We start from the raw sequence: 113,211 nt of genomic DNA, 5'->3' as shown, positions 1-113,211 counted from the left end.
CCCACGCCGGCGCCCATGGCGAAGCGCAGGCTGACCGGGATGCTGTTGAGCAGCCATTCGCGGATACGCGAGAAGGTCAGGATCATGAACAACACACCGGACACGAACACCGCGCCGAGGGCGGTTTCCCAGTTGTAGCCCATGGTGCCGACTACGGTGTAAGTGAAGAAGGCGTTGAGCCCCATGCCTGGCGCCAGGCCGACCGGCCAGTTGGCGTACAGGCCCATCAACAGGCAACCGAGTGCGGCAGCGATACAGGTGGCGACGAATGCCGCACCATGATTGATCCCGGCGTCGGCCATGATGTTGGGGTTGACGAAAATGATGTAAGCCATGGTGATGAAGGTTGTTAGACCGGCAATCAGCTCGGTCTTCACCGTGGTGCCGTGCAAGCTGAGTTTGAACAGACGCTCCAGCAAGCCATTGCGTAATGGCGGCGAGAGATCCAGCGTCGATGCTTCGGATTTGCGGCTTTCCACAGCGAATACTCCTCAAGAGTTTTATTTTTATTTCCAGGGCCGGACCCATGAGGGTGGCAGCGGCCCTTTGAGGCATTTGCGAATTTGTTGACCGCTTGGTCAGGAACTCGCACGAAGTGGATTATGCTTTTGTATACAAAGAATGCAAATAATGTTTTTGATTTTGTCGACGAAAAGTTTGGCTTTAGGGATATATCGCCTGTACCGGCCCCTTCGCGAGCAAGCCCGCTCCCACAGGAAAACCGGTCAGGCACAAGATTTGTGAACACCACCCATCACTGTGGGAGCGGGCTTGCTCGCGAAGAGGCCGGAACAGCCAGCATAAAAATCAGCAGGCAGACTGATTCAGTCGGTATGCGCCTGGATTTTCCCCAACGCCAGATTCACCGCCAGCCACCCATTCACCGCCGTCTCCCCAGCCTCGGCAAACACCCGCTCCAGCAATTTCACCTGCTCACGCCTCAACGCCTGCTCAAACCGCACACCTTCAGCAGTCAACTCCAGCAACCGCTTACGCTTGTCCGACTCGGACGCGACGCTGTCGACCAGATGCATCTCCAGCAATTGCCGCAACGGCATGTTCAGCGCCTGCTTGCTCACGCCAAGCAAGGCCAGCAATTCCTTGACGCTCAGGTTCGGATAGCGGGCGATGAAAAACACGATGCGTTGATGCACCCGGCTCAGGCCGCGGCGTTCGAGCATTTCATCGGCCTTGGCGGTGAAAGCCTGGTAGCCGAAGAAAAACGCTTCCATGGCTTGCTGTTGGGAAAGCGGGTTTTTAAGGTCAAGCATGTTGACGTATCCATTCGAAGAAGCGTAATTTCGGTCAACAAGTTTGACTCATTTTCCTCATGCCTCGCTACCGGTGATCCCCATGGCTTTTTCCGAACGTGTCTCACGCCTTAAAAGTTCTTTGATCCGTGAAATCCTTGCCGCGGCCCAGCGCCCGCAAGTGATGTCGTTCGCCGGAGGTCTGCCGGCTGAAGCCATGTTGCCGAAGGTCGATTGGGCCGACATGCCGCTTTCCATGGGCCAATACGGCATGAGCGAGGGCGAACCGGCGTTGCGTGAGGCGTTGGCCGCCGAGGCGCGAGCGTTGGGAGTGGCATGTGCGGCAAGTCAGGTACTGGTGGTCAGTGGTTCACAGCAAACCCTGGATCTGGCCGCCAAGCTCTACATCGACAAGGGCACCGAAATCCTGCTCGAAGCGCCGACTTATCTGGCGGCATTGCAGATTTTCCAGCTGTTCGGCGCCGATTGCCTGACCGTGCCGCTGGAGGCTGACGGGCCGAACCTGGCAGAGCTGCGCGCTCGCCTGGAACACCACCACCCGGCCTTCATCTACCTGATCCCGACCTTCCAGAATCCTTCGGCGGTGCGTTACAGCGAAGCCAAACGCGACGCGGTGGCAGCGCTGCTCGATGAGTTCGGCGTCACCCTGATCGAAGACGAGCCTTATCGCGAACTGACTTTCGATGGTGGTAGCGCCACGCCGATTGCCGGTCGCTTGAACAAGGCCAGCTGGATCTATACCGGTACGGTGTCGAAAACCCTGTTGCCAGGTTTGCGCGTTGGCTATCTGATCGCCAGCCCGGATCTGTTTCCCCATCTGTTGAAACTCAAGCAGTCGGCGGACCTGCACACCAACCGGGTTGGCCAGTGGCAGGCACTGCAATGGATCGGAACCGAGAAGTATCAGCAGCATCGCAGTGAACTACGGGATTTTTACCGGGAACGCCGGGATGCGTTCCAGCTGGTGCTGCAAACCCACTTCTGTGATCTGGCGGACTGGAACGAGCCACAGGGCGGGCTGTTTTTCTGGTTGAAACTCAAGCAGCCGCTAGACACTCGAACCTTGCTCAATGCGGCGTTGGCCAAGGATGTGGCGTTCATGCCGGGCGAGCCGTTCTTCCCCGATCCGGACAAGCATCACGGGTATTTGCGGTTGAACTTCAGCCACATTGACCCGGCGCGGCTGGAGGAGGGGCTCAAGCGGCTGGCGGCGGTGGTGCGTCAGGCACAGGCGGCGCAAGCGGCCTGAAAACAAATAAACCGGCGCAAGGGCCGGTTTATTTTTGTCTGAAGTGTTGCGGTGTCTGTGCCGGCCTCTTCGCGAGCAAGCCCGCTCCCACAGAGGGACTGTGGCGTGCACAAAACCTGTGGGAGCGGGCTTGCCCGCGAAGAGGCCATCAGCCTCACCGAAAAAACATCAGGCTGCCGCGAAACGCTTGTCCAGATAATCAATGATCACCTTGGACTCATACATCCAGGTGGTCTGGCCATTCTCTTCGATACGCAGGCACGGCACCTTGATCTTGCCGCCTTGCTCGAGCAAGGTCTGGCGATCCTGTTCGTTGTTCTTCGCATCGCGAAGGGCCACCGGCACGTTCAGGCGGCGCAGGGTGCGGCGAGTCTTCACGCAGAACGGGCAGGCGTGGAATTGATACAGCGTCAGGCCTTTGGCGGCCGCTTCGACCTGGGCCTGAGCCGCGGCGGGGCGCTTTTTCTTGCCTGGGCGCGTGATGAAGTCGATGAAGATGATCAGTTGGCCAAGGCCGACACGAAGCGCTTTTACGAACACGTTGAAAGCCTCACGGTGCAAATGAAGAAGGGCGCGCAGCTTACCTGATTTTTCACGGACGAAAAAAAACCGGCGATGAGTGCCGGTTTTCTTCGTGCCGCGAATTACTTGATGAGGCTGAGGAATTCGCTGCGGGTCGCGGCGTTCTCACGGAACTCACCGAGCATCACCGAGGTGATCATCGTCGAATTCTGCTTCTCCACACCGCGCATCATCATGCACATGTGCTTGGCCTCGATCACCACCGCAACGCCCAGGGCGCCGGTGACCTGCTGGACCGCGTCGGCGATCTGGCGGCTGAGGTTTTCCTGGATCTGCAGGCGACGGGCGTACATATCAACGATCCGCGCCACCTTCGACAGGCCCAGGACCTTGCCGCTCGGGATGTAGGCAACGTGCGCCTTGCCGATGAACGGCAGCAGGTGGTGTTCGCACAACGAGTACAACTCGATGTCCTTGACCAGCACCATTTCGCTGTTGTCGGAGCTGAACAGGGCACCGTTGGTGACCTCTTCCAGTGTCTGTTCATAGCCGCGGCAGAGGTACTGCATGGCTTTGGCGGCACGTTTTGGCGTGTCGAGCAGGCCTTCGCGGGAAACGTCCTCGCCGAGCTGGCCGAGGATCGCCGTGTAATTCTGTTCCAGGGACATGAAACTACCTGTGGGATTTTACGCAAAGGGCAAGGGTACGGTGACGGACACGACGCTGCAAGCGTGGCGCATCAGCTTTACTCGTCGCGACCTTCCATCATGGTGCGTTTGAGCATCACATAGACCGCCCCGGCACCGCCGTGTTTGGCCTGGCACGAGGTGAAGCCGAGCACCTGTGGATGCTGGCGCAGCCAGGTGTTGACGTGGCTTTTGATCATCGGCCGCTTGCCGTCCAGGCGTACCGCCTTGCCATGGGTGACGCGCACGCAGCGGATTTCGAATCTGGTTGCTTCGGCGAGGAACGCCCAGAGGGTTTCCCGGGCCTTTTCCACGCTCATGCCGTGCAGGTCGAGGCTGCCTTCGAATGGAATCTGACCGATCTTGAGCTTGCGCATCTGGCTTTCTTGCACGCCATCGCGGGCCCACATCAGCTCGTCTTCAGGGCCGACGTCGATGACGAACTGATCGGACAGACCGTCAACGGTGGTGGCATCGGTGCGCACGGTGGCCGCTTGACGCAGCTTGGCAATCTGCGCACGGTCACTCTTGGGTTTGCCGGTTTCGGCGCGATCGTGCTTGATCGGCTTGACGCCTTGGATCGCGCTTTTGAACAGGGAAAAATCGTCGTCTTGCATGTCAGCCTCCGCGAAGGGCGGCCAGTTTACCCAACTCGAAGCGAATCGGGCGCGACAAAAACGCGCGCGGCGCTTGGCTCAGTCGTGTTTTTTCATCAGGTGCGGGGACATGGCCAGTTCCCGCGACTGCCGCGAGCGACGGCGGCAACGGCGCCACAGCCAGACACCGAGGTACAGCACGAACAAGCCAATGGCCAGGATCACGGCAGCACCGGTGCGGCTGGTGTTCAGTTCACCCAGGGCAGGTACGTGGCCGAACAGGCTGGCGGCACCGGCCATGGCGAGCAACACGCCGCACATCGCCAGCAATGCCGCGAACGTCGCGCCGATTCGAAAACGCCAGTTGCGTTGGCCTTTGGGCCGCAAGCGGCGAGCGTCAAAACCATCGGATAACTTCATTCCGACCTTCCTCAATGGGTATCGGCCCTTCGACCGGGAGTTGACCGGGATGTTCCTGAGGCTAAGACAATTACGGCAAATGAGAGGTTTTTGCGGATGAGCGGCGCTCCAGGCCGCTCATTGAGCGTCGATCAGATCAGTTCACAGGTCAGCGCGAGGGTGGCGAAGTTGTCGCCCATGATCGCCATTTCGGTCTGATGAACATGCGCTGCGCTCAGGACACCGCCCTTGTAGGGCAAGTCGCGTGTGGCGCAGGCGTCTTCGATGAGCGTGCAGCGGAAGCCCAGGTTCTTCGCGGCGCGCACCGTGGTGCTGACGCTCGAGTGACTCATGAAGCCGCATACGATCAGGTCGAGGGCGCCGAGGTCCTCCAGGCGTTTGGCCAGTTCGGTACCGTGGAACGCGCTCGGCAGCAATTTGCCGATGATGGTTTCGTCGCTCTGTGGCTCAAGGCCCGGAATGAATTCACCACCGACGCCTTGCGGGTTGAACATGCCACCGAGCGTGCCGAGGTGGCGCACATGCACGATCGGCCGGCCGGCGGCACGGGCCGCGGCGAGTAACTGCTTGATGTTCGCGACGGCCTCATCCATGCCGCTGAGGGCCAGCGGCCCGCTCAAATACTCTTTCTGGGCATCGATGATGATAAGGGTCGCATGACTCAGTTTGGCTGCCGGATAACCGCGACCGCTGAGTTGAAACATCGTTTTTGGAACGGACATTCTGGGGCTCCTTGGAGTGGGGCTTTTGCGCCATTGTCCTCTGGCTGAGCGGTTCTGTGAATCGCTACGATCGTAGGTGCCGTGGTTGCTGGCCTCTAGCCTTGTCAATAGTCACGTTTTGTTCAATAGCCTGGCGAAAAAACGGATAACTCCTACATTTGAGTCGGTCGTTTTCCTGCGTCGTCGTGGCGCCGTTTGACTGGTAGAATCGCCCGTCGATTTTTCTGGAGTTTGCCGTCGTGATCACTTCCCGCCTTCGCACCCTGCGTGACCATATCCGTTGGGCCGTCAGCCGCTTCCATGGGGAGGATCTGTTTTTCGGCCATGGCACCGACAATGCCTGGGACGAAGCCCGTCAACTGGTGCTGGGCGCGCTGCACCTGCCGTGGGAAATCGCCGACAGCTACCTCGACTGCAATCTTGAAGAAGACGAAGTGGTTCACCTGCAGCTGCTGCTCAAGCGCCGCATCGAAGAGCGCGTGCCAACGGCCTACCTGCTGGGCGAGGCCTGGTTCTGCGGCATGTCGTTCATCGTCGATCAGCGTGTGTTGATCCCGCGTTCGCCGATTGGCGAGTTGATCGAAAACCGTTTTACCCCGTGGCTGGCCAACGAGCCGGCGCGGATTCTCGACCTGTGCACCGGCTCCGGTTGCATCGGCATCGCTTGCGCCTACGAGTTCCAGCATGCCGAAGTGGTGTTGGCGGACCTGTCGTTCGAAGCGCTGGAAGTGGCCAACCAGAACATCGAGCGTCACGGTGTCGATGAGCGCGTGTACACGGTGCAGGGTGACGGTTTCGAGGGCTTGCCGGGACAACGTTTCGACCTGATCGTGTCGAACCCGCCCTACGTCGATTCGGAAGATTTCGCCGACATGCCGGACGAATACCAGCACGAACCGGAATTGGGCCTGGCGTGCGGCGATGACGGTTTGAACCTGGTGCGTCGCATGCTTGCCGAAGCGGCGGATCATCTGACCGAGAAAGGCTTGCTGATTGTCGAAGTGGGCAACAGCCAGGTGCACGTCGAGGCGTTGTACCCGGAAGTCGACTTCGCCTGGCTGGAGTTCGAGCGCGGTGGTCACGGTGTGTTCATGCTGAGCGCGCAGCAGTGCCGGGAGCATCAGGCGTTGTTCGCTTCCCGCGTTTGACCCTTGTAGGAGCGAGCTTGCTCGCGATGGAGGTTAACGATGACGCGCTTATTCTGGATAAACGCGTCGCCCTCAAGTCCATCGCGAGCAAGCTCGCTCCTACAAAGTACGAGTGCGCCGCGCGCTCAAAATTTTAACGGTGCGTGGCAATCCAGATCAGCAACCCCGCCTGAAACACCGCAAACGCCACCAGGCACGTAATGGTGAAACGCAGCCCGGCGTCTTCGCGTTTGTATTTGCTGACCTTCTCTTCGTGTTTCTTGAGTTTGACTTCCTGCTCGGCCAGGTTCTGCTCGGCTTGCTGGAGCATCTGTGCCGCCTCGAGAATCTCCACGACCTGCAGTTTTTCGCTGTTCCAGTCCCCCGCGAGGTCGCCGACCTTGACTGCTTTGACGCTGCCTTTCAAATGCTGGGCATCGGCATACACCACGTCGAAACCGTGCACGCGCAAAAAATGATCGCGGCGCAGGCGGGTGTCTTCGTTGAGCGCTTCCTTGTTGTTCAGGTCAAAGCCGTCGACGGTGTAGGTGGGCCAGCGCTTCTTCGCCCAGTTGATGCCCTGGGCGATCATGAATCGGCCGATGCCGCGGTTCAGCGGTTCGACCTGCAAACCGCTTTCCGGTCCGAAATGCACGCGCTTTTCGGCGTGATCGACCCACACATCCAGATGATTCTGCTCCTTGCGCACGCGTTGGGCGGGCAGGGTGATGCTCATGCGCATCAGGCTGCGCGCCTTGTCGTTGCGCTCGGCATAGCCGAACTCGACAAAGCGCAATGGGCGCCCGCCTGTATTGCGATCAGTCTTCAGCGGTGCCAGACGGAGCATCTTGTGGTGCTCGACGTGGACGTCCGCCCAGGGCAGCTCGACCGCTGGCGGTGCTTCTGTTTCAGCGGGGTTGTCGGGTGAAGTCTGGGTGTCAGTCATAACGGCGAGATCCTGTCCAAGCTCAGCTTGTTGCCAACCAATGTGTTGGCGACAAAGGCTTATCGGCCGTTTTTCCCAAGACTGGAGGGTAGGAGGTGTTATCAACTATTTTTCACGCCGTGAAAACGGGTTGATAACACCCCCAGTAGCGCTTAACTGGTGCGAAGTCCGTCGATAAACCCAAGGATTCGCGTGCCCAGTTCCGCCGCCAGAGGCAATTGCGGGTCCTTATAGGAAGCCAGCTGGCGTTTGACGTCGTTGGGCACGATGCGCATGACGTGGTTCATGCCCTCGATCAGGGCCAGTTCGGCGTCCGGTTTGGCGGCCTTGAGCAGCCTGGCGTCATTGACGCCGACCTGGATGTCGTTGCTGCCCTGGATGATCAGCGCTGGCATCTTCAACCTGGCAAACGCTGCAGCCGGTTCCTGGCGGAACAGGGAAATCAGGTACGGCTGCACGCTCGGACGGAAAATGGCCTGCAAGGGGGGCGGCACATTGTCATCGGGCTTCCCGGCCTTGAGGCTGTCGAGCAACTCATTACTGCGCAGTAATAACGGCGGTGGCAGGCGATTGCCCAGTTGCTGGCGGATCACCTGATCGACCGGTCGCGCGCTACCCGAGACGGAAATCACCGCATCGGCGTCGATGGTTGGCGCGGCCAGGCTGGCGATCAAGGCGCCTTCGCTGTGTCCGAGCACGATCAGTTTGCCGAAACGCGGATCAGTCTTGAGCTTCTGGCCCCAGGCCTCGGCGTCGGAAACGTACGCGTCGACCGTCAGATTGCGTTCGTCCGGCGTCGCGGCCAGGCTTGCTGCAACACCGCGTTTGTCGTAACGCACACTGGCGATGTTGTGTTTGGCCAGCACCCAGGCCAGGCGCTTGAGGCTGTCGTTACGTCCGCCGTCAGGGTTGTTGCCGTCGCGATCCGTAGGGCCGGAGCCGGAAATGATCAGGACAACGGGTACCGGGTTGTCGGACTTGGGCAGCAGCAAAGAGCCGAAAAGCTCGCCGGTGCCGGTGTCCAACGTGATCGGCCGTTGCAGGACAGTCGCCTGGGCGAAGCCGGAAATCAGGGTAAGGCTCAAGGCTAGAACTCGCAGCATCATCACGCCATCATCAAGAAGATGCCGGTTGGACTCACAGGCACCCATAAGGTTCGAGGATGAACTACTTGGGTAGCCTGCGTATACTGGCGCGCATTACGTATTCAGGTTCATTTCACGGAGCGTCCTGCATGTCCGGCAATACCTACGGCAAGCTGTTCACTGTCACCACCGCGGGCGAAAGCCATGGCCCGGCGTTGGTCGCCATTGTCGATGGCTGCCCGCCGGGCCTGGAGATATCCCTGGAGGATCTGCAGCGTGACCTGGACCGCCGCAAGCCCGGCACCAGTCGCCATACCACCCAGCGCCAGGAAGCCGACGAAGTCGAAATTCTCTCTGGCGTGTTCGAAGGTCGCACCACGGGTTGCGCCATCGGTTTGTTGATTCGCAACACCGACCAGAAGTCCAAGGACTACTCGGCGATCAAGGATCTGTTCCGCCCGGCCCACGCCGACTACACCTACCACCACAAATACGGCGAGCGCGACTACCGCGGTGGCGGTCGCAGCTCGGCCCGTGAAACCGCGATGCGCGTCGCGGCCGGTGCGATTGCGAAAAAATACCTGGCCAGCCAGGGCATCGTGATTCGCGGCTACATGAGCCAGCTCGGGCCGATTGAAATCCCGTTCAAGACCTGGGAATCGGTCGAGCAGAACGCCTTCTTCAGCCCGGACCCGGATAAAGTGCCGGAACTGGAAGCCTACATGGACCAGTTGCGCCGCGACCAGGATTCGGTCGGCGCGAAAATCACCGTGGTGGCCGAAGGTGTGATGCCAGGCCTGGGCGAACCGATCTTCGACCGTCTCGATGCCGAACTGGCCCATGCGCTGATGAGCATCAATGCGGTCAAAGGTGTGGAAATCGGCGCCGGTTTCGCCAGCGTCGCCCAGCGCGGCACCGAGCATCGCGATGAAATGACCCCGCAAGGTTTTCTCAGCAACAACGCCGGCGGCATTCTCGGCGGTATTTCCTCCGGTCAGCCTATCGTTGCGCATCTGGCGCTGAAGCCGACGTCGAGCATCACCACGCCGGGCCGTTCCATCGACATCCATGGCAACCCGGTGGAAGTGATCACCAAGGGCCGTCACGACCCGTGCGTCGGTATCCGTGCCACGCCGATCGCCGAGGCGATGATGGCCATCGTGCTGATGGATCATCTGCTGCGTCACCGTGGGCAGAACGCCGATGTGCGTGTGAGCACGCCGGTGCTGGGTCAGCTGTAAATGGCTGACCTCCTGGTCGCGGCCGTCTGATGGCGACTGCGGCGCTCCCGTACTGGCGGCTCTCCAGTTTCTATCTGTTCTATTTCGCCTTGCTCGGTTCGACAGCGCCGTTTCTGGCGCTGTATTTCGATCATCTGGGATTCAGCGCCGCACGCATCGGCGAACTGGTGGCGATCCCGATGCTGATGCGCTGCGTGGCGCCGAACATCTGGGGCTGGCTGGGCGACTTCACGGGGCAGCGGCTGGCCATCGTGCGTTTTGGCGCGGTGTGCACGCTGCTGACCTTCTCGCTGATTTTCGTCAGCAAGACCTACGCCTGGCTGGCGATGGTCATGGCCTTGCATGCGTTCTTCTGGCACGCGGTGTTGCCGCAGTTCGAAGTCATCACCCTGGCGCACTTGCAGGGGCAGACCGCGCGCTACAGCCAGATTCGTCTGTGGGGATCGATCGGTTTCATCATCACCGTGGTCGCGCTGGGCCGGCTGTTCGAATGGCTGAGCCTCGACATCTACCCCGCGGCGCTGGTGCTGATCCTGGCCGGCATCGTCCTCAGCAGCCTGTGGGTGCCCAATGCCCAGCCGACGCCGGGCAACCGGGTAGCGGGGGAAGGATTCCTCAAGCAGCTGCGCAGCCCCGGTGTATTGGCGTTTTACGCCTGCGTGGCGCTGATGCAGATGAGCCATGGGCCGTATTACACGTTTCTGACCCTGCACCTCGAACGGCTGGGTTACAGCCGCGGCGTGATCGGCATGCTCTGGGCGGTCGGCGTGGTCGCCGAAGTACTGATGTTTCTGGCCATGAGCCGGATACTCGCGCGCGTCTCGCTGCGCCGGGTGCTGATGGCCAGCTTTCTGCTGGCGGCGTTGCGCTGGCTGTTGCTGGGCTCGCTGGCGGAGTTTCTCTGGGTGCTGTTGTTTGCCCAGGTGTTGCACGCGGCGACATTCGGCAGCTTTCACGCCGCTGCCATTCAATTCGTGCAACGTAGCTTCGGTGCGCGCCAGCAAGGTCAGGGTCAGGCCCTGTACGCCGCCCTGGCCGGCACTGGTGGCGCAATGGGCGCCTTGTATTCCGGCTACAGCTGGAACGCCCTTGGCGCCTCATTGACCTTTAGTATTGCCAGCCTCGCAGCGCTCGCGGCTGCCGTTATCATTGCCACATGTATGCAAGAGGACAGGCCATGAGCCTTACCCGTGAACACCTCGCCCAGGAAATCATCGACGCCGGGCGTTTTCTCTATGGCCGCGGTTGGTCGCCGGCCACCAGCAGCAATTACTCGACCCGTCTGTCGCCGACCGAAGCCTTGCTGACCGTCTCCGGCAAGCACAAGGGCCAGTTGGGCATGGACGACGTGCTGGCCACCGACCTGTCAGGCAATAGCCTGGAGCCGGGCAAGAAGCCGTCCGCCGAAACCCTGCTGCACACTCAGCTTTACAGCTGGCGGCCCGAGATCGGCGCGGTGCTGCACACCCATTCGGTGAATGCCACCGTACTGTCACGCCTGACGCCGCAAGACTTCATCGAATTCGAAGACTACGAACTGCAAAAAGCCTTCAGCGGTGTGACGACCCACGAGTCCCGGGTGCGTGTGCCGATTTTCGACAACGATCAGGACATTGCGCGCCTGGCCGCCAAGGTGCAGCCTTGGCTGGACGCCCATCCCGATTGCGTCGGCTACCTGATTCGCGGCCATGGCCTGTACACCTGGGGTGCGCGCATGAGCGATGCCCTGCGGCAGATCGAGGCCTTTGAATTTTTGTTCGAGTGCGAGTTGAAGATGCGCTCGCTCTTGAACGTTAAAGCATGAACCGTTAAGGAGTTGCCCTGATGAGCAGCCTGTCCGTTTATCACGTCTCCAGCCCTGAAATCCCCAACAAGGTGCTGACCCATTTCGAAGACATCGCCTCGACCCTGGCTGAACAAGGCGTGCGCTTCGACCGTTGGCAAGCCGCCACCCGGCTTCAGCCGGGCGCCACTCAGGAAGAAGTGATTGGCGCCTATCAAGCGCAAATCGACCAGCTGATGACCGAGCGCGGTTACATCACAGTCGATGTGATCAGCCTCAACAGCGATCACCCGCAAAAAGCCGAACTGCGCGCCAAGTTCCTCAACGAACACCGCCATGGCGAAGACGAAGTGCGATTTTTCGTCGCCGGCCGTGGCCTGTTTACCCTGCACATCGACGATTACGTCTACGCCGTGCTGTGCGAGAAAAACGATCTGATCTCGGTGCCGGCCGGTACCAAACACTGGTTCGACATGGGCGAGCACCCGCATTTCATTGCAATCCGCCTGTTCAACAACCCGGAAGGCTGGGTGGCCAATTTCACCGGTGAAGACATCGCCAGCCAATTCCCGCGTCTGGAGGACTGAGTCGATGCCGATCAAAGCGATTCTCACCGACATCGAAGGCACCACCAGCGCGGTGAGTTTTGTCTTCGACGTGCTGTTTCCCTATGCCGCCAAACACCTGCCGGCGTTTGTTCGTCAGCAGGCCGGGCGCGCTGACGTCGCCGAACAACTGGCCGCCGTACGCCGCGACAGCAATGAGCCGGACGCCGACGTCGAACGGGTCGTCGAGATCCTGTTGGGCTGGATTGCCGAAGACCGCAAGGCCACGCCGTTGAAAGCGTTGCAGGGCATGGTCTGGGAGCAGGGCTATCAGGCCGGAGAGTTGCAGGGCCACGTGTACCCGGACGCCGTCGAAGCGCTCAAGCGCTGGCATCAGGATGGCTTTCAACTGTTTGTTTATTCGTCCGGCTCTATCCAGGCCCAGCGGCTGATCTTCGGCTGTTCGGTGGCGGGGGACCTGACGCCGCTGTTCAGCGGCTACTTCGATACGACTTCGGGGCCAAAGCGCGAGGCGCAGTCCTACGCCAACATCACCCAGGTGATCAACCTCGAGGCGGGGCAGATTCTGTTTCTGTCGGATATCGTCGAAGAGCTCGACGCGGCGCGCGCGGCAGGAATGGCCACTTGCGGCCTGGCTCGCGAAGGTGGGGAGCTGGCGGGGCATGTCACCGTGGACAGTTTTGCGCGGATCGATCCCGCTAATTTCTAAACGCCACAAACCCCTGTGGGAGCGGGCTTGCTCGCGAAAGCGGTGTACCAGTCAACGTTGATGTTGACTGACACTCCCTCTTCGCGAGCAAGCCCGCTCCCACATTGTTTTTACAGCGAGTGATAAGTCGGCAAGGCAAACCGTTGCTGGCTTTGCAGCAAGGAAATCTGCGGCAGTTCACTGGCTTGTTCGGCGAGGTCGCGGCGAATCGCACTGATGACCCACGTCAGTTGGTCGCCGTTGTGCAATTGCTGGTAGGAAATCGAGCGTTTGAACTCTTTGCCTTCGCCGCCGCTCAGGGTCAGCAGGATCCCGCCGTCAGGACGGGCCTGGGTGGTGACCTTGTAGTTGGAGAACAGGGACGTAAATTTTTCCTGGATCAGGCTCATGTCGTTCAGCTCCGTGATGACTTGAATGGCGTGGAGAGACCGTTGCAGCCTTTGTGCCAGTGTTTTTATTTGAGAAATATCAATAAAAATCAATGGCTTACTGTTTCTTGTGATTTTTGCATTCGTGCAATCTGCATGAATGGCCATCGTGCATCCTGCATTTTGCGAGGTCGCTCGGCGATTCGATGGAACCATTGTTCATGGCAGGGTTCACGCGGGGCATCGTATCGACCGTGGATCAAGATCGCGGATCAAGATCGCGGATACAAAACATTTCAAAAACCGCGTGTACAGCTCAAGAACCGTTGACGTATTTTCGGCCTCAGACATCGCCGCCCGACAATAAAAAAACAGCGAACGGGAGCATCATGAGCCGCACGTCGAACGACACGATTACCTGGGGCATGATGCTCCGCAAGCTGCCTTCCATCGCTAAAGCCATCCCCCGGGTGGTCAAGGGCATGAAGGCCGCCAACGTCAAGGACCCGACCCAGGCGTGTGGTTTGGGCTGGAGTTTCGAACAAGCCACATTGCGCAACCCGGATGGCCCGGCGCTGTTGCAGGACGACGTCACGCTCAGTTACTGCGAGGTCAACCAGTGGGCCAACCGCATCGCCCATCACCTGATCGGCCAAGGTATCGGCAAGGGCGACGTGGTGGCGGTCTTCATCGAGAACCGCCCGGAACTGCTGGTGACGATTCTGGCGGTGGCCAAGGTCGGCGCGATCAGTGCCTTGCTCAATACCTCGCAGACCCGCGATACCCTGGTGCACAGTGTGAATCTGGTGGCGCCGGTGGCGATCGTTGTCGGTGAGGAGCTGGTTCCGGCGTATCTGGCGATACGAGATCGGGTGGCGATCCAGTCTGCCCGAACCTGGTTCGTCGCCGATCAGGACACCTCTCGCCAACCGGGTATCGCGCCTGAAGGGTTCATCAACCTGATGACTGTCAGCCTCGACGACGCCTGCGATAATCCGGCCAGCAGCCGGCAGATTTTCTTCGACGATCCCTGCTTTTATATCTACACCTCGGGCACCACGGGGCTGCCCAAGGCCGGCGTGTTCAAGCATGGCCGCTGGATGCGCAGCTGCGCGAGCTTCGGCATGATCGCGCTGGACATGCGCCCGGAGGATGTCGTCTATTGCACCTTGCCGCTGTACCACGCCACGGGCCTTTGCGTGTGCTGGGGCTCGGCCGTCAGTGGTGCCAGCGGGTTCGCCATCCGCCGCAAATTCAGCGCCAGTCAATTCTGGAGCGACGTACGCAAATACCAGGCAACCACCATCGGTTATGTCGGCGAACTGTGCCGCTACCTGGTCGATCAACCACCGAGCGCCAACGACAGCCGGCACGATGTGAAGAAGATGATCGGCAACGGCCTGCGTCCCGGCGCCTGGAACGAGTTCAAGACCCGCTTTGCGGTGAATCACATCTGCGAACTCTATGCCGCCAGCGACGGCAATATCGGGTTCACCAACATTCTCAATTTCGACAACACCATAGGTTTTTCCCTGATGTCCTGGGAACTGGTCGCGTACGACCACGACAGCGGGGCGCCGATTCGTCAGGCCAATGGGCTGATGCGCAAGGTCGCCAAGGGCGAGCAAGGGTTGTTGCTGGCAAAAATCGACGACAAGGCTCCGCTGGACGGTTACACCGACCCGCAGAAAACCGCCAGGGTCGTGCTTGAGGATGTGTTCGATAAGGGTGACCGCTACTTCAACACCGGCGACCTGTTGCGCAACATCGGCTTTGGTCATGCGCAGTTTGTCGACCGCCTGGGCGACACCTACCGCTGGAAGGGGGAAAACGTGTCGACCACGGAGGTCGAGAACATCCTCCTGCGGCACCCGCATATTTCCGAAGCCGTGGCCTACGGCGTGGAAATCCGCAACACCAATGGCCGGGCCGGGATGGCCGCGATCACGCCCGCCGAATCCCTGGCCACCCTGGACTTCAGCGAATTGCTGGCCTTTGCCCGTGAGCAAATGCCGGCTTATGCGGTGCCATTGTTCCTGCGGGTGAAAGTGAAAATGGAAACCACCGGGACGTTCAAGTATCAGAAGACCCGGCTCAAGGACGAAGCCTTCGACCCGGGTAGAACCGGTGATGATCCGATCTATGCCTGGCTGCCGGGAACCCAGACTTACGTGCAGGTCACGGAGCAATTGTTGTCCGACATTCACGGCGGCAAGTACCGCTATTGAATCTGGCTATGGCCGCCCATGAGAAAAAACAAGTGACAGTGCCGGGACCGCTCGGGAAACTGTCGGCTTTTACGAATGACAGAAAAGGGAGTGCCCAATGTCAGACAAAAGCCGCCAGATGACCCCCGAAGAAGCCGCCAAATTTGCCGAACAGGTATTCAACAAGGCACGGGAGGGCGATGCGGCGATGATGGCCGCGCTGCTGACCAAGGGTTTGCCGCCGAACCTGCGTAACCACAAGGGCGATACCTTGCTGATGCTGGCCGCGTACCACGGTCATGTGGACACGGTGAAAGTCCTGCTGGAGCACAAGGCCGACCCGGAGATCCGCAACGACAACGGCCAGAGCCCGATTGCCGGCGCCGCCTTCAAGGGCGACCTGGCGGTGATCAAGGCCTTGGTCGAGGGCGGCGCGCAGGTTGAAGGCTCATCCTTCGATGGCCGCACGGCGCTGATGATGGCGGCGATGTTCAACCGCGTCGAAGTGGTCGACTACCTGATCAGCAAGGGGGCCGACCCGCAGGCCAAGGACGCCAATGGCATCACTGCGCTGGAGGCTGCCAGGACCATGGGGGCTGCCGATACGGTTGCGCAACTGGAAAAACTGCTGGGCTGACGTTGAACCCTTTGGCGAGGGAGCTTTTGTGGCGAGGGGGCTTGCCCCCGTTCGGCTGCGAAGCAGTCGTAAAGTCAGCATATGCGGTCTTTCTGATGTACCCCCAATTGAATGTTTCGGGGCCGCTTCGCGACCCAACGGGGGCAAGCCCCCTCGCCACAGGTCCGCATTTCCCTCATTAATGCGCTATCCTTCGCGCCCTCAAAATCCCCCTCGCTACAGGATCCTCCCCATGAAAGCCGCACTCGTCGAACTCATCAGCAAAATCAGCTCCGGGTGCATGGGCGAAGACGAAATCCTCAAGGTCGCAGACGAAGCGGCCCAGGCCTACGCCGATCCGCAGGCTTTTCTGAGCGCCAATCCGGACATCAACTACGACGAAACCTTCCCGATCCCGTTGGGTGAATGGGTGGTGGTCGGCAGCCTGCCGGAAACGGTGCTGTTCCAGGCTGACACCTACATGGACCTGTTCGCGCAGATCGTCGCCTCGTTCGGCCCGGGCGTGGAATTCAATCTCAAGCCCAAGCAACTGGCCAAGACCGAAGCCTTGACCGCGCTCAACCGCATCCAGGTGCAAATGAGCAGCCTGAACAAGGAAAACGGGGGCTACACGCTGATGAACTTCAGCCAGTTGCTCGATGACGAATTGCAGGTGGTGCTGGTGTACGGCAATGACGTGCCCCGCGTGCTGCAATTGTGCGCAGAAGCCGGCATCGCAGCCGCGCCCGCCCTGGAAGCCCTGAAAGTGGCGATTCACGTCTGATAGCCAAATACTGTCAAATCAAAGGGAACCCTCACGACGACTGTCTATCCTAAGAGGGCAAATCACTCTTCAGGAGCGTCACCATGGGTTCCACGTTCAACAGCCTGGTTGCCTTGATCATTTTTGTCCTGGACATCTGGGCCATCATCAACGTATTCAAAAGTAGTGCCGGGACCGGGATGAAAGTCCTCTGGGTACTGTTGATCGCACTGTTACCGGTGCTGGGGCTGATCATTTGGGCTATCGCCGGGCCGCGGGGCAACGTACGGGCCTGAACAAGCGGCACTGAACCTGTGGGAGCGGGCTTGCTCGCGAAAGCGGTGAGTCAGTCAACATCGATAGTGACTGGCACTACGCCTTCGCGAGCAAGCCCGTCCCACAGGATTGTGGCAAGTCGAACAAGTGAGGTTCGACCTGTCATGTTCCGCAACGTAGAATGCGCGCCTTTCCCGGTCATTCGAGACAAACGAATGGCCATCATGGGCGGGTAACCGTCCGTTGCCACCCGCATTCATCGGAGCACTTCCCATGAGCATCACCCCGACCAGCGACTACCTGGAAACCCTCTACGAAGGCTACGGCCAGCGTTTTCGCATGGAAAAACTGCTGCACGAAGTGCGCACCGAACACCAGCACCTGGTGATCTTCGAGAACCCGCGCATGGGTCGCGTGATGGCGCTGGACGGCGTGATCCAGACCACCGAAGCCGACGAATTCATCTATCACGAAATGCTGACCCACGTACCGATCCTCGCCCACGGCACCGCCAAGCGCGTGCTGATCATCGGCGGCGGCGACGGCGGCATGTTGCGTGAAGTGGCCAAGCACCGCAGTGTCGAGCACATCACCATGGTCGAGATCGACGGCACCGTGGTCGACATGTGCAAGGAATTCCTGCCGAATCACTCCAAGGGTGCATTCGACGATCCACGCCTGAACCTGGTGATCGACGACGGCATGCGTTTCGTCGCCACCACCACTGAAAAGTTCGACGTGATCATTTCCGACTCCACTGACCCGATCGGGCCGGGCGAAGTGCTGTTCTCGGAAAACTTTTACCAGGCTTGCCACCGCTGCCTGAACGAAGGCGGCATCCTGGTGACCCAGAACGGCACGCCGTTCATGCAGATCGAAGAAGTGAAGACGACCGCCGGTCGCCTGCGCAGCCTGTTCCCGGACTGGCACTTCTACCAGGCCGCTGTGCCGACCTACATCGGCGGCTCGATGACCTTCGCCTGGGGCGCGACCGATGCCGCTTATCGCAAGTTGTCCCGCGAAACCCTGCAACAGCGTTTCACGGGCAGCGGCATCGTCACGCGCTACTACAATCCTGAAATCCACATCGGCGCGTTCGCCCTGCCGCAATACGTGTTGCAGGCAGTGAACAAGCCAAGCAACGACTGATTGGATGAAATGCAACACCTGTGGGAGCGGGCTTGCTCGCGAAAGCGGTGTATCAGTTAGCAATTCTGTCAACTGACACACCTTATTCGCGAGCAAGCCCGCTCACACATTGAATTGCGGCAGAACAGGCGGAACAATTAGCCAGCTAACAAGGTCGAGATAAAGGTAAGCCCATCCATGGGTTTTATCGAGGAGGCATCAATGCCAAAGTGGAAAATCACTTTCGTGGATGATCATGGCGAAACCGTTAACGAGGTCTTTGAGTGCGATGAGTGCCCGGACAACGAGCGTGCCGCCAAGCTCATCAAGTCCCGGCTTCTTCCTGTCGCTGCCGAACTGGATCTGAACGATCTGGAAGGGCGGACCGCCGATGCGAGCGTCAAAGAGCTCAAGTCCCAGAACAGCATTGAAATCCTCGGCATTACTGCAATCTGAACGACACCTGTCGCATTCACATCCAGGCCTTGGCAGAGGCTCTATCTTGAGGCTACTCTGCAAGCGAGATCAGCGAATGAATCGCTAAGGTCTGGTCTTGTCAGCTCCATGCTTGTTTCCCGCCGGCACATCGTTTGCCGTCGCTCGCGCTGTTCGGTTGCGGGTGAGGGAGTACGGAAAGTCTATCCATCGTTTTGAGGAGGACGTTTCATGAGCACAGCCTATCAAGAAGACATCAGCAGCAGCGTGTTGCGCCGCATGAAAGAAGGCGGTTTTGACTTTTCGCGGTTTCATCCCATCGAGTTCTACGCCATTTTCCCGGACGAGGAGCGGGCACGCAGGGCGGCAGGTCATTTCCACCGTGGTGAATCTCTGGATGCGCAAGTCAGTGTGCGCGACGATGGCGCCTGGGCGCTGGAGTTGTGCAAAGTCATGTATGCCACCTACGACGACATCGGCGATTTCGAACAGGGTTTCGAAGCGGTTGTCGAGCCGTTGGGCGGCATCATCGAAGGCTGGGGTGTGAAACAGGAGGTACGAGGGCGACTCGCATAGGCTTATGAACAGTGACAACCGGTATTGACGGCTGACCTTCGGGTTGGCCGTTTTCATTTTGGTCTGTAGGAGCTGCCGAAGGCTGCGATCTTTTGATCTTGTTTCAAGAAGGCAAAAAAAACCGCCTGAGCAGGCGGCTAAAAGGGAAGTTCGGTGGGCTTTTCAGCGAATGCCTGGATTATCCGCACCTGTTACCGGGCAGTGAAATCAACTCTGGCTATGCTGGTGATAGGCGATAACCACGCCTTGCAATGAAGCGGGGGCGATCAGATTGGAGCATTTGCCGCACAGGAATGGTGCGGTACTTGCGCGTTGATTATCCAACTGATTGATATCAAAGCGTTTATGCCGCTGGCACGGGCCTTGCGAAGGTCTGGACGTCCGAGTGACAAGGAGTACGGCATGATCCGCACCTATTTTGATGAGATGTACGATGCCGGCGGCCAGGTCCGCCCGCATTATCGGGAGTTTGCCCGTTGGCTGGCCGAGACGCCTGACGAGCTTCTGGCACAACGGCGACGCGAGGCCGATCTGTTGTTTCATCGCGCCGGGATTACCTTCACGCTCTATGGGGACGAGCAGGGCACAGAGCGCCTGATTCCTTTCGACACCATCCCCCGCAGTATCCCCGCCAGTGAATGGCGGGTCGTCGAGCGCGGGTGCATCCAGCGGGTCAAGGCGTTGAACATGTTCCTCGCCGACCTGTATCACGAGCAACGCATCATCAAGGCCGGCATCATTCCGGCCGAGCAGGTGCTGGCCAACGAGCAGTACCAGTTGGCGATGCAGGGGCTGGACCTGCACCGCGATATCTACTCGCACATCTCAGGTGTCGACCTGGTGCGCGACGGTGACGGCACCTACTACGTGCTCGAAGACAATCTGCGCACACCGAGCGGCGTCAGCTACATGCTCGAAGACCGCAAGATGATGATGCGCCTGTTCCCCGAACTGTTCGCGGCGCAACGCATCGCGCCCATCGACCATTACCCGAACCTGTTGCTCGATACCCTGAAAAGCTCCAGCCCCATCGACAACCCTAGCGTGGTGGTGCTGACCCCCGGTCGCTTCAACAGCGCGTTCTTTGAGCATGCGTTTCTGGCGCGGGAAATGGGTGTGGAACTGGTGGAAGGCGCGGACCTGTTCGTGCGTGACGACAAGGTCTTCATGCGCACCACCGACGGGCCGAAAGCGGTCGACGTGATCTATCGTCGCCTCGACGACGCCTTCCTCGATCCGCTGGCCTTCAACCCGGAATCGATGCTCGGTGTGCCGGGGCTGCTGTCGTCCTACCGTTCCGGCAACGTGGTGTTGGCCAATGCCATCGGCACGGGGGTGGCAGACGACAAATCGGTGTATCCGTTCGTGACCGACATGATCCGTTTCTACCTCGATGAAGAACCGATCCTGAAGAACGTGCCGACCTGGCAGTGCCGAAATCCGTCTGAGCTGTCCCATGTGCTGGCCAATCTTCCAGAACTGGTGGTCAAGGAAACCCAAGGCTCCGGCGGTTACGGAATGCTGGTGGGGCCGGCCGCGACGGCGGCGGAAATCGAAGCCTTCCGCGCGCGCATCATCGCCAAGCCCCATGCCTATATCGCACAACCCACGCTGTCGCTGTCGACCTGTCCGACCTTTGTCGAAAACGGCATCGCGCCACGCCACATCGACTTGCGGCCGTTTGTCCTGTCGGGTCGCGAGACCCGGGTGGTGCCCGGCGGCTTGACCCGTGTCGCCCTGCGCGAAGGCTCCCTGGTGGTCAACTCCTCCCAGGGCGGCGGAACCAAGGACACCTGGGTGGTCGAGGATTAAAGGAAGCCTGCCATGTTAAGTAGAACTGCCTCGGATTTGTATTGGATGTCGCGTTACCTGGAGCGGGCGGAAAACCTCGCACGGATGCTCGACATCAGCTATTCGCTGTCGTTGATGCCGCAAGACGGCCGTGGCGACGGTTTGCACGAATTGGCCATGCCACTGTTGATCACCGGCACCCTGGACGATTACCTGGAACGCCATGGCGAACTGCATGCCGAACGGCTGCTGCATTTCTTCGCCCTGGATGCGGCCAACCCGGCGAGCATCTACAGCTGCCTCGGTGCCGCACGGGCCAGCGCCCATGCGGTGCGTGGGCGCATCACCGCCGACATGTGGGAAAACATCAATGCCACCTGGCTGGAGATTCGCGGCATCGCCGAACAGGGCCTCAGTCGCTACGGCATGAGCCGTTTCTGCGAGTGGATCAAGGAGCGTTCCCACCTGTTCCGGGGCGCGTCCTACGGCACCATCATGCGCAACGATGCGTTTCGCTTCATTCGTCTGGGGACCTTCATCGAGCGGGCGGACAACACCTTGCGCCTGCTCGATGCCCGCTACGAAATGGCCGGCGACCAGGCCGAAGCGGTCAGCGATGGCACTGCTCACGCGTATTACCAGTGGAGCGCGTTGTTGCGGGCGTTGTCATCGTTCGAGGCCTACACGGAAATCTACCGCGACGCCCCTGGCGCCCGGCATGTTGCCGAATTGCTGTTGCTGCGCGCCGATGTACCGCGTTCCCTGCGCGCCTGCACCGAAGAAATCGACCAGATCCTCGCACAATTGCCGGGGGCCAACGGTCGTCCTGCACAGCGCCTGGCGGCAGAAATGGATGCACGCCTGCGCTACACCGGCATCCATGAAATTCTCGAAGAAGGCCTGCACGCCTGGCTGACCGAGTTCATCCCGCTGGTGCGCCAGTTGGGTAACGCGATTCACAGTTCTTATCTGGAGGCGGCATGAGACTTTCCATTAGCCACGAGACCACCTATCACTACGAAGACAAGGTGCGGGCGAGCATCCAGTATCTGCGGCTGACGCCCCACGACAGCGAGCGCCAGCACGTGCTCAGCTGGGAGCTCGACCTGCCGCGTCCGGTGCGGGCGCAACTCGATCCGTTCGGCAATATTCTGCATGTGCTGACCATGGATGAGCCTCACGAGGCGATCATCATCGGTGCCCGCGGCCAGGTCGATATCGATGAGTGGCGTGAGGCCGAACACGAAAGCCAGTCGGCACTGCCGTTTCTGCGATTCACCCGTTTGACTGAAGCTGATGCCGCCCTGCGTGCGTTCGCCGAGAAGGCGTGCAAGCAACGCCGCGACCGCACGGCGTTGATCGATCTGATGCATGGACTCAACCAGCATATGACCTACACGCCCGGTTCCACGGAAGTGGACACCAGCGCGGCCCAGGCCTTTGCCGGACGCTCCGGCGTCTGTCAGGACCATACCCATGCGTTTCTTGCCTGCACCCGCAGCCTGGGCATTCCTGCACGTTATGTGTCGGGCTATCTGTACAGCGAAAGCAGCGAACACCTGGCCAGCCACGCCTGGGCCGAAGCCTGGCTGGATGACGCCTGGTACAGCTTCGACGTGACCAACGAACTGGCCCGGCCGGAGCGTCACCTGAAACTGGCCGTGGGCCTGGATTACCTGGATGCCTGCCCGGTACGCGGGATGCGCCGGGGCGGCGGGTGTGAGCAGATGCACGCGAAGGTGCTGGTCTCACCGACGCCCGCGCCGGTTATTTCAGTGCAACAACAGTAGAATCGGGGATACCGCTTCGCGAGCAAGCCCGCTCCCACAGGGGGAACGCATTCCAATGTGGGAGCGGGCTTGCTCGCGAAGACGCCGGTCCATGCAGCACAAGAATCAGGGCTTGATTTTGCGCCCGACCATATGCTGCAAATACCCCACCAGCATCCCCAGATCCCCATCCGGCAACACCTCGGCCGAGAACCCGGGCATCTTCGCCTGCGGCCACTGACGCAAACTCTGTGGATCGCGAATGTAGCGCTTGAGGAAGTCCGCGCCGAAGTACTCGGTCGGGCTGTATGGAATATTCAGGTCCGGCCCGAACTGCGCATCCCCGGCACCATTGAGTCGATGGCACGCCAGGCAGTTCTTCTGGAACAACACAAAACCCTTGTTCACCGGATCATCGGCCTTCAAGGACGGATCGGGCAGCAGGGCAGGAAAACGCTCGGCCACGGGCGCCAGGCGCTTGATGCTCGCCACCTGGAACGGCCATTGCTCCGGGCTGATGTTACCGGCCTGCGGATCGGTCCAGACCAGGTAGAACGGCCCGGCACCCGGCTTGCCTTCCGATAGCGCTGGCCACGGTTTGGCCGGGTCTTCAATTGCCAGCCAGGCCCGCGCCCCTTGGGTATTGAGCAGCGGCGCCGCGGCCATTTCGGCGGCAAAGCCATCCAGGGCCACGGCTTGCAGGTGGTCGTCAGGCTGGATGCCGGTCAGCAGGGCGGACAGAGGCACGGCGCGGTAGCTCATGTCCCGTTTGTAGGAAACGTCGTTGCTGATGTTGAGGGTTTGCACCTGAGGATGCTTGAGCAATTCCTCCGTCTGCCAGGTGCGACTGTTCGCGCCCAGATCCAGATTCAGCTGTGCGGCCAAAAGGGGCGAGCCGAACAGCAGGGCCCCGAGCAGAATAAGCATTTTCAAAGTGATCGCCGTCCATGTCGTGGAAGTGCCATGAAGGTTGGCACAGCCACGCTGGCCCGGGAAGCGGGCCAGTCACATTTTGATAGTGGCAATTCAAAAACTGTGACGCCGTATCTTTCAGACGCGACTAGCCGATGACCTTTGTCAGGTTTGGCAGTATCAACAACAGCGTGGTGGCAAAAAGGATGAGCCCGGCTTGACGTACTTTCGATTGTTTGAACATGGCTTGACCGCCTTTATTGTTATTTCCTGATGCCTGCCTGCATATCTCCATGTTGGCAGCGCGTTGCACTTCCTGTAATGACGAGCGCCTCGGCAAAACCCGACGACAACTTCGTACAAGTTCACCTTAGAGCCCGCGCCGCGCTTGGTTTAGATCCATTTCGTATGGTTAAGTTACGATTAGCTTTAAAAAAGGTATGAGGCCTATTGCCAGCTTCTTTGCCGCCCGTTGGCTAGACAGCTTGGTATCCTGAATCGGTTAATCCGATCGTTGACGACCGTCCGTCTGAGCGTGTGCGTCAACATCTATGAGCGCTGCGGTCATTGAATCAAACGCGACTCGGGCCAAGAGTGAGCGCTCTGCATTTACTCTCCTGCACTGCGGTTCGAGGACGTCATGACCCAAGCATTGATTTTCGACGCGTTACGCACGCCCCGTGGCAAAGGCAAGGCCGACGGCGCCTTGCACAGTGTCAAGCCGGTGAACCTGGTGGCCGGTTTGCTCACTGCGCTGCAGCAGCGCACGGCGCTGGACACCAGCCAGGTCGATGACGTGGTGCTCGGCTGCGTGACGCCGATTGGCGATCAAGGTTCTGACATCGCCAAAACCGCCGCCCAGGTGGCCGATTGGGATGTCAGTGTGGCGGGGGTACAAATCAACCGTTTCTGCGCTTCGGGGCTGGAGGCGGTCAACCTCGGCGCAATGAAAGTGCGTTCCGGCTTCGAGGATCTGGTGGTGGTCGGTGGTGTCGAGTCGATGTCACGGGTGCCGATGGGCAGCGATGGCGGCGCCTGGGCGCTGGACCCGGCGACCAACCTGCACAGCCATTTCACGCCGCAAGGGGTGGGTGCCGATCTGATCGCCACCCTTGAAGGTTTCAGCCGTCAGGACGTCGATGCCTATGCCCTGCATTCCCAGCAGAAGGCAGCGCGGGCGCGGGCCGACGGTTCGTTCAACAAGTCGCTGGTGCCGGTGCAGGACCAGAACGGCATCATCCTGCTCGATCATGATGAGTTCATCCGCGCCGAATCGACCCTGGAAGGCCTGGGCAAGCTCAAGCCGAGTTTCGAGATGATGGGGCAGATGGGGTTCGATGCCACCGCGCTGCGGGTCTACAGCCATGTCGAACGGATCAATCATGTTCACACCCCCGGCAACAGCTCCGGGATTGTCGATGGTGCGGCGCTGATGCTCATCGGCTCCGAAGCCAAGGGCCGGGAGCTGGGGCTGCAGCCCCGGGCGCGGATTGTCGCCACGGCGGTCACCAGTACCGACCCGACCATCATGCTCACCGGCCCCGCGCCGGCGACCCGCAAGGCGTTGGCCAAGGCCGGGCTGCGGGTCGAAGACATCGACCTGTTCGAGGTCAACGAGGCGTTCGCTTCGGTGGTGTTGAAATTCATCAAGGACATGGCGGTCGACCCGGACAAGGTCAATGTCAACGGCGGTTCCATCGCCATGGGCCACCCGCTGGGCGCCACCGGTTGCGCCATTCTCGGCACGCTGCTGGATGAACTGGAAGCCCGACGCCTGCGTTATGGCCTCGCGACCCTGTGTGTCGGCGGCGGCATGGGCATTGCCACCATCATCGAACGCCTCTGAGCCCGGACTTCAAGGAACCCCGTTATGAGCGAAGCCATTCGTTATGAAAAAGACCAGGACCGTATTGTCGTCCTGACCATCGACCTGCCGGACCAGAGCGCCAACACCATGAACGCGGTGTACCGCGAGGCCATGGCCGACTGCGTCGCGCGCCTGGTGGGCGACAAGGACAACATCGCCGGTGTGATCATCACGTCGGCCAAGAAAACCTTCTTTGCCGGCGGCGACCTCAATGAATTGATCAAGGTCGGCAAGCCCGAAGCCAAAGCCTTCTACGACATGGTGCTGACCCTCAAGGGGCAGTTGCGCACCCTGGAAACCCTCGGCAAACCGGTGGTTGCGGCGATCAACGGCGCGGCACTCGGCGGCGGCTGGGAAATCTGCCTGGCCTGCCATCATCGGGTGGCGCTGGATAATCCTGCGGTGCAACTCGGCCTGCCGGAAGTCACCCTCGGCCTGCTGCCGGGCGGTGGTGGCGTGGTGCGCATGGTGCGTATGCTCGGGATCGAAAAAGCCCTGCCGTACCTGCTGGAAGGCAAGAAGGTGCGGCCGCAACAGGCATTGCAGGCAGGCCTGATCGACGATTTGGCAACCGACCGCGAAGATCTGTTGGCCAAGGCGCGGGCGTGGATTCTCGCCAACCCGGTGGCGGTACAACGCTGGGACGTGAAGGGCTATCAGATTCCGGGCGGTACACCGTCAAGCCCGAAAGTCGCCCAGATGCTGGCGATTGCCCCGTCTATCCTGCGCAGCAAAACCCAGGGCACGATGCCCGCGCCGGAGAAAATCCTCTGCGCAGCGGTCGAGGGCGCGCAGGTGGATTTCGACACCGCGCACCTGATCGAAACCCGCTACTTCACCGAGCTGACCACCGGCCAGGTCTCGAAAAACCTGATCGGTACATTCTGGTTCCAGCTCAACGAAATCAATGCTGGCGGCTCGCGACCTCAAGGTTTTGCGCCTTATGTCACCCGCAAGGTCGGCGTGCTCGGCGCCGGGATGATGGGCGCCGGTATTGCGTTTGTCAGCGCGTCGGCGGGTATCGATGTGGTACTCAAGGACATCAATCTCGCCGCAGCCGAGAAGGGCAAGGCGCATTCGGCAGCGCTGCTGGACAAGAAAGTCGGCCGCGGACAAATGAGCATCGAGCAGCGTGACGCGGTGCTGGCGCGTATTCAAGCCACCGAAAACGATGCTGACCTGGCCGGTTGCGACCTGATCATCGAGGCGGTGTTCGAGGATCGTGACCTCAAGGCCAAAGTCTCGTTGGCCGCGCAGAAGGTCGTCGGCGCGGACGCGGTGATCGCGTCCAACACCTCGACCTTGCCGATCAGCGGCCTGGCGTGCGCCGTGCCCGATCAGAGCAAATTCATCGGCCTGCATTTTTTCAGCCCCGTGGAAAAAATGCCGCTGGTGGAAATCATCAAGGGTGCCAACACCAGCGACGAAACCCTGGCCCGCGGATTCGATTACGTCCTGCAAATCAGGAAAACCCCGATTGTGGTCAACGACAGCCGCGGTTTCTTCACGTCGCGGGTGTTCGGCACCTTCACCAACGAAGGCATTGCCATGCTGGGCGAAGGTGTGAACGCGGCGATGATCGAGACTGAAGCACGCAAGGCCGGCATGCCTGTAGGACCGCTGGCGATCTCTGATGAAGTTTCCCTCAGCCTGATGAACCATATCCGCCTGCAAACGGACAAGGACCTGCAAGCAGAAGGCAAGCCGCTGACAGAGCATCCTGCGTTTGCCGTCATCGACTTGCTGCTCAATGAGTTCAAGCGTCCGGGCAAGGCTGCCGGTGGAGGTTTCTACGAGTATCCGGTGGGCGGCCAGAAACACCTGTGGCCGGAGTTGAAAAAACGCTTCGAGAAAGCCGACGGGCAGATTTCGCCAGTGGATGTGCGTGATCGCCTGCTGTTTGTGCAAGCCATCGAAACCGTGCGTTGTGTGGAGGAGGGCGTGTTGACCTCGACGGCGGACGCCAACGTCGGCTCGATCTTCGGCATCGGTTTCGCCGCCTGGACCGGCGGTGCACTGCAGTTCATCAACCAGTACGGCGTACAGGACTTTGTCGCCCGCGCCCAGTACCTGGCCAAGCAGTATGGCGAACGGTTCGCGCCGCCTGCACTGCTCCTGGAAAAAGCGGCGAAAGGGGAGGCCTTCTAAGGGCGCGATGACACATTTCGGGGCTTGCCTTGTTACCGTGTTTCGAGGCAGGCTCTGGGGTGTGCATTATTCCCATCACGTGTCAGGTATTTTTTATGTCGTTACGCATCTGCATTCTGGAAACCGACCACCTGCGTCCGGAATTGGTTGACCAATATCAGGGCTACGGGCAGATGTTCAAACACCTGTTTTCGCAGCAGCCGATTGCCGCCGAGTTCACCGTCTACAACGTGGTGCAGGGTGAATACCCAAGCGACGACCTGACATTCGACGCTTACCTGGTGACGGGCAGCAAGGCCGATTCCTTCGGCACCGACCCGTGGATCGAAACCCTCAAGAAGTACCTGCTGACCCGCTACGAGCGTGGCGACAAGTTGCTCGGCGTCTGCTTCGGTCATCAGTTGCTGGCATTGCTGCTCGGTGGCAAGAGCGAGCGCGCGACCCAGGGTTGGGGTGTCGGCACCCACAACTACAAACTGGCCGCCAAGGCCCCGTGGATGAGTCCTGTACGCGAAGAACTGACGCTGCTGATCAGCCACCAGGATCAGGTCACGTCGCTGCCGGAGAACGCCACAGTCATCGCCTCCAGCGATTTCTGCCCCTATGCTGCCTACCACATCAACGATCAGGTGCTGTGTTTCCAGGGGCATCCGGAATTCATCCACGACTACTCCCGCGCCTTGCTGGAGATTCGTCAGGATGCGCTGGGCCAGCAGATTTACTCCAAAGGCATTGCGAGCCTGGAGCAGGAGCACCACGGCACCACGGTTGCCGAATGGATGATGCGGTTTGTCGCGCATAAACCGGCAGCTGTTTAAAACCTGAATGCTTCGCGAGCAAGCCCGCTCCCACATTGAAATGCGATCAACATGTGAGAGCGGGCTTGCTCGCGAAGGTCGTGAACGATAGCGCGTTGAACCAGGGAGACAGCGGCGCCTCTGGCTTTTTCGCGAGCGAGCTCGCTCCTACAACCAGCCCGATTTCTTGAAACTCGTCCACAACCCCACGCAACCCACCGTAATAAACCCCAGCACCCCGAAATAGCCGTAGTGCCAGCTCAACTCCGGCATGTTCTGGAAGTTCATCCCGTAAATCCCCGCCACCGCCGTCGGAAAGGCCAGAATCGCCGCCCAGGCCGCAAACTTGCGTTGCACCACGCTCTGGCGAGAGGCCTCCAGCAGCACCCCGACCTCAATCGTCTGGCTGGCAATATCCGCCAGGGTCGTGAGGTCTTCCATCTGCCGCGTTACATGGATCTGCACATCGCGAAAGTACGGACGCATGTTCTTGTCGATGAACGGGAAGCTCAGCTTTTGCAGTTCCTCGCCAATCTCCACCATCGGCGCCGCGTAACGACGCAGGCGCAAGACATCCCGGCGCAAGCCATGAAGTTTCTGAATGTCATGCTCATTCAGCGCACTGCAAAGTACGTTGTGTTCCAGCTCATCGATTTCAGCATGGATGGCTTCACCCATTGGCTGGTAGTTTTCGATGACGAAGTCGAGGATGGCGTAAAGTACGAAATCTTCTCCGTGCTCCAGCAGAATGGGACGTGCCTCACAGCGCTGTCGGACATAGGCGTAGGAAGCCGAATGGCCGTTGCGTGCGGTAATGATGTAACCCTTGCCCGCAAAGATATGTGTTTCGATGAACTCGAGTTTGCCTTCATTACGAATCGGCGAGTAGGTAACGATGAACAGCGCATCGCCGAAGGTTTCCAGCTTCGGCCGGCTGTGTTTTTCCAGGGCGTCTTCAATGGCCAGCTCGTGCAGGTTGAACTGGCGTTGCAGGTTGTAGAGCTCCTCGGCGTTCGGCTCCTCGAGGCCGATCCAGACAAAGTGCCCGGGCTTTGCCGCCCAGGCTGCGCCTTCGTCGAGGGTGATATTGGTGACTTTCTTACCGGCGCTATAAACCGCAGCAGCAACAACTCTACCCATGATGGTGCTTCACTTCTTCTTGGCAGCTTTCAATTGGCAACAAATGCAATGGCAGTGTCGATCAGCTTAGCCTCGCAAGGGTTTGAGAGTCAGTTAAATCTTCCGAGTTCGCCGGTAAAGTCTCGCAGGCAAAAGAAAACCCGCACCAGGCGGGTTTCTTGTTCAGGCGGCTTGCAGTTGCCGGTCCATCGACTCGATGCATTCACGCATCTGCTCGCGGCACTGGGCAATCAGCAGGGGCATGTCGTCCAGGCTCAATCCGGCGGTAGGAATCGCCGGCAACGAGCGAATCAGGATTTTCCCGCTGCGCCAGCGGTTCAATTGCATGTGTTTGACGTAACTGCTGACACACACCGGCACGATGGGTACCCCGGCGGCAATGGCCATCTGGAATGCGCCTTTCTTGAAGGGGAGCAACTCCTCACCCAGGTTGCGCGTGCCTTCCGGGAATACCCAGATCGAAGTGTCTTTGTTTTGCAGGGTGTGGGTGGTGGTCAACATCGACTTGCGCGCCTTTTGCGCATTGCCGCGGTCGATCAGCACATTGCCGGCCAGCCAGAACAACTGCCCGAACAGTGGCACCCATTTCAGGCTCTTTTTGCCGATGCACACGGTACGGCGGGGTACCACGTTGCCAAACACAAACAAGTCATAGTTGGACTGATGATTGGCGATGATCACGCAGCTGTCAGGTTTATCCATCAACGGCCCGACTTCGGCCTTCACCCGCAAACGCAAAATGCACATGGCCGGCCACGCATACAGGCGTGCGCACAGGCGGCTGTTGTCCGGGTTGAAAGGCCGGCACAGGCCGAGGATTACACCCAGCACGCCCGCCACGATAAAATGCAGACCCATCAATGACATACGGAACAAAAACAGCATTTACAGGCCCCACCGGGACAAAAGGTGGCGCAGTGTACGGATGTGCACTGTTTTCGGCAATTGCTGCCAGAGTAGTGAGAGATAGCCGATGTTTGTGTTGATGTTTCCGACCAATTGGTCAGATGCGGTCTAGAGCGGTCACAGAAGTTTTACCAGGACAGGTACGAAAAAGCCCGACACGACGGTCGGGCTCTTCGTTGCAGCAGATCCGGGCTTAACCCAAATGCTCCTGGTCCTGGATGATCGCGTTGTCCAGGGCCTCCAGCAGTGCTTTGCGCACTTTCAATTTGGTGTTCTTGTGCGCGGTCATGTTGATCTTCTTCAACTGACGAGCCGCCGCCAGTGCCGCGCCTTGCAGTTCTTCCGCCGACACCACGACATCCAGGAAGCCGGCAGCCACGGCGCCTTGTGGATTGAACATCTCACCGTTGACCACCGAGCGCTGAAGCGCCACTTTGTTCAGGCGGTCACGGGCAATCTCGATGCCCGCGTGGTGCATGGTCATGCCGATCTGCACTTCGTTCAGGCCAATGCTGAACGGACCGTCTACGCCGATGCGATAGTCGGCCGACAACAGCAGGAACGCACCCTTGGCCACCGCATGCCCCGGGCACGCCACGATCACCGGGAAGGGGTGCGACAGCAGGCGGCGGGCCAGGGTCGAGCCGGAGGTCACCAGTGCCACGGCTTCTCTAGGGCCGGCCGTCATCACCTTCAAGTCATAGCCGCCAGAGAGAATGCCCGGCTGGCCGGTAATGATCACCACCGCACGATCAGTCACTGCCCGATCCAGCGCAGCGTTGAACTCGGCAATCACATCCGGGGAGATGGCATTGACCTTGCCATTGCTCAAGGTCAGGGTCGCGATACCGTCTTCGAGATGGTATGAAATCAACTCACTCATGACGCTATTCCTTTCAATAAAGTTGGGCAGACGTTACCCACCGCCGCAGGCCAGGTAAAGCGCCGTGACTGACCCGCCAGTCACCCTTTGCCCGCTCGCCAGGCGCAGCCCGCCGCGCCTACTGCGCATTCCCCTCTATATAGAGGAGGGCACGAAGCCGGAGATTGGCCGGTTTGCCATGGCCCGGAGGGAGCGCAAACGCTGAATCGCGTTAAGCGCATGAAAATTCTGAAAAAAATGTTTGCCATCGGAAAAGCTTTCGACTACATTAGCGCGCCTCGACAGACAGAACATGTTTGAAGAGATACGGTGAAGTGTCCGAGTGGCTTAAGGAGCACGCCTGGAAAGTGTGTATACAGGAAACTGTATCGAGAGTTCGAATCTCTCCTTCACCGCCACATTCTGTAAACACAAACCCCTGATTTTCCTAGAGAGAGTCGGGGGTTTGTGATTTCTTGCGTCTGAAAAAAGGCGATATGGGAACAATAAGCAGCGTACCTCCTTACGCAACTCTCAGATTTTGCCTACAACTTCAGCGAGACCCACCGGATATTCTTGTAACCGCCCCAAACAAAATCTGAACCTCAGACACGAAAACGCCGCTTTCCTATTGCTGGGTAAGCGGCGTTTTCTTCGCACGTGTTGGAGGGTCGCTTCATGCATCAGCGATGTCATTCGCGGCTAGCCCAGCCACGCTGGAGTGGGCGCGTATCGAGTCCTTGCTCGGCGCAGCAGGCGCCAGAACCATTGAAGGCCATGGATCGCGAGTACGTTTTGAGCTCAATGGCGTGGTGGCCACCTTTCACCGTCCCCACCCCGACAAAGAAGCCAAGCCCTACCAGGTGCGAGACGCTCGGACTTTCCTTGAACAAGCAGGAGTTACGCGTGAACGTGATGAATTACAACGGCTATGCAGCCAGAATTGAGTACAGCGACGAAGATGGCCTGTTTGTCGGCCACATCGCAGGCATCAAGGATGTCGTTGGGTTTCACGGCGAGTCAGTCCAGGAACTCCGAGCGGCGTTCGAAGAGGCCGTCACTGACTATCTGGAAACGTGCGCCAAGCTCGGACGTGCACCGCAGAAGCCCTACTCGGGCAACCTGAGTCTGCGTCTGGCCCCCGCACTGCATGCGACGGTCGCGGTAAAAGCGCAGTTAGCTCACAAGAGTATCAATCAGTGGGTCGCCGACGTGCTTGATCGCGAAGCGCATGCCTAAGGTTGTGTTATTTGTTCACTGCGGTATCTGGTCAGGTGTGACTGCGGAATCGGACTGCTGCACTGGCATCAGTGCTTTTGCAGAGAAATGGCCAAGTTCACTGGCCTGCACCACATTCATTTTAAATCGTGGCAGAAAAAGCCACTACGTCAGCTCAAACCGCTCTTGCGCATAATCCTTACCTGCCAGGGTAAGTTCAAAAATGGTGGCGCCGAACGTACCCCGAGTCACTTTTTGATTCACAAGACGTTTAGCCTGGAGTTGCTTCAGACCCTCTTCAACTTCCAGCTTGCTGAGTGAGACCAGCTTGCAAATCGAGTCCAGGTTTGCAACTTTTCTGAAGTTTGCGTGATAGGCCAACACTTCCATCAGTAGCGTTTGGTTATCTGTCAGCTGTGGAAATTGTGGGTTGTTCTTTTTGTAAATTTTTCGCTCTATCTCATGTAGTTCACTGTAGGCTCCGTCGTTGCTGCGGTAGTAGTAAATCACTAAGGTCAGTGTGCTGACGAACGCCCCGATAATCATCAGCAGCGACCAGTTCGGCATTGGCGTTTCCAGTTGAAGCCAGCTCCATGTGCGTAGCAGCCAGCCCTTGATCTCTGCCAACAACGTCAGCTCGAAGTAAGTGTCGAGCAGCTTTGTGGCAATGATCAGGGCAATAAGGAAGCCTGCAGCCGAGTAGGCCATAGCCTTGCAAGTGAACGGGGAATGATTGCCTTCTGCCGCCATGCTGATGGTCTCCAGCGCAGGGAACCGATGTTTCAGCATAGCAGCAGGGCACTCTGGCATTGGCCACGCAAGCAGTGAACAAGGCGAGCCGGCTGTTAGACTGTGCGGATTCTTCGAATGGAATCGACATCATGCTCCCTCCTCGCGTCAGTTTTCGTGGTACCGCCAGGTTCATAGTGACTGTGTGGGTGGTCGCCCTGTCATCACTGGCCCTCGCTTCCGCTCCTGCAACCTTTCCCGACGCCGAAGCCAGCGACCCCGCCAGGCTGGGCTGGATGGTCGGGTCTCCACCTCCCGCTGATCGCACTGTGCGTTTTGAAGACGGCAGCTATTTCCGGTTTCCGGCAATGCGCTGGAGCGTCTCGAATTTCCGGCAACTGATGCCGACGATCAATGTTTCGCGTGGGCTTGGTTCGCCTGTTCCCTTGGTATCCACGTTGCGCGACGACATCGACACGATCAGTTTCGTCCCCCTTGGTGCCCAGCTGCCTATGACCTGGGAGCAATCCCTGGCGGCTACCTACACCGATGGCATTGTGGTGATGCACCGCGGGAAGGTCGTCTACGAGCGTTATTTCGGTGTGTTGAAGGCGGACGGTCAACACGCCGCGATGTCGGTGACCAAGTCTGTGGTCGGCACGCTGGGCGCCATGTTGGTGGCGCAAGGGCGTATCGATGCTGGCAAACGGGTTGACGAATATGTACCGGAGCTGAAGGACTCCGCGTTTGGTGGCGCCACGGTACGGCAGGTGCTCGACATGACGACGGGCCTCAAATACAGCGAGGACTACGCGGACCCGGATGCCGAGGTCTGGGCCCATGCCAGGGCAGGCAGCCCGGTGCCAAAACCCAAGGGTTATGACGGCCCTCGCAGTTACTACGAGTTTCTGCAGACGGTGCAACCACAAGGCGAGCACGGCAAGGCGTTTGCCTACAAAACCGTCAACACCGATGTGCTGGGCTGGGTCATTGCCCGTGCCACCGGACGCAATGTGGCGCAACTGCTGTCGGAGCAAATCTGGAGTCGATTGGGCGCCGAACAGGACGCCTATTTCACCGTGGACTCCATCGGCACGCCGTTCGCCGGTGGTGGCCTGAATACGGGGCTTCGGGATTTGGCGCGGTTTGGCGAGATGCTGCGTAACGGCGGTCGGTTCAATGGTCAGCAGATCGTGCCTGAGGCCGTGATTGCCGATATCCGTGCTGGTGCCGATAAACAGGCTTTCGCCAAGGCGGGGTACACATTGCTCAAAGACTGGAGTTACCGGTCGATGTGGTGGGTGACGGACAAGGAGGGCGGGGCGTTCATGGCGCGCGGGGTTCACGGGCAGCGTATCTATGTCGACCCGAAGGCCGAGATGGTCATCGTCCGTTACGCATCACACCCGGTGACCGGCAACTCGGCCAATGATCCCGTGACTTTGCCGGCGTTTGATGCGCTGGCTGAATATCTGAACAGGAATAAACAGCAATGATCACCACCACAACCCACTCCATTGAAGGCCGGCAAATTACCGCCTACCTGGACATCGTCAGCGCCGAGTCAGTGCAAGGGATCAACGTTGTTCGTGACGTATTTGCCGGGATGCGCGACATTTTCGGCGGGCGCTCCCAGACGCTGGAGCGAGCGTTGAAGGAAGCCCGCATTCAGGCCACTGATGAGATCAAGGAGCGGGCGCGGGCGCTTCAGGCGGACGCGGTGGTGGGGCTTGACTATGAGATCAGCATGCCGGCCGGCAAGGGCGGAATGGTCGTCGTGTTTGTGACCGGGACAGCGGTCAAGTTGCGATGAGGGATCGCAGCCATTCGTCGGTCACATGGAGATTCGAACGGACAGTCCATTAGTGACCGGCTAGTCTCAAAAGCCTTGGCGATCGATATTTTTCAGGCAAAGGGCTTGCCGGTGTCGATCCCGCTCTTTGAAAGGGGTGAAGAGATGGCTGATCCGTATATCGAGGACGATGGCGCAGAGTTTCCGATCAACAATTGCGTGCAGTGTGGCCAGACTCAGTATGTGGCCAGTTTCGGTGAGGACCAGACAGAGGTCGACAAGATCAAGACCAGGGCGTGCCGGGTCCTGAAGGGCAAGTTCCTGCCCAAGGTGACAGCACCGGTCAGGAAGTAGACGAACGCAGGCAGACCCCGTCATTGAACGGGGTTTTTCGTGTCTGAAAGGTTTTCATGACGAGTTTTTTAAAGTGGAGATCTTTCACAAACTTTTCACAACAGCTGCCGTAGTCTCGACTTATCCGTTAGAAAGCAACACCTGGCCCGTTTCCCCAGCGGGCTTTTTTTTGCCCGTCGTAAAACCTTTTCCAAAATAGCTGTCCAACCGTCGCCAATCGCGAAGTTGGACCGGCGTGCTGGACTCTATCCGCGCCAAAGCATTCAATCTCGCCCCCTTGTGTGTACCCCTATTTTTTGAGGTTTTTGTCATGCGTTTAACACTGCCTGCTCTGGTTCTGGGGCTTCTGGTTGCTCAAGGTGCAATGGCCGGTGACGGTACTGCCGCGTTGGGTGGTGGCTTGGGCGGCGCATTGGGTAACGTGGTCGGCCAGAAGATGGGCGGCAGCACTGGCGCAGTGATCGGTGCGGGTGTTGCTGGCGCGGCGGGCAGCGCAGTTGCCGCCAAAAAAGGTCATCGCACCAGCGCTGCCATCGGTGGCGGTGTCGGCGCAGCCGGTGGTTCGGTGATCGGTAAAAGCCTGGGTGGCAAGTCCGGTGCCACCATCGGCGCAGGCCTGGGCGGTGCATTGGGCGGCGGCGTAGGCAGCAACCTGGCCAACGGTCACAAGCGTCACTGATGCTGATCCAGATTTGAAACAGCCCGGCTTGATGCCGGGCTTTTTCATATATGAACGATTCCCGCCGTAGCGGCTCAAATCTTCCATACCCCTGAAGATGCGAGGCGTGCCATGAACTCCCAAACCGACGGCAAACAGAACGCAAGCCCGATGACTCGACGATTGATGTTGCCTGCGATTGTTTTTGGATTGCTGCTCTCCCAGGTGGCGCTGGCAGGCGGTAATGGAGATGCCGCGGTGGGCGGTGGTCTCGGAGGGGTGCTGGGTAACGTGGTTGGTGGCCAGGTGGGTGGCAGTACTGGCGCAGCGATTGGCGCGGGTGTCGGCGGAGCAGCCGGCAGTGCCGTTGCCGCGCCCAAGCGCAATCGCACCGAAGCGGCAGTAGGCGGCGGTTTGGGCGCGGCAGGCGGATCGGTGGTCGGCAACAGTCTTGGCGGTTCGACCGGATCGGCCATCGGTGCCGGCCTTGGCGGTGCAGCCGGCGGCGCGATCGGCAATGATCTGGGGGATGACAGTGGTCATTCCCATTCCGGTGGCGGCCATAAACACTCGAACAAGCACCACAAAAAGCATCACTGATTGAGTGAGGCATACCATGACTCTGGAATCCGAAGGCACGCAAGACAAAGACCCAAGTGGACAGCCATCCATCAACGATCCCGGCAATGAAGATCCGGGATCGCTGATGGATGATGCGACGGTGCCACTTAACGATGCTGATGATGCAGGCGATGTGGGAAATATCGAGTTTGATGATGAGGAAGAGGACGAAGACTGATTGAGCCCTGTTGCCGAATCAACCGATCGTCTACCGGGTCGAACGCGTCCATCGCGCAGTCCTCGATATGTCATGACCTGCTCTTGAGGTCAGATGAGAGGTGCGATATGAACACTGATCCAAAGGCCTTCGACGTTGATGAAACTCCGGAATATCCGCTGCCGTCACCTACCGACTCCTTGAGCCGCGACCAACGACCGCCGGACGATGATGCCGGCGTGGAGCAAGTGCCGAGCGACGAGAGCGACGAGAATGTCGAGGCAGATCCGCACGACCGGCGCGATGCAGATACCGACGGCTCGGGAGAGCCGGCTACTTCGAAGCGGCGGCGAGGGCATCCGGGTCCTTAATGCTTGCTGAGCGAATCGAGCCGAGGGGGTCGCCCGATCCCAGCGGGTCCACCCACCCCGTCGGGTTGCGGGTGTACCGATACGGGTTCAACCCACCGCCCGACTTGCGCGGATCCGGTGTCAGAAAACGACCGAAGTCCGGATGGTAATAGCGATGCCGGTTGTAGTGCAGGCCACTCTCAGCGTCGAAGTATTGCCCCTGAAACCGTAAGGGTTGTTCGAGCCATTCGCGGCTCGATTTGCGGAGTTTGCCGTGGGCGGTGTATTTGGCCGACCAGACGATCGCACCGCCGTGGCCGGTCAGTTCCTGCGGGGTGCCGAGGTGGTCGAGTTGAAAGTAGTAGGCGCAGGCTTGTGCCCGGCCTTTGCCGTCGAGCAGCGCCAACGGGCGGAAGCTACCGGCTTCACTGCGTTCGTAGATGTAGCTTCGGTAGTGCGGGGGGCCGCTTTCTGCGATCAGCCGGTCGTCTTGCCAGAAGTATTGCGTGGTGTAGCCTTCAACCGTTTTCTGGATACGCCGGCCGAAAGCGTCGTAGCGATAGCTGACACCTTTGCCGTCCGGGGGGCTGACGCTGATCAGGCGGTGCTGGCTGTCGTAGGTGTATTCGGTGACCTGGGGCGGCAGGCCGCGGCGTTCGCGGATCAGATTGCCGAAGGCGTCGTAGTCGTAATAGCTGCCGTCATTGCCACTGCCACTGCGCAGCAGGCGGTTGCTCTGGAAAGCACACGGGCCGGGACGCTCGTGGATCAGCAGGTTACCGGCCGGGTCGTGGGTGAAGTGCTCTGCGCACTGGTCGCGGGCGTGATGTACGCCGGTCAGGCGGTCGAGTGCATCGTATTGATAGCGGCGTGAACCGTGGCGGCTGTCGGTAACCTTCAAGAGGTTGCCCTTGGCGCTGTAGGCATACTCACGGCGGTACAGCGGCCGTTGTTTTTGGCTGATGACATGGGCCTGCAAACGGCCTTGCTCGTCGTAGGCGTAATCGCTGAGCAGAAGGCCCTGTTGGCGCTGCTGTTCGCGCCCGCCGACAAAACGATGGCGGGTCAGGGGGGTGCCGTTGAGGTCGATGGCCGTGAGGGCGCCTCCCTTGGCGTGGTGGTAGACGAGGATACAGGCGTCGGGCAGGTGCAGGCACTTGAGTCGACCGCAGACGTCGTAGTCGTAACGCAGGGTGCCCCAGCCCTGATACTCGGTGATCAGTCGGTCCTGAAGGTCGTATTCGAACTGCAACGGTGGGTCCCGGCCGTCATCGACGCTGACCAGTCGCCCGAGCGTGTCGTGGTGGTACTCGACCCTGACTCCGTCGGGCAAGGTTTGGACCCGTAACCGCCCGGCGCTGTCACGCTGATAGCCGGTAACCAGCTGCGAACCTTCGTCGCCAAACTCGGTTTTCTTCAGCAATTGGCCATTGAGGTCGTAGCTGTAGGTGGTACGACGTCCATCGAAGGCGGTTTCCTGTCGGATCAATCCTCCCGGGGTGTAGTCCAGGCGGTAAGTGTCGCCCACCTCGTTTTCGATCTCGGTCAGCAACAATTGCGCATGGTCGTAGCGGTACTTCAGCGCGCTGCCGTCGGGGTTGATCCGACAGCTGATCAAATGAAGGTCGTCGGCGTATTCGTAACGGGTTACCCGTCCCAGTTCGTCGGTCTCGGCGGTGATCCGACCGTAGGCGTTGTAGCGCCAGGCACGGCAGGCGCCCGTGGGCAGCGTGGTCCGGCTCAGTCGACCCACGGCGTCCCACTCATAACGGGTGATAGCACCGTGTTCGTCCTGCCCGGTAATCCGCCGCCCCAACGCATCGTAGGAAAAAATGCGCTGAGAACCATCGGGCAAGGTTTCTTCCAGCAATTGCCCCAGGACGCTCCAGACAAACCGGTGAATGCTCTGGTCTGGAAAGCGGATCGTCAGCAAGCGCCCCAGCGAGTCGTAGGAATAGTGGGTGATCTGTCCGTCGGGATCAGTGACGGCAGTGATGTCTCCCTGGGCATTGCGCTGGTAGCTCCACGTCGCCTGAGCGCGGGTTCGGGCGTGCAGGAAACCGTGGCGATATTTGTAGGACGTGGGCGCCTCATCCGGCGCAAGCAGCGAGCTCAGTCGACCGGCTTCATCATAATGGTATTGGGTGACGGCGCCGAGGGCGTCCTGCTCGAAGATCAATCGGCTCAGATTGTCGTAGGCCTTGTGCTGTTCGCCGCCGTCCAGCCCGATGTGGCGCACCAGTCGCGCGTATGGGTCATGAACGTAAACCTCTTGGCTGCCGTCGGCGTTGTTCACCGTCACGGTGCCTTGATCGTCCCAGACGTAACGCGCCTCCATCTGCGCAAACGAGGCCCAATGATGGACGCAACGGGCGGTTTTGCCGGAGCGTTCCCACGCCCAGAAGAAACTTGCGCCGCCCGCCAGTTGCCGTTGCAGGATCACGTGCTGCTCGTCGTAGTCATAACGCTCGCTTTCACCCGCGGCGTTGGTCACCTCGACCAAACGCTGGCGGGCGTCGTAGCGGTAGCTGGCCAGTGTCTGTTCGGTGCACCAGGAGTACGCCTTGGGCCCGCAGCGCTGAAACACCTGATAGTCGACGGCCACCAGGTGCTTGAGGTCATAACGCAGCAGCAAGGCACGGTCAGCGCCGTTGTCCAGGCGCTGAATCCGCTCAAGGCCGTCCCGATGTACCGTCAGGCGGTTGTCGTAGGCGTCGCTGATCGCGATCAGTCGGCCATCGCGGAAATGAAAAAAACGCGCCGCGTCGCCAGCCTGGGCGAGGATCAGCTCGCCCGGTTCTTCGCCGAGGTAAATCGCCGCCCGCGACAGTCTGTTACGGATCAATGGGCGCGCCGTCGTCGGCCATGGAAATGGCGTGCGGCGGTTTTCGGCGTCGATCCACAGCACCTGCTCGCCGTGGAATTCCAGATGCTGGGACAGCGAGTGCCGCCAGCCGAAACCGAGCCCGCTGTCGAGTTCGACGGTACGGGTGCGATAGAGGCGGGTGAAGTCGAACGGCAAGATCCCGTCGAGGGTGCCGTCCGTGAGGGCCAGCGATACTTCGCCGGTGACCATCGACACCGGGCCGTTGTGCGGGGTGGTGCGCTCGAGGGTATCGATACTGGCGGGGAACCTGTGCACCTGTCTCAGGGGACCGCTGGCGGGACATGCCAATACCTTTTGGGGATCGAACATCTGCAGACTTTCGCTTGGCGGAATGTAGGACCTGAGACTCTGCGGAGGATCTTCCAGGAAAGAAGTCGGGAAAGTTGGCGTTTGATGTAGGGCGAATCGCTAAATCACGAGAGCCATTCGGCGTGGATCGGGATTTCAACGTTGCTCTGAGACGGCCACGCTCGTTATGCTGCTGAATCCTTTAATCCATTCGGGTGCGGGCCTCACCTGCGCCGCCCGGGATGCCTTGGAAAACGGATCAGATGCGATGAATGCACCGCTCAAAACATTCGGCCCGATCAAGGCCGTGATTTTCGATATGGACGGCTTGCTGCTGGATACAGAGGGCATCTACACCGAAGTCACGTCCATCATCGCCGCGCGTTATGGCCGAACGTTCGACTGGAGCATCAAGCAGAACATCATTGGCCGGGGCGCAGGGGATCTGGCGCGCTATGTGGTTGAAGCGCTCGACCTGCCGATTACCGCCGAAGAGTTTCTGGTGATCCGCGAGCCGCTGATGCGCGAGCGCTTTCCTACAGCACAGGCGATGCCTGGCGCACAGGAACTGGTGCGGCATCTGAAGGCCAACAACATTCCCATTGCCGTGGGTACCAGTTCATCGAGCCAGTCGTTTGGTCAGAAAACCACCCTGCACCGCGACTGGTTCACCTTGTTCGACTTCATCGTCACCGCCGATGACCCCGAGGTGGGGGCAGCCAAACCGGCGCCGGATATCTTTCTGACGGCGGCGCGGCGTCTGGGCGTCGCGCCCGAGGATTGCCTGGTGTTCGAGGATTCGCCCTTTGGTGTCACCGCGGCGAAAGCGGCGGGGATGACGGCGATCGCGATTCCGGATGCGGCAATGGCCGACGCCAGGTACGCACACGCCGATGGCATTCTTCGTACGTTGAAGGCGTTCGAGCCGGACACCTTTGGTTTGCCTGCGCTTGAGTGGGCCTGACAAAGGAAAGTGTGGGAGCGGGCTTGCTCCGGGCGGCGATCCGACGAAGGCGGTGTGTCAGGCAACATTGATGTCGTCTGATCCACCGCCTTCGTCGGATCGCCGCCCGGAGCAAGCCCGCTCCCACATTTTGCTTTGCGTTCAACGCATCAGGCGCCGAAGCCACCGTCGATGGTCAGGCTGGCCCCGGTGATGTAGCCGGCTTGCGGGCTGACGAGGTAGGCGACGAAGCTGGCGATCTCTTCGGCCTTGCCGTAACGGCCCACGGCCATCAACGGGATCAGGCTTTCCGCAAAGTCACCCTCGGCCGGGTTCATGTCGGTGTCGACGGGACCCGGCTGCACGTTATTGATGGTGATGCCTTGCGGGCCGAGGTCACGGGCCAGGCCTTTGGTCAGGCCGACCAGTGCCGATTTGCTCATGGCGTACGGGCCGCCACCGGCAAAGGGCATGCGATCGGCGTTGGTGCTGCCGATGTTGATGATGCGACCGCCTTCGGTCATGTGTCTGGCGGCGGCCTGAGTGGCAATGAACACGCTGCGTACGTTGATGGCCAGGGTTTGGTCGAAGTCTTCGAGTTTAAAGTCGGCCAGTGGTGCGACGGCCAGCACGCCTGCATTGTTGACCAGGATATCCAGGCGACCGAAGGCTTCCACCGTGGCGGACACGGCGCCGCGGATCGCGTCGGCGTCGGCGCTGTCGGCCTTAATGGCCAGGGCCTTGCCGCCTTTGGCGGTGATGCTGTGTTGCAACTCTTCAGCTTTGGCTGTCGAGCTGACATAAGTGAAGGCAACGGTCGCGCCTTCAGCGGCCAGGCGCTTGACGATGGCTGCACCGATACCGCGGGAACCACCTTGAATCAATGCCACTTTGCCGCTGAGATTCTGAGTAGTCATGTCGATCTCCAAGTCCCGAGGCGAGATGTCCCGGTTGATGGAGGCTAGTATCGATTCAGGATTACGAGCTGTGTAGGCCATAATTGCGATAGTCTGTGTAAACCAAAAGTTTATAGTGGCGTCTATGGAAACCTTCAGCAGTATCGAATGCTTTGTGCGCAGCGCCGAGGTCGGCAGCTTCGCCGAAGCGGCGCGACGCTTGAGCCTGACACCGGCGGCGGTGGGCAAGAGCGTTGCCAAGCTTGAGGCGCGCCTGGGCGTCAGATTGTTTCAGCGCAGCACGCGCAGCCTGACGCTGACCGAGGCCGGTCAATTGTTTCTCGGCGAAGTCAGTACCAGCCTGCACACCATCCAGAATGCCGTGGCCAATCTCGCCAGCGCCGGTGGGCAACCAGCGGGTACGTTGAAGGTCAGCATGGGGACGGTATTCGGTTGCCTGTACATAGTGCCGATGCTCGGCGAGTTTCTGCGGCGATTCCCGGCGATCAACCCGGACTGGCACTTCGACAACCGCCAGGTCGATCTGATCGGGCAGGGGTTCGACGCGGCAATCGGCGGCGGCTTCGAATTACCCCAGGGCGTAGTCGCGCGCAAGCTGAGTCCGGCGCATCGGGTATTGGTGGCTTCGCCGGATTACCTGGCGGTACATGCGTCAATCACCGAGCCGGACGACCTCAAGCACCACGACGGGATTCTGATCCGCTCGCCGCAAACCGGTCGCGTGCGCTCCTGGCAGTTGACCCACCGCAATCAGCAACACAGCCCGTTGACGCTCAAGGCGCGGATGACCATGAGCGACTCCGAGGCCGCCTGCGTCGCCGCCGCACAAGGTCTGGGCATTGCGCTGGTGAGTATGCCGTTCGCCTCGGGTTACCTGGAGGCGGGCAGGTTGCAGCGGGTGTTGCCGGACTGGTACATCGACGACGGCTACACCTCCATCTATTACGCCGAACACAAACTGCTGCCTGGCAAGACCCGGGCGTTTGTCGATTTCGTCATCGAGCAGTTTGCCGAGCGGGGGTTGGGGCAGAGGTTTAGTGCTCTTTGAGTCAGGCTCAGGACCGAGTTGCCCCCTTCGCGAGCAAGCCCGCTCCCACAAGGGGATTGTGAACGGCGCATATCCAGTGTGGGAGCGGGCTTGCTCGCGAAGGGGGCGCCGCGGTCTACCGGGCAAACCGCCCGGGCCAGCCGATGATGTTTTTCGGCCGCGGCGTCGCATAGGTCCGCACCTTCGAGGTCGACAGTCCCAACCGCACCAGCGATTCGGCAATGGTCACCGCCGCCGTCACCCCATCCACCACCGGTACCCCGGTACGCCGGCGAATCTGCTCGTCCAGCCCGGCCATGCCGCCGCAACCGAGGCAAATCACTTCGGCCTTGTCCTGGGTCACCGCCAGTTCGGCCTGGTGTACGATGGCTTCCAGTGCGCGTTGCGGTTGGTGTTCCAGCTCCAGCACCGCCAGGCCACTGGCCCGTACCGAGGCGCAACGGTCCCACAGGCCCGAGAGCTTGAGGCGGTCTTCGATCAGGGGCACGGTGCGGTCGAGGGTGGTGACCACGGAATAGGCGTGACCGAGAAACATCGCCGTGCTGGCGGCGGCATCGGTGATGTCCACCACCGGCACGTTGAGCAGTTCCTGCAAGCCTTCGCGGCCGTGCTCGCCGTAGCCGGCCTGGATCACCGCGTCGAACGGCTGGTCGTAGGACATCACCCGGTCCATGACCGCGATGGCCGCCAGGTAACTTTCGAAATTGCCCTCGATGGAGTCGGCGCCGAAGTGCGGGGTGAGGCCGACGATTTCCGTGCCGGGTGAGGCCACGGCCTGCGCCGAGCGGGCGATGGCCTGGGTGATGGATTCGGTGGTGTTGACGTTGACCACGAGAATACGCATGGGGAGTCCTTATTGCGGATGGTTCTGCGGCCCGACTTTGCCGGGCCGCCATGGAGTCAATGGCTGACGTTTTCGACCGCGATGGCTTCACCGCTGACGTCGGCGTAGTGCGGCTGGCGCTTGGCGATGATCAGGTAGAGCATTCCGGCGATGCCGGCACCAATCAGCCAGGAGAACGGCGACACGCTGTGGAAACCCGGCACCAGGGCCAGGACGATGGCGATCAACGCGGCGGGAATGAACGCCGCCACGGCGCGCAAATTGACCCCTCGGCTGTAGTAATAAGGGCCGTTGGGGTCTTCGCTGTACAACTGCGGCACGTTGACCTGGCCTTTTCGAATCAGCCAGTAGTCGACCATGATCACGCCGTACAACGGGCCGAGCAGGGCACCGAGGCCGGACAGGAAGTACACGATCACCAGTGGGCTGTTGTAGAGGTTCCACGGCAGGATCAGCACGGCGATGGTCGCGCTGATCAATCCGGCGCGACGGAACGTCAGGTACTTCGGCGCCAGGTTACTGAGGACGAACGCCGGGGCGACGAAGTTGGCCATGATGTTCACCGCCACGGTGACGATCAGGAATGCCAGGCAACCGAGTACCAGGAAGAAGGTGTTGGGGATCGAGGCGATGATTTCGGTCGGGCTTTCGATGATCCGGCCGTTGATCTGGAACTGCGCGCCGCACAGCAGGACAGTGATGCTGGCGAACACCAGGATATTCACCGGCAAGCCCCAGAAATTTCCGACCTTGATGGTCTTGCGGCACGGTGAAGAGCGGGCGAAGTCGCAGAAATTGAGGATCAGTGTGCCGTAGATCGCCAGCCACAGTGCGCCACCGGCAAAGATGTTGCGCCACATCTCGCCACCGGTCAGCGGCTCACGGATCGACCAGGCAATGGTCGCGTTGGCCTGGAAGTACATCCACGCGGCGAGGGCGGCGACGGTCAGCAGAATCACCGGGCCGGCAAACGCTTCGTAGCGCCGCACCATCTCCATGCCATAGGCCAGGATCGCCAGTTGCACGAACCAGATCGCGACGAAACATACCCAGCCCAGGGTCGACAGGCCGAGGATCGAGTTGTGGTCGTAGTCGGCGAACCCGGGATGGATCGCCGTCAACAGCACACGAAAGACGACGGACGCGAGGTACGTCTGAATACCGAACCAGGCGATGGCGATCACTGCGCGGATCAACGCGGGAATCTGCGCCCCGTGGATGCCGAAACTGATCCGGCTGATGACCGGAAACGGCACCCCGGTTTTCTGGCCCATGTAGCCGGACAGGTTCATGAAGAAGTAAACCAGCGCCGCACCAATCCCCAGGGACAACAGGATCTGCCAGCCGCCCAGGCCCAGGGCATACAGGCCGATGGCAAAGGAGTAGTTGGCAATGTTGTGAACGTCGTTGGTCCACAAGGCAAAGATGCTGTAGCGGCCCCAGCGCCGGCCTTCGGCCTTGGTCGGTGCTAGGTCCTTGTTGTGCAGTCGAGGACTGAGCACCACGGGGGAGTCATGCGCCTGATTGTCGGCGGTGTGGGTGGAATGGGGGGAGGGTAGATCCAGAGCGATATTGTTATTGGAGAGACTGGTACGCATTCCGGCAGGCTCCTGATGCTCGACGCCGCGATGACTGTGCATGAGCCTTGGCTCGACAAATCTTCGTCGCGGGTGGCGAATATCATTGGTTACGGGGCATCTGCAGCCTGTACGGGATAGGGCGCTTCAGGCTTGCGGATCTAAGGTGTGTGTATGTTTTGAGATGATTGTATACAAAACATGTATGCACTTAAGCCAGATCCATGCCAGTCGAGCGTTCTATGAACGGCGCTGTTCATTTCGTTTTGTTATGGCTTTTCGCCAAGTCATTGAAAAATTGACAATATAAATTGACCGATTGAACAGGTATTTATTTTGAGTGGGGGGAGTCGGGGGGGCGTGGCAGCGCACGTCAGGGGGAGGAATGTAACTTTTTGGGGCGCAGAAACTAAAAGTGCACACAAAAATGGCACCTATGGTGACAATCGTGTGTACACATTTTTTGAAGCTGCAGATAACACTGTAGGAGCGAGCTTGCTCGCGATGAACCCGAGAACGCAGCGGGGTATCAGGCACCCCGCGTTATCGTTGACGACCATCGCGAGCAAGCTCGCTCCTACAAGGATCAGGCTTTGGACTTGCTGATGATATTCCCCGCGTGCAACCCGCATTCCTTCTGCGTCGCTTCTTCCCACCACCAGCGGCCTTCACGCTCATGCTGGTTCGGCAGTACCGGGCGGGTGCAGGGTTCGCAGCCGATGCTGATGAAACCGCGTTCGTGCAGGCTGTTGTACGGCAGCTCCAGCATGCGGATGTAGCCCCAGATCTCTTCGCTGGTCATTTGCGCCAGCGGGTTGAACTTGTACAGGGTGCGTTCCGCGGTGGAGAACGCGGTGTCGATTTCCATCACCGCGACGGCGCTGCGGGTACCGGGGCTCTGGTCGCGACGCTGGCCGGTGGCCCAGGCTTTCACGCCGGACAGCTTGCGGCGCAGCGGTTCGATCTTGCGAATGCCGCAGCATTCGCCATGGCCGTCCTTGTAGAAGCTGAACAGGCCTTTTTCCTTCACGAAGGGTTCGAGTTTCGTGTAATCCGGCGACACCAGCTCGATGTCGATCTTGTAGTGCTCGCGCACCTGATCGATGAAACGGTAGGTCTCGGGGTGCAGCCGGCCGGTGTCGAGGCTGAACACCTTGACGTTCTTGTTCAGCTTCCAGGCCATGTCCACCAGCACCACGTCCTCGGCACCGCTGAAAGATATCCACAGGTCATCGCCGAACTCGGCAAACGCGAGTTTCAGGATGTCCTGGGCGGATTTGTTGGCATAGGTCGTGGCGAGTTCCACGACGTCGAACGTTGGGCTCATCAGGGCGGCTTCCTACAGGTCGGTGGCGCTGGGCGCTCTATATGGGGCCGATGGTAACAAAAAGCTGCGCGGGCCGGGGCATCCTCTGCGTTGCGCAGGCAGGCCCGAGTCGCTAGAGTTCGGCAATCTTTTTGCTCGCTCGACTCAATAATCAATACAAATGGGAGTGTCTTGTGGAAATTGCCTGTCTGGATCTTGAAGGTGTGCTGGTCCCGGAAATCTGGATCGCCTTCGCCGAAAAAACCGGGATCGAATCCCTCAGGGCCACCACCCGGGACATTCCCGACTACGACGTGCTGATGAAGCAGCGCCTGCGGATTCTCGACGAGCACGGCCTGAAGCTTTCCGACATTCAGGAAGTGATCGCCACGCTCAAGCCGCTGGACGGCGCCATCGAGTTCGTCGACTGGCTGCGCGAGCGCTTCCAGGTGGTGATCCTGTCGGACACCTTCTATGAGTTCTCCCAGCCGTTGATGCGCCAACTGGGCTTCCCGACCTTGCTCTGCCATCGTCTGATTACCGACGACAGCGGGCGAGTCACGGGCTATCAACTGCGTCAGAAAGATCCAAAGCGTCAGTCGGTCCTGGCCTTCAAGAGCCTCTACTACCGGGTGATCGCGGCGGGGGATTCCTACAACGACACCACGATGCTGGGCGAGGCCGATGCCGGGATCCTGTTCCATGCGCCGGATAACGTGATCGCCGAGTTCCCGCAGTTCCCGGCGGTGCATACGTTTGAAGAACTCAAGCAAGAGTTCATCAAAGCTTCGAACCGCCCCCTGACCTTGTAAACCGACCCCCTGTAGGAGCGAGCATGCTCGCGATGAACCCGAGAGCGCCGCGGGGTGTCAGCTACCCCGCGTCATCGTTGACGTCCATCGCGAGCATGCTCGCTCCTACAGGTTTTGCAGGGTATCGAGCAGGATTTTCACCTTGGTGATCGACTCCTGATACTCAGCCTGCCACTCAGAATCCGCGACTATCCCGCCGCCGCCCCAGCAACACACCTGCCCGTCCTTGACCAGCAAACTGCGGATGGCGATGGAGCTGTCCATCTCGCCGCGCACGTCCAGATACAACAACGAACCGCAATACAGGCCGCGTCGGGTCGGTTCCAGTTCGTCGATGATCTGCATCGCGCGAATCTTTGGCGCGCCGGTGATCGAACCGCCGGGGAAGCTGCCGGCGATCAGGTCCAGAGTGTCGCGATCATCGGCCAGTTTACCGGTGACGCTGCTCACCAGGTGATGCACGTTCGGGTAACTTTCCAGGCTGAACAACTCCGGCACCCGGACCGAGCCGATGCGGCAGGTCCGGCCGAGATCGTTGCGCAGCAGGTCGACGATCATCAGGTTTTCCGCGCGATCCTTGGGGCTGGCCAGCAGTTCGGCGGCATTCGCGGCGTCTTGCCCAGGCGTCAGGCCCCGAGGCCGAGTGCCCTTGATCGGGCGGGTTTCCACATGACGCTGGCTGACTTTGACGAAGCGTTCCGGCGACAGGCTGAGGATGGCATCGCCGTCAGGCAAGCTCTGGAAGCCGGAAAAAGGCGTCGGGCACGCGGCGCGCAAGGCGCAGTAGGCGGCCCACGGATCACCCTGGCAGGGCGCGCGAAACCGTTGGGCGAAATTGACCTGATAACAGTCGCCGGCCTGAATGTACTGCTGGATGCGCTCGATGGCCTGTTGATACTCGTCAGCGCTCAAGTCGGCGGTCATCGGGGTGAGCAGTTTGAAGGGCGCAACCGCTTCAGGTGCGGGCTGGCTGAACAGCTCGATCAGGCGCTGACGTTCGCTGTCGGGCAGGGTCGGGTGGAACACCAACTGGCTGGTCAGCGCCAGGTGATCGCTGACCAATGCCCAGCCGTACAGGCCGAAACGCGCGTCGGGCAGATGCAGGTCGTCACTGGCCTGGCTCGGCAGGCGCTCCAGATGTCGGCCGAAGTCGTAACTCAGGTAGCCGATCAACCCACCGGCAAACGGCAGCTCATAAGGGGCCGGCAAAGAGGCTTCGCCCAGGCGTGTCAGGTTATCGCGCAGGCGTTGCAGGAACGCCTCGCCACTTTCGTCGGGCGATACCGTCAGTTGTTCCAGCGGCCAGGCGCTGAGCAGGTCATAGCGGCCGCGGTCGGCGCTGGGGCGGCCACTGTCGAGCAGCACGGCGCCGGGGGCATGGCGAATCGCCGCAAAGTAGTGGGCGGGGTTGGCGCGATAGGGCAGCGGGTGTACGGAGCAGGTCAACATGGGCGGGGGAAGTCAGCCATCGAGGCGGGGTGGCGATTGTAGTCCTCTCGGAGAATTGCTCCTAGAGGGGGATGTAGTGTGGGAGCGAGCTTGCTCGCGATGGGCGTGAACGATGACGCTGGGAGCCTGACACCCCGCGGCGCTCTCTGGTCCGTCGCGAGCAAGCTCGCTCCTACAGGAGAAGGGCCTCAGCCCTCGACTGCAGGAATATGCCCAAACATCTCTTGCACAAACGCCACGCGCTCTTCGACCGTTTCGGTCACGCCACGAGCCTTCAGGTCTTCCAGTCGCGCCTCGACCGCATGGGTGCGCAACGTCAGCCCGCAGTCATTGGCAATCTGGATATTCAGCCCCGGCCGGGCGTTGAGCTCAAGGATCAGCGGGCCTTTTTCCTGGTCCAGGACCATGTCGACACCGATGTAGCCCAGCCCGCACAACTCATAACAGCCAGCGGCGAGTTTCATGAAACCGTCCCAGTAGGGCAGTTGCACGCCATCCACCGCGTTGGTGGTGTCCGGGTGTTTGTTGATGATGTTGTTCAGCCAGGTGCCGCGCAGGGTCAGGCCGGTGGCCAGGTCCACGCCGACGCCGATGGCGCCCTGGTGCAGGTTGGCCTTGCCGTTGGACTGGCGCGTCGGCAGACGCAACATGGCCATCACCGGGTAACCCATCAAGACAATGATGCGGATGTCCGGAACGCCTTCGTAGCTGATGCTCTTGAAGATCTGGTCCGGAATCACGCGGTACTCGATCAGCGCCCGGTCGCGGTGACCGCCCAGGGAGTACAGGCCGGTCAGGATGCTGGACACCTGGTGCTCGATTTCTTCATGGCTGATGATCCGGCCGGACACCGTGCGATAACGCCCTTCGAAGCGGTCGGCGATGACCAGAATGCCATCGCCGCCAGCGCCCTGGGCCGGCTTGATCACGAAGTCATTGCGTGCGCCGATGATCTCTTCGAGATTGTCGATTTCCTTCTCGGTGGAAATCACGCCATAGAGCTCGGGCACATGGATGCCGGCGGCGATGGCGCGTTCCTTGGTGATGATCTTGTCATCGACGATCGGGTACAGGCTGCGCTTGTTGTACTTGAGCACGTAGTCTGCGTTGCGCCGATTGATCCCCATGATGCCCCGGGCTTCCAGGGCTTTCCAGGTCTTCCAGAAGCCGAACATCAGGCGTCAGCCTTTTTCAGGAAGGCCTTGAAACGCACCAGTTCGGTCAGGCGATAGCCGCGATAACGACCCATGGCCAGCATGAAGGCCACCAGGATCAGCAGAATCGCCGGGAAAGTGAACACGAAGTACACCAGTTCCGGCACGCTCATGATCAGGTGCGCCAGGGACGCGGCGAACAGCGTGCCGATGGCCACTTTCATGGCATGGCCACCGCCGCGCTCTTCCCAGGTGATCGACAGGCGTTCGATGGTCATGGTCAGGATCACCATCGGGAACAGCGCCACCGACAAGCCGCGCTCCAGGCCGAGTTTGTGGCTGAACAGGCTGATCGCCGCGATCAGCACCACCACGAAGGTCAGTACCACCGACAGCCGCGGCAGCATCTGCAGTTTCAAGTGTTCGAGATAGGAGCGCAGCGACAGCCCCAGCGCCGTGATGATGGTAAACAGCACGATACCGAAGCCGAGCTGGGTTTCGCGAAAGGCCAGGGCGATCAGCACCGGGGTGAAGGTGCCCAGGGTCTGGATGCCGATCAGGTTGCGCAGGATCAGGATTACCAGCACGCCGATCGGGATCATCACCATGATCATGAAGGTCTGCTGGGTTTGCAGCGGCAGGCCGTACAACGAGTACTCGAGGAAGTTGGCGTCGGTGTTTTCGTCGGTCAGCTTGGCCAGGCGGATGGCGTTCATTTCGCTGTTGTTCAGGCTGAAGGTCACATTGGCCTTCTTGCCGCCATCGACGGTGATCAGGTTTTCGTCGCCGGTCCACCACAGCAGGCGGTCGGTCGGCAACCCTTGCTCACCGGTTTCCGGGTTGAAATACAGCCAGTCGGTGCCATTGAAACTGCGCAGCCACAGTTCCGGTATCTGCGGCTGGTCGGCCACCAGGCGGATGGTGTGGACCTTCTCGATCGGCACGTGGGCGATGGACAGCAGCAGCTCGACGATTTTCGCCTTGTGCGCGGTAGATGGATCTCCGGCCAGCAACAGTTTCACGTTGTCGTCGTTGAGGTTGTTGACCCGCTTGATGGCTTCGCCGACGAAGGTTTCGACGTCGGCCGAGTGCTGGCGAATCGGTGCGAGCAGGGCTTCGGCGGCGATTTTTTCCGGGCCTTCGATGGTGATGCTGTCGCGAAAGGTCGGGCCTTTGATCTTGGCCTTCTCGCCGGAATAGCGCTTGGTCAGCACCAGGCGGTAATACAGCGTCTGATTGCCTTTGGCCCGGCGTGCCGACCAGGTGACCTTGCGGTTGCCGTCGACCCGGTTCACGGCCACGCCGTAGTTATTGGAGATGAAGCTCTCGTTGAGGCTGACGAAGTCGCGGCTCAGCGGTGGCACGAACATCTGGATCTTGACCGGATCCTTGGCGCTGGCGACGAACTCGACCTTGGCGTCGATGTTCCACAGGTCGTCAGTGGCGTCTTCGGTCACCGGGATGCCCAGCACGAAGATCTGATAGGCCGTAACTGAAATGCCCAGCACCACCAGGATGGCGATCAGCAGTTTCAGATGAAGGGTAAGAGAGCGCATTTGAATTACTCGGCGGTATGAGCGTCGGTGGTGCAGGCGGGTTTGCCGGCAGCATATTTAAGGCTGGGGTCAACCAGTGCATCGAAACGCTTGAGCGCTTCGGAGCCAATCAGGAGCGGATATTGGAACGCGCTGCGGTCGGTCAGGTTCACTTCGATGCTGCGCAGGGCCGAGCCCATGCAGATGTCCAGTTCGATCACGGGGCGGGCGGTGTACTTCTTGCCTTCCTCGGGGTCGTAGTCGCCGGCCCGGCGCTTGATCTTGCTGACGCGGGCCAGCGGGCGTTCGATCGGATGCGAATGGGCGGCGTCGATGGCCAGGTAAAACCGCACCCAGGATTCGCCGTTGCGTTTGAAGCGTTTGATGTCCCGTGCACTCAGGGAAGCGGTTTTCGCCCCGGTGTCGAGTTTAGCCGCCACTTCCAGGTCGATGCCATTGAGCGATGCGTACTCATTCAGGCCATACACAGTCTTTTCCCCGGCCATGGCGAACCCGGGCAGGCAAAGTAAATAAAGGAAAGCAGGGAAGGGCTTGAGTCTCATAAATCCTGGTGCGCAGCGGTCCGACTTGATTCAAGGCCCTGGCATCGCTGCGCAAGCTCCCTCGTATGCCTGGCAGGTTTTTATGACAGGCAGTGCAGATGTGACAAACAAATGCGGCGGCATTCTAGCACGGTGGTTTGACGGCGCCAGCGCTGGCGGGAGGCTATAAACCAGCGGGTTGCTTCGTTATGGTGCAACCGGTTATCAGAAGATTGTCGACAATATCGATTTAACCTTTGACTGCGCTCCCGGTATTCGTTAGTTTTTGCGGCATTGGCTCACAAGGTGTCGACAATATGCTGGATCAACTCGATCCCCCGGTTTCTACGCAAGACGATACGGAGACACTTTCCGAGAACGTCTTCCGCCGCATTCAGGCGGCTATCGTCAAAGGCGAGATCGCGCCGGGCAGCAAAATCTCCGAACCGGAGCTGGCGCGTACCTACGGCATCAGCCGTGGCCCGTTGCGCGAGGCCATCCATCGTCTGGAAGGCCAGCGCCTGCTGGTACGCGTGCCGCATGTCGGGGCGCGGGTGGTGTCGCTCAATCATGCCGAGCTGCTTGAACTGTACGAAATCCGCGAATCCCTGGAAGGCATGGCCTGTCGCCTGGCCGCCGAGCGCATGAGCCTCGAAGAAATCGACGAGCTGCGTCGGGTGCTGGAAACCCATGAGCGTGATGAGGCATTCCAGGCAGGTCGGGGCTACTACCAGCAGGAAGGCGATTTCGACTTCCATTACCGAATCATCCAGGGCAGCGGCAACCGCACGCTGACCCAAATGCTCTGCGGCGAGCTCTATCAATTGGTGCGCATGTACCGCATCCAGTTTTCCACCACGCCCAATCGCCCGCACCAGGCGTTCGCCGAGCACCACCGCATTCTCGATGCCATCGCCGACCGTGACGGTGAGCTGGCCGAGTTGTTGATGCGCCGTCACATCGGCGCCTCCAAACGCAATATCGCCCGTCATTACCAGGACGGCGTCAACCCGACAGCCAAACGAGGTGAGTCATGAGTTCGAACAAGAGCACACCAGGTCAGCGTTTCCGCGATGCGGTCGCCAGCGAACATCCACTGCAAGTGGTCGGCGCAATCAACGCCAACCATGCGCTGCTGGCCAAGCGCGCCGGTTTCAAGGCGATCTACCTGTCGGGTGGCGGGGTGGCTGCCGGCTCCCTCGGCTTGCCTGACCTGGGCATCACCGGCCTGGATGACGTGCTGACCGACGTGCGCCGTATCACCGACGTCTGCGACCTGCCACTGCTGGTGGACGTGGACACCGGTTTCGGTTCCTCGGCGTTCAACGTCGCTCGTACCGTCAAGTCGATGATCAAGTTTGGCGCGGCGGCGATTCATATCGAAGACCAGGTCGGCGCCAAGCGCTGCGGCCACCGTCCTAATAAAGAGATCGTGACCCAGCAGGAAATGGTCGACCGCATCAAGGCCGCCGTCGATGCCCGTACCGATGACAGCTTCGTGATCATGGCCCGTACCGACGCCCTGGCGGTGGAAGGCCTGGAGTCTGCCCTGGATCGCGCCGCTGCCTGCATCGAAGCCGGCGCCGACATGATTTTCCCGGAAGCCATCACCGAACTTGAGATGTACAAGCTGTTCGCCAGCCGCGTGAAAGCGCCGATCCTGGCCAACATCACCGAATTCGGCGCGACCCCGCTGTACACCACCGAGCAACTCGCCGCTGTCGACGTGTCGCTGGTGCTGTACCCGCTGTCGGCCTTCCGCGCCATGAACAAGGCCGCGGAAAACGTCTACACCGCACTGCGCCGCGATGGCACGCAGGCGAATGTCATCGACACCATGCAGACTCGCATGGAGCTTTACGATCGCATCGACTACCACACCTTCGAGCAGAAGCTCGATGCGTTGTTTGCCGCGAAGAAGTAACGAACACCCTGTACCTGTGGGAGCGAGCCTGCTCGCGATAGACGTCAACGATGACGCGGGAAGCCTGATACCCCGCGGTGTGCCGTCCACCATCGCGAGCAAGCTCGCTCCCACAGAAGAGCAATGAGTTTCCCCTAAAAAATTCAAGAAAACTGGAGACAGCAATGGCCGAAGCAAAAGTACTCAGTGGCGCCGGGCTCCGTGGCCAGGTAGCCGGGCAAACCGCACTGTCCACCGTGGGCCAGTCGGGTGCCGGTCTGACCTATCGTGGTTATGACGTACGTGAACTGGCGGCTGACGCACAGTTCGAAGAAGTTGCCTACCTGCTGCTGTACGGCGAACTGCCGAGCAAGGCGCAACTGAACGCCTACATCGCCAAGCTGAGCAAGCTGCGTGACCTGCCGCAAGCGCTCAAAGAAGTGCTCGAGCGCATCCCCGCCGACGCCCACCCGATGGACGTGATGCGCACGGGCTGCTCGTTCCTGGGCAACCTGGAGCCGGAGAACAACTTCTCCGAGCAGCACGACAAGACCGATCGCCTGCTGGCTGCATTCCCGGCGATCATGACTTACTGGTATCGCTTCAGCCACGAAGGCAAGCGCATCGATTGTGTCAGCGACGAGCAGTCCATCGGCGGCCACTTCCTGCACCTGCTGCACGGCAAGAAACCAAGCGAGCTGCACGTCAAGGTGATGAACGTTTCGCTGATCCTCTACGCGGAGCACGAGTTCAACGCGTCGACCTTCACCGCCCGTGTTTGCGCATCGACCCTGTCCGACCTCTATTCGTGCATCACTGCGGCCATCGGCTCGTTGCGCGGCCCGCTGCACGGCGGCGCCAACGAAGCGGCGATGGAAATGATCGAGCGTTTCTCGTCGCCGGAAGACGCGATCAAAGGCACCCTCGGCATGCTCGAGCGCAAGGACAAGATCATGGGCTTCGGCCACGCGATCTATAAGGACAACGATCCGCGCAACGAGGTGATCAAGGGCTGGTCGAAAAAACTCGCCGACGAAGTGGGTGACAAGGTGTTGTTCCCGGTCTCCGAAGCCATCGACAAGACCATGTGGGAGCAGAAGAAGCTGTTCCCGAACGCCGACTTCTACCATGCCTCGGCGTACCACTTCATGGGCATCCCGACCAAGTTGTTTACACCGATTTTCGTCTGCTCGCGCCTGACCGGCTGGGCTGCACACGTGTACGAACAACGCGCCAACAACCGCATCATCCGTCCAAGCGCCGAATACACCGGCGTTGAACAGCGCAAGTTCGTGCCAATCGAACAGCGCTGAATGGTGGAGGGCGGCAGCGGGATCTGAATTAAACGCAGATCCCTGTAGGAGCGAGCTTGCTCGCGATGGAGTGTCATTCACATTGGTGTCGACTGACACAGCATCGCGAGCAAGTTCGCTCCTACAGTGGATTGTGTTGGCTTCGAATCCGCTGCCAGACCCCACCTTTTGTAACTACCGTGACCGAGTCCTGACGATGAACACACAATTCCGTAAACCGCTGCCTGGCAGCCACCTGGATTACTTCGATGTCCGCGCAGCGGTCGAGGCGATCCAGCCTGGCGCCTACGACACCCTGCCGTACACCTCCCGTGTGCTGGCGGAAAACCTTGTGCGTCGCTGCGACCCGGCCACGCTCACCGAATCCCTGAAGCAATTCATCGAGCGCAAGCGCGACCTCGATTTCCCGTGGTTCCCGGCCCGCGTGGTGTGCCACGACATTCTCGGCCAGACCGCGCTGGTCGACCTCGCCGGCCTGCGTGACGCCATCGCCCTGCAAGGCGGTGACCCGGCGCAAGTCAACCCGGTGGTGCCGACCCAACTGATCGTCGACCACTCCCTGGCCGTCGAACGCGGTGGCTTCGATCCGGACGCGTTCGAGAAGAACCGCGCCATCGAAGACCGTCGCAACGAAGACCGTTTCCACTTCATCAACTGGACCAAGAAGGCGTTCAAGAACGTCGACGTGATCCCGCCGGGCAACGGCATCATGCACCAGATCAACCTGGAGAAAATGTCTCCGGTGATCCAGGTGCGCGACGGCGTGGCCTTCCCTGATACCTGCGTCGGTACCGACAGCCACACTCCGCACGTCGATGCGTTGGGCGTGATCGCCATCGGTGTCGGTGGTCTCGAAGCCGAAAGCGTGATGCTCGGCCGCGCATCGTGGATGCGTCTGCCGGAAAGCGTTGGCGTCGAACTCACCGGCAAGCTGCAACCGGGCATCACCGCCACCGACATGGTGCTGGCGCTGACCGAGTTCCTGCGCAAGCAAAAAGTCGTTGGCGCATGGCTGGAGTTCTTCGGCGAAGGCGCGTCCGCGCTGACCCTCGGCGACCGCGCAACCATTTCCAACATGGCCCCGGAATACGGCGCCACCGCGGCGATGTTCTACATCGACCAGCAGACCATCGACTACCTCAAGCTCACCGGCCGTGAAGACGAGCAGGTGCAACTGGTCGAGAACTACGCCAGGCAGGTCGGCCTGTGGGCTGACAGCCTCAAAGGCGCGCAGTACGAGCGCGGCCTGACGTTCGATCTGTCCTCGGTGGTGCGCAACATGGCCGGTCCGAGCAACCCGCACGCCCGTGTGGCTGTTTCGGATCTGGCGGCCAAAGGTATCTCCGGTCAGTGGGACGATGTGCCGGGGCAAATGCCGGACGGCGCGGTGATCATCGCCGCCATCACTAGCTGCACCAACACCAGCAACCCGCGCAACGTGATCGCCGCCGGCCTGCTGGCGCGCAACGCCAACAAGCTCGGCCTGACCCGCAAGCCTTGGGTCAAGTCGTCCCTGGCACCGGGTTCGAAAACCGTGGCGCTGTACCTCGATGAAGCCGGCCTGACCGAAGAACTGGACAAGCTCGGCTTCGGCGTCGTGGCCTTCGCCTGCACCACGTGCAACGGCATGTCCGGCGCACTGGACCCGGTGATCCAGCAAGAGATCATCGACCGCGACCTGTACGCCACGGCGGTGTTGTCCGGCAACCGTAACTTCGACGGCCGGATTCACCCGTACGCCAAGCAAGCGTTCCTCGCGTCGCCGCCCTTGGTGGTTGCGTATGCGATTGCCGGCACCATCCGTTTCGACATCGAAAAAGACGTGCTGGGTGTGGTGGATGGCAAGGAAATCCGCCTGAAAGACATCTGGCCGAGCGACGAAGAAATCGACGCGGTGGTCAAGGCGTCGGTGAAACCGGAGCAGTTCCGCCAGGTGTACATCCCGATGTTCGCCATCCACGAAGACACCGGCCCGAAAGTCGCGCCGCTGTACGAGTGGCGCGAAATGAGTACCTACATCCGTCGTCCGCCTTACTGGGAAGGTGCGCTGGCCGGTGCTCGTCCGCTCAAGGGCATGCGCCCGCTGGCGGTGCTGCCGGACAACATCACCACCGATCACCTGTCGCCGTCCAACGCGATCATGATGGACAGCGCCGCCGGCGAATACCTGGCGAAAATGGGCCTGCCGGAAGAGGACTTCAACTCTTACGCGACTCACCGCGGTGACCACCTGACCGCGCAGCGCGCCACCTTCGCCAACCCGAAACTGTTCAACGAAATGGTTCTGGAAAACGGCAAGGTCAAGCAGGGTTCGCTGGCCCGTGTCGAGCCGGAAGGCAAAGTGATGCGCATGTGGGAAGCCATCGAAACCTACATGGATCGCAAGCAGCCACTGATCATTATCGCCGGTGCCGACTACGGTCAGGGTTCGTCCCGCGACTGGGCGGCCAAGGGCGTGCGTCTGGCGGGTGTGGAGGCGATTGCCGCCGAAGGTTTCGAGCGCATTCACCGCACCAACCTGGTGGGCATGGGCGTGTTGCCGCTGGAATTCAAGCCGGGCACCAACCGTCACACCCTGGCCATCGACGGCAGCGAAACCTATGACGTGATCGGTGACCGCACACCGCGCGCCGAGCTGACGCTGGTGATCCATCGCAAGAACGGTGAGCGCGTCGATGTGCCGGTGACCTGCCGCCTCGACACCGCCGAAGAAGTGTCGATCTACGAGGCCGGCGGCGTGCTGCAACGCTTCGCCCAGGACTTCCTCGAAGAGTCGGCGGTTGCCGTTTAACGCACGCAATACAGACACGGGACTTCAAGTCCCGTGTCTGCTTTCAGATCAGGAGTAACGAGCACCATGGCTCACGCAGCTCAAATCAAGATTCCAGCTACATACATGCGCGGCGGCACCAGCAAAGGCGTGTTCTTCAGTCTCAAGGACCTGCCTGAAGCGGCGCAAGTCCCGGGCCCGGCCCGCGACGCGTTGCTGCTGCGCGTGATCGGCAGCCCCGACCCGTACGACAAACAAATCGACGGCATGGGCGGCGCGACCTCCAGCACCAGCAAAACCGTGATCCTGTCGAAAAGCACCAAGGCCGATCACGACGTCGATTACCTGTTCGGTCAGGTGTCCATCGACAAGCCCTTCGTTGACTGGAGCGGCAACTGCGGCAACCTGTCGGCGGCGGTCGGTTCGTTCGCGGTCAGCAACGGCCTGGTGGACGCCAGCCGTATCCCGCATAACGGCGTAGCCGTGGTTCGCGTGTGGCAGGCCAACATTGGCAAGACCATCATCGCCCACGTGCCGATCACCAATGGTGAAGTGCAGGAGACCGGCGATTTCGAACTCGACGGCGTGACCTTCCCGGCGGCCGAAGTGCAGATCGAGTTCCTCGATCCGGCAGCGGAAGAAGAGGGCGGCGGCGGTTCGATGTTCCCCACCGGCAACCTGGTCGATGACCTGGAAGTGCCCGGCGTCGGCACCTTCAAGGCGACCATGATCAACGCCGGCATCCCGACGATTTTCGTCAATGCCGAAGACATCGGCTACAAGGGCACCGAGTTGCAGGGCGCGATCAACGGCGACCCGAAAGCCTTGCTGATGTTCGAGACCATCCGTGCCTACGGCGCATTGCGCATGGGCCTGATTGCCAACATCGACGAAGCAGCCAAGCGTCAGCACACGCCGAAAGTCGCCTTCGTGGCCAAGCCGGCGGACTACGTGGCGTCCAGCGGCAAGGCGATTGCCGCAGGCGATGTCGACCTGCTGGTGCGTGCGTTGTCCATGGGCAAGTTGCACCACGCGATGATGGGCACGGCGGCCGTGGCGATCGGTACGGCTGCAGCGATTTCCGGCACTTTGGTGAACCTTGCGGCAGGCGGTATCGAACGCAACGCGGTGCGCTTCGGACACCCGTCCGGCACCCTGCGCGTTGGCGCCGAAGCCAGTCTGGTCAATGGTGAATGGACCGTGAACAAGGCGATCATGAGCCGCAGTGCGCGGGTACTGATGGAAGGGTTTGTGCGGGTGCCGGGGGATTCGTTCTGAACCCGATCTGAAACTCAACACAAGACCCTGTGGGAGCGGGCTTGCTCGCGAAAGCGGTGTGTCAGGCAATGTTGATGTCGACTGACACGGCGCCTTCGCGAGCAAGCCCGCTCCCACAGTTGATCTTCGGTGAGCACGGTATTCGTGTGCGACGCAAATCCAGTGTGGGAGCGAGCCTGCTCGCGATAGGGCCGGAACAGGCGCCGGAGATTTACTTGAAACGCCGCTCCACACCTTTCTCCACGAGAATCTTCGCGGAGATTTCTTCCACGGAAAAATGCGTGGAGTTGATGTGCGGAATGTTTTCGCGGCGGAACAGGTTCTCGACCTCGCGCACCTCGAATTCGCACTGGGCGTAGCTCGAATAGCGGCTGTTGGGCTTGCGCTCGTTGCGAATCGCGGTGAGGCGGTCCGGGTCGATGGTCAGGCCGAACAGCTTGTGCTGGTGGGCGCGCAGGGCGTTTGGCAGTTGCAGGCGCTCCATGTCGTCTTCGGTCAGCGGGTAGTTGGCTGCGCGGATACCGAACTGCATCGCCATATACAGGCACGTCGGCGTCTTACCACATCGCGACACGCCCACTAGTATCAGGTCGGCCTTGTCGTAATAGTGCGTGCGGGCGCCGTCGTCGTTGTCGAGGGCGAAGTTGACGGCCTCGATACGCTCCATGTAATTGGTGTTGGCGCCGATGGAGTGGGACTTGCCGACGGTGTAGGAAGAATGCTCGGTCAGTTCCTGTTCAAGCGGTGCCAGGAACGTCGAGAAAATGTCGATCATGAAACCATTCGAGGTGGCGAGAATCTCACGAATGTCCTGATTGACGATGGTGTCGAAGATAATCGGACGGAAGCCGTCGGTTTCGGCGGCCTTGTTGATTTGTTGTACCATGGCCCGCGCTTTGTCCACGTTGTCGATGTACGGCCGCGTGACTTTGCTGAAGGTAATGTTTTCGAACTGCGCCAGAAGGCTTTGACCCAGGGTTTCGGCGGTAATGCCGGTACCATCGGAGATAAAGAAAGCAGATCGTTTCATTTGCACCTTGGGCCTTAAGCTAGTGACGAATCTTGGATATGATAGGCGCGATTTGCTGGCCGCCAATGGCCCGCATTCTCACTTATTTTCCAGGTCCAGGCCATATAGCCGGCAAATGCTCACTTAAGCAGCCGGTTTCTGAGCTTTTCCAACACAGTTAGTGGAGAGATCACCTTGGTAGAGTACGTAGTTTCCCTCGATAAGCTCGGCAAACACGATGTTGAGCATGTGGGGGGCAAGAACGCATCCCTGGGCGAGATGATCAGCAACCTTGCAGGTGCCGGTGTATCGGTGCCCGGCGGCTTCGCCACGACCGCTCAGGCTTATCGTGATTTCCTGGAGCTGAGCGGCCTGAACAAGCAGATTCACGACGCACTCGATGCACTGGACGTCGATGACGTGAATGCCCTGGCCAAGACCGGTGCCCAGATCCGTCAATGGATCATGGAAGCCGAGTTCCCTGAAAAACTGAATGCCGAAATTCGTACCGCGTTCGCCACGCTGTCCGCCGGCAACCCTGACATGGCCGTGGCCGTGCGCTCTTCCGCTACCGCCGAAGACCTGCCGGACGCTTCCTTCGCCGGTCAGCAGGAAACCTTCCTGAACATCCGTGGTGTCGAAAACGTCATTCGCGCCGCCAAAGAGGTCTTCGCCTCGCTGTTCAACGACCGTGCCATTTCCTACCGCGTGCACCAGGGCTTCGACCACAAGCTGGTTGCCCTGTCGGCCGGCGTGCAGCGCATGGTCCGTTCCGAAACCGGCACCGCCGGCGTGATGTTCACCCTCGATACCGAATCGGGCTTCCGTGACGTGGTGTTCATCACCGGCGCTTACGGTCTGGGCGAAACCGTCGTTCAAGGCGCGGTGAACCCGGATGAGTTCTACGTCCACAAGGGCACGCTGGCGGCCGGTCGTCCGGCCATCCTGCGCCGCAACCTGGGCAGCAAGGCCATCAAGATGATCTACGGCGACGAGGCCAAGGCCGGTCGTTCGGTCAAGACCGTCGACGTGGACAAGGCCGAGCGCGCACGTTTCTGCCTGACCGACGCTGAAGTCAGCGAGCTGGCCAAGCAGGCGATGATCATCGAGAAGCACTACCAGTGCCCGATGGACATCGAGTGGGCCAAGGACGGTGACGACGGCAAGCTGTACATCGTGCAGGCCCGTCCGGAAACCGTGAAGAGCCGCACCCAGGCCAACGTCATGGAACGTTACCTGTTGAAAGAAACCGGTACCGTGCTGGTTGAAGGTCGCGCCATCGGCCAGCGCATCGGCGCCGGCAAGGTCCGCATCATCAAGGACGTGTCCGAGATGGACAAGGTCCAGCCAGGCGACGTACTGGTGTCCGACATGACCGACCCGGACTGGGAACCGGTCATGAAGCGCGCCAGTGCCATCGTCACCAACCGTGGCGGCCGTACTTGCCACGCGGCGATCATTGCCCGTGAGCTGGGTATTCCAGCGGTAGTCGGTTGCGGCAACGCCACCCAGCTGTTGAAAGACGGCCAGGGCGTGACCGTTTCCTGCGCTGAAGGCGACACCGGTTTCATCTTCGAAGGCGAACTGGGCTTCGACATCAAGAAGAACTCCGTGGATGCCATGCCTGAGCTGCCGTTCAAGATCATGATGAACGTCGGCAACCCGGACCGCGCCTTCGACTTCGCGCAACTGCCGAACGCCGGTGTGGGCCTGGCCCGCCTGGAGTTCATCATCAACCGCATGATCGGCGTGCACCCTAAAGCACTGCTGAACTACGACGGTCTGCCGCTGGACATCAAGGAAAGCGTCGACAAACGCATCGCCGGTTACAACGACCCGGTCGGCTTCTACGTCGAGAAACTGGTCGAAGGCATCAGCACCCTGGCGGCTGCGTTCTGGCCGAAGAAGGTCATCGTGCGTCTGTCGGACTTCAAGTCCAACGAATACGCCAACCTGATCGGCGGCAAGCTGTACGAGCCGGAAGAAGAGAACCCGATGCTGGGCTTCCGCGGTGCTTCGCGTTACATCAGCGAGTCGTTCCGCGACTGCTTCGAACTCGAATGCCGCGCCCTCAAGCGCGTGCGCAACGAGATGGGCCTGACCAACGTCGAAATCATGGTGCCGTTCGTTCGTACCCTGGGTGAAGCGAGCCAGGTGGTGGATCTGCTGGCGGAAAACGGTCTGGCCCGTGGCGAAAACGGCCTGCGCGTGATCATGATGTGCGAACTGCCGTCCAACGCCATCCTGGCCGAAGAATTCCTCGAGTTCTTCGACGGTTTCTCCATCGGTTCCAACGACCTGACCCAGCTGACCCTGGGCCTGGACCGCGATTCCGGTATCATCGCGCACCTGTTCGACGAGCGTAATCCGGCGGTCAAGAAGCTGCTGGCCAACGCCATTGCCGCCTGCAACAAGGCCGGCAAGTACATCGGCATCTGCGGTCAGGGTCCTTCGGACCACCCGGACCTGGCCAAGTGGCTGATGGAGCAGGGCATTGAAAGCGTTTCGTTGAACCCGGACTCCGTACTGGAAACCTGGTTCTTCCTGGCAGAGGGTCAGGCGCAGGCTTGACCCCATGTGAACGGGCCGCTCACATGCCTTTGTAGGAGCGAGCCTGCTCGCGATGGACGTCAACGATCACGCGTTTATCCTGGATAAACGCGGTGTCCTGAAGTTTTTCGCGAGCAAGCTCGCTCCTACAGGGGTGATGCAGTGTCAGTGAGCGGACGTTTTAGAGATTCAAGCAGGGCGGGCTCCTCCGGATGCCGCCCTTTTTTGTGCAAGAGATTATGCAAAGCAGCAGCAACCTATTTCCTGTCGCCCTGATCAGCGCCGAACGGCGCGGCGATCTGAGCGAAGATGTGTATCGCTTGAAACCCGGTAACAGCCCCGACTTCACTGTCGAACTGGCTGTGACACGCCTTGGCATGGCCGATGAGCCGTCATCCCGTGGTGTGCCGGTGATCCTGCTGCACGGCAGCTTTTCCAATCGCCGGTTCTGGTTTTCTCCCAAGGGCCTGGGGTTGGGCGCCTATCTGGCCCGCTTGGGGTTCGACGTCTGGATTCCGGAAATGCGCGGCCATGGCCTGTCCCAGCGTAACCACGACTACCGCAAGAACCGGGTCGCCGACTACGCACGCTATGACCTGCCGGCCATCGGCGCGTTCGTGCGTGAACAGAGCGGGCAGGTTCCACACTGGATCGGTCACTCGCTGGGCGGTACCACACTGGCCGCAGCGCTGGGTGGCGAGTACATCGGTGAGCCGGTGGTGGCCTCGGCGGCTTTTTTCGGTACACAAGTCAGCCGCACCTACTGGCCATTGAAGATTCCACCGGTGGAGTGGAGCAGTCGCTTCATTCTCAAGCGTTTTGCCCAGTTGTCCGGAGCAAGGCTCAAGCGCGGCCCGGAGGACGAACCGATCGGCCTGGCCCTGGAAAGCATGCGCTGGTTCGGTCTGTTCGGGCGCTTTGGCGATGCCGATAAAGACTGGTGGGCCGGTTTGGCCGAGGTCAGGTTGCCGGTGCTCGCCGTGAGTGCAGCGGGTGATCATCAGGACCCGGCGTGGGCGTGCCGCAAACTGTTCGAGCAGTTCGGTTCCGAGCACAAGCAATTTATCAATCTGGGTCGTGATCAGGGTTTCAGCGACAATTTCGGTCACGTTGAAATGCTCGTCAGCAAACCTGCCCAAGCTGAAGTCTGGCCATTGGTGACCCGCTGGCTGGCGGATCAGCAGACACCCTTGTTGGGTGAGCAAGGGGATTTGGCCGCGGCGGTTTGAGCCTGATGCTCTAACAAGGGCATTTCGCTCCGGTCGGCTTGCGGCTAAGATATGACGCATTGAGCTGTTCCAGTCACTTTGCGTGATTGAGTCATCACTGATGTTCGTGCTGTCTTCCTCTTTAACAGGAGTTTCTCGATGAACCATTACCTCACGCCTGACCTGTGCGACGCCTATCCGGAGCTGGTGCAGGTGCTGGAACCGATGTTCAGCAATTTCGGCGGCCGTGATTCCTTCGGTGGCGAAATCGTGACCATCAAGTGCTTCGAAGACAACTCGCTGGTCAAGGAGCAAGCCGAGCTCAAGGGTAATGGCAAGGTCCTGGTCGTCGATGGTGGCGGTTCCCTGCGCCGTGCGTTGCTGGGCGATATGATCGCCGAGAAAGCCGCGAAAAACGGCTGGGAAGGCCTGGTGATCTATGGTTGCATCCGTGACGTCGACGTCATCGCGCAAACCGATCTGGGGGTTCAGGCGCTGGCCAGCCACCCGATGAAAACCGACAAGCGCGGTATCGGCGATCTCAACGTTGCCGTGACCTTCGCCGGCGTGACCTTCCATCCGGGCCATTACATCTATGCGGACAACAACGGCGTGATCATCTCTCCCAGCCCCTTGAAAATGCCTGAATAAAAGCGGCTGCAGACCAGAGGAGTGCGGATGTTCGAGGAAGAAAACGCGCAATGGGGGCTGGTGCATGCCCTGGTGCTGGACGGTAGAGGCGGTGCGCGTTCGATTGCCCGGACTGAACTTGACGACTTGCAGTTGCAGGCCCATGAAAGCCTGTGGTTGCACTGGGATCGCAGTCATCCGCAAACCCGGACCTGGCTACGCAAATCCAGCGGTCTGAGCGAATTCAGCTGTGACCTGTTACTCGAAGAAAACACCCGTCCGCGACTTTTGCAGCTTTCGGACGGCGAACTGCTGCTGTTTTTGCGCGGGGTCAATCTGAACCCCGGTGCCGAGCCGGAAGACATGGTGTCGGTGCGGATCTTCGGTTCTGCCCAGCGTGTCATTTCCCTGCGTTTGCGTCCGTTGCGTGCCACTGACGAGTTGCTGGTGCAACTGTCCGAGGGCAAGGGGCCGAAAACCGCGTCCGAACTCATCCTGTGCATGGCGCAGTACCTCACCAACAAGGTGCAGGATCTGGTCAGCTGTCTCTCGGAAGTGGTCGATGAGGAAGAGGAAAAGCTGGATGCCGACGAACGGTATACGCCTGAACACGGGGCGGTTTTGCAGATTCGTCGGCGGGCGGCAGCGTTGAAGCGCTTTCTTGCTCCGCAGCGGGATATTTTCGGGCAGTTGACGCGAATCAAGTTGCCTTGGTTCGTCGAGGACGACGCTGATTACTGGAACGAATTGAATAACAGCCTGACCCGCTACCTCGAGGAACTGGAACTGACCCGGGAGCGGGTGGGGCTGGTCCTGGAGGCTGAAGACCGTCGCTTGAGCGTGCGCATGAACCGCACGATGTATCGCTTCGGGATCATCACCGGGATCTTTTTGCCCATGAGTTTTCTGGCCGGGCTTTTGGGGATCAACGTCGGTGGCATTCCATTCTCTGCCAGCCCTTACGGTTTTCTGATCGCCTGCCTGATGATGGTTTCGGTGGCGCTGGGGCAGTGGTGGTTGTTCCGACGTTTGCGTTGGGTCTGAGGGAAAGCATGTGACCCGACCAAAACTGACCGCGTCTCCCACAGACATCACGAGAGGTGCGTATGCACGATCCGTTTGAACAGTCTTTGCGCGACATGCTCAACGCCTCACCGTCCACCCGGGACGACGATGCGTGTCTGGGGCGTGTTCTGAAAACCGCCAACCGCCAGGTCGGCGCCGGTGATTTGTTCAGCTTGCTGGGGCGCTGGTTGCCCGCACTGATGATTGCCCTGAATAACGGATCGGCCCATGTCTCGCCGGTATCCCGTCTCCGTAAACCTGCTGCCCGCACTGCTGATAAGGCTGATTGAATATGGAACTTGATCTCTGGACACAGAGCCTCGTCACTGCAATGACTGCGTTGTGGACCAAGGTTGCGAACTTCATTCCAAACCTGTTCGGCGCTCTGGTTGTGCTGCTGTTGGGTTTTGTCGTGGCCAAACTGCTGGACACCTTGCTTTCCAAATTGCTCGCCAAACTGGGCCTGGACCGCTTGATGGGCGGCACTGGCCTGACCAAGCTGATGTCCCGCGCCGGCCTGCAGGTTCCCATTTCGACCCTGATCGGCAAGATCGTCTATTGGTTCGTTCTGCTTATTTTTCTGGTTTCTGCCGCAGAATCCCTTGGACTTGAGCGAGTATCAGCTACGCTGGATATGCTTGCGCTGTATTTGCCGAAAGTATTCGGCGCGGCGCTGGTGTTGCTGGTCGGTGTTTTGCTGGCGCAACTGGCCAACGGGCTGGTGCGCGGAGCGGCAGAAGGCGTGGGGCTGGACTATGCTTCGGGGCTTGGACGAATTGCCCAGGGCCTGGTGATCATCATCAGTATTTCGGTGGCGATCAGCCAGTTGGAGGTCAAGACCGACCTGCTGAACCACGTGATCGTGATTGTGCTGATAACCGTTGGTCTGGCGGTAGCGCTGGCCATGGGGCTGGGAAGCCGGGAAATTGCCGGCCAGATTCTTGCGGGAATCTACGTGCGTGAGCTGTATCAGGTTGGGCAACAAGTGCGTGTTGGCGAGGTCGAAGGCCAGATCGAAGAGATCGGCACGGTTAAAACCACATTGCTGACCGATGAGGGTGAGCTAGTCTCTCTTTCCAATCGGATCCTCCTCGAGCAGCATGTGAGTAGCCGCTAACCCGGCAAACCCTGCTAATGTATGCCGCCGCAAAATGCCAGCTGACGCTGGCTGCGGAGGATATTGACCTGACTGTCGGCCCGACTTGTTTTGAATAAAGCTCAATCGCTATCCATGCGCTACGACCCCCGCGAGCTCTCTGATGAGGAGTTGGTCGCGCGCTCGCATACCGAGCTGTTTCACGTAACACGCGCCTACGAAGAACTGATGCGGCGTTACCAGCGAACATTATTTAATGTGTGCGCAAGATATCTCGGGAACGATCGCGATGCAGACGATGTCTGTCAGGAGGTCATGTTGAAGGTGCTGTATGGCCTGAAGAACTTCGAGGGTAAATCGAAGTTCAAGACATGGCTATATAGCATCACGTACAACGAGTGCATCACACAGTATCGCAAGGAACGGCGAAAGCGTCGCTTGATGGACGCATTGAGTCTTGACCCCCTCGAGGAAGCGTCCGAAGAAAAGACGCCGAAACCTGAGGAAAAAGGCGGACTTGATCGCTGGTTGGTGTATGTGAACCCGATTGATCGTGAAATTCTGGTGCTACGATTTGTCGCAGAACTGGAGTTTCAGGAAATCGCAGACATCATGCATATGGGTTTGAGCGCAACAAAAATGCGGTACAAACGCGCTCTAGATAAATTGCGTGAGAAATTTGCAGGCATTGCTGAAACTTAGTTCAGCGCAAATATCTCTTACGTGTAGGCAAGTTCTGTTAGACTTGCCGCCGAGTTGTCCCCCGGTTTGCGGGACTGCTTCACAATCACCAGATGGGGATTTAACGGATGAAACTGAAAAACACCTTGGGCTTGGCCATTGGTTCTCTTATTGCCGCCACTTCCATCGGCGCTCTGGCACAGGGCCAAGGCGCAGTTGAAATCGAAGGCTACGCAAAGAAGCAATATTTCGATAGCGACCGTAACTTCAAGAACGACGGCATCCTGCCGGGTGGTTCGATCGGTTACTTCCTGACAGACGACGTTGAACTGCGTCTGGCCTACGACGAAGTGCACAATGCCCGTGCAAACGATGGCAAGAACGTTAAGGGCGCGAACACCGCTCTGGACGCTCTGTACCACTTCAACAACCCAGGCGACATGCTGCGTCCTTACGTCTCGGGCGGTTTCTCCGACCAGAGCATCGACCAGAACGGCTCGAACGGTCGTAACCGTTCCACCTTCGCCAACGTTGGCGGCGGTGCCAAGCTGTACTTCACCGACAACTTCTACGCCCGTGCTGGCGTTGAAGCTCAGTACAACATCGACCAGGGCAACACCGAGTGGGCTCCTAGCGTCGGTCTCGGTGTGAACTTCGGTGGCGGCAGCAAGCCAGCTGCTGCTCCAGTTCCAGCTCCTGAAGTTTGCTCTGACAGCGACAACGATGGCGTTTGCGACAACGTTGACAAGTGCCCAGACACCCCAGCTAACGTAACTGTTGACGCTGACGGCTGCCCGGCAGTTGCTGAAGTTGTTCGTGTTGAGCTGGACGTGAAGTTCGACTTCGACAAGTCGGTAGTCAAGCCAAACAGCTACGGCGACATCAAGAACCTGGCTGACTTCATGAAGCAGTACCCATCCACCAGCACTACTGTTGAAGGTCACACTGACTCCGTCGGTCCTGACGCTTACAACCAGAAACTGTCCGAGCGTCGTGCAAACGCCGTTAAACAAGTTCTGACCAACCAGTACGGTGTTGAATCGTCCCGCGTTCAGTCCGTTGGCTACGGCGAATCCCGCCCAGTTGCTGACAACAAAACTGAAGCTGGTCGCGCTGTTAACCGTCGCGTAGAAGCGCAGGTTGAAGCTCAAGCTAAGTAATTAGCCCGCAGCTCTGAGAAAAGCCCGGCTCAGGCCGGGCTTTTCTTTGCCTGCGATTTGGTGAGGAGGGACGCGTCAGGCGCGCTGACTTCCAACATTGATGTCGACGGACAGAGCCTCTTCTCGAGCAGGCTCGCTCCCGCAGGAGGAGATGGCGTTGGCAGCGACTGCGCCAATCACCAGAATTGCCGGGCTTTTCAACTCGAAGGCACAGGCATCTTCCTCCATTGCCATCAGGTTGCTTCGACATTCCCGTTGATGCGGCAACGATGCATTTTCAATCATTGCCACCGGCGTATCTGCCGCCATTGCGCCTGCCAGCAGTTGCTCACGGATCTCGCTGAGCTTTGCCACCCCCATGTAGATCACCAGTGTCGTGCCGCCTTGGGCCAGCGCTTGCCAGTTCAGGCTGCTGTCATCCTGAGTGTGGGCGGTCACCAGCGTTACCCCTCGTGCCACGCCGCGCAGGGTCAATGGAATATCGCATTGCGTCGCGCCCGCCAGGCCGGCGGTGATGCCATTGACCAGCTCAACCTCGACACCACGCTCGCGCAACCACTGCGCTTCTTCACCGCCACGCCCGAAGATGCACGGGTCGCCACCCTTGAGGCGCACCACGCATTTGCCCTGACGGGCATAACGCAACATCAGGCGATGGATAAAGGCTTGCGGCGTTGAACGACAGCCGCCGCGCTTGCCCACCGCAATTATCCGCGCGCCGGGGCAGTGCTCCAGCACCGCGACGTTGACCAGATCGTCGATCAGCACGACATCCGCCTCTCTCAACGCCCGAACGGCTTTGAGGGTCAGTAATTCAGGATCACCGGGACCTGCACCCACCAGCCAGACTTTTGCGCTCATAGTGTTTTCCTCACGAGATGGCGGCTTGCGGCTGCGCGGTGGCGGCCAACAAACGCTTGATTTCCGGGACGCAGGAGCCGCATTGCGTGCCACAACCCAATTCTTGTTTCAACCCCGGCAAGTCCAGGCCGCGGCGGATGCCGGCGCAGACCGCGTTTTGGCTGACGTTTTTGCAGTTGCACAGGGTTTTGTTACCGATCGCTTCGGCGTCAACCTGGCCCGGTGGGGCACTCAAGGGCGCGAGCAGCCAGCGCCGTAGCTGTTCATCGGCGCGACCTTCGAGCCAGAGGTTTTGCAGCCAGTGCCGGGCGAGGGTTTCACCCGCCAGGCGGATCGCGGTGATCCGGCCGTTCTCGATCCGCACCCGCTTACCGATGGAGCGTCGTGGATCGTCGTAGGCCAGCACCGGTCCGTCGTTGAGCCCCAGGCATTGATCGATATCGCGCAGCAGTTGCGGATCTGGCGCCGTGGCGCTGGCAGCGCGTATCAGCAGCGCAGGGCGCTCACGACCGGTAAGGCTGAGGCTGACGTAGGAAAACGTCTCGCAGAGGGGGCGTAGCGTCTCAAAGTGTTGTTGGACATCGCCCTCTATCAGCGCGAAAAGGTGCCAAGGCAATTGCACCGGTTCCAGGCGCACGCCGCTGTGTTTGAGCTCCGGTTGTTTCGACAACGGGTCGAAGGCGGGCAGGGTGAGGCTGTTCACGCCCCCCTTGAGAAAACGGTCACCAAAATGCATCGGCAAGAAGGCTTGGCCCGGACGTACGCTGTCGTCACTGGCGACCGGCACGATCACCGCGCCGCGGCGGCTTTTCAGGCTGATCAAATCGCCCGTTTGCAGGCGATGCCTGCGCAGCTCATCCGGGTGCAGGCTCAATACGGCTTCACTGACATGGCCGAACAACTGCGCGGCGGTGCCGGTGCGGCTCATACCGTGCCACTGATCGCGCAGACGACCGGTGATCAGCGTCAGCGGGAAGCGCGCATCCCGTTGTTCCTTGGCGGCGCGATACGGATCGGCCACGAACTGCGCGCGTCCGCTGGAAGTCGGGAAAATGCCGTCGAGATAGAGGCGCGCGGTACCTGCGCTGGACCCCGCAGGAAAGGGCCATTGTTGCGGGCCGATGGTGTCGATCAACCCGTGGCTGATCCCGGACAAATCCAGATCCCGGCCCCGTGTCAGCTGTTTGTATTCGTCGAAGACCTGCGCCGGGGTGTCAAAGGCAAACAGGCTGGTGGCTTGCGGACGCAGATGTTTCTCCAGGCGCTGTGCGAAATCCACCGTGATCGTCCAGTCTGGGCGCGCTTCGCCTGGTGCGACGATAGCGCGGCGGACGTGGGAAATACGCCGTTCGGAGTTGGTCACCGTGCCGTCCTTTTCGCCCCAACTGGCGGCGGGCAACAACAGGTCGGCAAACCTGGCGGTTTCGGTGGTGCGAAAGGCCTCCTGCAAGACCACGAACGGGCAGGCCTCCAGTGCCGCGCGCACGGCAGCCTGATCGGGAAGAGACTGCGCGGGGTTGGTGCAGGCGATCCACAAGGCTTTGATCTTGCCGCTGCCCACCTGCTCAAACAACTCGATGGCAGTCAGCCCCGGGTTTTCAGGCAGTTGGTCAACACCCCAGTAAGCGGCAACGTCGGCACGGTGCTCAGGGTTGGCGGCGTCCCGATGGCCCGGCAGCAGGTTGGACAGGCTACCGGTTTCCCGCCCGCCCATGGCATTCGGCTGACCGGTCAAGGAGAAAGGACCTGCACCGGGACGGCCAATCTGCCCAGTGGCCAGGTGCAGATTGATCAGAGCACTGTTTTTCGCACTGCCGGCGGTGGACTGGTTCAACCCCATGCACCACAGCGACAGAAAAGACGGTGAAGTACCGATCCACTCGGCACATTGCTGCAATTGCCCAACGCTGATTCCGCAGAGCTGCGAGACCATCTGCGGTGTGTAATCGCGCACCAGTTTCTTCAGCTCGGGCAAGCCTTCGGTATGGTCCTTGATGAAGTCACGGTCGATCCAGTCTTCCCACAGCAGCAGATGCAAAATCCCGTGGAACAAGGCGACATCGGTGCCAGGCAAAATCGCCAGGTGCAGGTCAGCCAGATCGCAGGTGTCTGTCCGGCGTGGGTCAATGACGATGACTTTCATCTGCGGCCGGCGGGATTTGGCCTCTTCCAGTCGGCGAAACAGTACCGGGTGGGCGTAGGCCATGTTACTGCCGACGATCATCACGCAATCGCTCAATTCCAGGTCTTCATAACTGCATGGCGGGGCGTCGGCGCCCAGGCTGCGCTTGTAGCCGACCACTGCTGACGACATGCACAGCCGTGAATTGCTGTCGATGTTATTGGTGCCCACCAGCGCCCGAGCCAGTTTGTTGAAGGCGTAGTAGTCCTCGGTCAGCAACTGCCCGGAAATGTAGAACGCCACGCTGTCCGGGCCATGCTCGGCAATGGTTTGGGCGAAAACGCTGGCGGCGTGATCAAGCGCGCTATCCCAGTCGGTGCGGCTGCGCGCCAGGCCTTTGTCCAGGCGCAGTTCCGGGTACAGCGCCCTTGCTGTCAAGTCGCCGGTCAAATGCAGGGTTGATCCCTTGCTGCACAACTTGCCGAAATTGGCCGGGTGTGCCGGATCGCCGCTGACGCCGAGGATGCGCTCGCCGTCATGCTCGATCAGCACGCCGCAGCCGACCCCGCAATAGCAGCAGGTGGACGCGGTGATCTGGCGGTCCATCAGCCTGCGTCCCGCAAGGCCAGCATCACTCGGCCATTTTCGACCCGCGCCGGGTGGTGGTGGGCGCAGCCGACGTCCGGGGCCAGGGCTTCGCCGCTTTCCAGATCGATTTGCCAGTTGTGCAGTGGGCAGGCCACGCGTTTGCCGTAGATCAAACCCTGGGACAGCGGTCCGCCCTTGTGCGGGCAACGGTCGTCGAGGGCGAACACTTCATCGTCGCTGGTACGAAAAATCGCGATGTCGCCTTTAGGGCCGGCAACGATCCGCGAGCCCAGGGCATTGATTTCATCCAGTGCGCAGATATCCAGCCAGTTCATGCCAGCACCTCCAGGTTTTTCACGGGGATGACGTCGAATTCTTTTTTCAGTTGTGGCTGTTCCAGGCGTTCCTTCCACGGGTCTTGTTCGAACGACAGGGAGAACTGCAGGCGATCGTTGAGCGCCTTGCGCCGCTCTGGGTCCTCAAGCACGGCTTTCTTGATGTGGTCCATGCCGACCCGTTGCAGGTAGTGCACGGTTCGCTCGAGGTAGAAGGCTTCTTCGCGATAGAGCTGCAGGAATGCGCCGTTGTATTCGCGGACTTCTTCGGCGGTTTTCAGTTTGACGAAGAATTCCGCGACTTCGGTCTTGATCCCGCCGTTGCCGCCGATGTACATCTCCCAGCCGGAATCGACGCCGATGATGCCTACGTCCTTGATGCCCGCTTCCGAGCAGTTGCGCGGGCAACCGGAGACAGCCAGTTTCACTTTGTGCGGCGACCACATGTTGAACAGGTCATGTTCCAGTTCAATGCCAAGTTGTGTGGAGTTCTGGGTGCCAAAGCGGCAGAACTCGCTGCCGACGCAGGTCTTAACGGTGCGGATGGATTTGCCGTAGGCATGTCCGGACGGCATGTCCAGGTCTTTCCAGACGCCTGGCAAGTCCTGCTTCTTGATCCCCAGCAAGTCGATGCGCTGGCCGCCGGTGACCTTGACCATCGGCACGTTGTACTTGTCGGCAACGTCGGCAATGCGCCGCAGTTCCGAAGGATTGGTCACACCGCCCCACATCCGTGGGACTACCGAGTAGGTGCCGTCTTTCTGAATGTTGGCGTGGGCGCGTTCGTTGATCAGGCGCGATTGCGGATCATCCTTGGCTTCCCCTGGCCAGGTGGAAATCAGGTAGTAGTTGAGCGCCGGCCGGCAGGTGGCGCAGCCGTTGGGTGTACGCCAGTTCAGGTAGCTCAGGGTGCCGGCGATGGTCAGCAAGTGTTGCTCGCGGATGGCCTGGCGGATTTGCCCGTGGTTGAGGTCGCTGCAGCCGCAGATGGCCTTTTCGCTTTTCGGTTTGACGTCGGCGGCGCCGCCCACGGTGTTGATCAGGATCTGCTCCACCAAACCCGCGCACGAACCGCAGGAGCTGGCAGCCTTGGTGTGTTTCTTCACTTCGTCGACACTGAACAGCCCGTGTTCCTGAATGGCCTTGACGATGGTGCCTTTGCACACGCCGTTGCAGCCGCAGACTTCGGCCGTATCGGCCATGCTCATGGCTTTGTCCTGGCCCTGATGCCCGACGTCGCCAAGCGCATTTTCACCGAACATCAAGTGATCGCGGATCTCGCCGATGGCGTGGTTTTCACGGATCTGCCGGAAATACCAGCCGCCATCGGCCGTATCGCCGTACAGGCAGGCGCCGACCAGCACGTCGTCCTTGATCACCAGTTTCTTGTAGACCCCGCCAATCGGGTCGGAGAGGGTGATGGTCTCGGTGCCTTCACCGCCCATGAAGTCGCCGGCGGAAAACAGATCGATGCCGGTGACTTTCAATTTGGTCGAGGTCACCGACCCCTTGTAAGTGGCAAAACCCAGTTGGGCGAGGTGGTTGGCGCAGACTTTGGCCTGTTCGAACAGTGGCGCCACCAGACCGTAGGCGATGCCGCGGTGGCTGGCGCACTCGCCGATGGCGTAGATCCGCGGGTCATAGGTTTGCAGGGTGTCGTTGACCAGAATCCCGCGGTTGCACGGAATGCCGGATTTCTCCGCCAGTTCGGTATTGGGGCGAATGCCGGCGGCCATCACCACCAGGTCAGCGGGGATGATGTCGCCGTTCTTGAATTGCACCGAACCGACCCGGCCATTGCCCGCGTCGTGCAAGGCCTGGGTTTGCTCGCACAGACGGAAATGCAGGCCGCGAGACTCCAGGGCGGTTTGCAGCAGCTGGCCGCTGGTCTTGTCCAGTTGACGCTCCAGCAGCCACTCGCCGATATGCACCACGGTGACGTGCATGCCCCGCAGCATCAGGCCGTTGGCGGCCTCCAGGCCGAGCAGGCCGCCGCCGATCACCACGGCGTGCCGGTAGGTTTTCGCGGTGTCGATCATGGCCTGGGTATCGGCGATGTCGCGGTAGCCGATCACGCCCTCGAGGGTGTTGCCGGGAATGGGCAGGATGAAAGGCGTCGAGCCGGTGGCGATCAGCAGGCGATCGTATTCGGCTTCACTGCCGTCTTCGGCAATGACCCGGCGCTTGACCCGGTCGATCTCCACCACTTTGCGGTTGAGCAGCAGTTTGATGTTGTTGTCCAGGTACCAGTCCAGGTCGTTGAGCACGATCTCCTCGAAGGTCTGTTCGCCCGCCAGCACCGGCGACAACAGGATGCGGTTGTAGTTGGTGTGCGGTTCGGCGCCGAAGACCGTGATGTCGTACAGCTCAGTGCTCAGCTTGAGCAGTTCTTCCAGGGTCCGGACCCCGGCCATGCCGTTGCCGATCATCACCAGTTTTAGTTTTTTCATCAGGTTCTCCGGGGAGTCCAGGCCTGCCTCATCAGGGTTCAGGCCATGCTCGACAAATTTTGCGCAAACAAAAAAAGGCGTCCCGCTAGTTGCCTAGCGAGGACGCCTTTGTCCTGGTCCCGTTCTCTCGGGAAGTGCAGCCTTCGTCGTTGAAGCCTGCGCTTTATGTCTGTTGAAAAGGGTTATGCAGTGGTTGTGCCAAGTTGCTCAGGCCCCGTGTTTGTTGGCTTTCTTCCCGTTCGCAAGGGCAGGGCTGCGAGGGAGTGCACCGATTAAAGGCGCGTTGCCCGCTAATGGAGCGCCACCACCAGCAGCACCAGGTTGAGCAGCAGCGATACCAGCGCCAATGTCCGCCAGACTTTCAGCGGCTCGCGCTCCAGCAAGGGTTTTGGGCGTACGCTCAAACTGCGGCGTTCGCCTTGCTCGATCAACAGCAGCCATTCTTCCGCCGTTTCGAAACGCTGTTCAGGTGCCGCAGCTACGGCGCGCTCCAGGTGATGGGCGATCCAGTCCGGCAGGTCGGGCCGGTAGCGGCTGGCGTTGACCGGGAGACCAAACCTCGGACGCTGGAACGCTTCGATTTCGCCATAGGGATAGTGCCCGGTGAGCAGGAAATACAAGGTCACACCAACGGCATAGAGGTCCTGCTGTGGCGTCGGCATGTCGCCACGAAAGGCTTCCGGTGCGATGTAACTGGGTGTGCCCGGCAAAGCCCAGGGCAGGTCTTGCGAGAGACCGGGGCAGTAGGCGAGGCCGAAATCCAGCAGGCGCAGTTCACCGTCGTCCCCCAGCAACAGGTTTTCCGGTTTGATATCGCGATGCAGAATCTGCCGTCGATGCAGCAAGCCGACCGCTCGCAGCAAGCGTTCGGCGATGTCTTGCCACTGGGGCAGCGGCAACGGTCCGTTTTGCTCATGCCGGTGCGCCAGGGTAGCGCCCGAATATTCGCGCATCACGTAGTACAAATGCTGACGCTGACTGGCGGCATGCACTTCGGGAAAATGCCGGCCGGCCACGCGTTTGAGAAACCACTCTTCCGACAGCAACGCTTGCCCGGCCTGGTGATCGTCGTGCAGGCGCCCCGGCAGGGTTTTCAGCAGCCAGGGTCGTTGCTGAGTGTCGCGCACGCGATAAAGCAGCGATTGCTGGCTCTGTGCGACGATCCCTTCGACCTGCCAGCCCTCGAACACCTGGCCCGGTTTCAGGGCCGGCGGCAGCGGCCATTGCTGCAAGTGCATCAATGCATCGCCAATGCTCGCTTCACCGAGGGCGTCGACCCGCACCAGCAAGGCGCTGGCGTTGTCCTGGCTGCCTGCCAGGTGTGCGGCATTGACCAGGGTTTGCGCTGCGCTGTGCAAGTCCGGTTGATCACGCAGGATCGCCGCAATGGCGGTATCGCCCAGGACGGCCCAGATGCCGTCGCTGAGCAGGACGAAACTTTCATCGGGGCGCAATTCACCGTCGAGAAAATCCAGCACCAGATGTTGATCGAGGCCCAGCGCCCGTTTCAGCACATGCTGCATGCCCGGCTGGTCCCAGACGTGATCCTCGCTGATTCGCTGCAATCGGTCGGCGTGCCAGCGGTACACCCGGCAATCGCCGACATGCGCCAGGGTAAAACGCCGGCCACGCAGGACCAGCGCACTGAGGGTGGTCAGCAGCGGTTGTCCGCCGCCGTTGGCCTGCAACCAGCGGTTTTGCGCCAGCAACAGGCGATCAAGTGCCTGCGCCACGCTCCAGGTTTCCGGCGTGGCGTAGTAATCCAGCGCCAGGGCCTGCAGCGTCGAACGGGCCGCCAGGCCGCCATCGGCGCACTGGCTGACACCGTCGGCGATGGCGAACAGGTAGCCTTTGCTCGCCGCCAGCGCCGGGGCCGGCGTGACGAGGCGCAGGGCATCCTGGTTCTCCTCGCGCGGACCGATGGCGCTGGCTTCGGCGAAACTCAGTTGCAGGCTCATCGAGGCGTCAGACCCGCGCAGCCGTCACGGCCGCCGAACCCCAGGTGGTTCTCCAGCGCCGTTTCACGCCGTGCAGGCCGAACCAGGCGAGAATGCCGAGGCTGGCGAACAACCACAGCGCCAGTTGATAGCTGCCAGTGCTTTGTTTGATCGCGCCCATGCCGGCCGCGAGGGCAAAGCCACCGATGCCGCCGGCCATGCCGATCAGGCCGGTCATCACACCGATCTCCCGACGAAAACGCTGCGGCACCAACTGGAATACCGCGCCATTGCCGGCACCCAGGCCGAGCATGGTGCAGACGAAAAGTGCGAGTGCGGCGTAGGAATTCGGCAGGTTGAAACCGACTGCGGTGATGCAGATCGCCGCGACGGTGTACATCGCCAACAAGGTCCGAATGCCACCGAACCGGTCAGCCAGCGCGCCGCCCAAGGGGCGCATGAGGCTACCGCCGAACACGCAGGCCGCCGTGTAGTACCCGGCCGTCACCGGGCTCAGGCCGTACTGGTCGTTGAAATAGCCGGGCAGGGCGCTGGCCAGGCCGATGAAGCCGCCGAACGTCACGCTGTAGAAAAACATGAACCACCAGCTGTCACGGTCGCCCAGGGCCTTGAAGTAGTCGGCCATGGATTTGGCTTTTGGTCGCTCGGGGGCGTTTTTCGCCATCCAGGCAAAGACGATCAGGGTCAGGATCAGCGGAATCAGGGCGAAGCCGAACACGTTGCTCCAGCCAAACGCTGCCGCCAGTACCGGAGCGATCAAGGCGGCGAACACCGTCCCCGAGTTCCCGGCGCCTGCGATGCCCATGGCCTTGCCTTGATGCTGCGGCGGATACCACTGCGAGGCCAGGGGCAGGGCAACGGCAAAGGATGCGCCGGCCATGCCGAGGAACAGGCCCAGCACAAGCGCTTGCTCGTAGCTGTGGATGCCGAGCTTCCAGGCGCCGAACAGCGCGCAGATCACGATGACCTGGCCGATCAGACCGGCGGTTTTGGGCGACAGGCGATCAGCCAGCATCCCCATGACAAAACGCAAGACCGCCCCGGCCAGAATCGGCGTGGCAACCACCAGCCCGCGTTGCTGTGTCGTCAGGTGCAGGTCGGCGGCGATCTGTACCGCCAGAGGGCCGAGCAGGTACCAGACCATGAAGCTCAGGTCGAAATAGAGGAAGGCTGCGAACAATGTGGGGGTATGGCCGGATTTCCAGAAGCTTGAATTCATTGCGCACCTCAGCTGTGAAGAGTCTCGAAAGGAGTCATGAGCTTGCAGGTGGGGCGCCGCTACGGCCGCTCCACCGGCCCCGTGCTCTGGGGCCAAAACGAAAAAACGCCGCCACCCGATCCGCCAAGGGCAAATGAGGTGAGCGACGTCTTTGTCGTAGGTGGGGCAACCGCCGTTGGTTACCTGTGGTGATTACTTAGCCAGATCTGTGCCAACAACCGAAACCGGGTCGCTGCCATCGCGAGCAAGCTCGCTCCCACAGGTGATTTGTGTTCGACGCCATTCCCCTGTGGGAGCGAGCTTGCTCGCGATGGCGTCCTCACAGGCGCCACAGCACTTCAGCCAAGCAACTCGCTCATGGCAATAATCTGCTCCGCCACTTGAATCAGCTTCTGCTGGCGGCTCATCGCCTGGCGGCGCATCAGTGTGTAGGCCTCTTCTTCGTTACAGTCCTTCATTTTCATCAGCAGCCCTTTGGCCAGCTCGATGCGCTTGCGCTCGGCCAGTTGCTGGTCGCGGGCCTGCAACTGGGCACGCAAGGCCTGATCGCTTTCGAAGCGTGCCATGGCCACATCGAGAATCGGCTGCAGGCGTTGTGCGTGAATGCCTTCGACGATGTAGGCACTGACCCCGGACTTGATCGCCTGGCGCATCACATCGGGGTCATGCTCGTCGGTGAACATCACAATCGGTCGTGGCTGGTCGCGAGTGACCAGCACCACTTGTTCCATGACATCGCGGCCTGGTGACTCGGTATCGATCAGAATCACGTCCGGACGCACCGTTTCGACGCGTTCGGGCAAGTCGATGGTCAGGCCGGACTCATCGATCACTTCGAACCCGGCCTCGGTCAGGGCGGCCTTCAGGCGTCCGACTTTTTTCGCGGTGTCGTTGATCAGCAGGATACGCAGCATGTTCGTCGTCTCCTGTCAGCGGCTGGCGGATCGGTGTGAGCTGTCGCTCATGGCGTGCAGTTTGAAGCTGCGGGCATAACCGGCCGGGTCCGAACCGTCCCAGATCTTGCCGTCGATCAATTGACTGCTACGCATCTCCTTGCCCTGTGCCGCGACACCTACCGCGCCGGCCGCTTCACGGTACAAGTCTAGTTGATGGACTTGACGGGCCACGGCGAGGTAATCCGGATCATCGCGCAACAAGCCCCAGCGACGGAACTGGGTCATGAACCACATACCGTCGGACAGGTACGGCAGATTGACCTCGCCTTCACCATGCAAGCGCAGGGCGTGCGGGTCTTGCCAGCGATTGCCCAGGCCATCGACATAGTCGCCCAGCAGGCGCGGCTCGATGCATTCCAGCGGCGCATCCAGGTATTGCGCGGCACTGAGCAGTTGCGCGGTGCTGCGACGATTTTCGTTGCTTTGTTCGATGAAGCGGCTGGCTTCCAGAATCGCCATCACCAACACCCGCGCGGTATTGGGATATTGCTCGACGAACGCACGGGTGCAGCCGAGGACCTTTTCCGGGTGATCGGGCCAGAGGGCCTGGGTCGTGGCCAGGGTGAAACCCAGGTTCTGCTGCACGGCGCTGGCGGACCAGGGTTCGCCGACACAGAACCCGTCGATACGCCCGGCCCGCAGGTGGGCGACCATTTGCGGCGGCGGCACTACGACGCTGTCGACATCCAGCAGCGGGTGAATGCCCTGGCTGGCCAGCCAGTAATACAACCACATGGCGTGGGTACCGGTAGGAAACGTCTGAGCGAAGGTGAGTTTTGCGCGAGTTTGGTGCACGTGCCGATCCAATGCCTCAGGACTGGTCACCCCAAGCGCCTGCAAGCCGCGGGACAGATTGATGCTCTGGCCGTTTTGATTCAGGCCCATCAACACGGCCATGTCGGTCGCGGCCACGCCACCGATGCCCAGGTGAACGGCGTAAATCAGACCGTAGAGACTGTGGGCTGCATCGAGTTCGCCGCTGACCAGCTTGTCCCGCAGGTTGGCCCAGGACGTTTGGCGCTTGAGGTTCAGGGTCAAGCCATAGGGTTGGGCGAAGCCCTGGGTGGCGGCGACCACCACCGAGGCGCAGTCGCTCAGGGCCATGAAGCCGAGATTGATTTCGGTTTTTTCCGGGGCATCGCTGCCATTGACCCAAGCCAGAGGGCCGGCTGACGGTTCGTTCATCGCGCGTTCACCTTGCAAAAAAAACGTCGTCCCGGGTCCGTGCATGGGCAGGCCGGGGACGACGCCATTGTCTTTGCACCCATTCCGACGCTGGCGTGGGTGCTGGTGCCTGGAAGGGTGCAAGGCATATGCCATCACCGGTTCATCAGCTTTACATCAGGATTCATCGCGCCATGTCTTTCATCCTGCCGGCCGTTAATCGTCAGGCCGCAAAGGAGGTTGGCGTGCAAATTCAATTACTACGCGCCACCGGTCTGCCCGATGCTCGTTGCAGCGAGCGGGTGCTGCATGTGCGGGTCAGCGAATCCCCTGTGTATCTGGCTTCGGCGCAGCGCCCGCGGGTCTGTCTGCCGGTCGGTTGGGAAGGGCTGATTGCAACGAGCGATACATTCGAGCTGAGCGGCGGCGTGCAGACCCGGGCGGTTGCAGAAGCGGCGCTGGTTAAATTGCAAGTGTTCATCGATCTGGGAAACACACTGGTTGATCAACGACCCGGCCCGACATCCTGGGCGGCATTGCCGGTGGCGTACCCCGCCGTGTGGTCCGGGCGGGTGCTTGAGCGCTGGTACATCGAACAGGCCATGGTCGGGGGGATGGCTTACCAGACCTTCGCCGGCGTGCTGCGTCATACCGAAAGTTACGGACTTGTGCGCTTCCTGCTGGAGCAGGGCACCCACAGCGAAAAGTTGACCACCCTGGCCCAGCGTTATGGCGTTTCCGTGTCGCACTTCCGTCGGCTGTGCCGGCAGGCCCTGGGCACAGCAACCAAGCCTGCCTTGCGCGGCTGGCGCGCGGCCAGGGCGCTGTTGAACATGAGCCTCCAGGACGGCTCCCTGACGGATATCGCGCTGGAGTTGGGTTTTGCCTCTTCTTCGCATTTCTCCAAGGAAATCCGTGATCTGGTTGGCTTCACGCCCAGTAGCCTGGCCGACATAACCTACCTCCCAGGCAAGTGAGCCAATGAACCGCCGATTACTTTCCTTATTTGTTTTGCCGTTCTGGTTAGGCGCCCTGTTGTCGCTGGTGCCGCTTGCCGCGCGCGCCAATGCCGACGGCTATGTGGCTCGCGAACAGAGCGTGCGCACATTCTTCAGCGAGTTGTCCGGACCGTTGGGCAAACCTGTCATCGTCAGCAAGACTGCCGCCGCCAAACGGATTTCCGGTGCCTTCGATCTGCGTTCGCCGCAGCGGACCTTTGAGCGGGTCAGCGCGCAGATGGGGCTTATCTGGTATAGCGATGGCCAGGCGATTTATCTGTATGACGCGTCGGAAGTCAAAAGCTCGATGATGTCGCTGCAGACCCTGACTGTCACCCGACTTCAGGCGTTCCTTGAGCGTTCCGGGTTGCACGATGCACGTTATCCATTGCGCCACGACGGCTTGCGCACTTTTCATGTGTCGGGCCCGCCGATGTATGTCGATCTGGTGGTGCAAGCCGCCGGACTGATGGATAACCAGCGCTCGGAACTGTTGCTGGGCAAGCAGCAGATCGGCGTGATCCAGGTGCGCAATACCTTTGTCAGCGACCGAAAGTATGAGCTGCGTGATGACAAGGTGACCATTCCCGGGCTGGCAACCGTGATCGAGGACTTGTTGCGTGGCGAAAAGCGCGAAGTCGAGCCGTCGGTGGCACAAGCCCCTGCGCAGCGTCCTCAGGGATTGATGCCGGCGTTTCCCCTGGAAGGCCTGGCGAGCGCCCCCTCGGAGCAAGACCCGACCGCGCCGCGAATCATTGCGCGAGAGGTGGCTGCCGGAAATATACGAGTGGTGGCCTATCCCGACACCAACAGCCTGCTGGTCAAGGGGCTGCCGGAGCAAGTGCGCTTTATCGAGAACCTGGTGAGTGCGCTGGACACGCCGAAACGGCACGTGGAGTTGTCGTTGTGGATCATCGATTTGCACAAGGATGAACTCAATCAGCTGGGTATCAACTGGCAGGGCGCATTGAAGTCCAGCGGGACATTCACCATGTCGCTGAACGCCGGCTCGGCGACCACCCTCGATGGCGCTTCGTTCGTCGCCCAGGTCATGGCTCTGGAGCGCACCAACCGGGCGAATGTGGTCTCGCGTCCGGTGATCCTGACACAAGAGAACGTGCCGGCGATCTTCGACAACAACCGCACCTTTTATGCCCCGCTGGTGGGGGAGCGCAGTGTCGATTTGCAGCACGTGACCTATGGCACGCTCGTCAGTGTTCTGCCCCGTTTCGCCCAGGCGGACGAAATTGAAATGTCACTCAATATCGAAGACGGCAACGAAGTAGAAAAACCTGACGAGAACAAGCAACCTGGCAGTTTGCCGACGGTCGGGCGCACACGGATCAGCACGGTGGCGCGCGTGCCCCAGGGCAAGAGTCTGTTGGTGGGCGGTTTCACCCGCGATGATCACAGCGAGCAAGTCGGGCGGATTCCGGTACTGGGTTCGATTCCGTGGATCGGACGCCTATTCAGCTATCGCCAGAACCGTTCGGCCAACACGGTGCGGGTGTTCCTGATTCAGCCCAAGGAGATTCTCGACACACTGGAGCCCGCCACGACTGTTCCGGCCACCGGGCTGCTGACCCCGCAGCAGCATGAGCGGGTGCGCCGTGCCTATTTGCGGGCGGCAGAACAGTGATCCTGCCGCCGGTTTCCACAGGTGGGCGAGCTGCCCAGGCACGGCTCAATGCCGAAAAGGCCGCCGAACATCCACAGCCCCAGGCGGATGCGCAGGTTGATCTCGACGACAGCGCGACGGTTGCCGTTGCGCAGCGCTTTGTGCAGATCAGCGATGAAATGTCGGCGGCACTGGCTCAGTTTCGCGGGCGGCGACATTTCGAGCTCAAGTCCGAGACCCTGATGGACAACTTCGAACGAGTCCTTGAAGACGACACTGTGCCCAAGGTGCAGCAGGTGCTCAGCCTCGCGCGGCTGGCGGACAAGCCGGTCGCCTGGTTGCTGCAAAGGGTGCGACAACTGTTCCCCGATGACAGTGATCTGGCGTTGGTGCTGCGAGAACTGCTACGTCGCAAGAAACTGGAAAAGACCACCCGTCAGCGACTTGAAACGCTTTTACAGACGGTGGTTGCCCAAGGCTCCCCCAAGCGGATGAATGCCGGGATAAACGCCGCCCTCAAAGCCAGGATGTTCGGGGCGAGCATGGCGGTGCGCGCAGGGTTGTTGCGTGAGACCTACCGGGATTTTCTGGAGTCCGACGAGGGCCCGATCAGTTGTTATCAGGACTGGATCGCACTGTATGGTCCGTCACAACGCATGGCGGTACTTGCCTTCATCGAAGCAGCATTGCTCACGGATATCAGTGCCCAGGACCCCAGTTGCTCGCGCGTGGAGTTCGGTCAACTGCTGGCCAGGGTGACCGACCTCAAGCGCCTGCGCTCAGCTGATGAGCTGTTTATCACCCAACTGCTCGGCGATGCACTCATTTGCCGGCACAACGCCAATGAGCCCGACTGGCTGGTGTTCCTGCTCGGCCTGCTGACGTACCCCGATGAGCTCGACCAGCTGTTGCTCGGTGCGTTGGGTGAGAGTGTGCTGTTGAGCCCACACCGTGAGCGTTCGACGCTGCTGCAGAAGGTGCGCCGGCACAGCCTGCAGTTGCCGCCGCAACTGTTTGCCGATGAACTCGCACCACTGCGCCTGGCAGAACAGTTCACCCGACTGGCTGACATTGCCTACGCCCACGAATGCAAAGAACGGCGACGCCTCGGCGGCTGCTCATGACTTTTTCCCGGAGCTGACCTGCCATGCTCAATGTGTTTTTACGCAACGTCGGCGCTCGTCCGGAGCTGCTGATCCTGACGTTGATGGTGATGATCATCGCCATGCTGATCATTCCCCTGCCGACGGCGCTGGTGGATTTTCTCATCGGCCTGAACATCGTGATTTCGCTGCTGGTGTTCATGGGGTCGTTCTACATCGAACGCATCCTCAGTTTCTCGACCTTTCCGGCGTTGCTGCTGTTGACCACCCTGTTCCGTCTGGCGCTGTCGATCAGCACCAGCCGGCTGATCCTCAGCCAGGCTGATGCGGGGGAGATCATCGCCTCCTTCGGTGAGTTCGTGATCGGCGAAAGCCTGGTGGTGGGCTTCGTGATCTTTTCCATTGTCACTATTGTCCAGTTCATCGTGATCACCAAGGGTTCGGAGCGGGTGGCCGAAGTCGCGGCGCGCTTCTCGCTGGACGGCATGCCCGGCAAGCAGATGAGCATCGACGGCGACCTCAAGGCCGGCGCCATGACGGCCGAGGAAGCCAAGGAAAAACGCAGCGTGCTGGAGCGCGAAAGCCAGTTGTACGGCTCGTTCGACGGCGCGATGAAGTTCATCAAGGGCGATGCCATCGCCGGCATCATCATTATCTTCGTCAACTTCATCGGCGGCATGGCCATTGGCGTCGGACAGATGGGCATGGACCTGTCCACCGCCTTGTCGACCTACACCCTGCTGACCATCGGCGATGGTCTGGTGGCGCAGATTCCGGCGTTGCTGATCGCCATCGGCGCCGGCTTCATCGTCACCCGCGTCAACGGCGATGACGCCAACCTGGGGCGCAACATGCTCGCCCAGATGCTCGGTCATCCGTTCGTGCTGGGAGTGACGGCGCTGCTGGCGGTGGGCGTCGGCCTGCTGCCCGGTTTTCCGCTGCTGACTTTCCTGCCCATCGCCGCGGCCCTGGCACTGCTGGTATTCGTTCGCCGGCGCAAGGCCTCCAGGGCCGAGGGGCAGGGTGACAGCCGTCCATCGTCGACGCAGGGCCAAGCCATGCAGACCGGCTCGGGCCTGCTCGAGGACATCGATAACGTCGCCACTGAAACCATCCCGCTGATGTTGTTGGTGCCCACGGCGCGCCTCGACGAGTTGAACACGGCCCGTTGGGCGGCGCGTTTTCGCAGCCAGTTTTTCGTCGATTACGGGCTGCGCATTCCCGAGCCGCAATTGCGCGCCAGCGATGCCTTGCCGGCGCATCAAGTGGCGGTGCTGATCAACGAAGTGCGCGCCGAGCAATTCGATATCCATTTCGATCACTGGCGACTGCTCGACTACTCGCCGGAGCTGGAACCCATGGGCTTTGCCCTGGTGCACGGCAGTGACAGCAATCGCCTGGGCGGGGTGTGGGTCAACGCCAACGACAAGGAACGGGTGCAGCAATTGGGCTATCACCTGCGCCCGGCGGACGAGGAATGCTACCGCTGCCTGGTCACCTTGCTGGCGCGCAACATCCAGGAGTTTTTTGGCGTGCAGGAAACCAAGCAACTGCTCGACGAAATGGAAACCCGCTGTCCCGATCTGCTCAAGGAAGTCTATCGCCACGTCACCGTGCAGAAGATCACCGAAGTGTTGCAGCGCCTGATTGGCGAGCGCATTTCCGTGCGCAACATGAAGCTGATTCTTGAGTCCCTGGCCCATTGGGCGTCCCGGGAAAAAGACGCGCTGGCGCTGGTCGAGCACGTTCGTGGCTCGCTGGCCCGCTACATCAGCAACAAGTTTGCCCAGGGTAATGACTTGCGGGTGTTGCTGTTGTCGGCGGAGTTCGAAGAGGTGGTGCGCAAGGGCATCCGGCAAACCTCGGGCGGCAGTTTCATCAACCTGGAACCGGCCGAGTCGGAAGAGCTGATGGACCGGCTGAGTGTCGGCCTGGGCAGTCTGCACATTGCACACAAGGACATGGTGTTGCTGTGTTCGGTCGATGTGCGGCGCTACATCAAGAAACTGATCGAGGGGCGGTTCCGGGAGCTGGACGTGATGTCGTTCGGCGAAATCTCCGAGACCGTCTCCGTCAATGTCATCAAAACACTGTAAGGAAATACTGCAAATGGTTCCAACGGATATTGCCGACCTGTTGCGCGAAGCGCTGCGGCACAGCGGCTGCATGGACAGCCAGATAGGGCACTTCGACAGTCACAGTACAATCGAAATGCAGATGAAGAGCCTGCCTGATGTCAACGTCGCTGAGGTGGAGGGCGATGTATGGGTATGGGCGGTGGTCGCCGAAGCCGGCCCACAGTTTGCCCATCATTGTGCCGGTGAGTTGATACGGTTTTTGCTTGAAGGCAACGCTTTTTCCCGCACCGGGCAATTGCATCTGTGCGAGGTTCAGGAGCGCCTGGAACTGCGGTTGATGGCCAATGCCGATGCCCTGAGTGACGCCGGGCATTTCGCCCAGGCCCTCGACTCTTTTGTGCTGGCGCTTGAAACACTGTGCGAACTGTTGCGTCGATGAACATCCGGCTGCAACGGCACGGTGCCCATCCCTTGCGTTTGAGTGGTCCATTGATCGAAGCGACGCTGGGCGACGTGGTGATCGGTGAAGTCTGCGAAGTGCGTCGGCATTGGCGCTTGCCTGAGGTAGCGGCCAGGGCGCAGGTCATTGGCTTCAAGCCCGGCGCGGTCCTGCTCAGCTTGCTCGGCGATGCCAAGGGCTTGTCCAGGGAGTCGATGATCGTTCCCACGGGCTCGATCCTGCAACTGACGTGCAGTGATGCCTTGCTCGGCAGCGTAGTCGACCCTCAAGGCACTATCGTCGAGCGTCTGGCACCGTCTACGGCGTTGGCGCAACAGGACTATCCGGTGGACGCCGACCCGCCGTCATACCAGCAGCGGCGCCCGGTGGACACCCCGTTGCGCACCGGTATTCGGGTCATCGACGGCTTGCTGACGTGCGGTGTCGGCCAACGCATCGGCATTTTCGCCGCCGCCGGCTCCGGCAAAACCACCCTGATCAATATGCTGATCAACCACACCGACGCCGATGTGTTTGTCATTGGCCTGATCGGTGAGCGCGGACGTGAAGTGACCGAATTCATCGAGCATCTGCGTCAGTCTGAAATACGTTCACGATGCGTGGTGGTGTATGCCACCTCGGATTTTTCCTCGGTGGATCGCTGCAACTCGGCCCTGCAGGCTACGGCCATCGCCGAATATTTCCGTGACCAGGGCCTGCGTGTGGTGTTGTTGCTGGACTCGTTGACGCGCTACGCCAGGGCCCGTCGGGATCTGGCCCTGGCCGCGGGAGAAGCGCCGGCGCGACGAGGCTATCCGGCCTCGGTGTTCGATGCCTTGCCGCGCCTGCTGGAACGGCCCGGGGTGACTGCCTCCGGCAGCATTACCGCCTGGTACACGGTGCTGCTGGAAAGTGACGACGAACCGGACCCGATCGCCGAGGAGATTCGCTCAATCCTCGACGGCCATATTTACCTCAGCCGTGCGCTGGCGGCCAAGGGGCACTACCCGGCGATCGATGTGTTGCGCAGTGTCAGTCGTGTGGCGACGCAAGTCACTGCGCCGCAGGTGCAGCAACTGGCGGCGGCGACCCGGGAAACGTTGACGCGGCTTGAGCAGCTGCAGGTTTTTCTCGACATGGGCGAGTACAGCCCAGGCGCGGACGCCGCCAATGACCAGGCGCTGCAACGCCGTGCAGCCCTCTACCAGTGGTTGCGCCAGCCCACGGGCGAACGCTGTGAACCGGACGAGGCCCTGGGCAAATTGCAGGGGGTCATGGCATGAATCCATTAGCCGATCGTCGTCGGCTGTTGACGCTCAGCCAGTTCCGCCTGCAACGCGGTCAACTGCTGATTGCGCGTACCCGGCAGCAACTGCAGCCGCTGGTCCAGGAACGGGACGCTTTCGACGGACAAGAGGCGGCGCTGCACGGTTTGTTGGCCAGCCATCGCGCCAATGACTGTGTGCTCGATCACGGACAACTGTTGGCGCTGTTGCGAAGGCAGGCGGTCATTCGGCGGCAGATCGAACTGTTGCGCGTCGAGCGTAACCGGGTCGATCAGCAGTGCCGGGAGATTGAGCAAGCGTTGCAGGAGCAGCGCGAGCAACTGCGGTTTGCGCAGCGCAAACACGACAAGTACGAAGGGGCTGTTCAGCAGCTGTTACGGGGGCAACGGCTGGAGCAGGTACGCCGGGAAGAAAGAGAAACCGAAGAGATGAACGGAGTTTCGCGATGAGCAATGTATCTGTAATTTCACCCTTGCCGGTTCAACCCTTGGACCCTGCCACCGAGCAGCCGATGGATGAGTCGCACGACAGGCGGGTGCCGGTGCGGGAGGATGAGCTGCCGCAAGGTGTGCTGGAGCTGATGGCGCCGTTGATCCTGCGTCATCGGCCCCTGATGGACACGGGGCGCGCAATCACTCTGCAGGCGATGGTCACGCTCCCGGAAAAGCCAGCGGCTGAACTCGACGAAGTACGGCCGCTCACACCGGTGTCTCATCCACAAGCGCAGCCGCTGTCGAGTAAACCTGAGCAGCCTCGGGTGTCGCCACCGGTGTCTCATCCACAAGCGCAGCCGCTGTCGAGTAAACCTGAGCAGCCTCGGGTGTCGCCACCGGCGTCTCATCCACAAGCGCAGCCGCTGTTGAGCAAACCTGTGCCACCTCGGTTGTTGCCAGCGGTGGCTGACGTTGCGCCTGTTGTCGACAGGGGGGGCGCGCCGACATCGACACCGACACTGACACCTGCAAACCTGCCGACTCGGATCGTTGTTGAGCCAGGGTCGACCGAGCGCCCGTCAAACATCGTCGAACCGCTACCGGTCGACCGTGCCGCCAGTCCAGGTGCACCCTCGATGTTTGAGTTCGAAGGGCAAAGGCCCGAAGCCTTATCGAGCCTCCCGACCGCGCGCCATGTGCCGCCAATTGCCTTGCCTGCGGCCTCGGTGCCCGGGATGCCGCCAGCGCCGCCTGTCCTCGATCCGATCATCGAAACCCTGCCGGTTGCTGACCGGGGGTTGCTGCAGGTTCCGTTCAATAAAGGTGCCGCCAGCGGGCAGGTGACGATCAGCCGCGTGGTCGATGAGCCCATCCGCAACCTGCAAATCAGCCCGAGCAATGCCCTGGTTTTCGAACAACTCAAAGTGTCGCTGGAGCACGTCCGCGAACCCGCCTGGCGCCTGACCGATAGCGACGGTGAGCAGCAGCGCCAGGGCTCGCGGCAACCGCCGGACGACGAGCAGACCGAAGACGCCGGGCAGGGCGCATGAGCGCACTGAAGTTGCGCCGGGTCAACGCTTCGGCGCATGCCGCCGCGCAAGCGATACGACGCTGGCGAAACGCGGATGTCAACGCCGGTTCAGGCCATCCGCCAGAGCAATCGGGCTATCTGTGTTTTCGCGCATCAGGCGAGGGTGGGGACTGGCAAGGTTTGATCGACGCCCGCGACTGGTTGCATCGATCACTCCCGGGGTTGCGCTCGTTACTGTCGGTCGAGTGCTCGCTGATGAACATCGCCGAACTGTTCCGTGCGGTGCCGCAACCCTTGCTGCTGGAGGTAGAGGACTTGCACTACCGGCAAATATCCGACGTCGATGGGGTCCTTCCCGGGCAATTGCCCCCGCAAGAACTGCCATGGCTCGACACGCCCCGCGGGCGCCTGTGGTTGACCCGATTGCCACTGGCACGGGCCGCCAGCCGGCCCCTGGACGCCGACTCATGGCTGAGCGATTTGCCGCTGCGCCTGGAGCTGATGCTGGGGGCGAGCCACCTCGGACACGGGATACGGCTCAAGGCCGGCGATGTCCTGCGAATCATTCAGCGTTCGCAACGATGCTACCTGGGGCATCAATGCCTCGGCGCTTTCACCTTTACTGAACAGGGGGTACACATGCTATCGACTGCGACCGACGCCCAAAGCACGGCAGATCTCGATCCCGATTTAGACCTCGGCGCTTTGCCGGTGCGTCTGGAATTCTTGCTCGCGACCCGGAAAATCGACCTGGCCACGCTGTCGCAGATCATCGCGGGCCAACTGATCCCGCTGGCGGACGATGCGGCACGGCACATCGAGGTGCGCGCCAATGGCAAGCCGGTGGCCCGTGGCGAACTGGTGCAAATGCAAGAGCAGTTGGCTGTGGAGGTGCTCGAGGTCTATCGCAACGGTTCACCGGACGGAATGCCGCGATGAACGACGTCTCGCTGATCGCGCTGCTGGCGTTCGCTTCACTGCTGCCGTTTCTGGTGGCGGCCGGCACCTGCTACATCAAGTTTTCCATCGTCTTTGTCATCGTGCGTAATGCCTTGGGCTTGCAGCAGGTGCCCTCGAACATGGCCCTCAATGCGATCGCCTTGATGCTGGCGATTTTCGTGATGACGCCGGTGATGAAACAGGGCTATGGCTATTACAAGGAAGAACAGGTGGCTTTTACCGACATCGAGTCGGTGGTGGATTTCGCCGAGAACGGGTTGGGCGGCTACAAGGATTACCTGCGCAAGTACACCGACCCGGAACTGGCGCTGTTCTTCGAGCGGGCCCAAGTGGTGCAGAGTGAGTCCGACATCGTTCTGCCTGCCGATGAAGAACTCGTGCCGTCGCTGTTTTCCCTGCTGCCGGCCTATGCGTTGAGTGAAATCAAAAGCGCCTTCAAGATCGGCTTCTACCTGTACTTACCCTTTGTGATCGTCGATCTGGTGATCTCCAGCATCCTGCTGGCGCTGGGCATGATGATGATGAGCCCGGTGATCATTTCGGTGCCGATCAAATTGGTATTGTTTGTTGCTCTGGACGGCTGGGCGCTGCTGTCCACCGGGCTGGTCAAGCAATACCTGACGTTGCTGACATAGGCGCGGGCTCATGAACGATCTGGTCTATGCCGGCAATAAAACCCTTTACCTGATCCTGTTGATGGTGGCGTGGCCAATCATCGTGGCCACGGTGGTCGGCCTGGTGGTCGGTCTGATTCAGACCGTGACCCAGTTACAGGAGCAGACCCTGCCGTTCGGTTTCAAGCTGCTGGCCGTCGCCGCGTGCCTGTTCCTGCTGTCGGGTTGGTACGGCGAAACCTTGCTCGACTTCAGTCGAGAAGTCATCCGCCTGGCGCTGGCTTAGCGCGATGTCGGTGACGCTGTTTTTCGACCTGTACACCTGGCTTGCCGCCGCCCTTCTGGGGGTTGCACGCCTGGCGCCGATTTTTTTCATGTTGCCGTTCCTCAACAGTGGGGTGCTCACGGGCGCGCCACGCCAGGCTGTCATTGTGTTGGTGGCGTTGGGTTTCCAGGCTTATGTGGGGGTGCCGCTGCCTGACCTCGACGGGTTGGCATTCTTCGGTCTGATGTTGCGCGAGGCCGGCATTGGCGTGCTGCTTGGATGCCTGCTGTGCTGGCCGTTCTGGGTGCTGCACGCCATGGGCAACCTGATCGACAACCAGCGCGGGGCAATGCTCAGCAGCACCGTGGACCCGGCCAACGGCGTCGATACGTCGGAGCTGGCGAATTTTCTTCAGCTGTTTGCCGCGGTGGTTTATCTCGAGGGCGGGGGCATGCTGTTGATGCTTGAAACCATTGGCCACAGTTACCGCCTATGCGCGCCGGTCAATGGCTGCGAGATACACCTGACATCGATTCTGAGCCTGCTCGACGCGCTGGTGAGCAAGACCCTGGTGATCAGCGCGCCGGTGGTGGCCACGCTGTTGATCAGCGAAGCGCTGCTTGGCTTGCTCTCGCGGTATGCGCCGCAAATGAATGCGTTCTCGGTGTCGCTGACGGTCAAGAGCCTGGTGGCGCTGGTGGTGTTGATGCTGTATTTCGGCGCTCACCTGCCGGACGAAGTCCTGCGCATGGGCATGAAGTCCCAAGGGCTGGAACATTATCTGGGCCGCGAAGGGGAGGCTGCCGATGTCGTCCAGCGCCTCGAAGACTGAGAAACCCACCGCCAAGCGCCTGCGCGATGCGTCACGCAAAGGGCAGACGTTCAAGGCCAAGGATCTGGTGATCACCTGCCTGACCCTCTGCGGCATCACCTACATGGTGTTCAACAGCTCGCTGGTGGAGGTCATGGAAGTCTATCGGCGCATCATTGCCAGTGACTTTGACGTGGACCTGCAAGCGTACTCGGCCATGCTGGTGCTGGTCGGGCTCAAGGCATTGTTGCCGTTGCTGCTGGTCTGTGTGTTGACCAGCGCATTGCCTGCACTGTTGCAAAGCGGTTTTGCCCTGGCCAGCGAAGCCTTGAAGCTCAACCTGGGAGCGTTGAACCCGATCAATGGCTTCAAAAAACTGTTCAGCATGCGCACCGTCAAGGACACGGTCAAAGCGCTGCTGTACCTGGGCAGTTTTGCCCTGGCCCTGTGGATTGTCTGGATCACCCAGCGGCAATTGCTGTTTGCCCAACTGTTCGCCCAAGCCCCGGACCTGTTCGCAATCTGGGGCCACTTGTTGCTGGTGCTGGTGCTGGCGTTCCTCGGATGCGTGCTGCTGATCGTCGTGCTCGATGCGTTGAGCGAATACTGGCTGTTCATGAAGGATCAGATGATGGACAAGGATTCGGTCAAGCGCGAACACAAGGAGCAGGATGGCAATCCCGAGATCAAGGGACGCCGTCGTGACCTGCATCGTGAGTTGCTGTCGGAGCAAATCAAATCCGATGTGCGCAACTCGCGGATGATCATCGCCAACCCGACGCACATTGCCATCGGTGTGTATTTCCGCCCGGAAATCACCGTGTTGCCGTTTATCTCCCTGATGGAAACCAACCAGCGCGCCCTGGCCGTTCGCGCCTATGCCAAAGAGGTCGGTGTGCCGGTGATCAATGACATCGCATTGGCCCGGCGGATCTTCAAAACCCACCAGCGCTACAGCTTTCTTCAAGTACAGGAAATCGAAGAAGTCCTGCGTCTGTTGATCTGGCTCGAACAGGTCGAGCAGGCCTGATTTCTCCCTTTTACTTTTTCTTCCAAACGTTGGCATGAGCGCAATTTGGCAGCGTACTCAGCAGCGCTTTGGCTCAATGCAGTCGTCAGCAACGCTGACGTTTTTCAGGAGTGTGGCTGATGAGTCGCGACAAACAACAAGATGAACAACTGGCCCTCGATGTCGTGGATGCGGTGCTCGGTGGTGCGGCATTGAAAGACGTGCAAGGCATCAGTGACGAACACATGAACGGCCTCTATGCCTTCGCGTTCCAGTTTTACGAGCAGGGACGGCTGGACGACGCCGAAAAGTTCTTCCATTTCCTGTGCATCTACGACCTCAACAACAGCCATTACTGGATGGGGTTGGCCGCCGTACACCAACTCAAGCAGAACCACCAGAAAGCGATCGACCTGTATGCGATCGCCTTCGCCCAAGGCAAGAACGACTACCGACCGATGCTGTACACCGGCCAGTGTCACCTGGCGCTGGGCAAGGTCGGCAAGGCCAGATTGTGCTTCGAATATGTGCTTGAGCAAGCCACGGAAGACGATTTGCGCAAACAGGCTCAGGTGTATCTCGACACCTTGAGTCACATTGAAAAAGATTGTTCGGAGACTGAACATGACTGAAATGAGTATTCCCTCCAGGTCGGCGTATTTCGGCTCGACCGGTCGAGACGTGGCCGTTGAAAAGACTGAAGTCAGTAGAACCTCCAGGCCGGCGTTTTCGGGCGCCACCGGTCGAGACGTGGCCGTTGAAAAATATGGCAAGGCTGTCAGTCAAGCGGCCGGGACGGTGGATTATCAGAAGGCCGGCCAAGAGGCATTGGCTCGCCTGATGTCGGTGAGCTACGAAGGTCTGCCTGGCCCATCCGTCGCCAGTGCGGGCAGACCCTTGCTGCACTTGCCAGCTCTACGCGCTGACGGCAACAAACAGGAAACTAACGGTGATCTGTTCACGCTGTTGATGGCGATGATCAGCGAGTTGATCGGCGAAGTCGACGTCAAAAAACTGAAAAACCGCCTGGCGATGCTGCAAAGCATGGCCGGTGCCAAGCAGCAGGGGTATGAAAAGCTGGCGGCTGACTACGCCGCCGCCGTCGAGGCGCTGGAAGTCGCCGAAGGCAATATCGGCAGCAGCCAGGAGCACCTCGATCAGTTGCAGGAGCGGGTTCGGCAGGTCCAGGGGCTGCTGAATGAGAGTGAGGCACGGTTGGCGGAACTGGATTCTGAATCACCGGAATACGCTCGCGAACTGGCACTGCGCGACAAGCTGAAAGGTGAACTGGCGGGCCATACCCAAACGCTGCAAAAGGCGACCGATGCTCACCTGAAACTGATCGAGATCGCCAACGCCTGCGCCAAAACGCTGGCCATGGTGGCCGTGAAGGTGCAAGAAGCCGGACTCGCCGGACCCTTGGTGAAGGAGTCCAACGAAAAAGCGCTGAACAGCAGCGCACTGGCGCTCCTGAACCGCTTGAAGATTATCGAGTTGCTTGGCGAGGCGGCGCAGAACAAGGAGGAACTCAATCAGGAGTTGTTCCAGGAGATGCAAGCCAAGCTTCAGGAACACATGAAACTCGAGTCGGAAAAGTACCTGGAAGAAGTGCGCAAGGCCGAGGCGCTGCAGAGCACCATGGGCTGCATTGGCAAGATCGTCGGTGGGATATTGACCCTTGCAACCATTGTTGCCGGCGTGCTGACCCTCAACCCGGTGCTGGTCGCGGTGGGGGTGATTGGCGCGGCAGTGATGATTTCCGATGCGGTGGTCGAGGAAGTGACGGGCAAGTCGTTCATGGCCGAAGCCATGAAGCCGCTGACCACGGTCATGCAGGAAGCCATCAAGCTGTTGACCGCAATCTATACAACAGTGCTGGTGGCGCTTGTCGACGAGGAGACCGCAAAAAAAATTGCGCAAATCGCCGGCATGATCGCGGGGATCGCGGCCACGTTGGCTGCCGTTGCAGTGGTGTCCGTGCTCGGGGCAAAGGTGGTCGGGCTAATGGCCGACGCCATTGCCTCGAGACTGTCCTCGATGATCGCCAACGCTGTGCCTGCTGCCATTGAGGCGTTCAAGCAGGTGTCTTCATCGGTCAACAATTCACTGACCCAGATGCTGACCCAGTTGCGCAGCTTCATCACCAGAGGCGCCGATGCGGTGACCCTGGCCCGCATTACCGCCCATCTGCAGACGGCTCAGGCCGTCACCGAGTTCGGCAATGTGGCAGTGCAGGGTGGTTTGCAGATCGGTAGCGGCGAACATCTGGCCCAGGCAGCGAAGCACCTGGCGGACGTGCAGGTGCGCATGGCGATCAGCGAAGAGATCACTGACTACCTCACCCGGCTGGTCGAGGACTACGGCCAGGCGATGAAGGTCCGCACCGATGAGATCGGGAAGTTAATTGCCGACAACGATCGCAGTCATTACGTGAGCCTGCAAATGGCCCGGAACGTTCGAAGCCACGGATAAAAAGGTAATTTTTCATGATAATCACTCATATCACGTCCCAATCTGCTCTAAAGGAAACGACTCACGATCCGGTGAACGACGCAGGGTTGAGCGAGTTGATTGCCCAGGAGCAATTCTCGAAAAACCTCAAAGGCAAGCGCCTCTCGGATACGCCGCTTGTCAACCAGGTCACCACTGAGCAAGTGCTCCAGAACGGTAGCTTCATAGCGCCTACGGCTGCGGAGCTCGAAAGTAAAAGCAACGCCTACCAGCCCAGTGAGTCGGACTGGCAAGACTTCGCTGTAGCTTTGACGATGCTCAACGATGAAGTACGCAACGATCTGGTGTTTGATCCGGGCGCGTGGGAGAAACATGCCAACGTATTGGTCGCCGCGATCATTGCACTCAACGTCGCACGGGTCGCCAACGCGCATTTGCGCGGGCATTTCAGTGTCATGGCGGCGGAGGCCGCCAAGGGGCAGGGGGTTGCCATTGTTGAATCAGGTCAGGCCGCCTTTTACGCCAACGTCACCAACGCCGGGGTGGGCGGTGCAGTCGCCGCCTTTGCCATGTTTAAATCCTTGCAAGGCCAGGGGCTCAAGCATGACGATATCAACCTGCACAAGCGCAACGCTCTGGACGCCAACAAAATTGAGCATGACCTGAAGCTACATCGTTCCCGCGATGACTGGGATCCGCAAACCACCTACAAAATAGAGACTTTCGACGATTTCGGCCGGTCGAAATTCGTCGACTTCAAACCCGAGGGGACCACGCTGACGCCTCAGGAGCAGGCGTGGTTCGACGGGGAAATCTACAAGGCGAAATATGTTGGGAAAGAATCCGACTGGTTGAGCCTTTCGGGCATCAAAGGCATTGAGAAAAAGCTCGAAATCGGCCGTGCGCTCAGTGCGATGTCGATGAGCCTGAGTCAGGTCGTGTCCAGCATGGTGCGCATGAGCGAGTACGCTGCGCGGGAGAAAGAAGTCCTGCAGCAAAGTGCACAGAACACTCAGAAAAGCCTGAGTGACGAGGTCGCTCAGAAAGACTCCGCCGACAGGGCACTGGCGCAAAAGATGATGGATGAGATGGCGCAGATAAGCCGGTCGCGCATTGAAGTCCTTGGAAGGGTTTGAGTGAGGAAACCAATATGAGAATTGCAGAGCCCTCACATCCAGGAAGCAGTTTGTCTGCTGACTTTAATGCCAACGTTGATGCGCCGCTGCTTCCCGAAATGCCTGCCGAAGTCCACGCTGGATTTTCCCTTGCGCAGTTGCTCGAGCGTTCGGGGAAGGTGCTCAATCGTCACCTGGAAAACATGCTTAAGTGTCAAGCGGGCGTTCCAAGAGACCTTCAAGGCTCGCCTGCAGAAATTCTTGCGCAGTATTTTTCGTCTACCGAGTTTGCCGAGCAGACTCACGCTAAACGTATTCGATCGCTGATGTGGACACACCAGATGCGTCAGACTGGAATGGTGTTCAATCTTTGCCTCGATACGCTGCCAATGGAGCAACGTCAGCCACTCTACGATGAGCAAGATCGTATTCTCGATGAGCACAGACGAATGTCGGTGCCGGATGAGATCGCTGACGAGTTCGACGTGCGGGTGAACTCTTCAGTCGAATTTTTCGACAAGTTGATCGACCTCATTGACCTGATCAAAAACGGTTATCTGGGCGGTTATGAATACATTATGAGGGCCTATTCGGACTTCTTCGTCGATTTCAATGAGCTAATTACCGCGAGGTTGAAAGACTGGGTCGTGGGTGAGGACCAAGGTAAAGGGGTCTGGTTGTACAACGGTCCGCTGCGAACCGCACTCAATGAGCTGATCAAAAAATACAGCCATCCAAATCCTGCATCCGTGCTGTTTCCTGAACCCGGAAAAGAAGGCGTGAGCAAGGCGGAGGCGGAAAAGTGGCTAGATGCGCTGGGGCTGCCTGACGCTTGCCTTAAGCCAAATTCAGACGGCAGTTACTGCGTTGTCATAGACACTGGGCCGCTTTGGACAATGCGAGACAGCCTGCCACCAGGCGGGGGGGATGATCATGTTCTCTTCGATAATGCCAGATTCCAGGCTTGGCAAACCGGCTTCAACGCCCAGGAAGAGCGCCTGAAAAACACATTGCAGTCCTTTACGCAGAAGTACTCGAATGCCAATTCTTATCATGACAATTTCAGTAAAACGCTGTCTTCACATTTGAATCAGTTTTTTGACATGTTGAAGGCAATGTTGAATTTTTGATGTGAGTCCGAGTTGTTTGGGTAAAGCCATTAAATGTCAGCAGGTCGGGCGTAACACGGGTTCGTTTGAGCTGGCGTTGCGCCTGGGTTTTGTTATGTGGGAGAAAAGAATGTCAGATGAGTCAAGTGATAAGTTCGACATTGCGAGTCAAGTGATCAAGGTGTTGTCGGACTATTTTCCGGCCGGTCGTCGAGACATCGAGTTGACTTCGCGATTGGTCCAGGATTTGTATGTTGACTCCATCAGTCTGATTGAGATTGTCATGGCGCTGAACGAAACCTTCGGTATTGACCTTCCTGAAGATAGAGTCGGGTTGTGGAGGACGGTAGAAGATGTTTGTGAAACAGTGATGAGTTCAAGAAGTTGCCGGGCGTCAGATTTGGAGTGAGCAAGAAAAATGCCTTGTTTATCTAGAAGCAAGGCATTTTTGCATGGTTGTTGTTTGTTTTGCGATTTTTCCTACAGGAAAAATCGTAGTTTCATTTCGTAATAAATCAATTCTCCTACGGAACCATCCTACTCAATTTCCTATAGTCACGCGGTTTGTCATCTCGAGCCTGATCACGGACAGGCTTGATTGCGCTCAGTAACTTTCTATAGAGAAATTTCAAAGTATGGACAGTGCAGCTGATCAAACGCTGGTCAAGTCATTCGTTTTTGACCACTGGCTATTGCAAAGTGATGGAACGCTGATGCGGGATGGAGATGGCGTTCACGTCCCGCCCAAAGAGTTGAATGTTTTGCGCCTGCTGCTGAAGTCGGCGGGGGCGGTCGTCAGCAAGGATTATTTGCTGGACCATGTATGGCCCGAGATGGATGCCGCCGAAGAATCGTTGACCCGCTGCATTTATGCTTTGCGCAAGCTGCTCAGGGAAAACAAGGATTACATAGCGACGGTATACGGCCAGGGTTATCGCTTTACCTGTGCGGTTGTCGAACTCGACACACCGGGTCAGGCGAGGGCTGTGGCGCCTTCGCTGGCTGTTTTGCCGTTTCGCAATCTGGGGGATACGGCAGCGCTGGATCTGCAGGATCTGATGATCCGTCAGTTGACGTTGGCGTTCGGCGAGATGTTGCACGTCATTCCCTCGGGATTGATGGCCGCTTATACGCAACCGGTCGATGTGCGGTCGCTGGTCGGGCAGTTGTCTGCGGACTACTGCTTGAGCGGGCGTTGTAGCGGCCCGAGCGATCAGCAGCAATGGTCGGTCGAGTTGATCCGTGGCCGCGATCACGCTCTGCTGCATGGGCAGACACTGGATGCCCGTGATCCCGGGGCATCGCTTGGGGCATTGACGTGCCTGGTTGCACAGCGCATTCCCGGCTTGAGTTTTGTCGGTGATGCCTGCGCGTCATACCCGGCAGCGGTGGCGTACCTGCGTGGTTTGTGTAGCGTGCAGCAGCACACGCCGCAAAGCCTGCGCGATGCCCTGGTACTGTTTCGCCAGTGCCTGAAGCTCGATGCCGGGCACACATTGTCCTGGTATGGTTTGGCAGATGCGTGGCTGGGGCAGGCAATGATCGGATCCTGTGATCAGGGCCGGGCAATCGATGAGGCACAATCGGCGATTTCCAATGCCTTGGCATTGGACCCTGGCAACATCCCTGCATTGGCCCGCCTGGCTTTGCTCACCAGTCTGGGTGGCTGCGAACAGGCGGCCCAGGTGCTTTTCCGACGCTGTCTGCTGGCTGCCGATCAGGCTGACGTTCATTACTTTCATGCCTGGCATCACTGGTTCTGGCGGCATAACGATCTGGCTGCGCAAAGCATCGACAATGCTCTGCGGTACGATCCTGATTGCGTAAGGGCGCAGGTCTTGCGTATGCGCATTGCGCTTGCCGCAAGTCCCGAGTCGGCCTTGCAGATGGCTCGTCGAGCCCTGCAACAAGGCGCCTCGGGCAGTTCGTTGCTGGTGATTCTGTATGCCGTGGTGTTGGCTTATTTTGACCATCACGCGGCAGCCTGGAACGAGCTCGAACAGGCCGGGCTCTGCGAAAGCGCAATCGGTGAACAGGGACTGGCTGCCTGGAATGTGCTGTTCGGCGTCAATCCGTTCAGTGCCCGCGACTTGCATGCGAACTGGTTGGCTCTGACCCGGCTGCGATCCGTTGATGACATTCCGTTGTCAGGTGGGTCCGGTTTATCGGGTGGTCCGGTGATTGAGCCGCTCTGGAGTTCTTTGCAACGAACACCTGAAGTGGGCTATCGGGTATCGACGCAGGACGATCCTGTCCGCGAGCAACTGATGCTGGTCAGCGAGCGGCGTATGGCATGACACAGAGCGGACTCAAGTGGCTAACGGTGCTGGTGTGCCTTGGCGCGGGTCAGGCGCAAGCCTGGTGCTGGAATGAGGCGGGGGCGCGACATGCGATCGAACCCGAACTGCTCCGAGCGATTGCCGATGTCGAATCGGGACAGAATCCGAACGCAATGAACTACAACAAGGATGGTTCGCGAGACATCGGGTTAATGCAGATCAACAGCCATCATCTCCCCCGGTTGAGTGCCCAGGGCATCACTGAGCAACGACTGTTGGGTGATCCTTGCCTGTCGGTTGAAGTCGGTGCGTCGGTGCTTGCCGATTTTATCGCGCGTTACGGCTACAACTGGACGGCAGTGGGTGCCTACAACGCCGGTCATTCACCCGACCGGCAAGCCGCGCGCCTGCGCTATGCACGCAAGGTCTGGCAGCGCTATCAGGTGTTTTCCCTGGCTCGGCAATGACGGTGCCATGAGCGCTGGCGCAAGATTCTGATCCTCTGCAGGGCGCGATCGACAGAATTCGATCAGGAAGCCTGCAGCCAGCCTGTCTACCATGGCCGTTCATTTCACAGCCCAGGAGCTGCAACGGTGACAGTTCTGCCGACCCCCGACCCACAACCTTGCGTTCTACGGATACTCAATGGCGCGCTGCAAGGTTGCGAATTTCCCCTCGGCGAAACGACAACCCTGTTCGTGGTAGGGACTGTTGATCTGCTGGGAGAGGGGGTACTGACTGCCAGCGTCCCGGCGGATGCCATCTTCGTTCCCCTGGCGTCGGGGGGATGCAATTTTGAGGTATTGGCCGATCAAGTCACGCCGGATGGTCTGCCGCTGCGGGTGCTCAATGAGTCAATGGAAGTGCGCCACTGTGCCTTCCACACCAGGGTGCAGATCGGCGGCCTGCAGATCGCCCTGCGGCCTGAAGACCAATCCTGGGCACCTGAACTGCTCGGGCTGCAACCTGAAGCTACCACTGACGCCGCTGCTGTTGCGTGGTGGCGGGCCCCGCTGTCCAGGTGGGTCGCCAGCGGTCTGGCGCTGGCCGCACTGGTCACCGCAGTTGGCATCTGGTCGATGCCTGGGCTGCCCACCCCTGAAACCGATGTTCGCGCGTTGATCGCCGGGGCCAGTGACGAGGCCAGGGTGTTGAGCGGTCGTGACAATGCGATCTATGTGTTCGTGGCTTCCGAACGCGATGCCGGCTGGAGTCGGCAAGTGCTGGTGCGGCACAACACGCTGAGCGGCAAAGTGCTGGTGATGGACCAGGAGCGTCGTCGGCTGGAGCATTTGCTGGACGACCATGATCCACAACTGGCCTGGCACTCCATTGATCTGAAGGATCCATCGATACCGCGACTGCTGCTGAGCGCACAACGCAATCTGCTCACCCCGCAAAAACAGGCAAAACTGCTCGAAGCACTGCTCTTGGCCGCGCCATATGCCCAGGACATCGCGGTGCAAATGCAGGATGACAGCCTGCTCGTCGATCTGGCGCAAGAGGGGTTGCAGCGCTTGTCACTGGCCTTCAGCCGCATCGAGCACGAGGACAGTGTCACGTTTGCCATTGCCGGCAATTTGCAGGATTCCGAACTGGCGAACGCTCGCCGGTACGTCGACAGCTTTTACCGGCAGTGGGGGGATCGCTACGTGCACTTCACCGTCGAACTCAAGGACGACTCGCTCAAGGACAAGTCGTTCCAGACCGGCCCGCAGGGCTACATCAAGATGACCTCGTCATCCTGGCATTTTCCTACACAACACTAAGAGGTGACTCATGGCCGACATCGGTATCCCCATCGACTTTTCCGATGACTTTCTCGGGCGTCAGGCCCAGGCATTCGAAGACGGTGCATCCAAACTCAAGGACAAGCTGGACGAAGCGCTGAAAGAATTGGAGGGCAATGTATCGGACCCTGGCAAGTTGGCCGCTTATCAGACCGCGTTTTCATCCTACACAGTGTTTCGAAACGCCCAGACCAACACCATCAAGGGCTTCAAGGATATCGACATGGCGATCATCCAGGCAGCTCGCTGATTCATCCTTTTTTGACCGGCCATTGGTACGTGTCAATGGCCATTTTCACGAGTGCATCGCATGGCTATTCAAAATATTTCCCTGTCTGACATCGGCCGGACAGCCTTTACGGAATTGCGCGGCCCCCAGGAAGGACCGATCGTATCCCTCGAGTCCCGATTGATCGAAGCGTTTGCCGGTTCCGCGGTCAATAGCGAGCAGGACGTTGCAGCCATCAATCAGATCATGCAGCGCCCGGATATCACCAGCCCCGAAGTATTGGCCAAGTTGCAGGAGCTGACAGGACAATACAACGTGGACATCAACCTGCTTAACGTACTGGTCCGCAAAGCGGTAGGTACTGCCGAAACCCTGTTGCGTGCCTCATGAAGCCTGGCGTGTTGCTGATACTGTTGTGCCTGGCGCTGGCGGGGTGTCGCCAACCCAATCTGCTTGAAGGGCTGGATCAACAGCAGGCCAATGAAGTGCTTTCGGTGCTGCAGCGCAACAATATTGCGGCGGTGAAAGTCGATGCCGGCAAAACCGGCTATGCGGTGAAAATCGATCAGGTCGATTTTTCCGCGGCTGTCGATTTGCTCAACCTCTATTCCTTGCCTTCGCGGCCGCGCCTGCAAGTGGCAGAGATGTTTCCTGCCGACTCGCTGGTAGCTTCGCCCCGCGCTGAAAAGGCCCGGCTTTATTCGGCGCTGGAGCAGCGAATCGAACAGTCGCTGGGGGTGCTCGAAGGCGTGGTGTCGGCGCGAGTGCATGTCAGTTACGACCTGGAGGCCGGCGAAGGCGGACGCAAGGCGCCGCCTGTCCACCTCTCGGCAGTGGCGATCCATGAGCTCGACGTCGACCCGCAATTGCTGATCACCGACATCAAGCGATTTCTCAAGAACAGTTTTGCGGCGGTCGAGTACGAGAACATCTCGGTGGTACTGTCCAAGCGTTCCCCGACCCAGCATGTCGCGCCGTCCGTGGCTGCAACGCAAGGGCATTCGCACTGGGTCTGGTGGTTGGCCGCGGTGACCGCATTGCTGTTGGCCAGTGGCGCAGCCTGGGCTTACCGCCAATCAAGCGCAGGTCAGCATGATGTCGCACGCTGAGTGTTTGGCGCAGATTCTCGCCGAGCCCTTGAGTTATCTGCATCCGCAGCGCCTGCCGACGCCGCAGGGATTTGATCGGCCCGAGGCACGCCATTGGCTCAACCAGATCCTGCTTGAAGATCTCGAACGGCCGGGCCCGTGGCCTTCGACGCCGTTGACAGCCGTAGCCAGGCAATGGGTTCGCCATTGGCGCCAGCTGACCTACATCGCCAGGCTGATGGGCGCTTATCGCTTGAAGCCCGACCTGGCGCGAGGCGCGGCGTTGCTAGGCCTGCCCTTGTCATTGCGCCGGTTCGCCGGTTACAGCCTCGGTGTTCGATGCGGCCTGCCGATCGAGGGCTCGCCCGTTTCGATAGAGCAGATCGAAGCCGCCGGCCTCAATGCGTTATGGAGTTGGTACGAGCAGGTACCGCCAGCCTTGCTCGAACGCCTGACCTTGCAATTTTCCGAGCCGGTTGTTCGCCTGCACAGGCAATGGCCGGTCACGCAACCCGATACAACTCTTTTCTTTTTGGCGGTGCAATATGCTCGACGCTATCCGAACCCTGACTGAACTCCCCGAGTCGAGCGACGCCCATCTGTCGCGCGAGGACATCGCCGCCGCACGTCGACGCCAGACCTTGCAGCGACAGGCGCAGCGCTGGGCCCGCGATTGTGTCGAGCAGGCCCGGCGTGATGCCCAGGCGCTTCATGCCCAGGCCTTTCAGGAGGGCTATGCCGCGGGCATCGTGCGCGCGACCGGGCAGCTGGCTGACGGCTTGCTGATGTCCCAGACGCTGGGGCTGCAACTGCGCAAAGACCTTGCCCAGGCCGCCCGCGATTTGCTCGCACAAGCCTTGAGTCGTCCCGAATGGCTGGATGACATGCTGGAGCGTTGGCTGAGCGAGCAACCGGGCGATTCGAGCGCCGTGTTGCAAGTGCTGCTGCCGCTGCGTTGTCGGCCGCAGGGCAATGAACTGCGCGAGCGCTTGCGCAGGCATTGGCCCGGAGAACTGGTCCTCGACTATCACCCGCAAGAGCGCTATGTGGCGCGGCTTGCAGATCAGTTGTTGGAATTCGATCTGGAAACGACGCGGCAACGACTGGAGCCGCGGTTGCTGGCATGCGTTGCGAACCTGCCGGAATCGGTTCGCGCTCTGGACCGGGCTTCCATGCAGGCGCTCACGGATCTGTATTCGACCTTTGCCGAACGCTCGGCCGGTTGCACTGAAACGGCCCCGCCCGAGGTTCATCATGAAGATTGAAACCGGTTTGAGTCAGCGCACAACCGAGAGCGGGGGGCGCGCAACGCTCGAGTCGCTTGAGTCACGTGTGCTTGCGGCCAGCCGAAACGTGCCTGAAAACAAGCGCCCGGACCCCGAGTTTCAGCGCTTGTATGAGTTGCTGTCAGCCATGGAGGGGCAGGGAGAAAAGGCCATCTATGAGTTTCTCCGTTCACTTCGAGGTGCAGATGGCCAATCACCCGCGTACCCCACTGCCCAGGCGTTGATGGCGGTCACGCTCCAGGTACTGGTTCGATTGAAGGACGACGGGCTGCAAGAGTCGCAGCTTTATAAGGAAGTCAAAGGTGCCAATGGCCTGGCGTTCAGCGTGGACCTCTTCGTCAAGGGCTTCATGCGTGAGGTGTTTCAACCAATGGAGGATGACGCTTGGGAGAAGAGTGAGTGGTGAAGCCGGGGTGCGTCCCGCCGAAATGGCGGAACGCACCGCAAGGGTTACACGGTTGTATTGTCCACTGGGCTATTGCCCTGATGAGCGTAGAAAAAACCTGGTAAGCCGGCGATGGCGACGGCGGCTACTACGGCATTGACCGCGTGATTTACCGTTGAAGTGGATAAACCCAGACTGCCAAAGTAAGTCCCTGCGGAAATCGCGGCAGCCATGATCGCTCCGCCGAACGAGGTTCGCATCGCTGAGGTCGTCAGAAGTTGATCGGCTACTTCTGAGGCGGAGGGGACGCGCGGGGCGAAAGTGATTCGAAAGCCGTCAGACTCTCTTTCGCTCTGGAACCTGTGCATTATTCCGCCACCTGCCGTATCGGCGATGACTTCAACCGCCCCATTGTAGACACCCCGCAGAATGTCGTGTCCTAGAACTGGAGCTAGGGATTCAAGGATCTCTGCGGCCTGGGTCTCCGGGGTAGTGTTTGAAGTGACGAATGTGTGCATCCAGTTTGTCAGTTGCGCTGTGAACCCGCCATCAGCAGTGGATGGCCCGCTACCGGCCGACATGGCATATCCGGCGCCTGAGTTGGGCGCTGTCTGGTCCATGGCTGTACCGAGAAGAAACTGTAAGGCTCCGTAGAGGCCTGCATTGGCTGCCGTACCTGGCAGATTGATTTGTGCGTTGTCGTTTAATGGAACAAACACCTGTGTGAGGTCGCGGGCCAAGGTGAAGAAAGCCATCTGCGGGCCGAATGAGGCGAGGGCGGGAAGCGCCTGCGGCGTGACCAGTGCAACGGCGAATGCAGCCAGCGATAACGACAAAGTCATCAGTCGTGACAGTCGCGTTTCAGTGTTTGCCGTGCCGTTGCATTCATCCCGAAGCGCGCCAAGGATGTTCAACGCCGGACCAATCATCAGAGAAACACCACCTATGACGTTGCGTGTCAGCGGGGAGGCGGCATTGGACTGCAAGCATTTTTCCAGGGCGAATCCGATCAGTTGGCGGATCGTTGTCAGGGTACCCACGATGAGCCCGGTTCGCAGGCCGGTGATTGTGAGGTTGCTGGCCAGGCGGCCGAGATCTCCTTCGAATTCGTTGCGGCCCAGTTTGCCCAGCAGTTCGCCAAGGGAGTCAACGATGATTTGGGCGCGTTGTAGAGGGATGTTGGAGTCTTTCTGATCGTCAATCAGATTCGGATTAGGACTACGATCCTGATGCATTGAGTTGTCGAACATACCCGGATAATCGAGATTCAGGGCCAATTGATCTCGTGCCTCATCGAGAGCTTTGGGGTCACCCTCCATCAGCGATGCGGTGATGCGTGGAATTACTACAATTTGGTCAAGGGTGTCCGCCAATTCTCCTGTAATGACGGAATCGATTTCGCTGTCGAGCTTCTTTATTTGGACTATCACTTGATCCATTTGAAGTGGAGAGATGCTCCCGCGAAGGGGGTCTGTATGTTTGAGAATCCAATTATCGATGGCTTGAGAGCTACCTTCCATATCTATGATCGTGTGATCACGACGATTTGTTTGAGGGCTTGACTCGGTCGACTTTGCAGCAGATGAGGTTGAGAATGAGGCAGTTGATCCGGTTGAGGATATAGTCATTTTTCGCTCTTTATGACGAAGGGGCTTGCTTGCGATCATTCAGCCTCTTGCGCCATTGCGGCTATCAAATAACGCTTCGCACGCGATACCTGCGACGGTTGGCCGCAAACAGTGATTTCTAATTAACAGGGGGCCTCGCTCGCAACGTGCTGGCCCGGCTATAATCGCCGCCTCAATTCGCCGCCAATCGAGTCAAACCCGCCCATGTACACCCTGGCCCGTCAGCTGTTGTTCAAACTCTCCCCGGAAACCTCCCACGATCTGTCCCTGGACCTGATCGGTGCGGGCGGGCGTCTTGGGCTCAACGGCTTGCTGTGCAAGGCCCCGGCGAAAATGCCGGTGAATGTCATGGGCCTGGAGTTCCCGAACCCGGTGGGCCTGGCCGCCGGTCTGGACAAGAACGGCGCGGCCATCGACGGATTCGCCCAACTGGGTTTCGGTTTTGTCGAAATCGGCACCATCACCCCGCGTCCGCAGCCGGGCAACCCCAAGCCTCGCCTGTTCCGTTTGCCGGAAGCCGAGGCGATCATCAATCGCATGGGCTTCAACAACCTCGGCGTCGATCACCTGCTGGCCCGTGTGGCGGCGGCCAAATACAAGGGCGTGCTGGGCATCAACATCGGCAAGAACTTCGATACGCCGGTCGAGCGTGCCGTGGACGACTACCTGATCTGCCTGGACAAGGTGTACGCCCACGCCAGCTATGTGACGGTCAACGTCAGTTCACCGAATACGCCGGGCCTGCGCAGCCTGCAATTCGGCGACTCGCTCAAGCAGTTGCTGGCCGATCTGGCCGAGCGCCGCGCGGAACTGGCCTTGCGTCATGGCAAGCATGTACCGCTGGCGATCAAGATCGCGCCGGACATGAGCGACGAAGAAACCGCACAGGTTGCACAAGCGCTGATCGAAACCGGAATGGATGCGGTCATCGCCACCAACACCACCCTGAGCCGCGTCGGCGTCGAAGGCATGGAGCATGGCGACGAGGCCGGTGGTCTGTCCGGCGCCCCGGTTCGCGACAAGAGCACCCACACCGTGAAAGTGCTGGCATCGGAGCTGGGTGGTCGCCTGCCGATCATCGCGGCTGGCGGCATTACCGAAGGCAAGCACGCCGCCGAGAAAATCACCGCGGGCGCGAGCCTGGTGCAGATCTATTCGGGCTTCATCTACAAGGGCCCGGCGCTGATTCGCGAGTCCGTAGACGCCATCGCAGCCCTGCGCTGATCCCCTGTAGGAGCGAGCCTGCTCGCGATGGTCGATAACGATAACGCGTGCTTTCTGGATACACGCGATGTTTTCGAGTCCATCGCGAGCAAGCTCGCTCCTACAGGGGGATTGTTTTGGGCCAACGAGCAGGCATAAAAAAGGGCCCCTTCAAAGGAGCCCCTGGGCCGCAGCCCGCCGTCCGGATGGGACGTGCGTGGTTAATTCAGTACAAAATCAGATTGTCGTGTCGGAGTGTTGTGCCCTGTAATTAGCCGACGGCGTGAAGTTCGTTGAGTCTGTGGATTCCCGCAGTGCCGGTCATACCGTCCCAGTTGTCGCCGCGTCCTTCTCGCCAGCCGTTGATCCAGGCTTGGCGTACCGACGGTAGAGTAAATGGGCAAAGCTCACGGGATTTGCCACCAACGCCATATTGATATCCGCGCAAAAATGCTCTTTCCAACGGATCACGCTTAAGTCTTCTCATAGGGTGTTGCCCTCACTTGTTGACTGTATGTATCGCGTCGACCTCTATTGAGGTCTGGCAGAAAAACTCTGCCGTTGGGGGCTCGTTGCCGGCGTGACGAGCCAAGGTGTTGGCGTCATTGCGGCGCCAACCTGAGTTGAGTTCTAACCAATGCGTCACATCGAGGGAATGATCGTTTTGTCATAAGGACGTAACCATTCATGTGTTAAGGCCATAAGTAACAGAGTGTTTGTAGCGTATTTATTAGCTAAACCCCGGTATGATCGGCTCTGCGCTGCATGATGGGCTTAATCCTTTAGTGAGAATGGCTCCCGTTGCCGGGAGGCACTATTCGACGAAGGGTCGACTTATGACATTTCATTGCATCAACTTTTTTATCTGTCCTTGCATCTAAGCTCATTTAACCCGAGCAGCAGGGGTGGAACGGCACACCTTCGTGCCACGCGGGCGCTCTTCGAGAAAAGCGCCTGATTGAAAACCGGACCGGCAATGCGTTGCCCGGTCGCTCAGCTAAAGGTTCTGGAATTCCCATGTCCGATCGTTTCGAACTCTTCCTCACTTGCCCAAAAGGCCTTGAAGGCCTGCTCATCGAGGAAGCCGTCGGGCTTGGCCTTGAGGAAGCGCGGGAGCACACCTCTGCCGTGCGCGGCATGGCCACCATGGAAACCGCTTATCGCCTGTGCCTGTGGTCACGCCTGGCCAACCGCGTGCTGCTGGTGCTCAAGCGTTTCCCGATGAAGGACGCCGAAGACCTGTACCACGGCGTACTGGACATCGAGTGGCAAGACCACATGCTCAACGACGGCACCCTGGCCGTCGAATTCAGCGGCCATGGCTCGGGTATCGACAACACCCACTTCGGCGCGCTGAAGGTCAAGGACGCCATCGTCGACAAACTGCGGACCCCGCAAGGCGACCGTCCGTCCATCGACAAGCTCAATCCGGACCTGCGCATTCACCTGCGCCTGGACCGTGGCGAAGCCATTCTGTCCCTCGACCTGTCCGGCCACAGCCTGCACCAGCGCGGCTATCGCCTGCAGCAAGGTGCGGCACCGCTGAAGGAAAACCTCGCGGCTGCCATCCTGATCCGTTCCGGCTGGCCACGTATCGCGGCCGAAGGCGGCGCGCTGGCCGACCCGATGTGCGGTGTCGGTACGTTCCTGGTGGAAGCGGCGATGATCGCCGCCGACATCGCGCCGAACCTGCGCCGCGAGCAGTGGGGTTTCACTGCCTGGCTCGGTCACGTTCCGGCGCTGTGGAAAAAACTCCACGAAGAAGCCAGCGAGCGCGCGGCGGCCGGCATGGCCAAGCCACCGTTGTGGATTCGCGGCTACGAAGCCGATCCGCGGCTGATTCAACCGGGTCGCAACAACGTCGAGCGGGCCGGCCTGAGCGAGTGGATCAAGATCTACCAGGGTGAAGTCGCGACCTTCGAGCCGCGCCCGGACCAGAACCAGAAAGGCCTGGTGATCTGCAACCCTCCGTACGGCGAGCGTCTGGGCGACGAGGCGAGCCTGCTCTACCTCTACCAGAACCTCGGCGAACGCCTGCGTCAGGCCTGCCTGAACTGGGAAGCGGCGGTGTTCACCGGCGCGCCGGACCTGGGCAAGCGCATGGGCATCCGCAGCCACAAGCAGTATTCGTTCTGGAACGGCGCCTTGCCGTGCAAGCTGCTGCTGATCAAGGTGCTGCCCGATCAGTTCGTCACCGGCGAGCGTCGTACGCCGGAACAGCGCCAGGTCGAGCGTGAGCAAGCCGCCTACGATCAGACGCCGAACGAACCGCAGGAACGCAAGTTCAACAAAAACGGCAACCCGATCAAACCGGTGCCGGCACCGGCTCCGGTGGTCGAGCAGCCGCGCCTGAGCGAAGGCGGGCAGATGTTCGCCAACCGCCTGCAAAAGAACCTCAAGGCCCTGGGCAAGTGGGTCAAGCGTGAAGGTATCGACTGCTACCGCGTGTACGATGCCGACATGCCGGAATATTCCATGGCCATCGACCTGTATCACGACTGGGTCCATGTTCAGGAGTACGCCGCGCCGAAATCCATCGATCCGGAAAAAGCCTCGGCCCGCATGTTCGATGCCCTGGCCGCCATCCCGCAGGCGTTGAACATCGACAAGAACCGCGTGGTGGTCAAGCGCCGCGAGCGTCAGAGCGGCACCAAGCAGTACGAGCGCCAGGCGGCGCAGGGCAAATTTGTCGAGGTCAATGAAGGCGGTGTGAAGTTGCTGGTGAACCTCACCGACTACCTCGACACCGGTCTGTTCCTCGACCATCGGCCGATGCGCATGCGTATCCAGAAAGAGGCGGCGGGCAAACGCTTCCTCAATCTGTTCTGCTACACCGCAACGGCCAGCGTGCATGCGGCCAAGGGCGGCGCGCGCAGCACCACCAGTGTCGATCTGTCGAAAACCTATCTGGACTGGGCGCGTCGCAACCTGTCGCTGAACGGTTTTTCCGACAAGAACCGCCTGGAGCAGGGCGATGTGATGGCGTGGCTCGAAGCCAGTCGTGACGAATACGACCTGATCTTCATCGACCCGCCGACGTTCTCCAACTCCAAGCGCATGGAAGGCGTGTTCGACGTGCAGCGCGACCAGGTGCAACTGATCGACCTGGCCATGGCGCGTCTGGCACCCGGTGGCGTCTTGTACTTCTCCAACAACTTCCGCAAGTTCGAACTGGAGGCCAATCTCGGCGAGCGTTATGCGGTCGAGGACATCACCGCCCAGACCCTCGATCCGGATTTTGCGCGCAACGCCAAGATCCATCGCGCCTGGAAAATCATGGCACGCTAAATAGCTGTGTAGGAGCGAGCTTGCTCGCGATGGACTCAAGAACACCGCGTGCTTTCAGAAAGCTCGCGTTATCGTTATCGACCATCGCGAGCAAGCTCGCTCCTACAGGGTGCTGGTCAAATTAGTGGCAAATAGCTATAACTCAACTCATGGCCAAAGGGCTTTCCCGCACCTGGCGTTTTGAGTTGCGTTTTATGTCGTTGCACGCCGTGCGCCCCAGGATCCTGGGTTTTATCAGCGAAGATGCCTCGGCCTGGCTGGTCGCGTTGCTGGTTTTGTTGATCGGCGGGGTGCTCACCGGGTTACTGGCGTGGTCGACACTGAATCTGTTTCACCATCAATTGCGGCAACGCTTTCAACTGCTGGCCAGTGAGCGTTACAGCCGTATCGAAGAACGTTTCGAAGATCAGGAGCAGCGCCTCGACGGCCTGCGCCGGTTTTTCGCCAATTCCGGTTCGGTGTCCCGAGCGGAATTCGACGGCTACACCCAACCTTTGCTGCTGCGAACCCAGGCGTATTCCTACGCTCAGCGGGTCACTCGTGACGAGCGGGCGGCGTTCGAGCGACGGGTGCGAGACGAGGGCCTGAACAGCTTCACCCTGAGAGAACTCAACGCCGCCGGCCAATTGCAACTGGCCGGCGAGCGCGATGAGTACGTGGCGGTGCTGTATAGCCAGACGCAAAGCAAACTCGGCGCTCCCCTCGGTTACGACTTGCTGGCCCAGCCGCTGCGGCGTGCCACGCTCGCTCGGGCCGATCAGCGTGGCGGCATGGCGGTGTCGCAACCGATGCATCTGGTGAGTATCGAACCGGCTTATGCGCGCGGCGTGCTGCTGGTCGCGCCGGTCATGCAGCGCACCGGACAGGACCGCACAGCCACGAAGCCCTACGGGTATGTGATGGCCGTGATCAGCATGCGCCAGTTGCTGGCGGACGGACTGCCGGAAGCGAGTCGCGACTATCTCTCGGTACGCATCCTCGATTTGTCGACCGACGACCGGCACGAAGTGCTGTTCGAGTCGCCCAACCCGCCAGCCGTCAGCGAGCTGTCGGCCACGCGCCTGTTGCGCATGGCCGACCATGACTATCAAGTCGATATACAGCCCAGCGATGCGTTCGTGCAGGCCAACCATTCCTCCGTGACCAGTCTGGTCGTGTTGGGCGGATTGCTCAGCCTGTTGCTCAGTGCCTTGCTCTATGTGCTGGTCAGTCAGCGGCAGCGGGCGTTGAGACTGGTCGAGCAGCGTACCCAGGAGCTGCGCGATCGGGAACGGGAGCTGCGTGGCACCCATGGTCAGTTGCGTGGCGTGCTCAATGCCGCCACCCAGGTTGCGATCATCGCCACCGACCTGCGCGGCGTCATCAGCACGTTCAACGCCGGTGCCGAGCAGATGCTCGGCTATAGCAGTGCCGAAGTGGTTGGCCATATGACCCTGGAGAACCTGCATCTGCCCCGGGAGCTGGCCGGTCGTTCGGCCGAGCTGAGCGCCCGCTATGGCAAGCCGGTGCCGACCTGCCAGGCGATGCTGGTCGAAGGCGACGTGGAGGGCGGCCACGAGGCGCGGGAGTGGACCCTGGTGCGCGGCGATGGCAGCCATCTGATGGTCAACATGCTCGCCACGCCGGTGCTCGACGAGCAAGGCCTGTGGGTCGGGCACCTGGCGGTGTGCATCGACATCACCGAACGCAAGCGGGTCCATGAAGCGCTCGCGGCGCGGGACCTGCTGTTGAAAA

The 113,211-nt window shown here is 60.0% G+C and carries 109 protein-coding genes, 1 tRNA gene and 1 pseudogene (2 of these 111 running past the window's edge); 76 read left to right on the top strand and 35 right to left on the bottom strand.

Annotated elements, in window-relative coordinates:
- Positions 1–479, bottom strand: partial view of an NCS2 family permease gene (locus tag AC3WN7_RS00805; protein ID WP_102673299.1) — the 5' end (the start) only. 871 nt of this gene lie to the left of the window's left edge; the window shows 479 of its 1,350 coding nt (coding positions 1–479); it begins with the start codon at positions 477–479; its stop codon lies off the left edge, out of view.
- A gap of 345 nt (positions 480–824) precedes the next feature.
- Complete coding sequence (locus AC3WN7_RS00800; protein WP_102673298.1) at positions 825–1,271, bottom strand: MarR family winged helix-turn-helix transcriptional regulator; 447 nt, start codon at positions 1,269–1,271, stop codon at positions 825–827.
- An 82-nt stretch (positions 1,272–1,353) separates the two neighbouring features.
- Here AC3WN7_RS00800 and AC3WN7_RS00795 point away from each other — a divergent pair, with 82 nt between their 5' ends.
- A complete protein-coding gene (locus AC3WN7_RS00795) occupies positions 1,354–2,520 on the top strand; it encodes an aminotransferase-like domain-containing protein (protein ID WP_102673297.1) in 1,167 nt (388 codons plus the stop codon).
- Positions 2,521–2,688: 168 nt separating this feature from the next.
- Here AC3WN7_RS00795 and AC3WN7_RS00790 read toward each other — a convergent pair whose 3' ends face one another.
- The 5 genes from AC3WN7_RS00790 to AC3WN7_RS00770 form a co-directional block, all read right to left on the bottom strand.
- Positions 2,689–3,060: a glutathione S-transferase N-terminal domain-containing protein gene (locus AC3WN7_RS00790; RefSeq protein WP_007988133.1), complete on the bottom strand. Its 372-nt coding sequence runs from the start codon at positions 3,058–3,060 to the stop codon at positions 2,689–2,691.
- A gap of 104 nt (positions 3,061–3,164) precedes the next feature.
- Positions 3,165–3,710: a GTP cyclohydrolase I FolE gene (folE, locus tag AC3WN7_RS00785; protein WP_007988130.1), complete on the bottom strand. Its 546-nt coding sequence runs from the start codon at positions 3,708–3,710 to the stop codon at positions 3,165–3,167.
- Positions 3,711–3,787: 77 nt separating this feature from the next.
- Positions 3,788–4,345 carry a Smr/MutS family protein gene (locus AC3WN7_RS00780; protein WP_095964020.1) on the bottom strand — a complete coding sequence of 186 codons (558 nt, stop codon included), beginning with the start codon at positions 4,343–4,345 and terminating at the stop codon, positions 3,788–3,790.
- Positions 4,346–4,423: 78 nt separating this feature from the next.
- On the bottom strand, positions 4,424–4,744 hold the full coding sequence (locus AC3WN7_RS00775; RefSeq protein WP_015096113.1) for a hypothetical protein: 321 nt from the start codon (positions 4,742–4,744) through the stop codon (positions 4,424–4,426).
- 131 nt (positions 4,745–4,875) lie between these two features.
- Complete coding sequence (locus AC3WN7_RS00770) at positions 4,876–5,466, bottom strand: cysteine hydrolase family protein (protein WP_007974909.1); 591 nt, start codon at positions 5,464–5,466, stop codon at positions 4,876–4,878.
- A 239-nt stretch (positions 5,467–5,705) separates the two neighbouring features.
- On the opposite strand from AC3WN7_RS00770, the gene prmB reads away from it, so the two are divergent.
- Positions 5,706–6,614 carry a 50S ribosomal protein L3 N(5)-glutamine methyltransferase gene (gene prmB, locus AC3WN7_RS00765; protein WP_095964021.1) on the top strand — a complete coding sequence of 303 codons (909 nt, stop codon included), beginning with the start codon at positions 5,706–5,708 and terminating at the stop codon, positions 6,612–6,614.
- 133 nt (positions 6,615–6,747) lie between these two features.
- On the opposite strand, the gene AC3WN7_RS00760 is transcribed toward prmB, so the two are convergent.
- Together AC3WN7_RS00760 and AC3WN7_RS00755 are read right to left on the bottom strand one after the other, a co-directional pair.
- Positions 6,748–7,539 carry a hypothetical protein gene (locus AC3WN7_RS00760; RefSeq protein WP_102673296.1) on the bottom strand — a complete coding sequence of 264 codons (792 nt, stop codon included), beginning with the start codon at positions 7,537–7,539 and terminating at the stop codon, positions 6,748–6,750.
- 152 nt (positions 7,540–7,691) lie between these two features.
- The gene (locus tag AC3WN7_RS00755) at positions 7,692–8,690 is read right to left on the bottom strand and encodes an alpha/beta hydrolase (protein WP_095964023.1); all 999 of its coding nucleotides are present in this window, start codon (positions 8,688–8,690) and stop codon (positions 7,692–7,694) included.
- An 83-nt stretch (positions 8,691–8,773) separates the two neighbouring features.
- Between AC3WN7_RS00755 and aroC the strand changes: the two genes are divergently transcribed.
- The 5 genes from aroC to mtnC are packed head-to-tail and all read left to right on the top strand — an operon-like array spanning position 8,774 to position 12,923.
- Positions 8,774–9,865 carry a chorismate synthase gene (aroC, locus tag AC3WN7_RS00750; RefSeq protein WP_085716874.1) on the top strand — a complete coding sequence of 364 codons (1,092 nt, stop codon included), beginning with the start codon at positions 8,774–8,776 and terminating at the stop codon, positions 9,863–9,865.
- 29 nt (positions 9,866–9,894) lie between these two features.
- Positions 9,895–11,046, top strand: a complete 1,152-nt coding sequence (locus AC3WN7_RS00745) for an MFS transporter (protein ID WP_102673295.1) — start codon at positions 9,895–9,897, stop codon at positions 11,044–11,046.
- On the top strand, positions 11,043–11,669 hold the full coding sequence (locus AC3WN7_RS00740; protein ID WP_095964025.1) for a methylthioribulose 1-phosphate dehydratase: 627 nt from the start codon (positions 11,043–11,045) through the stop codon (positions 11,667–11,669). The genes AC3WN7_RS00745 and AC3WN7_RS00740 overlap by 4 nt, the downstream gene beginning before the upstream one ends.
- 20 nt (positions 11,670–11,689) lie before the next feature.
- Positions 11,690–12,235, top strand: a complete 546-nt coding sequence (locus AC3WN7_RS00735; protein WP_007974895.1) for a 1,2-dihydroxy-3-keto-5-methylthiopentene dioxygenase — start codon at positions 11,690–11,692, stop codon at positions 12,233–12,235.
- Between the two features lie 4 nt (positions 12,236–12,239).
- Complete coding sequence (gene mtnC, locus AC3WN7_RS00730; RefSeq protein ID WP_102673294.1) at positions 12,240–12,923, top strand: acireductone synthase; 684 nt, start codon at positions 12,240–12,242, stop codon at positions 12,921–12,923.
- A 110-nt stretch (positions 12,924–13,033) separates the two neighbouring features.
- On the opposite strand, the gene AC3WN7_RS00725 is transcribed toward mtnC, so the two are convergent.
- On the bottom strand, positions 13,034–13,312 hold the full coding sequence (locus AC3WN7_RS00725; RefSeq protein WP_095964027.1) for a DUF3509 domain-containing protein: 279 nt from the start codon (positions 13,310–13,312) through the stop codon (positions 13,034–13,036).
- 368 nt (positions 13,313–13,680) lie between these two features.
- On the opposite strand from AC3WN7_RS00725, the gene AC3WN7_RS00720 reads away from it, so the two are divergent.
- From AC3WN7_RS00720 to AC3WN7_RS00675, 10 genes are all read left to right on the top strand, one after another.
- Positions 13,681–15,519 (top strand): long-chain-acyl-CoA synthetase, encoded by a 1,839-nt coding sequence (locus AC3WN7_RS00720; RefSeq protein ID WP_095964028.1) that lies wholly within the window; start codon positions 13,681–13,683, stop codon positions 15,517–15,519.
- A 97-nt stretch (positions 15,520–15,616) separates the two neighbouring features.
- Positions 15,617–16,135, top strand: a complete 519-nt coding sequence (locus AC3WN7_RS00715) for an ankyrin repeat domain-containing protein (RefSeq protein WP_102673293.1) — start codon at positions 15,617–15,619, stop codon at positions 16,133–16,135.
- A gap of 232 nt (positions 16,136–16,367) precedes the next feature.
- A complete protein-coding gene (locus tag AC3WN7_RS00710; RefSeq protein ID WP_102673292.1) occupies positions 16,368–16,898 on the top strand; it encodes a hypothetical protein in 531 nt (176 codons plus the stop codon).
- An 83-nt stretch (positions 16,899–16,981) separates the two neighbouring features.
- Entirely contained in the window at positions 16,982–17,173 is a 192-nt protein-coding gene (locus tag AC3WN7_RS00705; protein WP_095964030.1) for a PLD nuclease N-terminal domain-containing protein, read from the top strand.
- A 253-nt stretch (positions 17,174–17,426) separates the two neighbouring features.
- Positions 17,427–18,302 (top strand): polyamine aminopropyltransferase, encoded by an 876-nt coding sequence (gene speE / locus AC3WN7_RS00700; protein ID WP_095964031.1) that lies wholly within the window; start codon positions 17,427–17,429, stop codon positions 18,300–18,302.
- Between the two features lie 201 nt (positions 18,303–18,503).
- Entirely contained in the window at positions 18,504–18,737 is a 234-nt protein-coding gene (locus AC3WN7_RS00695) for a hypothetical protein (RefSeq protein ID WP_102673291.1), read from the top strand.
- Between the two features lie 210 nt (positions 18,738–18,947).
- On the top strand, positions 18,948–19,292 hold the full coding sequence (locus AC3WN7_RS00690) for a ribonuclease E inhibitor RraB (protein WP_007971898.1): 345 nt from the start codon (positions 18,948–18,950) through the stop codon (positions 19,290–19,292).
- A gap of 402 nt (positions 19,293–19,694) precedes the next feature.
- Complete coding sequence (locus tag AC3WN7_RS00685) at positions 19,695–21,104, top strand: circularly permuted type 2 ATP-grasp protein (protein ID WP_007971899.1); 1,410 nt, start codon at positions 19,695–19,697, stop codon at positions 21,102–21,104.
- A gap of 12 nt (positions 21,105–21,116) precedes the next feature.
- A complete protein-coding gene (locus AC3WN7_RS00680) occupies positions 21,117–22,067 on the top strand; it encodes an alpha-E domain-containing protein (RefSeq protein ID WP_007971901.1) in 951 nt (316 codons plus the stop codon).
- A complete protein-coding gene (locus AC3WN7_RS00675; protein WP_095964033.1) occupies positions 22,064–22,873 on the top strand; it encodes a transglutaminase family protein in 810 nt (269 codons plus the stop codon). Before AC3WN7_RS00680 ends, AC3WN7_RS00675 begins: the two co-directional genes overlap by 4 nt.
- 105 nt (positions 22,874–22,978) lie before the next feature.
- Here the strand turns inward: AC3WN7_RS00675 and AC3WN7_RS00670 are convergent.
- Positions 22,979–23,801 (bottom strand): annotated as a pseudogene (locus AC3WN7_RS00670) (c-type cytochrome).
- Between the two features lie 603 nt (positions 23,802–24,404).
- Here AC3WN7_RS00670 and AC3WN7_RS00665 point away from each other — a divergent pair.
- The 3 genes from AC3WN7_RS00665 to AC3WN7_RS00655 all read left to right on the top strand — a co-directional run bounded on the left by AC3WN7_RS00665 (position 24,405) and on the right by AC3WN7_RS00655 (position 28,597).
- Positions 24,405–25,610 carry an acetyl-CoA C-acetyltransferase gene (locus AC3WN7_RS00665; RefSeq protein WP_102673289.1) on the top strand — a complete coding sequence of 402 codons (1,206 nt, stop codon included), beginning with the start codon at positions 24,405–24,407 and terminating at the stop codon, positions 25,608–25,610.
- 24 nt (positions 25,611–25,634) lie between these two features.
- Positions 25,635–27,779: a 3-hydroxyacyl-CoA dehydrogenase NAD-binding domain-containing protein gene (locus AC3WN7_RS00660; protein ID WP_102673288.1), complete on the top strand. Its 2,145-nt coding sequence runs from the start codon at positions 25,635–25,637 to the stop codon at positions 27,777–27,779.
- Between the two features lie 95 nt (positions 27,780–27,874).
- On the top strand, positions 27,875–28,597 hold the full coding sequence (locus AC3WN7_RS00655) for an amidotransferase (RefSeq protein ID WP_007971914.1): 723 nt from the start codon (positions 27,875–27,877) through the stop codon (positions 28,595–28,597).
- A 147-nt stretch (positions 28,598–28,744) separates the two neighbouring features.
- On the opposite strand, the gene AC3WN7_RS00650 is transcribed toward AC3WN7_RS00655, so the two are convergent.
- From AC3WN7_RS00650 to AC3WN7_RS00640, 3 genes are all read right to left on the bottom strand, one after another.
- Positions 28,745–29,716: a magnesium and cobalt transport protein CorA gene (locus AC3WN7_RS00650; protein WP_095964036.1), complete on the bottom strand. Its 972-nt coding sequence runs from the start codon at positions 29,714–29,716 to the stop codon at positions 28,745–28,747.
- A 162-nt stretch (positions 29,717–29,878) separates the two neighbouring features.
- A complete protein-coding gene (locus AC3WN7_RS00645) occupies positions 29,879–30,601 on the bottom strand; it encodes a lysophospholipid acyltransferase family protein (protein ID WP_095964037.1) in 723 nt (240 codons plus the stop codon).
- Between the two features lie 214 nt (positions 30,602–30,815).
- A complete protein-coding gene (locus AC3WN7_RS00640) occupies positions 30,816–31,505 on the bottom strand; it encodes a crotonase/enoyl-CoA hydratase family protein (protein ID WP_095964038.1) in 690 nt (229 codons plus the stop codon).
- A 308-nt stretch (positions 31,506–31,813) separates the two neighbouring features.
- Between AC3WN7_RS00640 and AC3WN7_RS00635 the strand changes: the two genes are divergently transcribed.
- The 3 genes from AC3WN7_RS00635 to AC3WN7_RS00625 all read left to right on the top strand — a co-directional run bounded on the left by AC3WN7_RS00635 (position 31,814) and on the right by AC3WN7_RS00625 (position 32,723).
- Positions 31,814–31,903: transfer RNA gene (locus tag AC3WN7_RS00635), tRNA-Ser, on the top strand.
- Positions 31,904–32,173: 270 nt separating this feature from the next.
- Positions 32,174–32,431, top strand: coding sequence for a type II toxin-antitoxin system HicA family toxin (locus AC3WN7_RS00630; protein ID WP_102673287.1), 258 nt, complete (start codon positions 32,174–32,176; stop codon positions 32,429–32,431).
- Entirely contained in the window at positions 32,391–32,723 is a 333-nt protein-coding gene (locus AC3WN7_RS00625; protein ID WP_008017639.1) for a type II toxin-antitoxin system HicB family antitoxin, read from the top strand. Before AC3WN7_RS00630 ends, AC3WN7_RS00625 begins: the two co-directional genes overlap by 41 nt.
- Positions 32,724–32,867: 144 nt before the next feature.
- Here the strand turns inward: AC3WN7_RS00625 and AC3WN7_RS00620 are convergent, their stop codons facing one another.
- A complete protein-coding gene (locus tag AC3WN7_RS00620) occupies positions 32,868–33,452 on the bottom strand; it encodes a hypothetical protein (protein ID WP_095964040.1) in 585 nt (194 codons plus the stop codon).
- A gap of 131 nt (positions 33,453–33,583) precedes the next feature.
- Here AC3WN7_RS00620 and AC3WN7_RS00615 point away from each other — a divergent pair, with 131 nt between their 5' ends.
- From AC3WN7_RS00615 to AC3WN7_RS00585, 7 genes are all read left to right on the top strand, one after another.
- The gene (locus tag AC3WN7_RS00615; protein WP_102673286.1) at positions 33,584–34,927 is read left to right on the top strand and encodes a serine hydrolase domain-containing protein; all 1,344 of its coding nucleotides are present in this window, start codon (positions 33,584–33,586) and stop codon (positions 34,925–34,927) included.
- The gene (locus AC3WN7_RS00610; protein ID WP_015096087.1) at positions 34,924–35,244 is read left to right on the top strand and encodes a YbjQ family protein; all 321 of its coding nucleotides are present in this window, start codon (positions 34,924–34,926) and stop codon (positions 35,242–35,244) included. The genes AC3WN7_RS00615 and AC3WN7_RS00610 overlap by 4 nt, the downstream gene beginning before the upstream one ends.
- 144 nt (positions 35,245–35,388) lie before the next feature.
- Entirely contained in the window at positions 35,389–35,577 is a 189-nt protein-coding gene (locus AC3WN7_RS00605) for a hypothetical protein (RefSeq protein ID WP_033047548.1), read from the top strand.
- Positions 35,578–35,887: 310 nt separating this feature from the next.
- Complete coding sequence (locus tag AC3WN7_RS00600; protein ID WP_015096085.1) at positions 35,888–36,256, top strand: hypothetical protein; 369 nt, start codon at positions 35,888–35,890, stop codon at positions 36,254–36,256.
- A 111-nt stretch (positions 36,257–36,367) separates the two neighbouring features.
- Positions 36,368–36,835, top strand: a complete 468-nt coding sequence (locus AC3WN7_RS00595; protein WP_102673285.1) for a glycine zipper domain-containing protein — start codon at positions 36,368–36,370, stop codon at positions 36,833–36,835.
- Positions 36,836–36,851: 16 nt separating this feature from the next.
- Positions 36,852–37,034 carry a hypothetical protein gene (locus AC3WN7_RS00590; protein ID WP_095964043.1) on the top strand — a complete coding sequence of 61 codons (183 nt, stop codon included), beginning with the start codon at positions 36,852–36,854 and terminating at the stop codon, positions 37,032–37,034.
- 107 nt (positions 37,035–37,141) lie between these two features.
- On the top strand, positions 37,142–37,384 hold the full coding sequence (locus AC3WN7_RS00585) for a hypothetical protein (RefSeq protein ID WP_102673284.1): 243 nt from the start codon (positions 37,142–37,144) through the stop codon (positions 37,382–37,384).
- Here AC3WN7_RS00585 and AC3WN7_RS00580 read toward each other — a convergent pair.
- On the bottom strand, positions 37,347–40,559 hold the full coding sequence (locus AC3WN7_RS00580) for an RHS repeat-associated core domain-containing protein (protein ID WP_102673283.1): 3,213 nt from the start codon (positions 40,557–40,559) through the stop codon (positions 37,347–37,349). The genes AC3WN7_RS00585 and AC3WN7_RS00580 overlap by 38 nt on opposite strands.
- 247 nt (positions 40,560–40,806) lie before the next feature.
- Between AC3WN7_RS00580 and AC3WN7_RS00575 the strand changes: the two genes are divergently transcribed.
- Positions 40,807–41,502 carry an HAD-IA family hydrolase gene (locus AC3WN7_RS00575; RefSeq protein WP_102673282.1) on the top strand — a complete coding sequence of 232 codons (696 nt, stop codon included), beginning with the start codon at positions 40,807–40,809 and terminating at the stop codon, positions 41,500–41,502.
- A 149-nt stretch (positions 41,503–41,651) separates the two neighbouring features.
- Here AC3WN7_RS00575 and AC3WN7_RS00570 read toward each other — a convergent pair whose 3' ends face one another.
- Entirely contained in the window at positions 41,652–42,398 is a 747-nt protein-coding gene (locus AC3WN7_RS00570; RefSeq protein WP_102673281.1) for a 3-oxoacyl-ACP reductase family protein, read from the bottom strand.
- Between the two features lie 124 nt (positions 42,399–42,522).
- On the opposite strand from AC3WN7_RS00570, the gene AC3WN7_RS00565 reads away from it, so the two are divergent.
- Positions 42,523–43,446: a LysR family transcriptional regulator gene (locus tag AC3WN7_RS00565; RefSeq protein WP_095964048.1), complete on the top strand. Its 924-nt coding sequence runs from the start codon at positions 42,523–42,525 to the stop codon at positions 43,444–43,446.
- 115 nt (positions 43,447–43,561) lie between these two features.
- Here AC3WN7_RS00565 and AC3WN7_RS00560 read toward each other — a convergent pair whose 3' ends face one another.
- The 3 genes from AC3WN7_RS00560 to AC3WN7_RS00550 form a co-directional block, all read right to left on the bottom strand.
- Positions 43,562–44,290: an aspartate/glutamate racemase family protein gene (locus AC3WN7_RS00560; protein WP_095964049.1), complete on the bottom strand. Its 729-nt coding sequence runs from the start codon at positions 44,288–44,290 to the stop codon at positions 43,562–43,564.
- A gap of 56 nt (positions 44,291–44,346) precedes the next feature.
- Positions 44,347–45,888, bottom strand: coding sequence for an NCS1 family nucleobase:cation symporter-1 (locus AC3WN7_RS00555; protein ID WP_102673280.1), 1,542 nt, complete (start codon positions 45,886–45,888; stop codon positions 44,347–44,349).
- A 565-nt stretch (positions 45,889–46,453) separates the two neighbouring features.
- Entirely contained in the window at positions 46,454–47,194 is a 741-nt protein-coding gene (locus AC3WN7_RS00550; protein ID WP_102673279.1) for a phosphoadenylyl-sulfate reductase, read from the bottom strand.
- A gap of 173 nt (positions 47,195–47,367) precedes the next feature.
- Here AC3WN7_RS00550 and thrH point away from each other — a divergent pair, with 173 nt between their 5' ends.
- Positions 47,368–47,985, top strand: coding sequence for a bifunctional phosphoserine phosphatase/homoserine phosphotransferase ThrH (gene thrH / locus AC3WN7_RS00545; protein WP_095965141.1), 618 nt, complete (start codon positions 47,368–47,370; stop codon positions 47,983–47,985).
- 105 nt (positions 47,986–48,090) lie between these two features.
- On the opposite strand, the gene pabB is transcribed toward thrH, so the two are convergent.
- From pabB to rloA, 4 genes are all read right to left on the bottom strand, one after another.
- Complete coding sequence (gene pabB / locus AC3WN7_RS00540) at positions 48,091–49,434, bottom strand: aminodeoxychorismate synthase component I (RefSeq protein ID WP_102673278.1); 1,344 nt, start codon at positions 49,432–49,434, stop codon at positions 48,091–48,093.
- A gap of 188 nt (positions 49,435–49,622) precedes the next feature.
- The gene (locus tag AC3WN7_RS00535; protein WP_095965143.1) at positions 49,623–50,609 is read right to left on the bottom strand and encodes an alpha-L-glutamate ligase-like protein; all 987 of its coding nucleotides are present in this window, start codon (positions 50,607–50,609) and stop codon (positions 49,623–49,625) included.
- Positions 50,609–52,144 (bottom strand): osmotic stress tolerance membrane protein RloB, encoded by a 1,536-nt coding sequence (gene rloB, locus AC3WN7_RS00530; protein ID WP_015096073.1) that lies wholly within the window; start codon positions 52,142–52,144, stop codon positions 50,609–50,611. Before rloB ends, AC3WN7_RS00535 begins: the two co-directional genes overlap by 1 nt.
- Positions 52,145–52,149: 5 nt before the next feature.
- Complete coding sequence (gene rloA / locus AC3WN7_RS00525; protein ID WP_085716837.1) at positions 52,150–52,686, bottom strand: retropepsin-like aspartic peptidase RloA; 537 nt, start codon at positions 52,684–52,686, stop codon at positions 52,150–52,152.
- Between the two features lie 296 nt (positions 52,687–52,982).
- On the opposite strand from rloA, the gene AC3WN7_RS00520 reads away from it, so the two are divergent.
- The 5 genes from AC3WN7_RS00520 to prpF all read left to right on the top strand — a co-directional run bounded on the left by AC3WN7_RS00520 (position 52,983) and on the right by prpF (position 59,929).
- Complete coding sequence (locus tag AC3WN7_RS00520; protein ID WP_007971537.1) at positions 52,983–53,702, top strand: GntR family transcriptional regulator; 720 nt, start codon at positions 52,983–52,985, stop codon at positions 53,700–53,702.
- A complete protein-coding gene (prpB, locus tag AC3WN7_RS00515) occupies positions 53,699–54,589 on the top strand; it encodes a methylisocitrate lyase (RefSeq protein WP_015096071.1) in 891 nt (296 codons plus the stop codon). Before AC3WN7_RS00520 ends, prpB begins: the two co-directional genes overlap by 4 nt.
- Before the next feature lie 164 nt (positions 54,590–54,753).
- A complete protein-coding gene (gene prpC, locus AC3WN7_RS00510; RefSeq protein WP_007971533.1) occupies positions 54,754–55,881 on the top strand; it encodes a bifunctional 2-methylcitrate synthase/citrate synthase in 1,128 nt (375 codons plus the stop codon).
- A gap of 196 nt (positions 55,882–56,077) precedes the next feature.
- Positions 56,078–58,672: a Fe/S-dependent 2-methylisocitrate dehydratase AcnD gene (gene acnD, locus AC3WN7_RS00505; protein ID WP_007971532.1), complete on the top strand. Its 2,595-nt coding sequence runs from the start codon at positions 56,078–56,080 to the stop codon at positions 58,670–58,672.
- A 66-nt stretch (positions 58,673–58,738) separates the two neighbouring features.
- Positions 58,739–59,929, top strand: coding sequence for a 2-methylaconitate cis-trans isomerase PrpF (gene prpF, locus AC3WN7_RS00500; RefSeq protein WP_095965144.1), 1,191 nt, complete (start codon positions 58,739–58,741; stop codon positions 59,927–59,929).
- 211 nt (positions 59,930–60,140) lie between these two features.
- On the opposite strand, the gene ppsR is transcribed toward prpF, so the two are convergent.
- Positions 60,141–60,959, bottom strand: coding sequence for a posphoenolpyruvate synthetase regulatory kinase/phosphorylase PpsR (gene ppsR / locus AC3WN7_RS00495; RefSeq protein ID WP_007971527.1), 819 nt, complete (start codon positions 60,957–60,959; stop codon positions 60,141–60,143).
- A gap of 174 nt (positions 60,960–61,133) precedes the next feature.
- Here ppsR and ppsA point away from each other — a divergent pair, with 174 nt between their 5' ends.
- The 8 genes from ppsA (at position 61,134) to AC3WN7_RS00455 (ending at position 69,328) form a co-directional block, all read left to right on the top strand.
- Positions 61,134–63,509: a phosphoenolpyruvate synthase gene (gene ppsA, locus AC3WN7_RS00490; protein WP_095965145.1), complete on the top strand. Its 2,376-nt coding sequence runs from the start codon at positions 61,134–61,136 to the stop codon at positions 63,507–63,509.
- Between the two features lie 218 nt (positions 63,510–63,727).
- A complete protein-coding gene (locus tag AC3WN7_RS00485) occupies positions 63,728–64,717 on the top strand; it encodes an alpha/beta fold hydrolase (RefSeq protein WP_015096068.1) in 990 nt (329 codons plus the stop codon).
- A 138-nt stretch (positions 64,718–64,855) separates the two neighbouring features.
- Positions 64,856–65,347, top strand: a complete 492-nt coding sequence (rraA, locus tag AC3WN7_RS00480; RefSeq protein ID WP_027922555.1) for a ribonuclease E activity regulator RraA — start codon at positions 64,856–64,858, stop codon at positions 65,345–65,347.
- Positions 65,348–65,374: 27 nt separating this feature from the next.
- Positions 65,375–66,370 (top strand): zinc transporter ZntB, encoded by a 996-nt coding sequence (locus AC3WN7_RS00475; RefSeq protein ID WP_102673277.1) that lies wholly within the window; start codon positions 65,375–65,377, stop codon positions 66,368–66,370.
- 62 nt (positions 66,371–66,432) lie between these two features.
- The gene (locus AC3WN7_RS00470; protein ID WP_007971509.1) at positions 66,433–66,681 is read left to right on the top strand and encodes a hypothetical protein; all 249 of its coding nucleotides are present in this window, start codon (positions 66,433–66,435) and stop codon (positions 66,679–66,681) included.
- 2 nt (positions 66,682–66,683) lie between these two features.
- Entirely contained in the window at positions 66,684–67,508 is an 825-nt protein-coding gene (locus tag AC3WN7_RS00465) for a mechanosensitive ion channel family protein (RefSeq protein ID WP_007916401.1), read from the top strand.
- Positions 67,509–67,598: 90 nt separating this feature from the next.
- Positions 67,599–68,189: an RNA polymerase sigma factor SigX gene (sigX, locus tag AC3WN7_RS00460; protein WP_015096065.1), complete on the top strand. Its 591-nt coding sequence runs from the start codon at positions 67,599–67,601 to the stop codon at positions 68,187–68,189.
- Positions 68,190–68,296: 107 nt separating this feature from the next.
- Positions 68,297–69,328 carry an OmpA family protein gene (locus tag AC3WN7_RS00455; RefSeq protein ID WP_015096064.1) on the top strand — a complete coding sequence of 344 codons (1,032 nt, stop codon included), beginning with the start codon at positions 68,297–68,299 and terminating at the stop codon, positions 69,326–69,328.
- 75 nt (positions 69,329–69,403) lie between these two features.
- On the opposite strand, the gene cobA is transcribed toward AC3WN7_RS00455, so the two are convergent.
- From cobA to AC3WN7_RS00415, 8 genes are all read right to left on the bottom strand, one after another.
- Positions 69,404–70,189, bottom strand: a complete 786-nt coding sequence (gene cobA, locus AC3WN7_RS00450; RefSeq protein WP_102673276.1) for a uroporphyrinogen-III C-methyltransferase — start codon at positions 70,187–70,189, stop codon at positions 69,404–69,406.
- A 10-nt stretch (positions 70,190–70,199) separates the two neighbouring features.
- Complete coding sequence (locus AC3WN7_RS00445; protein ID WP_102673275.1) at positions 70,200–72,917, bottom strand: nitrate reductase; 2,718 nt, start codon at positions 72,915–72,917, stop codon at positions 70,200–70,202.
- Positions 72,917–73,234: a nitrite reductase small subunit NirD gene (gene nirD / locus AC3WN7_RS00440; protein WP_007971500.1), complete on the bottom strand. Its 318-nt coding sequence runs from the start codon at positions 73,232–73,234 to the stop codon at positions 72,917–72,919. Before nirD ends, AC3WN7_RS00445 begins: the two co-directional genes overlap by 1 nt.
- Positions 73,231–75,684: a nitrite reductase large subunit NirB gene (nirB, locus tag AC3WN7_RS00435; RefSeq protein WP_007988941.1), complete on the bottom strand. Its 2,454-nt coding sequence runs from the start codon at positions 75,682–75,684 to the stop codon at positions 73,231–73,233. The genes nirD and nirB overlap by 4 nt, the downstream gene beginning before the upstream one ends.
- A gap of 290 nt (positions 75,685–75,974) precedes the next feature.
- Positions 75,975–77,642 carry a bifunctional protein-serine/threonine kinase/phosphatase gene (locus tag AC3WN7_RS00430; protein WP_102673274.1) on the bottom strand — a complete coding sequence of 556 codons (1,668 nt, stop codon included), beginning with the start codon at positions 77,640–77,642 and terminating at the stop codon, positions 75,975–75,977.
- Between the two features lie 7 nt (positions 77,643–77,649).
- On the bottom strand, positions 77,650–78,861 hold the full coding sequence (locus AC3WN7_RS00425) for a nitrate/nitrite transporter (RefSeq protein ID WP_102673273.1): 1,212 nt from the start codon (positions 78,859–78,861) through the stop codon (positions 77,650–77,652).
- Between the two features lie 338 nt (positions 78,862–79,199).
- Positions 79,200–79,775 carry an ANTAR domain-containing response regulator gene (locus AC3WN7_RS00420; RefSeq protein ID WP_015096057.1) on the bottom strand — a complete coding sequence of 192 codons (576 nt, stop codon included), beginning with the start codon at positions 79,773–79,775 and terminating at the stop codon, positions 79,200–79,202.
- A 15-nt stretch (positions 79,776–79,790) separates the two neighbouring features.
- Positions 79,791–81,002, bottom strand: coding sequence for a CmpA/NrtA family ABC transporter substrate-binding protein (locus AC3WN7_RS00415; RefSeq protein ID WP_095965154.1), 1,212 nt, complete (start codon positions 81,000–81,002; stop codon positions 79,791–79,793).
- Positions 81,003–81,175: 173 nt separating this feature from the next.
- Here AC3WN7_RS00415 and AC3WN7_RS00410 point away from each other — a divergent pair, with 173 nt between their 5' ends.
- The 27 genes from AC3WN7_RS00410 (at position 81,176) to AC3WN7_RS00280 (ending at position 105,379) form a co-directional block, all read left to right on the top strand.
- Positions 81,176–81,958: a helix-turn-helix domain-containing protein gene (locus AC3WN7_RS00410; protein WP_095965155.1), complete on the top strand. Its 783-nt coding sequence runs from the start codon at positions 81,176–81,178 to the stop codon at positions 81,956–81,958.
- Positions 81,959–81,962: 4 nt separating this feature from the next.
- On the top strand, positions 81,963–83,618 hold the full coding sequence (gene sctC, locus AC3WN7_RS00405; RefSeq protein WP_095965156.1) for a type III secretion system outer membrane ring subunit SctC: 1,656 nt from the start codon (positions 81,963–81,965) through the stop codon (positions 83,616–83,618).
- The gene (sctW, locus tag AC3WN7_RS00400) at positions 83,615–84,721 is read left to right on the top strand and encodes a type III secretion system gatekeeper subunit SctW (RefSeq protein ID WP_102673272.1); all 1,107 of its coding nucleotides are present in this window, start codon (positions 83,615–83,617) and stop codon (positions 84,719–84,721) included. The genes sctC and sctW overlap by 4 nt, the downstream gene beginning before the upstream one ends.
- A gap of 23 nt (positions 84,722–84,744) precedes the next feature.
- Positions 84,745–86,796, top strand: coding sequence for an EscV/YscV/HrcV family type III secretion system export apparatus protein (locus AC3WN7_RS00395; protein ID WP_095965158.1), 2,052 nt, complete (start codon positions 84,745–84,747; stop codon positions 86,794–86,796).
- A gap of 13 nt (positions 86,797–86,809) precedes the next feature.
- The gene (locus tag AC3WN7_RS00390) at positions 86,810–87,217 is read left to right on the top strand and encodes an InvB/SpaK family type III secretion system chaperone (protein ID WP_015096051.1); all 408 of its coding nucleotides are present in this window, start codon (positions 86,810–86,812) and stop codon (positions 87,215–87,217) included.
- Positions 87,214–88,500 (top strand): type III secretion system ATPase SctN, encoded by a 1,287-nt coding sequence (sctN, locus tag AC3WN7_RS00385; RefSeq protein ID WP_102673271.1) that lies wholly within the window; start codon positions 87,214–87,216, stop codon positions 88,498–88,500. The genes AC3WN7_RS00390 and sctN overlap by 4 nt, the downstream gene beginning before the upstream one ends.
- Complete coding sequence (locus AC3WN7_RS00380; protein ID WP_102673270.1) at positions 88,497–88,952, top strand: SpaM family type III secretion system protein; 456 nt, start codon at positions 88,497–88,499, stop codon at positions 88,950–88,952. The genes sctN and AC3WN7_RS00380 overlap by 4 nt, the downstream gene beginning before the upstream one ends.
- Positions 88,949–89,986 carry a SpaN/EivJ family type III secretion system needle length determinant gene (locus tag AC3WN7_RS00375; protein ID WP_102673269.1) on the top strand — a complete coding sequence of 346 codons (1,038 nt, stop codon included), beginning with the start codon at positions 88,949–88,951 and terminating at the stop codon, positions 89,984–89,986. The genes AC3WN7_RS00380 and AC3WN7_RS00375 overlap by 4 nt, the downstream gene beginning before the upstream one ends.
- Positions 89,983–90,906 carry a FliM/FliN family flagellar motor switch protein gene (locus AC3WN7_RS00370; RefSeq protein WP_102673268.1) on the top strand — a complete coding sequence of 308 codons (924 nt, stop codon included), beginning with the start codon at positions 89,983–89,985 and terminating at the stop codon, positions 90,904–90,906. Before AC3WN7_RS00375 ends, AC3WN7_RS00370 begins: the two co-directional genes overlap by 4 nt.
- Positions 90,903–91,562, top strand: a complete 660-nt coding sequence (locus AC3WN7_RS00365; protein WP_102673267.1) for an EscR/YscR/HrcR family type III secretion system export apparatus protein — start codon at positions 90,903–90,905, stop codon at positions 91,560–91,562. Before AC3WN7_RS00370 ends, AC3WN7_RS00365 begins: the two co-directional genes overlap by 4 nt.
- A 10-nt stretch (positions 91,563–91,572) precedes the next feature.
- Positions 91,573–91,827 (top strand): EscS/YscS/HrcS family type III secretion system export apparatus protein, encoded by a 255-nt coding sequence (locus AC3WN7_RS00360; RefSeq protein WP_007993424.1) that lies wholly within the window; start codon positions 91,573–91,575, stop codon positions 91,825–91,827.
- Positions 91,828–91,831: 4 nt separating this feature from the next.
- Positions 91,832–92,638 carry a type III secretion system export apparatus subunit SctT gene (sctT, locus tag AC3WN7_RS00355; RefSeq protein WP_102673266.1) on the top strand — a complete coding sequence of 269 codons (807 nt, stop codon included), beginning with the start codon at positions 91,832–91,834 and terminating at the stop codon, positions 92,636–92,638.
- Positions 92,613–93,647 carry an EscU/YscU/HrcU family type III secretion system export apparatus switch protein gene (locus AC3WN7_RS00350; protein ID WP_102673265.1) on the top strand — a complete coding sequence of 345 codons (1,035 nt, stop codon included), beginning with the start codon at positions 92,613–92,615 and terminating at the stop codon, positions 93,645–93,647. The genes sctT and AC3WN7_RS00350 overlap by 26 nt, the downstream gene beginning before the upstream one ends.
- A gap of 119 nt (positions 93,648–93,766) precedes the next feature.
- On the top strand, positions 93,767–94,258 hold the full coding sequence (sicA, locus tag AC3WN7_RS00345; protein WP_102673264.1) for a type III secretion system translocator chaperone SicA: 492 nt from the start codon (positions 93,767–93,769) through the stop codon (positions 94,256–94,258).
- Positions 94,251–96,098, top strand: coding sequence for a type III secretion system translocon subunit SseC family protein (gene sctE / locus AC3WN7_RS00340; protein ID WP_256585605.1), 1,848 nt, complete (start codon positions 94,251–94,253; stop codon positions 96,096–96,098). The genes sicA and sctE overlap by 8 nt, the downstream gene beginning before the upstream one ends.
- Positions 96,099–96,112: 14 nt before the next feature.
- Positions 96,113–97,213 (top strand): IpaC/SipC family type III secretion system effector, encoded by a 1,101-nt coding sequence (locus AC3WN7_RS00335; RefSeq protein ID WP_102673263.1) that lies wholly within the window; start codon positions 96,113–96,115, stop codon positions 97,211–97,213.
- Between the two features lie 14 nt (positions 97,214–97,227).
- Positions 97,228–98,322: an IpaD/SipD/SspD family type III secretion system needle tip protein gene (locus tag AC3WN7_RS00330; RefSeq protein ID WP_102673262.1), complete on the top strand. Its 1,095-nt coding sequence runs from the start codon at positions 97,228–97,230 to the stop codon at positions 98,320–98,322.
- 16 nt (positions 98,323–98,338) lie between these two features.
- Complete coding sequence (locus AC3WN7_RS00325; RefSeq protein WP_256585604.1) at positions 98,339–98,710, top strand: phosphopantetheine-binding protein; 372 nt, start codon at positions 98,339–98,341, stop codon at positions 98,708–98,710.
- Between the two features lie 304 nt (positions 98,711–99,014).
- On the top strand, positions 99,015–100,598 hold the full coding sequence (locus tag AC3WN7_RS00320) for a winged helix-turn-helix domain-containing protein (protein WP_256585603.1): 1,584 nt from the start codon (positions 99,015–99,017) through the stop codon (positions 100,596–100,598).
- Positions 100,595–101,047, top strand: coding sequence for a transglycosylase SLT domain-containing protein (locus AC3WN7_RS00315; protein WP_102673260.1), 453 nt, complete (start codon positions 100,595–100,597; stop codon positions 101,045–101,047). Before AC3WN7_RS00320 ends, AC3WN7_RS00315 begins: the two co-directional genes overlap by 4 nt.
- Positions 101,048–101,173: 126 nt before the next feature.
- Positions 101,174–102,349, top strand: coding sequence for a PrgH/EprH family type III secretion apparatus protein (locus AC3WN7_RS00310; protein WP_102673259.1), 1,176 nt, complete (start codon positions 101,174–101,176; stop codon positions 102,347–102,349).
- Positions 102,350–102,359: 10 nt separating this feature from the next.
- On the top strand, positions 102,360–102,620 hold the full coding sequence (gene sctF / locus AC3WN7_RS00305; protein ID WP_015096035.1) for a type III secretion system needle filament subunit SctF: 261 nt from the start codon (positions 102,360–102,362) through the stop codon (positions 102,618–102,620).
- 60 nt (positions 102,621–102,680) lie between these two features.
- Entirely contained in the window at positions 102,681–102,989 is a 309-nt protein-coding gene (sctI, locus tag AC3WN7_RS00300; RefSeq protein ID WP_015096034.1) for a type III secretion system inner rod subunit SctI, read from the top strand.
- Positions 102,986–103,708, top strand: coding sequence for an EscJ/YscJ/HrcJ family type III secretion inner membrane ring protein (locus AC3WN7_RS00295; RefSeq protein WP_095965175.1), 723 nt, complete (start codon positions 102,986–102,988; stop codon positions 103,706–103,708). Before sctI ends, AC3WN7_RS00295 begins: the two co-directional genes overlap by 4 nt.
- A complete protein-coding gene (locus AC3WN7_RS00290; protein ID WP_256585602.1) occupies positions 103,692–104,261 on the top strand; it encodes an OrgA/MxiK family T3SS sorting platform protein in 570 nt (189 codons plus the stop codon). Before AC3WN7_RS00295 ends, AC3WN7_RS00290 begins: the two co-directional genes overlap by 17 nt.
- A complete protein-coding gene (locus AC3WN7_RS00285; RefSeq protein ID WP_102673257.1) occupies positions 104,233–104,952 on the top strand; it encodes an oxygen-regulated invasion protein OrgB in 720 nt (239 codons plus the stop codon). The genes AC3WN7_RS00290 and AC3WN7_RS00285 overlap by 29 nt, the downstream gene beginning before the upstream one ends.
- Positions 104,942–105,379 carry a hypothetical protein gene (locus tag AC3WN7_RS00280; RefSeq protein ID WP_102673256.1) on the top strand — a complete coding sequence of 146 codons (438 nt, stop codon included), beginning with the start codon at positions 104,942–104,944 and terminating at the stop codon, positions 105,377–105,379. Before AC3WN7_RS00285 ends, AC3WN7_RS00280 begins: the two co-directional genes overlap by 11 nt.
- Positions 105,380–105,423: 44 nt before the next feature.
- On the opposite strand, the gene AC3WN7_RS00275 is transcribed toward AC3WN7_RS00280, so the two are convergent.
- Positions 105,424–107,025 carry a hypothetical protein gene (locus AC3WN7_RS00275; protein ID WP_146022337.1) on the bottom strand — a complete coding sequence of 534 codons (1,602 nt, stop codon included), beginning with the start codon at positions 107,023–107,025 and terminating at the stop codon, positions 105,424–105,426.
- A gap of 165 nt (positions 107,026–107,190) precedes the next feature.
- On the opposite strand from AC3WN7_RS00275, the gene AC3WN7_RS00270 reads away from it, so the two are divergent.
- Complete coding sequence (locus AC3WN7_RS00270; RefSeq protein WP_095965179.1) at positions 107,191–108,210, top strand: quinone-dependent dihydroorotate dehydrogenase; 1,020 nt, start codon at positions 107,191–107,193, stop codon at positions 108,208–108,210.
- 250 nt (positions 108,211–108,460) lie between these two features.
- On the opposite strand, the gene rmf is transcribed toward AC3WN7_RS00270, so the two are convergent.
- Positions 108,461–108,676, bottom strand: coding sequence for a ribosome modulation factor (gene rmf / locus AC3WN7_RS00265; protein ID WP_003223300.1), 216 nt, complete (start codon positions 108,674–108,676; stop codon positions 108,461–108,463).
- A 530-nt stretch (positions 108,677–109,206) separates the two neighbouring features.
- Between rmf and rlmKL the strand changes: the two genes are divergently transcribed.
- Positions 109,207–111,477: a bifunctional 23S rRNA (guanine(2069)-N(7))-methyltransferase RlmK/23S rRNA (guanine(2445)-N(2))-methyltransferase RlmL gene (gene rlmKL, locus AC3WN7_RS00260; RefSeq protein WP_095965375.1), complete on the top strand. Its 2,271-nt coding sequence runs from the start codon at positions 109,207–109,209 to the stop codon at positions 111,475–111,477.
- Positions 111,478–111,671: 194 nt separating this feature from the next.
- Positions 111,672–113,211 carry the 5' portion of a sensor domain-containing diguanylate cyclase gene (locus AC3WN7_RS00255; RefSeq protein ID WP_102673254.1) on the top strand. The gene runs 860 nt beyond the window's last position, so 1,540 of the gene's 2,400 nt are visible here — the first part of the coding sequence; its start codon is at positions 111,672–111,674; its stop codon lies beyond the right edge, outside the window.

The sequence above is a fragment of the Pseudomonas sp. FW305-70 genome, from assembly GCF_058783925.1.
The sequence above is the reverse complement of the archived record's forward strand: the minus strand, read 5'-3'. Positions and strand labels throughout refer to the sequence as shown.

Coding starts and splice junctions, on each gene's coding strand:
- acnD (WP_007971532.1), top strand. CDS start 56,078: ATGAACACACAATTCCGTAAACCGCTGCCTGGCAGCCACCTGGATTAC.
- AC3WN7_RS00770 (WP_007974909.1), bottom strand. CDS start 5,466: ATGTCCGTTCCAAAAACGATGTTTCAACTCAGCGGTCGCGGTTATCCG.
- AC3WN7_RS00550 (WP_102673279.1), bottom strand. CDS start 47,194: ATGAGCCCAACGTTCGACGTCGTGGAACTCGCCACGACCTATGCCAAC.
- AC3WN7_RS00320 (WP_256585603.1), top strand. CDS start 99,015: ATGCGGGATGGAGATGGCGTTCACGTCCCGCCCAAAGAGTTGAATGTT.
- AC3WN7_RS00615 (WP_102673286.1), top strand. CDS start 33,584: ATGCTCCCTCCTCGCGTCAGTTTTCGTGGTACCGCCAGGTTCATAGTG.
- prpF (WP_095965144.1), top strand. CDS start 58,739: ATGGCTCACGCAGCTCAAATCAAGATTCCAGCTACATACATGCGCGGC.
- AC3WN7_RS00360 (WP_007993424.1), top strand. CDS start 91,573: ATGAACGATCTGGTCTATGCCGGCAATAAAACCCTTTACCTGATCCTG.
- AC3WN7_RS00660 (WP_102673288.1), top strand. CDS start 25,635: ATGAGCGAAGCCATTCGTTATGAAAAAGACCAGGACCGTATTGTCGTC.
- AC3WN7_RS00295 (WP_095965175.1), top strand. CDS start 102,986: ATGAAGCCTGGCGTGTTGCTGATACTGTTGTGCCTGGCGCTGGCGGGG.
- AC3WN7_RS00535 (WP_095965143.1), bottom strand. CDS start 50,609: ATGTTCGGCTTCTGGAAGACCTGGAAAGCCCTGGAAGCCCGGGGCATC.
- cobA (WP_102673276.1), bottom strand. CDS start 70,189: ATGAGCGCAAAAGTCTGGCTGGTGGGTGCAGGTCCCGGTGATCCTGAA.
- pabB (WP_102673278.1), bottom strand. CDS start 49,434: ATGTTGACCTGCTCCGTACACCCGCTGCCCTATCGCGCCAACCCCGCC.
- AC3WN7_RS00775 (WP_015096113.1), bottom strand. CDS start 4,744: ATGAAGTTATCCGATGGTTTTGACGCTCGCCGCTTGCGGCCCAAAGGC.
- AC3WN7_RS00655 (WP_007971914.1), top strand. CDS start 27,875: ATGTCGTTACGCATCTGCATTCTGGAAACCGACCACCTGCGTCCGGAA.
- AC3WN7_RS00710 (WP_102673292.1), top strand. CDS start 16,368: ATGAAAGCCGCACTCGTCGAACTCATCAGCAAAATCAGCTCCGGGTGC.
- AC3WN7_RS00560 (WP_095964049.1), bottom strand. CDS start 44,290: ATGCGTATTCTCGTGGTCAACGTCAACACCACCGAATCCATCACCCAG.
- AC3WN7_RS00445 (WP_102673275.1), bottom strand. CDS start 72,917: ATGGACCGCCAGATCACCGCGTCCACCTGCTGCTATTGCGGGGTCGGC.
- AC3WN7_RS00760 (WP_102673296.1), bottom strand. CDS start 7,539: ATGACTGACACCCAGACTTCACCCGACAACCCCGCTGAAACAGAAGCA.
- AC3WN7_RS00740 (WP_095964025.1), top strand. CDS start 11,043: ATGAGCCTTACCCGTGAACACCTCGCCCAGGAAATCATCGACGCCGGG.
- AC3WN7_RS00745 (WP_102673295.1), top strand. CDS start 9,895: ATGGCGACTGCGGCGCTCCCGTACTGGCGGCTCTCCAGTTTCTATCTG.
- AC3WN7_RS00755 (WP_095964023.1), bottom strand. CDS start 8,690: ATGGGTGCCTGTGAGTCCAACCGGCATCTTCTTGATGATGGCGTGATG.
- rloA (WP_085716837.1), bottom strand. CDS start 52,686: ATGAGACTCAAGCCCTTCCCTGCTTTCCTTTATTTACTTTGCCTGCCC.
- rloB (WP_015096073.1), bottom strand. CDS start 52,144: ATGCGCTCTCTTACCCTTCATCTGAAACTGCTGATCGCCATCCTGGTG.
- AC3WN7_RS00575 (WP_102673282.1), top strand. CDS start 40,807: ATGAATGCACCGCTCAAAACATTCGGCCCGATCAAGGCCGTGATTTTC.
- AC3WN7_RS00380 (WP_102673270.1), top strand. CDS start 88,497: ATGAATCCATTAGCCGATCGTCGTCGGCTGTTGACGCTCAGCCAGTTC.
- AC3WN7_RS00430 (WP_102673274.1), bottom strand. CDS start 77,642: ATGAGCCTGCAACTGAGTTTCGCCGAAGCCAGCGCCATCGGTCCGCGC.
- AC3WN7_RS00590 (WP_095964043.1), top strand. CDS start 36,852: ATGACTCTGGAATCCGAAGGCACGCAAGACAAAGACCCAAGTGGACAG.
- rmf (WP_003223300.1), bottom strand. CDS start 108,676: ATGAGAAGACTTAAGCGTGATCCGTTGGAAAGAGCATTTTTGCGCGGA.
- sctE (WP_256585605.1), top strand. CDS start 94,251: ATGACTGAAATGAGTATTCCCTCCAGGTCGGCGTATTTCGGCTCGACC.
- AC3WN7_RS00555 (WP_102673280.1), bottom strand. CDS start 45,888: ATGCGTACCAGTCTCTCCAATAACAATATCGCTCTGGATCTACCCTCC.
- AC3WN7_RS00680 (WP_007971901.1), top strand. CDS start 21,117: ATGTTAAGTAGAACTGCCTCGGATTTGTATTGGATGTCGCGTTACCTG.
- nirB (WP_007988941.1), bottom strand. CDS start 75,684: ATGAAAAAACTAAAACTGGTGATGATCGGCAACGGCATGGCCGGGGTC.
- AC3WN7_RS00600 (WP_015096085.1), top strand. CDS start 35,888: ATGCGTTTAACACTGCCTGCTCTGGTTCTGGGGCTTCTGGTTGCTCAA.
- AC3WN7_RS00290 (WP_256585602.1), top strand. CDS start 103,692: ATGATGTCGCACGCTGAGTGTTTGGCGCAGATTCTCGCCGAGCCCTTG.
- AC3WN7_RS00280 (WP_102673256.1), top strand. CDS start 104,942: ATGAAGATTGAAACCGGTTTGAGTCAGCGCACAACCGAGAGCGGGGGG.
- sctI (WP_015096034.1), top strand. CDS start 102,681: ATGGCTATTCAAAATATTTCCCTGTCTGACATCGGCCGGACAGCCTTT.
- sctC (WP_095965156.1), top strand. CDS start 81,963: ATGAACCGCCGATTACTTTCCTTATTTGTTTTGCCGTTCTGGTTAGGC.
- AC3WN7_RS00685 (WP_007971899.1), top strand. CDS start 19,695: ATGATCCGCACCTATTTTGATGAGATGTACGATGCCGGCGGCCAGGTC.
- AC3WN7_RS00425 (WP_102673273.1), bottom strand. CDS start 78,861: ATGAATTCAAGCTTCTGGAAATCCGGCCATACCCCCACATTGTTCGCA.
- AC3WN7_RS00335 (WP_102673263.1), top strand. CDS start 96,113: ATGATAATCACTCATATCACGTCCCAATCTGCTCTAAAGGAAACGACT.
- AC3WN7_RS00640 (WP_095964038.1), bottom strand. CDS start 31,505: ATGAGTGAGTTGATTTCATACCATCTCGAAGACGGTATCGCGACCCTG.
- AC3WN7_RS00350 (WP_102673265.1), top strand. CDS start 92,613: ATGTCGTCCAGCGCCTCGAAGACTGAGAAACCCACCGCCAAGCGCCTG.
- rlmKL (WP_095965375.1), top strand. CDS start 109,207: ATGTCCGATCGTTTCGAACTCTTCCTCACTTGCCCAAAAGGCCTTGAA.
- AC3WN7_RS00715 (WP_102673293.1), top strand. CDS start 15,617: ATGTCAGACAAAAGCCGCCAGATGACCCCCGAAGAAGCCGCCAAATTT.
- sctT (WP_102673266.1), top strand. CDS start 91,832: ATGTCGGTGACGCTGTTTTTCGACCTGTACACCTGGCTTGCCGCCGCC.
- AC3WN7_RS00315 (WP_102673260.1), top strand. CDS start 100,595: ATGACACAGAGCGGACTCAAGTGGCTAACGGTGCTGGTGTGCCTTGGC.
- prpC (WP_007971533.1), top strand. CDS start 54,754: ATGGCCGAAGCAAAAGTACTCAGTGGCGCCGGGCTCCGTGGCCAGGTA.
- sicA (WP_102673264.1), top strand. CDS start 93,767: ATGAGTCGCGACAAACAACAAGATGAACAACTGGCCCTCGATGTCGTG.
- sctN (WP_102673271.1), top strand. CDS start 87,214: ATGAACATCCGGCTGCAACGGCACGGTGCCCATCCCTTGCGTTTGAGT.
- AC3WN7_RS00565 (WP_095964048.1), top strand. CDS start 42,523: ATGGAAACCTTCAGCAGTATCGAATGCTTTGTGCGCAGCGCCGAGGTC.
- sctF (WP_015096035.1), top strand. CDS start 102,360: ATGGCCGACATCGGTATCCCCATCGACTTTTCCGATGACTTTCTCGGG.
- AC3WN7_RS00330 (WP_102673262.1), top strand. CDS start 97,228: ATGAGAATTGCAGAGCCCTCACATCCAGGAAGCAGTTTGTCTGCTGAC.
- AC3WN7_RS00420 (WP_015096057.1), bottom strand. CDS start 79,775: ATGCTGCGTATCCTGCTGATCAACGACACCGCGAAAAAAGTCGGACGC.
- AC3WN7_RS00520 (WP_007971537.1), top strand. CDS start 52,983: ATGCTGGATCAACTCGATCCCCCGGTTTCTACGCAAGACGATACGGAG.
- aroC (WP_085716874.1), top strand. CDS start 8,774: ATGTCCGGCAATACCTACGGCAAGCTGTTCACTGTCACCACCGCGGGC.
- AC3WN7_RS00410 (WP_095965155.1), top strand. CDS start 81,176: ATGTCTTTCATCCTGCCGGCCGTTAATCGTCAGGCCGCAAAGGAGGTT.
- AC3WN7_RS00580 (WP_102673283.1), bottom strand. CDS start 40,559: ATGTTCGATCCCCAAAAGGTATTGGCATGTCCCGCCAGCGGTCCCCTG.
- prpB (WP_015096071.1), top strand. CDS start 53,699: ATGAGTTCGAACAAGAGCACACCAGGTCAGCGTTTCCGCGATGCGGTC.
- AC3WN7_RS00415 (WP_095965154.1), bottom strand. CDS start 81,002: ATGAACGAACCGTCAGCCGGCCCTCTGGCTTGGGTCAATGGCAGCGAT.
- AC3WN7_RS00375 (WP_102673269.1), top strand. CDS start 88,949: ATGAGCAATGTATCTGTAATTTCACCCTTGCCGGTTCAACCCTTGGAC.
- AC3WN7_RS00585 (WP_102673284.1), top strand. CDS start 37,142: ATGAACACTGATCCAAAGGCCTTCGACGTTGATGAAACTCCGGAATAT.
- AC3WN7_RS00795 (WP_102673297.1), top strand. CDS start 1,354: ATGGCTTTTTCCGAACGTGTCTCACGCCTTAAAAGTTCTTTGATCCGT.
- AC3WN7_RS00365 (WP_102673267.1), top strand. CDS start 90,903: ATGAACGACGTCTCGCTGATCGCGCTGCTGGCGTTCGCTTCACTGCTG.
- AC3WN7_RS00455 (WP_015096064.1), top strand. CDS start 68,297: ATGAAACTGAAAAACACCTTGGGCTTGGCCATTGGTTCTCTTATTGCC.
- AC3WN7_RS00725 (WP_095964027.1), bottom strand. CDS start 13,312: ATGAGCCTGATCCAGGAAAAATTTACGTCCCTGTTCTCCAACTACAAG.
- rraA (WP_027922555.1), top strand. CDS start 64,856: ATGAACCATTACCTCACGCCTGACCTGTGCGACGCCTATCCGGAGCTG.
- AC3WN7_RS00630 (WP_102673287.1), top strand. CDS start 32,174: ATGTCATTCGCGGCTAGCCCAGCCACGCTGGAGTGGGCGCGTATCGAG.
- AC3WN7_RS00610 (WP_015096087.1), top strand. CDS start 34,924: ATGATCACCACCACAACCCACTCCATTGAAGGCCGGCAAATTACCGCC.
- AC3WN7_RS00465 (WP_007916401.1), top strand. CDS start 66,684: ATGGAACTTGATCTCTGGACACAGAGCCTCGTCACTGCAATGACTGCG.
- AC3WN7_RS00705 (WP_095964030.1), top strand. CDS start 16,982: ATGGGTTCCACGTTCAACAGCCTGGTTGCCTTGATCATTTTTGTCCTG.
- AC3WN7_RS00720 (WP_095964028.1), top strand. CDS start 13,681: ATGAGCCGCACGTCGAACGACACGATTACCTGGGGCATGATGCTCCGC.
- ppsR (WP_007971527.1), bottom strand. CDS start 60,959: ATGAAACGATCTGCTTTCTTTATCTCCGATGGTACCGGCATTACCGCC.
- nirD (WP_007971500.1), bottom strand. CDS start 73,234: ATGAACTGGCTGGATATCTGCGCACTGGATGAAATCAATGCCCTGGGC.
- AC3WN7_RS00395 (WP_095965158.1), top strand. CDS start 84,745: ATGCTCAATGTGTTTTTACGCAACGTCGGCGCTCGTCCGGAGCTGCTG.
- AC3WN7_RS00470 (WP_007971509.1), top strand. CDS start 66,433: ATGCACGATCCGTTTGAACAGTCTTTGCGCGACATGCTCAACGCCTCA.
- AC3WN7_RS00370 (WP_102673268.1), top strand. CDS start 89,983: ATGAGCGCACTGAAGTTGCGCCGGGTCAACGCTTCGGCGCATGCCGCC.
- AC3WN7_RS00390 (WP_015096051.1), top strand. CDS start 86,810: ATGGTTCCAACGGATATTGCCGACCTGTTGCGCGAAGCGCTGCGGCAC.
- AC3WN7_RS00475 (WP_102673277.1), top strand. CDS start 65,375: ATGTTCGAGGAAGAAAACGCGCAATGGGGGCTGGTGCATGCCCTGGTG.
- AC3WN7_RS00675 (WP_095964033.1), top strand. CDS start 22,064: ATGAGACTTTCCATTAGCCACGAGACCACCTATCACTACGAAGACAAG.
- AC3WN7_RS00595 (WP_102673285.1), top strand. CDS start 36,368: ATGAACTCCCAAACCGACGGCAAACAGAACGCAAGCCCGATGACTCGA.
- AC3WN7_RS00645 (WP_095964037.1), bottom strand. CDS start 30,601: ATGCTGTTTTTGTTCCGTATGTCATTGATGGGTCTGCATTTTATCGTG.
- AC3WN7_RS00690 (WP_007971898.1), top strand. CDS start 18,948: ATGAGCACAGCCTATCAAGAAGACATCAGCAGCAGCGTGTTGCGCCGC.
- speE (WP_095964031.1), top strand. CDS start 17,427: ATGAGCATCACCCCGACCAGCGACTACCTGGAAACCCTCTACGAAGGC.
- AC3WN7_RS00695 (WP_102673291.1), top strand. CDS start 18,504: ATGCCAAAGTGGAAAATCACTTTCGTGGATGATCATGGCGAAACCGTT.
- mtnC (WP_102673294.1), top strand. CDS start 12,240: ATGCCGATCAAAGCGATTCTCACCGACATCGAAGGCACCACCAGCGCG.
- AC3WN7_RS00780 (WP_095964020.1), bottom strand. CDS start 4,345: ATGCAAGACGACGATTTTTCCCTGTTCAAAAGCGCGATCCAAGGCGTC.
- AC3WN7_RS00270 (WP_095965179.1), top strand. CDS start 107,191: ATGTACACCCTGGCCCGTCAGCTGTTGTTCAAACTCTCCCCGGAAACC.
- AC3WN7_RS00485 (WP_015096068.1), top strand. CDS start 63,728: ATGCAAAGCAGCAGCAACCTATTTCCTGTCGCCCTGATCAGCGCCGAA.
- AC3WN7_RS00800 (WP_102673298.1), bottom strand. CDS start 1,271: ATGCTTGACCTTAAAAACCCGCTTTCCCAACAGCAAGCCATGGAAGCG.
- AC3WN7_RS00665 (WP_102673289.1), top strand. CDS start 24,405: ATGACCCAAGCATTGATTTTCGACGCGTTACGCACGCCCCGTGGCAAA.
- AC3WN7_RS00620 (WP_095964040.1), bottom strand. CDS start 33,452: ATGGCGGCAGAAGGCAATCATTCCCCGTTCACTTGCAAGGCTATGGCC.
- folE (WP_007988130.1), bottom strand. CDS start 3,710: ATGTCCCTGGAACAGAATTACACGGCGATCCTCGGCCAGCTCGGCGAG.
- AC3WN7_RS00605 (WP_033047548.1), top strand. CDS start 35,389: ATGGCTGATCCGTATATCGAGGACGATGGCGCAGAGTTTCCGATCAAC.
- AC3WN7_RS00275 (WP_146022337.1), bottom strand. CDS start 107,025: ATGATCGCAAGCAAGCCCCTTCGTCATAAAGAGCGAAAAATGACTATA.
- AC3WN7_RS00650 (WP_095964036.1), bottom strand. CDS start 29,716: ATGGGTAGAGTTGTTGCTGCTGCGGTTTATAGCGCCGGTAAGAAAGTC.
- AC3WN7_RS00570 (WP_102673281.1), bottom strand. CDS start 42,398: ATGACTACTCAGAATCTCAGCGGCAAAGTGGCATTGATTCAAGGTGGT.
- AC3WN7_RS00735 (WP_007974895.1), top strand. CDS start 11,690: ATGAGCAGCCTGTCCGTTTATCACGTCTCCAGCCCTGAAATCCCCAAC.
- AC3WN7_RS00285 (WP_102673257.1), top strand. CDS start 104,233: ATGCTCGACGCTATCCGAACCCTGACTGAACTCCCCGAGTCGAGCGAC.